Raw genomic sequence first — 115,343 nt, forward strand, 5'->3', positions numbered from 1 at the left:
GTTCCAGTTTATGTTAAACTATCACCAAACGTATCCAATATTGTAGACATGGCGATGGCTGTTGAAGAAGCCGGCGCGGATGGCTTAACGATGATCAATACGCTTCTCGGGATGCGTCTGGATTTGAAAACAGCTCAGCCGGTTTTAGCGAACGGCACAGGCGGACTGTCAGGTCCATCCATTAAACCTGTAGCGATTCGAATGGTATATGAAGTGAGCCAAAAAGTGAACATTCCAATTATCGGTATGGGCGGAGTGACAACTGCTGAAGATGCACTCGAGTTCCTATATGCAGGTGCAAGTGCAGTGGCGATTGGTACAGCAAACTTTGTTGACCCGTATGTATGTCCAACCATCATTGACGAACTGCCAAGGCTATTAACATCATTAGGATACGAGCATGTTTCAGAATGTATCGGAAGGAGCTGGAAAAAGCGTGAAGCAACCGTTAATCATTGCTCTTGATTTTTCATCAATTAACGATGTACAGCAGTTTTTAATGCCTTTTCAACAAGAGTCATTATTTGTGAAAGTAGGCATGGAACTGTTTTATAAAGAAGGGTTATCCATTATTTCTGCATTAAAAGAGCAAAATCACCAAATCTTTTTAGACTTAAAGCTTCATGATATTCCCAATACGGTAAAGCAAGGGATGAAGTCTTTAGCTTCTCTTGAAGTAGATTTGGTTAACGTTCACGCAGCGGGCGGAATGAACATGATGCAAGCAGCCGTTGAAGGACTTGACTTAGGAACCGCTGCCGGCAAAAAGCGCCCGGATTGTATTGCGGTTACTCAGCTAACGAGTACATCTGATGAAATGCTAAAAGAGCAGCAGCTTATTACACATTCGATGCAAGAAGTGGTTACGCATTATGCAGCGCTTGCTAAAAAAAGTGGACTTGACGGCGTGGTATGTTCTACTCATGAAGTGCCTTCGATTCGAAAAGCAGCAGGAGAGGACTTTTTGACCGTAACGCCGGGTATTCGTATGGGCACAGATTCGGTAGATGACCAAGTCCGTGTGGCAATCCCTCAGCTAGCGAGAGAATATGGCTCAAGTGCCATTGTCGTTGGACGTTCTATTACTAAAGCAAAAGACCCGCTTAAAGCATATTATGAGATGTTACAGCAGTGGAAAGGGGAGCGTATTACGCGATGACAAAACTACGAAAAGAAATTGCAAAACAATTAATTGATATTGAGGCAGTAAGCCTTCAACCAAACGAGCCGTTTACGTGGGCCTCTGGAATTAAGTCACCTATTTATTGTGACAACCGTCTAACGCTTAGCTACCCGAAAGTGCGAAAAGAAATTGCAAAAGGTCTGCAGCATTTAATTAAAACGTATTTTGCCAATGCAGAAGTGATTGCTGGTACCGCTACAGCTGGTATTCCTCATGCAGCATGGGTAAGCGAAGCGCTAGAGCTTCCAATGTGCTATGTGCGAAGCAAAGCAAAAGAACATGGCCAAGGAAATCAAATCGAAGGAAAAGTAACAAAAGGTCAAAAAGTTGTTGTGATTGAAGATTTGATTTCAACTGGCGGAAGTGTGTTTACCGCAGTCGATGCATTAAAAGCGCAGGGGTGTGAAGTACTGGGAGTTGTGTCTATCTTTACATATGAGCTGGAAAAAGCGCGTCAGCTGTTTAAAGAAAAAGAACTTCAAGTTTATTCGCTAACAGACTACTCTACGCTAGTAGAAGCAGCAAACGAAGCGGGATACATTGAAGAAGAAGCGATGGACAAGCTATTTAAATGGCGTGAAAATCCTTCAGACCCTTCATGGATGAACTAAACTAGATCTATATAATAAAACCCCCTTTCTATATAGAAAGGGGGTTTTATTATGACTGACGCAGCTTCAGTACAAGTTCTTCGCTAGGCGTTACGTACACCGTTTGCTGGTTATCGTACGTCACAAAACCAGGTTTAGCACCGCTTGGTTTCTTGACGTGGCGAATTTTTGTATAGTCCACGGGTACTGAACTTGAATTCTTGGCTTTACTAAAGTAAGCAGCAAGATGAGCCGCTTCTAAAATTGTTTCTTCTGAAGGCTCTTGGCTGCGGATAACAACGTGAGAACCCGGTATATCTTTTGTATGAAACCAAATGTCATCACGAGCAGCAAGGCGATTTGTTAAATACTCATTTTGCTTATTGTTTTTTCCAACTAAAATCGTCGTGCCGTCGCTTGAAACGTATTGTTCAAGTGTAGGCGTGGTGTTTTTTTGTTTTTTTGCTTGTTTTTGCTGACGGTTGCGCAAATATCCTTCTTCCACAAGCTCTTCACGAATCTCGGCAATGTCTTTGTGAGTAGCAGTATCCATTTGCTGAATAAGTGATTCAAAATACTGAACTTCTTCGTTTGCTTTTTCAATTTGTTCGATTACAATCGAAACGGAATTTTTCGCTTTTTGATACTTTGTAAAATAGCTTTGAGCATTTTGAGACGGTGATTTTTGTGGATCTAATGAAATGGTGAGCGTACCACTATTTTCGTCGTAATAATTAATCACGTCCACTTTCGCATCTCCTTTTTTGACAAGGTGTAAATTTGCGGTAAGGAGTTCACCGGCTAGCTGGTAATCAGATGCTTTTTCTGCATTTTGCAGCGTTTGCTCAAGTTTTTTTATTTTTTTCTCATTTTTCTTTTTCTCGGTAGAGATAAACTGTACTAAATCATGCGCTTGCTGCTTTACACGATCTCGCTCTGCTTTCCCGTAGTAATATCGGTCAAGAAGCTCGCTGATGGTTGCATACGTTTTTTTCGTACCCTCTAAATGCGTTAATTCCAGTAAATAAAAGTAGTCTTTTTGATTAACGGTTGTCAGAGTCGGTGTAAACTGACCTTCTTTGATCAGCGTCATCGTTTCGACGAATGATTTTGGAAGGGTAGAACGATTCGCTAAGCCTGAGCGAAACACCACTTCATTTGCAATTAAAGGAGAAAGCCCCGAGAAGGTTTGCACTAGCTGAGTCGCTAACTTTCCGCTATTAAAATCAATTTTTTTAACCACGGTTTCTTCATCCGCTTCAAATGGATGAAGCTTATCTTGGCTAGGAGGCAGTACGTAAGGAGCTCCGGGCAGAAGCGTACGGTGCCTGTTCAAGGCCATTGGAACGTGTTTGATGCTGTCGATAATCGTTTGTTTTTCTTTATCTACAAGCACAACATTACTATGTCTTCCCATGATTTCAATAATAAGCTGCTTGTACGTCACGTCGCCAATTTCATTTCGTCCTTTTGTTTCAATGACTAAAATGCGGTCTAATCCAAGCTGATACACTTGTTCAATAATGCTTCCTTCTAAATGTTTGCGAAGAAGCATACAAAACATAGGAGGCTCAGATGGATTTTCATAGGGCTCATTTGTGAAATGAACGCGTGAATAGTTAGGGTGAGCTGAGATTAAAAGTTTGCGGTTTTCACCTTTAGCGCGCACTTGTAAAATCAACTCGTTTGGAAACGGCTGATATATTTTTGAAATTCGTCCTGAAACCAAGGTCTCAGATAATTCTTGTAAAATGCCATATGTAAAAATACCATCAAATGACATAGTGCTCACATCCTTAAGTAATTGAAAATTGTCCTATAGAAAAGTATAGCATTTTTTAGGACGAGTCTGAATAAGCATACGATATAAGATTGTAACAATCTAATAGGTGCATTTACAAATAAAAGGGTGTGAAAAGATGCAATGAAATGGTATGAATTAGGTGAAAAAGCAATAGTGGAAGTAACAAAAACAGACAGACAGCATGGTCTTACACACAAAGAAGTAAAAGCACGTCAGCAGCAGCAAGGATTTAATGAATTGACTGAAGGAGAGAAAAAACCGGCCATTCTTGTGTTTCTAGAGCAGTTTAAAGATTTTATGGTGCTGGTTTTACTAGCTGCTACGCTTATTTCAGGTCTTTTAGGCGAATACATCGATGCGATTGCTATTATTGCCATTGTAGTAATTAATGGATTTCTAGGTTTTTTTCAAGAAAGAAAAGCAGAGAAATCTCTTCATGCATTAAAAGAGCTTTCTGCTCCTCAAGTAGCAGCTATGCGTGAAGGGAAATGGGTTAAGTTGCCATCTAAAGAGCTGGTAGTAGGAGACATTGTAAAGTTTTCGAGCGGAGACCGCATCGGGGCTGACCTTCGGATTATGGAAGCCAAAAGTCTAGAAATTGAAGAATCAGCGCTTACGGGAGAGTCTTTGCCAGTTGCCAAGCAAATAAAAGCTTTGCCCGGAGATGAAGTGCCACTTGGAGATCAGGACAATATGGCGTTTATGGGTACACTTGTGACGCGAGGAAGCGGAACAGGTATCGTTGTAGGGATTGGAATGAAAACAGCGATGGGACAAATTGCTGATTTGCTTCAAAATGCTGAAGCCATGATTACTCCTCTTCAACGGAAGTTAGAGCAATTAGGTAAAATTTTAATAGTTGTAGCGCTTGCACTTACTGTATTAGTTGTCGGGATTGGGGTACTACAAGGCCATGATTTATACAGTATGTTCTTAGCAGGAGTTTCGTTAGCTGTTGCTGCCATACCCGAAGGTCTTCCTGCCATCGTAACCGTGGCGCTATCTCTTGGTGTACAGCGCATGATTAAGCAAAGATCCATTGTTCGCAAACTTCCTGCTGTTGAGACACTAGGATGCGCATCAGTCATTTGCTCAGACAAAACGGGCACATTAACGCAAAATAAAATGACGGTTACTCACCTCTGGTCAGGAGGAATGACGTGGAGGGTATCAGGGACAGGGTATGAACCTACGGGCGTATTTTCGCGAGAGGAAAGAGAAGTTGATACACGGAATGAAAAACCGCTTCAGCAGCTTTTAGTGTTTGGTCTGCTTTGCAATCAAACGTCCATTTCGAGAAAAGATAAAGAATATGTCATCGACGGAGATCCTACTGAAGCGGCTTTGCTTGTTGCCGCAATGAAAGCGGGGCTGACAAAAGAAAACATTCAAAAGCAGTTTACGATTATTGAAGAGTTTCCATTTGATTCAACGCGTAAAATGATGAGTGTAGTCATTGAAGACGCATCTAATAAGCGCTATGTTATAACAAAAGGTGCTCCGGATGTGCTGCTTGTAAACAGCAAAAATATTTTATGGGAAAGCAGACAACAAACGCTGTCGGTAACAGTTCATAATGAAGTAAAAGGAGCGATTGATCAGTTAGCTAGCCAAGCGCTTCGAACTATTGCGATTGCTTATCGGCCGTTAGAAGACCATGAGAGCGTTCATACAGAGAAGGAAGCGGAAAAAGACCTGACTTTCCTCGGGCTTCAAGGAATGATTGATCCGCCAAGACCAGAAGTCAAGCAAGCGGTCAAAGAATGCCGAGACGCAGGAATCAAAACCGTTATGATTACAGGTGATCACGTCATTACAGCACAGGCGATTGCAAAACAGCTAGGCATTCTACCGAAAAACGGTCAAGTCTTGGAAGGAACGGATTTATCCAAAATGACGCAGGAAGAGCTAGAAGAAGTAGTGGATGATGTTTACGTATATGCCAGGGTATCACCTGAGCATAAGCTTAAAATTGTTAAGGCTCTTCAAGCAAAAGATCACATTGTAGCCATGACGGGCGACGGCGTAAATGATGCACCGGCTATTAAAGCAGCAGACATAGGCATCGCGATGGGCATCACCGGGACAGACGTAGCAAAAGAAGCGTCTTCACTCGTTTTGCTTGATGATAATTTTGCTACTATTAAATCAGCGATCAAAGAAGGACGAAACATCTATGAAAATATTCGAAAGTTTATCCGTTACTTGCTTGCATCAAATGTAGGAGAAATCTTAGTTATGCTCTTTGCGATGATTTTAGCACTTCCGCTTCCGCTAGTGCCCATTCAAATACTATGGGTAAACTTAGTAACAGACGGTTTGCCTGCGATGGCTCTTGGCTTAGACCAGCCAGAGGACAACGTGATGAAGCGCCATCCAAGGCATCCGCGTGAAGGTATCTTTGCAAGAGGATTAGGGTGGAAAGTAGTCAGCCGCGGATTTTTAATTGGAGCTGCTACACTTGCTGCATTCATGATTGTTTACGACAATGACCCAGATCGGCTGCAGTATGCACAGACGATTGCATTTGCCACACTTGTCATGGCACAGCTTATTCACGTATTTGACTGCCGGAGCGAAAAATCAATCTTTGATCGCAATCCATTTCAAAACTTATATCTTGTAGGAGCCGTTATTTCATCTATTATCCTTATGCTGGTGGCCATTTACTATCCGCCCCTGCAGCCTATTTTCCATACAATGGCTATTGCACCGCGGGAATGGCTCGTTATTCTAGGACTTGCAAGCCTTCCAACTTTTTTACTTGCCGGTTCACTTTTAACAAGAAAAGCTTCATAAATTGTGCTATACTTTAATACAGGCTGTCCTAAATGAGAAAACTCATGAAGGCAGCCTTTACAGGTTGAATAAAGAAGAGAGATTTCTTTTTTTTGCTAACACTTTCTTTTATGATACTTTTTATGTAAGATGTACATAGTGGATGTGATGATAATGATAAAAAGTATGACGGGTTTTGGCCGCGGAAAAGCGGAAGTGGAAAATCGATCAGTAACAGTGGAAATGAAGTCTGTTAATCATCGTTTTTGTGAAATTGTTATTCGTATGCCAAGACAATTAATTGAAATTGAAGATAAAATAAAAAAAATCGTTCAAACATACATAAAACGTGGTAGAGTAGAAGTATTTGTTACTATTTCAGGTGAAGAAATGGCAAAAAAGAAACTGCAGACGGATTGGCAGCTGCTTGAGGAATACATGAATGCGTTGCAGCAAGTACAAGAAAAGCATGGGCTGTCACAATCTGTTCAAATTCAAGACATTTTACACATGCCTGAAGTGATGACAACTTATGAAGAAGAAGCTGATCAGACGAGTATTCATGGTGCAATCTTTGAAGCCGTTGACGCTGCTGTGCATCAGTTAGTGGATATGCGGAAACGAGAGGGATCAGAGCTGTATCACGATTTGATGGGGTACTTACAGGATATTCAAGACATTCGCGAAAAAATTACACAGCTTGCTCCTGAAGTTGCTGAACAATATCGCGAGCGTATTAAAAGAAAGCTGAGCGATTATTTAGAAGGTACTTTCGATGAGCAGCGAGTGCTGACTGAAGTAGCTATTTTTGCTGAAAAAGCAGATATTAGCGAAGAACTTACGCGAATTCAAAGTCATGTTTCACAATTTATTCAAGCATTAAATACACCTGATTCAGTAGGACGCAAGCTGGATTTCCTTGTTCAAGAGCTGAATCGTGAAATGAATACAATCGGTGCGAAGGCAAATAATGGTACTATTGCTCAGTATGTTATTAGTATGAAAGCACAATTAGAACGCATAAAAGAGCAGGTTCAAAATATTGAATAGCCTTCGTGTAAGATAAAGATTATATTGGTATAGCGGGAGGCTTCTTATGAGCGGTAAATTAGTGAACGTTGGATTTGGAAATTTTATTTCTTCTAATCGTATAATCTCTGTCGTTCATCCTGAATCAGCTCCAATCAAACGCATTATTCAAGATGCAAAAGATCGAGGCTCTTTAATAGATGCAACGCAAGGACGTAAAACACGATCTGTTATTGTTATGGATAGCGATCATGTTATTTTAGCTCCTGTACAGCCAGAAACTGTGTCACAGCGACTTATAAACAAAGAAGAATTATTAGAAGGGTAGGTCACTTGAACCGATGATTGAAAGAGGTTTATTAATTGTTCTTTCCGGACCATCAGGTGTTGGAAAAGGAACGGTACGAAAAGCATTGTTTGAGCAAGAAGACATTAAATTGCAGTATTCTATCTCTGCAACAACAAGAAAGCCCCGCGAAGGTGAAGTAGACGGTGTTGACTATTTCTTCAAACCACGCGAAGAGTTTGAGCGCATGATTGAAAACAAGAAATTATTAGAGTGGGCTGAATACGTAGGCAACTACTACGGTACCCCGGTTGATTATGTAGAACAAACGTTATCTGAAGGCAAAGACGTATTTCTAGAAATTGAAGTGCAAGGTGCTCTTCAAGTGAAAGAAGCGTTTCCAGAAGGTTTGTTCATCTTCTTGGCACCGCCGAGTTTGTCAGAGCTTAAAAGTCGTATCGTAAACCGCGGTACTGAAACAGAAGATTTAATCAATAACCGTATGCGCGTGGCAAAAGAAGAAATTGAACTTATGGACGCCTACGATTATGTTGTAGAAAATGACAAAGTAGAAAATGCTTGTGCTCGCATCCGTGCTATCGTAACGGCTGAACACTGCCGTCGTGATCGTATTTCTGCGCGCTATAAAAGAATGCTGGAGGTAGAATAAACATGCTTTATCCATCAATTGATTCCCTAATGGAAAAATTAGATTCTAAGTACACGCTTGTGACAGTAGCTGCAAAACGTGCACGTCAATTACAGCTTCACAATGATACGCCGATTGAAAAGCCGGTTTCTTATAAATTTGTAGGCTGTGCTTTAGAAGAAATTAATGCTGAACAATTAAGCTATAAGCAAGGTGTAGCAGAAGAAGATTCTAAACATCAGTAAGTGAAAAAATAACAACCTACTTTATAGGTTGTTATTTTTTTGATGCTTTTGTTTGTATTCAAGCAGGATAGTGAATGTCTCATTACAAAAATGGTATAATAATTAAATTGAAAAGCTTTAGATAGTTACCCGAGTAAACAAGCGGATGCTGGTTGAGCGGGATAAATAGATGGGGGCATAATGATGAAGGGAAAACGAATTTTATTATGTGTTAGCGGCGGGATCGCCGTATATAAAGCCGCAGCTTTAGCAAGTAAATTAGTACAAGCGGAAGCGGAAGTTAAAGTAATGATGACTGCTTCGGCATGCGAGTTCGTAACGCCGCTTACGTTTCAAGCTCTGTCTCGAAACCCAGTTTATACAGATACGTTTGATGAAAAAGATCCATCTGTGATTGCACATATTGATTTAGCAGATTGGCCTGATTTAATTTTAGTAGCTCCTGCTACGGCAAATATGATAGGGAAAATAGCAAATGGTCTTGCGGATGATATGATTTCCACAACGCTGCTCGCTGCTACTGGACCTGTGTGGATTGCACCTGCAATGAATGTTCATATGTACGATCATCCAGCTGTTAAAAAAAATATGAGCACTCTTTCATCATTTGGTTACTCTTTTGTAGAACCTGGAGAAGGGTATTTGGCATGCGGTTATGTAGGAAAAGGCCGTCTTGAAGAGCCAGAAACAATTGTTTCACTAATCGGATCTCATTTCTCACAAGCATCAGGTACACAAAAGATCCTTGAAGGTGTGAATGTATTGGTTACAGCAGGACCTACGGTAGAACGCATCGATCCCGTACGATTCTTCACCAATCGTTCTACCGGGAAAATGGGCTATGCTCTTGCAGAACAAGCTGCTAAGTTAGGCGCATCGGTAACACTTGTAACGGGACCGACGAATTTAGAGTATCCAAAAGGAGTGCAGGTTGTTCAAATTGAAAGTGCGCAGCAGATGCTTGAAGCTGTTATGCAGCGCTATCATGAAGCAGATGTTGTTATCAAATCAGCCGCAGTGGCAGATTACCGACCAAAGCATGTGTTTGATCAAAAGATGAAAAAGCAGCCTGGTGCAGCAGTATTAGAGCTAGAGAGAACAACAGATATTTTACGCACGCTTGGAGAGCGAAAAGAACACCAGCTTTTAGTCGGCTTTGCAGCAGAAACAGAACAAGTGGATGAATATGCACAAAAGAAACTTTTATCTAAAAACTTGGATATGATTGTAGCCAATAACGTAACGACAGAGGGAGCAGGTTTTGGAACGGACACAAATATTGTAACGCTCTATAAGCGAAGCGGAGAGTCTAGGAAACTTCCCATTCTTTCAAAACACGATGTAGCTACCGAGGTGTTAAAAGAAGTGAAGGAAATGTTAGAAGGGCTGAAAAAATGAGTGTAGCTAGTGTAATTGTGGACGTGGCTGCTAAGCAAACAGATCGAGCTTTTGACTACGCTGTTCCTGACAAATGGAAAGGAATTATTGTTCCGGGTATGCGAGTTGTCGTTCCGTTTGGTCCTAGAAAAGTTCAAGGGTTTGTGGTGGCTCTTAAAGAAGAGGCCGAAGTTAAGCGTGTTAAACCAATTGCTGACCTGCTTGATTTAACGCCGGTTCTGACTCCCGAACTGTTAGAGATTGGGCACTGGCTAACCGAAAAAACGCTTTGTTTTATGATATCGGCTTTTCAAGTCATGCTGCCTGCGGCGATGAAAGCAAAATATGATAAAGAACTGTCACTCCTTTCAAAAGAGGCATACGAACAGCTCCATGAGCAAGTAAAGCCGTTTTTTCAGTCAAGATCCTCGCTGAAGTGGAGTGAAGTAGAAAAGACAGCCGCTGCTCCAGCTTTTCACCGTGATATTCAAAAAGGTCTAATCGAAGTTGTCTACGTGGTGAAAAACAAAGGAAACAAAAAAACGGCAAAAGGCGTAAAACTCAATCAAAGGTTTGAAGAAATTCAGCAGTTTATGAGCGAGTTAAATAAGCAGGCAGAAAAGCAAAAACAAGTGCTGTCTTTTATGCTCGAGCGAAATGAAGAAGTAGCCATAAAAGAAATAGCGGAAGATTTGCAGATTACCTCCGCTCCTATAAAAGCGCTGATTAACAAAGGACTCTTAGCGGAAACGGAAATTGAAATATACCGTGATCCTTATCAAGATCGATACTTTACACCATCAAAGCCATTTCAATTGACGGATGAACAAGCTGAGGTAATTGCACCGATTCTGCGGGACATCGAAGAAAATCTTCACGATGTGTTTTTAATGTACGGAGTAACCGGAAGTGGAAAAACAGAAGTATATCTCCAATCAATTGATCAAGTGCTGAAAAAAGGAAAAGAAGCGATTATGCTTGTTCCGGAGATTTCACTTACCCCTCAGATGGTCAAGCGGTTTAAAGAGCGGTTCGGCTCAAAAGTTGCTGTGCTTCATAGCGGCTTGTCTACTGGAGAGAAATACGATGAATGGCGAAAAATTCAGCGAAAAGAAGTATCCGTTGTAGTAGGGGCCCGCTCTGCTGTATTTGCTCCATTTGAAAATTTGGGCCTTCTCATTATCGATGAAGAACATGAGACGAGTTATAAACAAGAAGAAAACCCCCGTTATCATGCCAGAGATGTAGCTATTTACCGAGGTCAGCATCATCAGTGTCCAGTCATTTTAGGAAGTGCAACACCAACGCTTGAGTCCTTTGCAAGAGCGCAAAAAGGTGTGTATAAGCTGCTGACGTTAAAGCAAAGAATGAATAAGTCATCAATGCCGTCGGTGGATATCATTGATATGAGAGAAGAGCTTCGCAGCGGCAATCGCTCTATGTTTTCAACTATGCTGTTTGAAAAGATGAAAGACCGTTTGGAAAAAGGGGAGCAAATCGTTTTATTTTTAAATAAAAGAGGTCATTCTTCTTTTGTCATGTGCAGGGACTGCGGTTACGTTCCGACATGTGAGCACTGTGAAATTTCACTAACGTATCACCGCTATCAAAATAAATTAAAATGCCATTACTGCGGACACGAAGAACAAGTGCACACTGAGTGCCCAGAATGCCACAGCGAACATATCCGCTTTTTCGGATCTGGTACACAAAAAGTGGAAGAAGAATTAACAAAAGTGCTGCCTGAGGCTAGAGTCGTTCGAATGGATGTTGATACGACAAGCAGAAAAGGCGCGCATGAAAAGCTCCTGAACAAGTTTGCAAGTGGAGAAGCACAAATTTTACTAGGGACGCAGATGATTGCGAAAGGGCTTGACTTTCCAAACGTCACGCTTGTAGGCGTTTTAACAGCAGATACGATGCTGAATTTACCTGACTTTCGTGCATCTGAAAAAACGTTTCAGCTTTTAACACAAGTAAGCGGAAGAGCAGGACGCCACAAACTTCCAGGAGAAGTAGTGATTCAGACGTACACGCCTGAACACTACAGCATTCAACTTGCGAGTCAGCATGATTACGATGCGTTTTATAAGCAGGAGATGGAAATTCGTAAAATGCATAAATATCCGCCTTTCTTTTACTTGGCGCTTGTAACGGTATCTCATGAAAATATTGCAAAAGTGGTGTCTGTTACAGACAAAATTTCGCAGTATCTGCGTCAGAAACTTTCGCCGCAAACAACGATCTTAGGGCCAGTCGCATCTCCGATTGCTAAGATAAAAGATAGATATCGCTATCAATGCATGTTAAAATACAAGCTGGAACCAAGCCTGATTCCGCTGTTGAAATATATATTAGAACGTTATCAAGCGGAAATGCAGAAGGAGAATTTAACGATCACTATTGATTTGAATCCATACTCGATGATGTAACCAGTCGTCTTGATGGCGTTAAAGAAGAAGGTTTTTGGATATAAATAGAAAGAATAAAGGAGGTGCCTATTTGGCTAAGCTTAAGCTTGTTTACCATCCTAATGAAGTACTTGAACAAGAGTGTGAAGTCGTTAAAAACTTTGATAATAAATTAGCGAAATTACTAAACGGCATGTATGATTTAATGCTTGAAGCAGACGGTGTGGGTCTAGCTGCTCCTCAAGTAGGAGTTCTGCAGCAAGTGGCAGTGGTAGACGTGGATGACCGACACGGTAAAATTGAGTTAATTAATCCGGTAATTATTGAGCAACGAGGCGAACAAATCGGTCCAGAAGGCTGCCTAAGTTTTCCGGGCCTTTTTGGTGACGTGGCTCGAGCTGATTATGTGAAAGTACGTGCGCAAAATCGTAAAGGAAAACCTTATTTTATAGAAGCAAAAGGTTTTTTAGCACGAGCAATTCAACATGAAATTGATCATTTACACGGTGTATTGTTCACGGAAAAAGTAACAAAGTATTACGAAGAGGATGAACTAGAAGGGTAGGTTTTACACGATGAAAGTCGTATTTATGGGAACGCCGGATTTTTCAGTGCCGGTTTTACAAACATTACTTAAAGATGGATATGAAGTGGTCGCAGTGGTTACACAGCCGGACCGACCAAAAGGGCGCAAGCGCGTATTAACACCTCCTCCAGTAAAAGTTGAGGCGTTAAAGCATGAAATACCTGTACTGCAGCCAGAAAAGATTCGTTTAGAAGAAGAATATCAGAAAGTATTAGCGTATGAGCCTGACCTAATTGTAACAGCGGCTTTTGGTCAAATTTTACCAACCCCTATTTTAGAAGCGCCTAAATACGGCTGTATTAATGTGCATGCTTCTCTGTTACCTGAACTGCGCGGAGGCGCGCCGATTCATTATTCAATTCTACAAGGTAAGCCGAAAACTGGTGTTACAATTATGTATATGGTAGAAAAATTAGATGCAGGTGATATCTTAACACAGGTAGAAGTTCCGATTGAAGAACGTGATCACGTTGGCACGCTTCATGATAAACTCAGCGCTGCTGGTGCAAAACTGCTTTCAGAAACCATTCCTTCTCTTGTAAAAGGTGAAATTACGCCGGTTAAACAAAACGATGACGAAGCGACATTTGCTTCTAACATTAAGCGGGAACAAGAGAAAATTGATTGGGCCCGTACAGGAGAAGAAATTTATAACCATATCCGCGGACTTCACCCTTGGCCGGTTGCTTATACAACAGCAGACGGTCAGGTCATGAAAATTTGGTGGGGAGAGAAAGTATCTGCATCAGGAAAACCGGGTACCGTTTTATCACTTGAAGAGGATGGATTTATAGTAGCAACTGGAAATGAAACAGCTATTAAAGTGACGGAACTTCAGCCGGCTGGAAAAAAACGTATGGATGCAGCGCAGTATTTACGAGGTACATCCGTTGAAGTCGGAACAGTATTAGGGGATGTCAATGAGTAAGTACAACGTTCGAGACATAGCTTTAGATATTTTACTAGCTATTGAAAAAAATCAGGCATTCAGCAATCTATTGTTAAATAACAGTATACAAAAACGTGGTATTCAAGGAAAAGATGCAGGGTTGTTAACGGAAATTGTGTATGGAACGATTCAAAGACGCGATACGTTAGATTACGGGTTAGCGCCTTTCTTGAAAAATCCAAAAAAACTGCAGCCTTGGGTGCGAGTGCTGCTTCGTTTATCGCTTTACCAAATGGTATATTTAGACCGAGTGCCGGACCGGGCAATCCTTCATGAAGCAGTAGAAATTGCCAAAAAACGCGGCCACAAAGGAATTGCCTCAATGGTAAACGGCGTTTTACGAAATATTCAGCGCAGCGGCACGCCTTCTTTAGAAGAAATACAAAATCCTGTGGAGCGGTTGGCAATTGAAACGAGTCATCCATTGTGGCTTGTAAAACGCTGGGTGGAACAATATGGATTGGACAAAACACGCGGAATCTGTTTAGCTAATTTAATGGCCCCTAAACAAACAATCCGAGTAAACAGTGCACGCTTTACGCAAAATGAAGTAAAAGAAGCGCTTGAAAAAGAAGGTATTGTTGTAGAACCAGGCCATTTTGTAGAAGAAGCGCTAGAAGTTCAAAAAGGAAATGCAGCTCATACACAAGCATTTCGTGAAGGAATGTTTACCGTTCAAGATGAAAGCTCTATGTTAGTGGCTCATGCGCTCGGTGCGGAGGCAGAAGAGCTAATTTTAGATAGCTGTGCTGCACCGGGAGGAAAATCAACTCATATTGCAGAGCAGCTTAAAAACAGTGGTAAAGTTATTTCCTTGGACATTCATGACCATAAAGTAAAGCTGATTGCCCAGCAGGCAGAGCGTCTGCATCTTACCAATATTGAGCCGACGGTTCAAGACAGCCGCAAAGCGGGCGAACAGTTTGATAAAGAAATGTTTGATCGCATCTTAGTAGATGCTCCGTGCTCAGGTTTTGGTGTAATGAGACGTAAACCTGATTTGAAATATACAAAAACTGAGCAAGATGTAAAGCAGCTGGCGCGTATTCAACAAGATATTTTAAATGCGGTTGCGCCTTTATTAAAAAAAGGTGGGACCCTTGTATATAGTACATGTACAATTGACCGGGATGAAAATGGGGATGTTGTAGCAGCATTTTTAGCAGATCATGCTGATTTTCAAAAAGATGAAACACTCGCTGCACGCATGCCGCAAAAGCTTAAACAAAACGTAAAACATGGTGAAATTCAATTGCTGCCAGATGCACAAAGCGATGGGTTTTATATTGCATGTTTACAGAAGAAGGTGTAAAAATGGAAGAAGTAGCTAAAAGAAAAGCAAAAGCAGAAGAAAAAGCGCAAAAACCATCTATTTATTCATTAGAAATGCACGACCTAGAAAATTGGTTAGTGGAACACGGAGATAAGAAGTTCCGTGCTAAACAAATTTTTGACTGGTTATATGTTAAACGCGTAACGGACTTTGACGATATGTCAAACTTATCTAAAGGATTACGTGAACAGTTAAAAGACAAATTTGCATTAACGACATTAAAAACAGTTGTCCAGCAAACGTCTGGGGACGGCACGATGAAGTTTTTATTCGAACTCCATGACGGTTATACAATTGAAACGGTGCTTATGCGTCATGAATACGGAAATTCTGTCTGTGTAACAACTCAAGTTGGCTGTCGCATCGGCTGTACATTCTGTGCGTCTACTCTTGGAGGTTTAAAGCGTAACTTAGAAGCTGGAGAAATCGTAGCACAAGTAGTAAAAGTACAAAAAGCGCTAGATGAACAAGGAGAACGCGTGAGCTCTGTCGTAATTATGGGTATTGGGGAGCCATTTGATAACTACGATGAAATGATGCGCTTCTTAAAAACAATTAACAGTGATGATGGATTAAATATTGGTGCACGTCATATCACAGTATCGACAAGTGGAATCATTCCGAAAATCTATAAGTTTGCTGATGAAAAAATGCAAATCAATTTTGCGATTTCACTTCACGCTCCAAACAATGACATCCGCTCACGCTTAATGCCGATTAACCGTGCGTACAAACTTCCTGATTTGATGGAAGCCATTAAATACTATACGGATAAAACGGGAAGACGTATTAGCTTTGAGTATGGTCTATTCGGAGGAGTAAACGATCAAGTAGAGCATGCGGAGGAATTAGCGGATTTGATTAAAGACGTTAAATGTCACGTGAACTTGATTCCCGTAAACTATGTGCCTGAGCGTGATTATGTTCGTACACCGCGTGAACAGATTTTTGCATTTGAACGTACGCTTAAAAAGCGTGGCGTTAACGTGACTATTCGACGTGAGCAAGGTCATGACATCGATGCAGCTTGTGGCCAATTACGTGCGAAGGAGCGTAAAGAAGAGACGAGGTGATTGTATGGCAACTGTCTTCATGACAGACCGAGGGAGAGTTAGACAACATAATGAAGATAACGGAGGGGTATTTTTGAACCAATACAATCAGCTGCTTGCAATTGTGGCTGATGGTATGGGAGGTCATCGAGCTGGCGACGTCGCCAGTGAGATGGCGGTTCAAAAATTGCAAATAGCGTGGGAAGAAGCGGACAAAGTAACGTCTCCTGATGAGGCGACGCAGTGGATTCGTACGCATGTTTCGCAAATTAATCAAGATATTTATCAGTATGCTCAGGAGCATGAAGAGTGTAAAGGAATGGGTACAACAGTTGTACTTGCTTTATGCGCCGATACGTTTTGTGCGATTGGTAATATAGGAGACAGCAGATGCTATATTTCAAATGAATATGGATTTCAACAAGTAACAGAAGATCATTCTCTTGTGAATGAACTCGTAAAAAATGGTCAAATTACCAAAGAAGATGCCGAGCATCATCCACGAAAAAATATCTTATTGCGAGCACTAGGTACCGAAGAAAATGTTAGTTTAGATGTAAAAACAATTGAAGTGGAAAAAGAAGATCGATTATTATTATGTTCAGATGGACTGACAAATAAGGTAACGGAACAAAAGCTGAACGAAACGTTATCAACAAGTTCATCACTTCACGAAAAGGGTACGAGCCTGATTCAATTAGCAAATGAGCTTGGTGGAGAAGACAATATTACACTTGCAATTGTGGACTTTACATCTGAAAGTGGGTGAGAGTGTTGCTAATAGGTAGACGGCTAAACGACCGTTATAAGGTATTGCAAGTAATTGGTGGAGGCGGAATGGCAAACGTCTATTTAGGTCGCGACATGATTTTGGATCGTGATGTGGCAATTAAAGTGCTTCGTTTAGACTTTGCAAGTGACGATGCGTTTATAAAGCGTTTCCATCGAGAAGCACAATCTGCTACGAGTATTGCTCATCCTAATATCGTCAGCATTTATGATGTTGGAGAAGAAGAAGATATTTACTATATCATCATGGAATATGTACCGGGTATGACATTAAAGCAATACATTCTGCAAGAATCACCACTATCTCTTGATAAAGCCATACATATTATGACGCAGATTACATCAGCTATTGCCCATGCTCATCAGTACGGAATTATTCACCGGGATATTAAGCCTCAAAATATTTTAATTGATCATGATGATACCATTAAAGTTACTGACTTCGGCATTGCCGTAGCACTAAGTTCTACAACCATTACGCATACTAATTCTGTTTTGGGCTCTGTTCATTATCTATCTCCTGAACAGGCAAGGGGAGGGCTTGCGAATAAGCGTTCTGATATTTATTCGCTTGGCATCGTCCTATTTGAATTGCTAACGGGTCGAGTTCCTTTTTCTGGGGAATCGGCTGTGTCAATTGCCTTAAAACATTTACAGACAGAAACACCTTCTCCTAAAAGATGGAATCCATCTATCCCTCAAAGCGTGGAGAATGTTGTATTAAAAGCAACAACTAAAGATCCATTTTACCGATACAGTTCCGTCGAAGAACTCGAAGCGGATTTACAGTCTGCTGTTCATCCAAATCGTTATAATGAACAAAGGTTTACGGTGCCTGATGATGAAGAAGTGACAAAAGCCATTCCAGTTATTAAGGAGGATTTTGTTGAATCCGAAGAAACGCACGTACCTGTGAGAAAACCGCCTCACTTAGAGCGCGAAGAACAAGAGGAAGAAGAGTTAAAGCCGAAGAAAAAAAAGAAGAAAAAGAAAAAAGGCAAGAGCAAGCTGATTGTAACGCTTGTTTTAATTTTTTTGCTGCTGGCAGCTGCTAGCGTAGCCGCCGTTACATTTATTCCGGCTTTATTACTGCCAAAAGACGTAAAGGTTCCTGATTTACATAATCAAGATTATGAATCAGCAGTAACCGATTTAGTTTCTTTAGGCTTTAAAGTGAAGAATCCTAAAGATATATCTGATAATGAGGTGGAAGAAGGCGACGTGGTTAAAACGATGCCAGAAGCGGGAGACGTTATCAAAGAAGGATCTAATGTCATTATTTATCGAAGTACAGGAAAGAAAAAAGAAGCATTTAATCGGTACATTGGAAGAAGCTTTACGGAAGTAAAAAGTCTGTTAGAAAAGCAGAATTATAAAGATATCCAATCCATCGAAGTTGAAAGCACAGAACCAAAAGGCAATATTACAGATCAGACGCCTAAAGAAACCGAACAAGTCGTGCCCGAAGATACAACGGTTACGCTATGGGTAAGTAAGGGTCCGCCGAAGATTACATTAAAGGATTTCTCGGGCTGGACGGAAAAAAGCGTAAAAGATTATGCGTCAGATGAAGATATTGAAGTGGACGTAAAAACAGCGTATTCCGACACTGTTGAAAAAGGTCTTGTGATGTCTCAAAAGCCTGCAGCGGAGCAGAGTATCGAGCAAGGTGATAAGCTCACCATTACGGTCTCAATGGGCAAGGAGCCAAAAGCTCCTCAAACGGTGTCAGTGGATGTGACTATTCCGTATAAAGAAGAGACTGACACCGAAGCAAGCACGGAACAAGGCGACGCAACGGAAACAGGCGATGCCACCGGAACAGAAGAGGAAAAGCCAAAGCCGCAAAAAGTACAAATTTATATCGAAGATGCAGATAACGATATGTCCGTTCCTGCTAAAGAACTAACGATTACTGAAACAACAAAAGAATCGTTCGATGTTTTAGTTGATGAAAATGAAAAAGCGTCTTATAAAATTGTCCGAGACGGGGAAGTTATTGAAGAAAAAGACGTTGAATATCCAGAGTGATAGGAGTGAGGTTATGCCAGAAGGAAGAATTATTAAATCCCTTAGCGGATTTTATTATGTTCTTCATGACGGACAAGTAACGCAATGTCGAGGACGAGGTGTTTTTCGTAAAAAGAAGGTAACGCCTTTAGTCGGTGACAATGTAGTATTTCAGGCAGAAAATAAGCTTGAAGGATATATACTTGAAATTAAAGAACGTAAAAATGAATTAGTTCGTCCCCCAATTTCAAATGTTGATCAGGCGCTGCTTGTTTTTTCAGCGATTGAACCTGATTTTAGCACGATGCTTCTTGACCGATTTTTAGTGTTAGTGGAGTCTAATCATATTGAACCTATTATTTGTATTTCAAAAGTAGATCTTTTATCACAGCAGCAAAAGCAAGAAATCGAGCAATATGCCGAAGAATATCGTAAAATAGGATATGAGGTCATTTTAACGTCGACAGTCACAGAAAAAGGCATGGAACAAATTCAGCCGTTATTTGAAGATCGCGTAACGGTTATTGCCGGACAGTCAGGTGTAGGTAAATCTTCACTGTTAAATACACTTAAACCAGAGCTTGAGTTAAAGACAAATGATATTTCAATGTCGCTTGGAAGAGGAAAGCATACAACACGTCATGTAGAACTGATTTCGTTTGGTGAAGGTTTAGTAGCCGATACGCCAGGCTTTAGCTCACTGGAATTTTTAACGTTAGAAGTAGAAGAGTTAACCCATTGTTTTCCTGAAATGTCGCGTTTGAGTGAACAGTGTAAATTTCGAGGTTGTTTGCATGTGAAAGAACCAAAATGTGCGGTGAAAGAAGCATACGAACAAAAAGAAATTCCGAGTTATCGCTACGAACATTACTTGCAATTTATTGAGGAAATTAAGCAAAGAAAGCCGAGGTATTAAAAATGACAAAAATCGCACCTTCCATTTTATCTGCCAATTTTTCAAAGCTTGCTGAAGAAATTCGTGAAGTTGAAGCAGGTGGAGCAGACTACATCCATATAGACGTTATGGATGGCCATTTTGTTCCTAATATTACAATTGGACCGCTTATCGTTGAGGCTGTACGCCCTGTCACAACACTGCCATTAGATGTGCATTTAATGATTGAAAACCCAGATCAATACGTTCCAATGTTTGCAAAGGCAGGTGCTGATATTTTAACGGTACATGCTGAAGCGTGTACTCATTTGCACCGCACCATTCAATTAATCAAAGAGCACGGCATGAAAGCAGGCGTTGCTTTAAATCCTGCAACGCCAATTGATGTGGTAAAGCATATCTTAGAAGATATCGATCTTATTTTATTAATGACGGTGAACCCAGGCTTTGGAGGACAAAACTTTATTCCGAGTGTACTGCCGAAAATTGAGCAAATCTCTCAGCTTATTGAAATTCGTCACCTTTCTATTGAAGTAGAGGTTGATGGAGGAATTAATGAAGAAACAGCAAGAAAATGTGTGGAAGCAGGAGCAAATGTCTTAGTGGCTGGCTCAGCTATTTATAACCAAGAAGACCGAGCTGGCGCAATTAGTCAAATTCGCACAACTGTTCAAGCGTAAGTAATAAAAGCTGCTGTGTACAACGAGTAGAACTTGTACACAGCAGCTTTTTCTTTTAGGATAAAGAAAACATAGTTATTTCGTTCATTTTTTAATAGAAAAGGAGCATATACATAATGAAAATTCATATTCTAGCAGGGGGACCGGATGAACATATGCCGCCCTTGCACCAATCAAATGATGTAAAGTGGGTAGGAGTAGACCGCGGCGTATTCCTTCTTCTTCAGCAAGACATTTTGCCCGTAAAAGCATTCGGAGATTTTGATTCCATTACAAATGCGCAGCTTAAGCTAGTGAGAGAAGCATTACAAGATGTTGAACTGTATCCTGCAGAAAAAGATGCAACGGATTTGGAGCTTGCCTTTGAGTGGGCAATAGAGCAAAAACCGGACAGTATTTGTATCTTTGGAGCAACAGGTGGAAGGCTTGACCACATGTTTGGAAGCATTCAGCTCCTGTACAAAGGGTTAAAAAAGAAAGCGAATGTACAAATGATTGACAATCAAAATATCATTCAATTGTTTGAACCAGGCACTTATCATGTAGATCATTTCAAGGAATTTCACTATATTTCATTCGTTCCATTTGCAGGCAGTGTAAAAGAGCTTACGCTAGAAGGTTTCAAATATCCGCTCAATAAGCATGAAGTAGAACTCGGCTCAACTTTATGTATTAGCAATGAACTTATTCAACAAAGAGGTACTTTTTCATTTGCAAAAGGCATATTAATGATGGTAAGAAGCAATGATAAACGTTGCTTGTGATGAAGTATGGAAAATGAGAGCAGGACATAGGGCTTTCTTTAAAAGGAGATAAAGTGTGGAGACGGTTAGGAGGGACAGTATGAAATTCTATACAATCAAACTTCCAAAGTTTTTAGGTGGGATCGTAAAGGTCATGCTTAATTCGTTCAAAAAAGATTAACAACGCCGGAATAATAAAAGAAGCACCATAAAATATGGTGCTTTTTCATTATAAAGATTAAACGCGTTGAACTTTACCAGACTTAAGGGCTCTAGCTGAAACGTACACACGTTTTGGTTTACCGTTCACTAAGATACGTACTTTTTGAACGTTAGCACCCCATTTACGCTTAGTAGCGTTCATTGCGTGAGAACGTGCGTTACCTGAACGAGCTTTTCTACCAGTTACTACACATTTGCGTGCCATGATTTTCCCTCCTAACACCAAAAAAACTACTCAATTCTGTTTTGAGAAATACTATATTAATTTATCATAGCCTTACAGAGAATGCAATAGTTCTGGAGAAAAGCTTTCAAGAAATTTTCCTTGACATATAAAATGAATCTATGTTCAATAATATAGAGAGTAGAAATAGGTATAACTTGGGCTATTACTTATTTTAAGACAAGTTGATACCTAATACTGTCATCTTTAAAAGGGACAAGCTGGACGCCTCTTTTAAAACGAGATTGATTATAGTAGAATATTTATAACCTATGAAAGTAGAAAGGGGAACGAGTATGTCCATCGAAATGAAAACGAAGTATGGTCAAATTGATATCTCTACAGATGTAATTGCAACAATTGCTGGAGGAGCAGCTGTTGATTGTTACGGGATTGTCGGAATGGCTTCAAAAAATCAGCTTAAAGATGGTCTTACAGAAATTCTTCGCAAAGAAAACTTTACACGAGGTATTGTGGTAAGACAAGAAGAGGATGACGTACATATCGACATGTACATTATCGTAAGCTATGGAACAAAAATTTCTGAAATTGCTCATAATGTGCAAACAAAAGTAAAATACACACTGGAACAAACGGTTGGTTTAACGGTTGATTCAGTAAATATTTATGTGCAGGGTGTTCGTGTAACGAACGTTTAATTAAGGAGGAAGATTCGTGTCAATGACAACGTTAGACGGAAAGCGGTTTAGAGAAATGGTGCTTCAAGGAGCCCAGCATCTATCTAACAATGCAGATTATGTAGATGCGCTGAACGTTTTTCCCGTACCAGATGGCGATACTGGAACAAATATGAACTTATCGATTACGTCTGGTGCTAAAGAAGTGAAAAATAAACTATCTGATCACATCGGCCAAGTGAGTCAAGCTTTGTCTAAGGGCTTATTGATGGGCGCGCGCGGTAATTCAGGAGTTATTTTATCTCAATTATTCCGCGGTTTTGCGAAATCGGTTGAGCAAAAGTCAGCGATTACAACAGTAGAGTTTGCTGAAGCCCTTGAGCTTGGTGTAGAAACTGCTTATAAAGCTGTTATGAAACCAATCGAAGGAACCATTTTAACAGTAGCTAAGGATACTGCTAAAAAAGCAGCGGCTGTTGCTAAAAAGCAATCTGATATGATTCTGTTCATGGAAGAAGTACTTAAGGAAGCTAATGCTTCGTTAAATCGCACGCCAGATCTTTTACCCGTGTTAAAAGAAGTAGGCGTAGTGGATAGCGGAGGTCAAGGGCTTGTTTTAATTTATGAAGGCTTTTTAGCTGAATTAAAAGGTGAAAAACTTCCGGGTGTACCCATGTCAGCCCCTTCAATGAATGAACTCGTAAATGCTGAGCATCATAAGCATGCGCAAAGCCATATGAATACAGAAGATATTGAATTTGGCTATTGTACAGAATTTATGGTAAGGCTGGAAGAGGATAAGCCTGCAGCTAAAACATTTTCTGAAGAAACGTTTCGTCAAGACTTAAGTAAATGGGGCGACTCATTGCTTGTAGTATCTGATGATGAAATCGTGAAAGTTCATATTCACGCCGAGCATCCTGGAGAAGTGTTAAACTACGGGCAGCAGTACGGAAGTTTAATTAAAATGAAGATTGAAAACATGAGAGAACAGCATAGCAGCATTGTTTCAGGTGAAGAAAAGCCTGCAGTAAAAAATGCTGAAAAACAGCCCTTTGGCATTGTTACTGTGTCAATGGGAAAAGGAATTGCTGAATTGTTCAAGAGCCTTGGGGCAACGGTTGTCATTGAAGGCGGACAAACAATGAATCCAAGTACGGAGGATATTGTCAAAGCGATTGAAGAAACAAATGCTGAACAGGTACTGATTTTACCTAATAACGGAAATATTGTGATGGCTGCTAACCAAGCGGCTGCTGTTGCCGGCAGTCACGTTTCGGTTGTCCCGTCTAAAACGGTTCCTCAAGGAATGACAGCGCTGCTATCATTTAATCCTCAGCAAAGCTTAAAAGAAAATGAGGAAGTAATGACAGAAGCTCTACAGCACGTGAAAACAGGACAAGTAACGTATGCAGTTCGCGATACAAATATTGATGGCCTTGAATTAGCTAAAGGCGATTTTATGGGTATTGCCGAAAAGAAAATCGTCGTAAAAGATTCAGAGAAATTAGAAGCAGCAAAAAAGCTTTTGACTTATATGATGGATGAGGAAGCGGAAATCCTTACGATTCTTCAAGGCGAGGACGTCTCAGACGATGAAGCTGAAGCGCTAACATCGTTTGTAGAAGAAACGTTTGAAGAAGTTGAAGTAGAGCTTCATAAAGGAGATCAACCTTTATATTCTTACATTTTTGCAATTGAATAACCAAAAAAGAAGCATCCCTCCCGAGGGGCGCTTCTTTTTTGGTGTTTTTTTAAGTTAAATACGAACTATTTTATTTTTAAGTGTTGTAATCGTTCGGCATGTTAGGTATATTAGTTGAAAAGAACCCGTTTATATGGTAGTTTTGAAAACTGATTAAGTCAAATGTGAAAGAAAACAGCATGAGAGGAGAGACAACAGTGGATATTTTAAAAGGAACAGGTTTATTATTATTAGTTTTATTTTTATTTTGGTTGTTTAGCAACAAGGCACCTTACGGCATGAAAGCAATGGGGGCTCTGGCAAGCGGAGCGGTAGCTGCGTTTCTCGTAGAGGCCTTTCAGTCATATGTAGGAGGAGATTTACTAGGTATTTCATTCCTGGGTGAAGTTGGAAAGGCTGCAGGAGGAATGGGAGGAGTTGCAGCGGCAGCACTAGTTGCTTTGGCGTTAGGAGTATCTCCTGTATATGCTCTTATGATGGGAGTGGTGTGTTCAGGGCTAGGCTTGCTCCCTGGATTTTTTGCGGGATACCTCATGGCATTTGTCGTGAAATTTATTGAGAAAAAGGCACCTGCTGGTCTAGACTTATTAGGCAACATCTTAATTGCGGCACCTTTAACAAGATTAATTGGTAATGCATTCTCACCTATTGTAGATGCGACTCTTTTAAATATTGGAGGAATTATCAAAGATACAACAAGTGCTAGCCCTATTTTGATGGGAATTATTTTAGGGGGAGTTATTACAGTAGTAGCAACGGCTCCGCTTAGCTCAATGGCTTTAACGGCTATGCTAGGGTTAACGGGATTGCCTATGGCGATTGGAGCTCTTGCTGTGTTTGGTTCTTCTTTCATGAACTATGTGCTGTTTGATCGATTAAAAATTGGGGATCGTCGTACAACCATTTCAGTTGCAGTTGAACCTTTAACGCAAGCGAATATTATTTCAGCAAATCCAATTCCTATTTACATTACAAACTTTGTTGGAGGTGCAATGGCCGGTGTGGTTGTGGCTCTGTTCGGATTGGTAAATGATGCTGCAGGCACGGCAACGCCCATCGCAGGACTTGCAGTGATGTTTGGGTTTAATGACCCTATGAAGGTCACAATTTGTGCAGTGCTTTGCGCACTAGCGGGAGCATTAGCTGGATTTATAGGTTCAGTTGTTTTTAAAAACTTTAAAATTAAAACAGTAGACGATGTAGCTTCCGAGCAAGAAGCAGCTTAAGTAATTTATCTTTTCCTGCATAATATAGCAAAAAAAGCGGTGTGCTTATCTTATTTTTATGGATAAATACACTGCTTTTTTTGTGCGTGAATCCCTAATAAAAATGAGAATTTTTAAATTTTTTAAGAGCGTGAAACAAAGCTTCCAAAAAGTCAAAAGCTCAAGTAACATATAAGTAATAACAATGTCTAAATAGCAGGGGGAAAATCCTTATGAAATATAAATCTGTCTTTGATATTATTGGTCCGGTAATGATTGGACCATCCAGCTCGCATACAGCTGGTGCAGCGCGTATTGGACGCGTTGCCCGAACGCTTTTTGGCAAGCAGCCCACAAAAGTTGTGGTTTCACTGTACGGTTCTTTTGCTCAAACGTATAAAGGGCACGGAACAGACGTAGCGCTAATTGGCGGTATTTTAGATTTTGATACGTTCGACCAGCGTATTCCGCAATCTTTGGACTTAGCTAAAAAAGAAGGAATGGACGTCACATTTGTTGAGGAAGCGGCAATCACAGATCATCCGAATACTGCTCGCATCAAAATGAGCGACGGATTAAAGGAAATTGAAGTTGTTGGAATTTCAATTGGCGGAGGAAAAATTCAAATTACGGAGCTGAACGGATTTGAATTAAATTTATCAGGCATGAATCCAGCTATTCTCGTTGTGCATAATGATCGATTTGGTGCCATTGCGACCGTTACGAATATTTTGATGAAACATTTAATTAATATCGGACATATGGAAGTATCTCGCAAAGAGCGCGGAGAAGTAGCGCTCATGGCAATTGAAATGGATACGAATATTGAAGATGATGTAATTGAAGAGTTAAAAACATTACCTCACATTATTCAAGTAACAAGAATGGTGGAGTAGGATAGAGCGAATAGGAACGGCTTGAGAGAATAACTGGAGCCGAGTGGTTATAGATGGTTCTGAAGTGAAAATAAGACAGAATAATAGCGGAGGTTACTATGTTTCGAAACGTAGCAGAACTAGTAGAATTAGCAGAAAGTCAAAATGTAAAAATTGCAGAGATTATGATTCAACAGGAAATAGATATCACGGGAGTTACTCGTGAAGAAATTATGGAAAAAATGGACCGGAACTTAACGGTTATGGAAGAAGCGGTTGAACGAGGTTTAAAAGGGGTACAGTCTGTTACAGGTTTAACAGGCGGAGATGCAGTGCTGCTTCAAAACTATATTCAAAGTGGAAAATCTTTATCTGGAAATTTAATTTTAGATGCAGTCAGCAAAGCTGTAGCGACAAACGAAGTAAATGCGGCAATGGGGACAATCTGTGCAACGCCTACTGCTGGATCTGCGGGGGTAGTGCCAGGAACGCTGTTTGCAGTGCAACATAAGCTAAACCCAACTCGTAAAGAAATGATTGAATTTTTATTTACATCAGGTGCTTTTGGGTTTGTTGTAGCCAATAATGCGTCTATTTCAGGAGCAGCAGGCGGATGTCAAGCAGAAGTTGGTTCAGCTTCAGGTATGGCAGCAGCAGCGATTGTTGAAATGGCAGGAGGTACACCTAGTCAGGCAGCTGAAGCAATGGCAATTACTCTCAAAAATATGCTAGGATTAGTATGTGACCCAGTAGCGGGGCTAGTAGAAGTTCCATGTGTGAAACGAAACGCAATGGGAGCGGCGAATGCAATGATTGCAGCAGATATGGCCTTGGCAGGCATTACAAGTCGTATTCCATGTGATGAAGTCATTGATGCTATGTATAAAATTGGTCAAACAATGCCGGTTGCATTACGAGAAACTGCACAAGGAGGCTTAGCGGCAACACCAACAGGTCGCGAGCTTGAAGCGAAGATCTTTGGTATTGCATTAAACAAAAGTGAATGAACTAACAACTATTTCAATTAAAACCATTAAAGGTATTGGAGAGGAAACAGCACAAGCATTAGAGGATATGCATATTCACAGTGTGCATGACTTATTAGAACATTTCCCATACCGCTATGAAGATTATGAGTTAAAAGATTTGGCTGAAGCAAAGCACGACGAAAAGGTCACCGTAGAAGGAAAGGTTCACAGCGTCCCCTCGCTTACGTATTACGGAAAAAAACGTTCGCGCCTGACATTTCGACTGCTAGTAAACCGCTATTTGATTACGGTTACTTGTTTTAATCGCCCTTACTATAAGTCAAAGTTAGAAATCGATCAAACTGTTACGGTTACGGGGAAATGGGATCAGCATCGGCAAACGATTAACTTGCAGGAGCTTCAATTTTCTCCGTTTGTTAAAAATCAAACGATTGAGCCTGTTTACTCGGTTAAAGGCAGCTTAACGGTCAAAGGAATGCGGAAGTTCGTCTCTCTTGCGTTGAAGAATTATGGCAGTAGCATTCAGGATATGCTCCCGACTTCTATTCGTTCTAGATACAAACTAGTAACGCGTGAAGAAGCGGTTAGAAGCATTCACTTGCCTCGTAATCATGAAGATTTAAAACAAGCAAGACGTCGATTTGTCTATGAAGAATTTCTACTTTTTCAATTAAAAATGCAGGCGCTTAGAAAGCGCGAAAGAGAAGAAACGCCTGGAATGAAGCAAGCGTTTGATTCAACTGAGCTGGTAAATTTCACGAACTTGCTGCCGTTTCCGTTAACAAACGCTCAAAAACGTGTAGTAAATGAAATTACGCACGATATGAAATCGCCTTATCGCATGAATCGCTTGCTGCAAGGTGATGTAGGGTCAGGTAAAACAGTCGTAGCAGCGGTTGCTTTATACGCGACTGTTTTAGCAGGGCACCAAGGGGCTTTAATGGTACCGACTGAAATTTTAGCTGAACAGCATGCTGAGTCATTGACTGCGATGCTTGAAAAGGTAGGCATCAGCGTAGGCTTGCTAACAGGGTCTGTTAAAGGAAAAGCAAGAAGAGAGCTGCTTCAGCGAGTGAAAGACGGAGATGTTCATGTATTAGTAGGTACACATGCTTTAATTCAAGACGAAGTTATATATAATAGCTTAGGGCTCGTCATTACGGATGAACAGCACCGCTTTGGAGTCGGGCAGCGCCGGGTTTTACGTGAAAAAGGAGAGAGTCCCGATGTACTGTTTATGACGGCGACTCCTATTCCAAGAACTCTTGCTATTACGGTGTTTGGAGAAATGGATGTGTCCATTATTGATGAAATGCCAGCAGGACGTAAGGCAATTGAAACATACTGGGTAAAACATGATATGCTTGAACGTATTTTACATTTTGTTGAAAAAGAAATACATGACGGCAGACAAGCTTACGTTATTTGTCCGTTGATTGAAGAATCGGACAAGCTGGATGTTCAAAATGCAATTGATGTACATGCAACACTCACTCACTATTTTAATGGAAAAGCAAGCGTTGGTCTCATGCACGGAAGGTTGTCACCTGATGAAAAAGAAGAAGTGATGAAACAGTTTAGCGTAAATGACGTGCAGATTTTAGTATCAACAACGGTTGTAGAAGTAGGAGTGAACGTTCCGAATGCAACCGTTATGGTCATTTATGATGCAGAGCGCTTTGGGTTATCTCAGCTTCATCAGCTAAGAGGACGCGTAGGACGAGGAGATGCACAGTCGTATTGTATTCTGCTCGCGGATCCGAAATCAGAAGTTGGAAAAGAACGAATGACCATTATGACGGAAACAAACGATGGATTTGTATTATCAGAAAGAGACTTAGAGCTTCGTGGACCTGGTGATTTCTTTGGTAGAAAACAAAGCGGTATGCCTGAGTTTAAAGTAGCCGATATGGTGCACGATTACCGTGCGCTTGAAGTAGCTCGAGAAGATGCTGCTAAGCTTGTAAATTCCGACAGCTTTTGGACAGAAGATCAGTTTGCACTGCTGAGAATACAACTAGAAGCAACGGGCGTATTGACTGGAGAAAAATTTGATTAGTAAAAGAGACTGAAACAAAGTAGTTTAGTTGAAGGAAAATCCGAACGATCAATCGTTCGGATTTTTTTCATTGTGATGATGAACGTAGATTTCATGTAGGTGATGGGTATGTAGGTGCTTCTAACTGTTAAGTAAAGGGCATGGCACTCCTGCGGGGAAAGCGAAGTCTTGCACGGAAATCAGCAGCGGTGTAACAAGCAATCTATACGAGCTCCTTTACCCCATTTGTTCATCTTTAGATTGGAGTGATGTAGTTATGTCTCAATCTCTTTTCGTCTATAAAGATAAAAAGCGGCTTAGAGTGAAAGAGTTAGCCGCTGGTGGCCATTATTACGACGTCAATGCACAGAATACAGCATGTGAAAAATGTTGCAATTAGAAGGCAATGATTATATACTGCTATTAGTACCTAGTATTAAAAGTTCGGATGGTGGACAATGAAGCGCAGTAAAAAAGAAAGACAGCAGCTATTAAAAACGACAATTGAAGAAAACCCATTTATTACGGATGAAGAACTAGCAGACCGTTTTTCAGTGAGCGTTCAAACAATTCGATTAGACCGCCTAGAGTTGTCGATTCCTGAACTGCGAGAACGTATTAAGCATGTAGCTTCAAAACAACTAGACGAGGAAGTGCGTTCGCTTCCGATTGAAGAAGTAATTGGAGAAGTTATCGACATTGAACTAGATCAATCAGCGATATCTATTTTTGATGTGAAAACAGAGCATGTGTTTCAGCGTAATCAAATTGCTCGTGGTCACCACCTTTTTGCGCAAGCTAATTCGTTAGCTGTCGCTGTTATTAACAACGAACTAGCGCTCACAGCAGATGCGTCGATCCGTTATCATCGCCCTGTTAAGCTTCATGAACGAGTGATAGCAAAAGCGAAAGTTCTGTCAACTAGTGAAGTGCGAACCACCGTTGAGGTAAACAGCTATGTAGGGCAAGAGCAAGTGTTCTCTGGCACTTTTAAAATGTATCGTTCTACAAAGGATAAATAATAAAAAGGATGAGACGCAACATGAAACTAGCTATTGATGCAATGGGCGGAGATCATGCACCGAAAGCCATTATTGAAGGTGTAGAAAAAGCTACTGCTCAATTTAAAGAATTACATATTACGTTAATTGGAAACGAATCAGAAATAAAAAAGTATTTAACAAATTCAGATCGTATTTCGATTATTCATACAGAAGAAACCATTGATGCAACTGATGAGCCAGTGCGAGCTGTGCGCCGTAAAAAACAAGCATCTATGGTATTAATGGCAAATGAAGTAGCCGAAGGTCGTGCGGATGCTTGTATTTCAGCAGGAAACACAGGTGCGCTAATGACAGCGGGACTTTTTATTGTAGGTCGTATCAAAGGCATTGAACGTCCAGCACTTGCTCCGACGCTTCCGACACTAGATGGAAAAGGCTTTTTGATGCTAGACGTTGGTGCAAACGTTGATGCCAAGCCTGAACATTTGCTCCAGTACGCTGTGATGGGGTCTGTGTATGCCGAAAAAGTACGCGGCATTCAAGCTCCTAGAGTGGGGCTGCTGAACATTGGAACTGAGGATAAAAAAGGAAATGATTTAACAAAGCAAGCCTTTCAGCTGCTAAAAAATGCTGATCTTAATTTTGTAGGCAACGTGGAATCCCGTGATTTGCTAAACGGCGTAGCGGATGTGGTTGTAACAGATGGTTTTACAGGGAATATGACTCTTAAGAGCATTGAAGGAACGGCGCTTTCCTTGTTTTCTATGATTAAACAAGAATTAATGAGCACGTTAAAAAGCAAGTTAGCCGCAGCGGTGCTAAAACCTCAGCTGCAGGGGTTGAAAGCGAAAATGGATTACAGTGAATATGGAGGCGCAGGGCTGTTTGGATTGCATGCGCCTGTTATCAAAGCGCACGGTTCGTCGGATGCGAATGCAGTGTTTAGCGCGATTAAGCAAGCTGTGAATATGGTGGAAAACAATGTGTCTTCCACTATTCAAAAAGCAATCGAACAAACTGCTAATGAAGAAAAGGAGAGATAAGAAATGGGGAAAATTGCATTTATCTTTCCAGGCCAAGGGTCACAAACTGTTGGTATGGGAAAAGATTTATATGATGGAACAGAGGAAGCGAAAAAGCTGATTCATACGGCTGACGAAGCTTTAGGATTCAGTCTTTCAAACATTATTTTTGAAGGGCCTCAAGAAGAATTGACGTTAACTTATCATGCTCAACCTGCTCTTTTAGCAACGAGTACAATGCTGCTTGAAGCATTTAAAACGAGCGGAATTACACCCGATTTTGTTGCGGGTCACAGTCTAGGAGAATACAGTGCGCTTGTGGCTGCTGAGGTTTTATCGTTTGAAGATGCCGTTGTTGCTGTTCACAAAAGAGGTCGCTATATGGACGAAGCTGTACCAGCAGGTCAAGGTACAATGTCAGCAGTGCTTGGCATGTCAGCAGAAGATCTAGAAGCTGTTACCGCTCAAATTACAAGCGAAGGCGACGCTGTCCAGCTTGCAAATATTAACTGTCCGGGTCAAATTGTTATTTCAGGTACGGTAAATGGCGTAGAAAAAGCTGGAGCTCTTGCCAAAGAAAAAGGTGCAAAACGCGTGATTCCTCTAGTGGTAAGCGGTCCGTTCCACTCTAGTTTAATGAAGCCAGCCGCTGAAAAACTACGTGATACGCTAGAAACAGTGGGCTTTAGCGATGCGAAAGTTCCAGTCATAGCAAACGTAACAGCAAAGCCGGTTACTGACAGTCAAGATATTCAAAACAAGCTAGTGGAACAGCTGTATTCTCCGGTGAGATGGGAAGAAACAGTTGAGACACTTCTTGCAGAAGGTGTAGATACATTTGTTGAAATTGGACCAGGAAAAGTATTATCAGGTCTTGTGAAAAAAGTAAATCGCCGTGCGGCTGTTTATGCTGTTAATGATCTTACATCATTAAAATCAACGATTGACGCACTAAAAGGGGGAGAATAACATGTTACAAGGGAAAGTTGCGGTTGTAACAGGCGCTTCTCGCGGAATTGGTCGTGCCGTTGCAATTGAGCTCGGAAAGCTTGGTGCTAAAGTAGTTGTAAACTATTCTGGCAGTGAAGCGAAAGCTCTTGAAGTAGTGGATGAAATTAAAGGATTAGGAACGGATGCAATTGCTGTACAAGCAAATGTGGCGGAAAGTGATTCTGTACAAGCAATGATAAAAGAAGCGATTTCTACATTTGGTTCAGTAGATATTTTAGTGAACAATGCGGGCATCACACGTGATAATCTTCTTATGCGTATGAAAGAAGACGAATGGGATGATGTTATTAATACAAACTTAAAAGGCGTATTTTTGTGTACAAAAGCGGTTACTCGTCAAATGATGAAGCAGCGCGCAGGACGTATCATTAATATTTCATCAATTGTCGGCGTCAGCGGTAATGCTGGACAAGCAAATTATGTAGCAGCAAAATCAGGCGTGATTGGTTTAACAAAAACAACTGCTAAAGAATTAGCAAGCCGCAATATTACAGTGAATGCAGTTGCTCCTGGTTTCATTGCAACAGACATGACGGATAAATTGAATGAAGAAGTGCAGGCGGAAATGTTAAAGCAAATTCCTCTTGCAAGCTTCGGCCAGCCTGAGGATGTTGCGAACGCAGTTGCGTTTTTAGCATCAGATGCAAGCCGCTATATTACGGGTCAAACGATTCACGTTGACGGCGGAATGGTGATGTAAAAAAGGCACTTTACGAAAAGTGTAATTTGGTGATAAAGTACAAAGGGACGTTTACTAGGCGACCGATAAACTTTATTATTCAACCATAGTATTTTAGATGGAAATCATCTATAATGACTTGAGGGGAGGTGAAGAACAATGGCAGAGGTACTAGAACGCGTAACAACAATCATTGTTGATCGTCTTGGTGTAGACAAAAGTGAAGTGAAACTAGAATCTAGTTTCAAAGAAGACTTAGGTGCTGACTCTCTAGACGTAGTTGAATTTGTAATGGAGCTTGAAGAGGAATTCGATATCGAAATTTCTGACGAAGAAGCTGAAAAAATTTCAACTGTAGGAGATGCAGTTAATTACATACAGAGCCAAATTTAATCTGTAGTATATGTATGAAAAGCCCCGTTAAACAGCGGGGCTTTCTCTTCTTTTTAAGAATTTCAAAAAAAGACCTCTTTTTTTGAAAAGGTAGTGTATCTTTTAGGATACCTCGTTTTATAATGAGAGATGTTAGGAAAAAACTACGAAACAATTGAAGCAGGTAAGCGGAGGTATTTTATGCCTAAACAATATTCAAATCGAGATCGAAAGATAAACGTGAAATTCAAGCAAAATTTTGCAGAGTTTCAAAAGGAAATTGGTATTCAGTTTACAAATGAAGCGCTTCTTTTTCAAGCATTTACACATTCATCCTATGTGAATGAGCATCGCAGAAGACCGTATGAAGACAACGAGCGTCTTGAGTTTTTAGGAGATGCTGTATTAGAACTAACCGTATCACAATTTTTATTTAAAAAATATCCAACGATGAGTGAAGGTGAGTTAACGAAGCTTCGTGCAGCAGTTGTGTGCGAACCGTCGCTTGTTACTTTTGCAAATGAAATGGATTTTGGTAAACTAGTGTTACTTGGAAAAGGTGAAGAGATGACAGGCGGCCGATCTAGACCGGCTTTACTGGCCGATGTGTTTGAAGCATTTATCGGAGCTCTTTATTTAGACCAAGGGCTTGATACGGTAGTAACGATTCTAAAAAAAGTTGTCTTTCCAAAAATTAATGAAGGTGCTTTTTCTCATGTGATGGATTTCAAAAGCCAGCTTCAAGAAGTGATTCAACGTGATGGAGTTGGACACTTAGAATACAAAGTTTTGCAAGAAAAAGGTCCAGCGCATAATCGCGAATTCTTATCTCGCGTATCGTTAAATGGTGAAGAGCTCGGCGTTGGTGTAGGGCGTTCGAAAAAAGAAGCAGAGCAAAAAGCAGCTCAAGTAGCTATTACGAAAATTAGAGCAAGTCAAACGAAATAAAATGATCCCCCTCTTAACGTATTCGTTATAAAGGGGGATTTGCTATGAAAAAATTACATGTGTGAGGGGGGATTTCTATGTTCCTCAAACGATTAGATATTGCAGGGTTCAAATCGTTTGCAGAAAAAGTATCGATAGATTTTGTGCCAGGTGTAACGGCGGTAGTAGGACCGAATGGAAGCGGAAAAAGCAACATTACAGATGCCATACGCTGGGTGCTTGGAGAACAGTCAGCCAAATCGCTTCGTGGAGGGAAAATGGAGGACATTATTTTTGCAGGAAGCGAATCGCGCCGTGCAGTAAATGTTGCTGACGTAACGCTTACGTTAGAAAATGATGACCAGTTTCTCCCGCTTGACTACCATGAAGTTAGTATTACAAGGCGCGTGTACCGCTCAGGAGACAGTGAATTTTTTATTAACAACCAGCCGTGCCGCTTGAAAGATATTGTCGATTTATTTATGGATTCAGGACTTGGAAGAGAAGCTTTTTCGATTATTAGTCAAGGAAAAGTAGAAGAAGTACTAAGCAGTAAATCTGACGAGCGCCGTAAAATTTTTGAAGAAGCAGCAGGTGTATTAAAATACAAAACGCGTAAACGAAAAGCGGAGCTTCGACTTCTCGAAACGCAAGAAAATTTAAATCGAGTGGTAGATATTCTTCATGAAATTGAAGGTCAGTTAGAGCCTTTACAGATTCAATCGTCTATTGCAAAAGATTATTTGCAGAAAAAAGAAGAATTAGAGCACATTGATGTGGCTGTTACGGTATTTGAAGTTGAAGATCTTCATCAGAAATGGGAAAAATTAAAGGCTGAAATGGCTCAGCACGAGCAGCTCGAAGAATCTCTCGCGACGAATATTCGCACGCGTGAAGGAGAAATCCAGACCCTTCGTTTGCACATTCAGCAAATAGATGAACAACTAGACTCTTTACATAAAAAACTACTATATGTAAGTGAAGAAGTAGAAAAGCTAGAAGGCAAAAAAGAAGTATTAAAAGAGCGTAAGAAAAACGCCTTTCAAAATAAAGAGCAGCTGGAACGTTTAGTAAAAGAGTATACTCATAAGCATCAAGAGCTAAGTAAAGCAAAAGACAGCGAAGGAAAAGATCTTGAGCAATCTCAAAAAGAAGTACAAGAGATACGTCTAAAGCTTACTGAGCAGGAACAGCTGTTCAGGCAGTACAGCGAGAATCTAGAAGAAAAACTTGAACAGATGAAAAGCGAGTATTTTGAATTAGCGAACGCTCAAACATCCGCTCGAAATGAAATTTCATTTTTAGAGCAGCAAAAAATGCAAACGTTTGAAAAAGAGCAGCGTTTAACAAAATCCAACGAGCAATACGTAGAACAGCGCCGTGAATTAACGCAGCGAAAAGAAGCGGCGATCAAAAGGCTTGCTCAGTTTCGTCAAGAGCTTCAGCAGGCTGTACACGTGTATAAGCAACAAGGAGAGAAGCTTGAGTCATTAAGGCAAGCCTATCGTAAACAAGAGTCTACGCTTTATCAAGCTTATCAGTACGTGCAGCAGACAAAATCACGAAAAGAAATGCTTGAAGAGATGCAAGAAGACTATGAAGGTTATTTTCACGGTGTAAAAGAAGTGTTAAAAGCGCGTGATGAGAAGCTTGCAGGTATCAAAGGCGCCATTGCTGAGTTAATCAATGTTCCAAAAGAGTATGAAACAGCGCTTGAAATTGCGCTTGGAGGAGCAGCTCAGCATATTGTCGTTCAAGACGAACAAAGTGCACGTCAGGCAATTGGCTTTTTGAAACAAAATGGTTACGGGAGAGCTACATTTTTACCACTGACGTCTGTAAAAGACCGTTATGTTCCGGCTCAAACTATTTCTATGCTAGAGAGTCACGAAGCGTATGTAGGGATCGCTTCATCTCTTGTTAAATACGAAGCTACCTACGACCGAGTTATTAAAAATTTGCTTGGAACCGTTATTGTTGTCAATGATTTAAAAGGTGCAAATGAACTTGCCCGTCTTGTGCAGCATCGCTATCGTTTTGTGACCGTTAAAGGAGATGTCGTCAACCCCGGTGGTTCGATGACAGGGGGTTCCATGAAGCAAAAGTCCAACTCTTTATTAGGCCGTCAGCGTGAAGTGGAAGCCATTACGGCAAAAATAGAAGAGATGGAACAAAAGACGCTTGTGCTCGAGCAAGATGTAAAAGATAAAAAGTCACAGATTGAAGAGCTTCAACAGGAAATTAATAAACAGCAGGCATTTGTGGAACGCTTGAAAGACAAAGAGCAGGAATCTGACCGAGAAGTAAAGCAAATTGACATCGAAGAAAAAGCAGTGAATGACCGTTTAACCATGTACGATCATGATATTGCTAGCTTTAGACAAGATCAAACAAGCTTGTCCGCTCGAATTGATGAGCTGCATACGAGTTTGCAAGGAAATCAGCAGCAGGCAAATGTATTAGAGAAAAACATTGAAGAGTTAGCTGCACGCAAGCATACACAGCAAACGTCTAAAGAAACGGTTCAACATGAGCTTACAGAAGTAAAAGTGCTTCTTGCGAAAAAAGAACAGTTCCTCACAAATCAGCAAGAAAAATATGAAAGAGTGTGCTTTGAGCTTGATCAAACCATTCAGCGTTTGTCTGAAGCTACAGATGATCTTTCTCTTTTAACGAGTGAAATCACGAGCAATGACTCGGGTGAACTTAAGCTCGAAGAAGCGGCGCATGAGCGAATAAAAGAAAAGACAGAAACGTTACAATTGATGGATGACTGCAGATCAGAGCGGTTGAAAGCCCAGAATAAACTTGAAGACGAAGAGAGGGTTGTAAAAGAGCTGCAGCGTCAGTACAAACAAATTACGGATGCTTTAAAAGATGAAGAAGTCAAAATCAATCGAATTGACGTAGAGCTAGACAGCCGTCTGCAGCAGCTGACAGAAGAGTACGAAATTAGCTTTGAAGCAGCAAAAGAAAAATATCCTTTAACATTAGATATTCAAGAAGCGAGGAAAAAAATCAAGCTCATTAAGCTGGCAATTGATGAATTAGGAACCGTAAACTTAGGTTCTATTGAACAATACGAACGCGTTTCAGAGCGCTATGAATTTTTAAATACGCAGCGAGCGGACCTTGACGAAGCGAAAAATACGCTGTATCAAGTGATTGAAGAAATGGACGAGGAAATGAAGAAACGTTTTTCTGATACGTTCACTCGTATCCGCAATGAATTTGGTACAGTGTTCTCTTCCCTATTCGGAGGAGGAAAGGCGGATTTGAAATTAACAGATCCGAAAGATTTATTAAATACAGGTGTAGAAATTGTTGCCCAGCCTCCTGGGAAAAAACTGCAGAATCTAGGGTTGCTGTCAGGCGGCGAGCGTTCGTTAACAGCCATTGCCCTCCTGTTTTCTATTTTGAAAGTACGTCCGGTGCCGTTTTGTGTGCTAGATGAGGTGGAAGCGGCGCTTGATGAAGCAAACGTTCATCGCTTCGCTACGTATTTACGCAAATTTAGTAATCAAACACAGTTCATTGTTATTACTCACCGAAAAGGTACAATGGAAGAAGCTGATGTACTGTACGGTGTGACAATGCAAGAATCTGGCGTATCGAAATTAGTCTCTGTTCGTTTAGAAGAATCAAAGCAATATGTTTAACTCATAGAATGAAAGGGTGGTACGAATGAGCTTTTTTAAGAAACTAAAAGAAAAAATTACAATGCAAACCGATTCTGTTACACAAAAATTTAAAGATGGACTATCAAAAACGCGCAATTCTTTTTCAGAACGCGTGAATGATCTAGTGTCTCGCTATCGTCAAGTAGACGAAGAGTTTTTTGAGGAATTAGAAGAAATTTTAATTAGTGCTGATGTCGGTGTGGCTACCGTGTTGGATTTAATTGATGACTTAAAATCGGAAGTGAAACGCCGTAATATTAAGGATCCTCAAGATGTGCAGGCTGTTATCTCTGAGAAATTAATTGACATTTATGAGTCTGGTGAAGAGCAGATTGGTGAACTGAATATGCAGCAAAATGATTTAACAGTGATCTTGTTTGTAGGGGTAAACGGCGTTGGGAAAACAACAACAATTGGGAAAATTGCGCATAAATTCAAACAAGAAGGCAAAAAAGTTGTAATGGCAGCAGGTGATACGTTCCGTGCTGGTGCGATTGAGCAGTTAGAAGTATGGGGAGAACGCGTTGGTGTTGATGTTATTAAGCAATCTGCAGGTTCTGACCCTGCCGCTGTCATGTATGACGCTGTTCAGTCAGCCAAGGCTCGAAAAGCAGATGTTTTACTATGTGATACAGCAGGCCGCCTTCAAAATAAAGTGAATTTAATGAAAGAATTAGAGAAAGTAAAGCGTGTTATTGAGCGAGAAATTCCTGGTGCTCCTCATGAAGTACTGCTTGTACTTGATGCGACGACGGGTCAAAACGCTTTAAGTCAGGCTAAAACATTCTCAGAAGCAACGAACGTGACGGGAATTGTGTTGACAAAACTAGATGGTACGGCTAAAGGCGGAATTGTTCTTGCCATTCGAAACGAACTGAAGCTTCCTGTTAAATTCGTTGGACTTGGAGAAAAAGTGGACGATCTTCAGCCGTTTGACACGGAGCAATATATTTATGGATTATTTGCCAATGCTGTAGAAGAAGAAACAGAAAAAGAGGCGTAATCTAAAAAGAGGCTAGGATATAAGTATCTTAGTTGAAGGAAGATCCGAACGGTTCATCGTTCGGATTTTTTATTAGTAGGATGGACGCAGGTTTCATATTTATTCGTCTTTAAATTGAAGTAATTTAGTTATGTCTCCATCTCTTTTAAGTGGGAAAATGTGAGGTGTTAAGGAAAAAACTTGACATTCAAACCTCGCCTAGTTAAACTAATAACATGTAAAGGCTTTTCACTTAACAAGGGGGCGGTCAGATGGTTGAAAAGAGCGTGCATATGCTCGAAAAAACAACAAGAATGAATTACTTATTTGACTTCTACCAGGCGTTGTTGACGCCCAAACAAAGAAGTTATATGTCACTTTATTACTTGGATGATTATTCCCTCGGTGAAATAGCGGAAGAATTTGATGTGAGTCGTCAAGCAGTTTATGATAATATAAAACGTACAGAGCAAATGCTTGAACAATATGAGGAAAAGCTATTGTTATTTCAACGGTTTCAAGAGCGTCAATCAATTGTTCAACAACTGAAAGACGAACTTGCAGCCGACTTACACAAGAATAGTAAGCTTTCTTCTCTTCTTGATTCGCTCGAGAAATTAGATTAGGGGGCGGCGTATATGGCATTTGAAGGATTAGCCGACCGTTTGCAAAGCACACTGCAAAAGTTAAAAGGAAAAGGAAAAGTTAACGAAGCTGACGTTAAAGAAATGATGCGTGAAGTTAGACTTGCCCTTTTAGAAGCCGATGTAAACTTTAAAGTAGTAAAAGACTTTGTTAAGCGCGTAAGCGAACGTGCTGTAGGTCAAGACGTTCTTAAGAGCTTAACGCCTGGACAACAAGTTATTAAGGTTGTACAAGAAGAATTAACTGCACTTATGGGCGGAGAGCAAAGCAAGATTGCGGTAGCTCCGAAAGCTCCAACTGTAATTATGATGGTTGGACTTCAAGGTGCAGGTAAAACAACAACAACCGGTAAACTTGCCAATTTATTACGTAAAAAATATAACCGTAATCCATTGCTTGTAGCAGCAGATATTTATCGTCCGGCAGCTATTAAACAGCTTGAAACACTAGGAAAACAGCTTAGCATGTCTGTTTTTTCATTAGGTGATCAAGTAAGTCCTGTGGAGATTGCGAAACAAGCTATTGCTCATGCGAAAGAAGAGCATCACGATTATGTATTAATTGATACAGCGGGACGTTTGCATGTTGATGAAAATTTAATGGAGGAGTTAGAACAGATCAAAGAGCTTTCTAACCCAGACGAAATTTTCCTTGTTGTCGATGCGATGACGGGTCAAGATGCAGTAAACGTTGCGGATAGCTTTAATAAGCAATTAGGATTAACTGGAGTTGTATTAACGAAACTAGACGGCGATACGCGCGGTGGTGCAGCGCTTTCTATTCGTGCAGTAACCGATACACCAATTAAGTTTGTCGGTCTTGGAGAAAAAATGGATGCTATTGAAGCATTCCATCCAGAGCGTATGGCTTCCCGTATCTTAGGTATGGGTGATGTGCTGACGCTTATCGAAAAGGCTCAGGCCAATGTAGATGCTGAAAAAGCAAAAGAGCTTGAAGCTAAGCTGCGCACGCAGTCATTTACATTTGATGACTTTTTAGATCAACTTGCTCAGGTGCGTCAAATGGGACCGCTTGATGAGCTGATTGGTATGCTTCCGGGCGCCAATAAAGTAAAGGGGCTCAAAAACCTGCAGGTTGATGAAAAGCAAATTAATCATGTAGAAGCAATTATTCGTTCTATGACGAAAGCGGAAAAAACAAACCCTGAAATCATTAATGCAAGTCGAAGAAAGCGTATTGCAAAAGGAAGCGGACGTTCTGTACAAGAAGTTAACCGTTTGCTTAAACAATTTGAAGACATGAAAAAAATGATGAAACAAATGACAAATATGTCAAAAGGCAAGAAAAAGGGTATGAAACTTCCATTCTTTTCATGATAAAACGCTTGATTTGGACTGAAAAACCAAAGAAAATAAAATATTTTTCTAGTGTTAAGAAAAAAACCTTTACAAACATTTTACCTATTTGATATTATATTATCTTGTTGAAACATATTCGGAGGTGCTTTATAAAATGGCAGTAAAAATTCGTTTAAAACGTATGGGAGCTAAAAAATCTCCTTTCTATCGTATCGTAGCAGCAGACTCTCGTTCACCACGTGATGGACGTTACATCGAAGTAGTTGGAACTTACAATCCTGTAGTTCAACCAGCTGAAGTTAAAATCGATGAAGAGCTAGCTCTTAAATGGTTACAAAATGGTGCTAAACCATCTGATACAGTTCGTAACCTTTTCTCTAACGAAGGCATCATGGAAAAATTCCATAATGCTAAATTAGGAAAATAATTTCACTCGAGATGACATCACTAATCGAAACAATTGTAAAGCCGCTTGTTGATTACCCAGCTGATGTTAAAGTGGAGGAACAAGAAGATGAACGTCAAGTGACGTACATCCTTACTGTTCACCAAGAAGATGTCGGCAAAGTAATTGGCAAACAAGGCCGCGTTGCAAAAGCGATTCGAACTGTTGTGAATGCAGCAGCATCACAGCAAGGTAAAAAAGTGTATGTGAAAATTCAAGAGTAATCAAAAAGGGAGAGGGATAACCTCGCCCTTTTTTTATGTTATGATAAGATGAACGTTTTGATCACAGTAAGTCTTTTGCGAGCAAGAAGCAGCTATTTCAATATGCATGTAAAAAGCACAAGGTCACTATCTTGAGAGCGGAGGGAACGTTTTGAACATTATTCAAAAAGTGGTTGTGAAACAAGTGTTAACTGAAGCAAGCAAACAAGATCTTGAAAATCGTTTTATAAACCGCAAGCAGGCGCTTGAAAAAGAGATGGAACAGCTGAAATTTCAGTTAAAGCACATGGAAAAAGCCAATAAAGGTTCTTCTTTATTACATAGTCAGTTTGAAAAAGAAAAATCCGCTCGCCTTGAAAAAATTGAAGTGTTGAACTTTCAGCTGACGCAATTAGAAAAGCTTCCTTTAGGGAGCGAACTCGTTGAAACGGAACTGGATGCCTTAGTAGAGGTAAAAATCGGCGATGATTGGGAAAAGATAAAAGAAAGTAAAACAATTATTATAAAAGATAGCAAAGTTGTTGAGATTAGATAGAGGTGAAGAAGCATGGAATGGTTTAAGGTTGGAAAAATTGTGAATACCCACGGTGTAAAAGGAGAAGTTCGTATTGTATCAACTACGGATTTTGCTGATGAGCGCTATGAAAAAGGAAATAAACTTTATATCTTCAAAGAAAAGCAAAGCGAGCCGGTAGAAGTAACGGTAGCAAGCCACCGCAGGCATAAAAATTTTGATCTGCTTACATTCGAAGGCTACCACAACGTAAATGATGTTGAGCAGTATAAAAACTGTGAAGTGAAAATCCCTGAGGAGCAGCTAACGGATTTAGAAGACGGTGAATTCTATTTCCACGAAATTATTGGGTGTACAGTAAAAACAGAAGACGGGGTAGAGGTAGGAACGGTCAAAGAAATTTTAACGCCGGGAGCTAATGATGTGTGGGTTGTTAAAAAAGGCGGAAAAGAAGTTCTTATTCCTTACATCGACGACGTTGTACAATCTATTGATATAGATGAAAAAGAGATTGTTATTACGGTAATGGAAGGGTTATTGGACTAATGAAAATTGATGTACTGTCGCTATTTCCTTCTATGTTTGACGGTGTTTTTGGTGAATCAATTTTGAAAAAAGCACAGGAAAAAAATGCGGTTGAACTGAATGTAGTTAATTTCCGAGAATACTCTACGAACAAACATCAAAATGTGGACGATTATCCTTACGGCGGAGGTGCTGGAATGGTATTGACACCTCAGCCTATTTTTGACGCTGTAGAAAAGCTGACTGAAACAGCTAAGAAGCCCCGGGTAGTTTTGCTTTGTCCCCAGGGCGAACGCTATACGCAGGCAAAAGCAGAAGAGCTAGCAGCGGAAGAGCATTTAATTTTTATTTGTGGTCATTACGAAGGGTATGATGAACGGATTCGTGAGCAGCTGGTAACTGATGAAATTTCAATTGGTGACTATGTATTAACTGGGGGAGAGCTTGGTGCAATGGTTGTGATCGATAGCGTTGTTCGCCTGCTTCCTGATGTGCTTGGCAATAATCATTCAGCTGTACAAGACTCACACAGTACAGGTTTACTAGAGCACCCGCACTATACGCGTCCTGCTGATTTTAGAGGCTTAACAGTTCCTGAAGTACTTATGTCAGGAAATCATAAAAAAATTGAACAGTGGCGCCAAAAAGAGTCTTTAAAGCGCACGTTGCTTCGAAGACCGGATATGCTTGAAAAAATGGAGCTAACGGAAGAGCAAAAGAAACTAGTAGCTCAATTAAAAGAGGAAAACAACCTTTCATAAATCCATAAAATTTATGCATAAACTCTGTTGCATACGGTATAAGAGTGTGCTAAGATAGATTTTGTGGCTTGGGCAGATGTCTGGTCACCTATAACGATGTTCCGCTGCAATGATTGAAAAGCATTGGTATGAGCGTCTGTTGGAAGGAGTTGAAACACGCGATGCAAAAATTAATCGAAGAGATTACAAAAGAACAATTAAAAACAGATCTTCCTACGTTCCGTCCTGGTGATACTGTACGTGTACACGTAAATATCGTTGAGGGTACTCGTGAACGTGTTCAGGTATTTGAAGGTGTTGTTATTAAGCGTCGTGGCGGTGGTATCAGCGAAACATTTACAGTACGTAAGATTTCTTACGGTGTAGGTGTAGAGCGTACATTCCCACTTCATACGCCAAAAATTGCAAAAATCGAAGTAATGCGCCGCGGTAAAGTACGCCGTGCGAAACTTTATTACCTACGTGAATTACGTGGTAAAGCTGCGCGTATTAAAGAAATTCGATAATAGTAAAGGGGAGCTTGTTTATACAAGCTCCTTTTTTCAAATGTTTTTTTAGAACGATTCGTTCTCTGACAGTAAAAAATAGACGTACAAGTCATCATTTTTTTATTCTATTTATTTATTAGGCGTTTCAAACATTATCGTTTAAAATAAAGGTATGACATAAGAGTTGGAGGACTGAAGATGGCTCGAAAGAAAAATGAACTGTGGGAATGGATAAAAGCAATCGCCATTGCCGTACTGTTAGCTGTTGTAATTCGCTATTTTTTGTTTGCACCGATTGTAGTAGATGGACTTTCTATGATGCCTACGCTGCATGACCAAAATCGAATGATTGTAAATAAGTTCTCCTATAAGATTGGTGATCCTGATCGCTTTGATATTATTGTTTTTCATGCTACAGCGGAAAAAGATTACATAAAACGTATTATCGGACTGCCGGGTGATCATATTGAGTATCGAAATGATACGCTATATGTAAATGGAAAAGCTTATAAAGAGCCCTATTTAGATCAGTATAAAAAAGAAGTGATTGACGGTAATTTAACCGAAGATTTTAAACTAGAAGACGTAACGGGTAAAAAGACCGTGCCAGAAGGCTATTTGTTCGTGATGGGAGACAATCGACGCTACAGTAAAGACAGCCGTCAGATTGGCTTTGTGAGCATGGACAAGGTGCTTGGTAAAACGAGTGCCGTATACTGGCCGATTAAAGAAGCGCGTTTTGCAAAGTAAAATATAAAAGGTGAGTAAAATATGACAATTCAATGGTTTCCTGGCCACATGGCCAAGGCCAGAAGACAAGTAACTGAAAAGCTAAAATTGATTGATATTGTATACGAACTGGTTGATGCACGCATTCCGCAATCATCGCGAAATCCAATGATTGATGAGATTATTGTGAACAAGCCGAGAATCGTATTGCTGAATAAAGTGGACAAAGCTGATCCGCGCGTTACTCAGCAGTGGCTAGATTATTATAAACAACAAGGTATTTATGCCTTAGCTATTGACGCACAAGCAGGTAAAGGAATGAAACAAATTGTTTCGTCTTCCAAAGAACTTCTTCAAGAGAAGTTTGACCGTATGCGCGCAAAAGGAGTCAAAAAACCCCGCGCTATTCGAGCGATGATTGTAGGGATTCCTAACGTTGGTAAATCAACGCTGATTAATCGCCTTGCCAGCAAAAAAATCGCCAAGACCGGAGATCGTCCAGGTGTGACGCAAGCACAGCAGTGGATTAAGGTAGGAAATGAGCTGGAGCTACTTGATACGCCAGGTATTTTGTGGCCTAAGTTTGAAGATGAAACAGTTGGATATAAGCTTGCGACAACGGGTGCTATTAAAGATACCATTTTAAATATGCAAGATGTTGCTGTTTATGCGCTGCGCTTCTTAACTAGCCATTACCCAGAACAATTAAAGCAGCGTTATGATTTAAATGAAATCCCTGAAGACATTGTAGAGCTTTTTGATGCAATTGGGTCGCGCCGCGGCTGTTTAATGGGTGGCGGCATGGTGGATTACGATAAAACGGCTGAGCTTGTTCTTCGAGAAATTCGAACGGATAAAATTGGCACCTTTACATTTGATGATCCAAGTGAAGCTGAAAAGCAGCTGTAAGCAATACATTGCGAACTGAAACAAAAAACGCCTCTGCCTTTTTAGCATGAGGCGTTTTTTATGTAAAAGTGCCGCATGAAAATGTTGATATAAAGAAGGTGGAGCTAATGAAAAAGAGTATTAAGAAAATAAAAGAAGAACTAAAGCAAGTGAGAAGCCCGGAAGATGCTTTATTTAAGGCATATGCGCAAGATGAGCGTAAAGGTGTGCAGCAGGTTATTATTCAAAAACAAAGGCAATTTGAAGCCGCTGAGCGCTTGAAGAAACAGTTTGATGAAATGATGGCATATGAAAACGAATTATACAATCAAGGAGCAACCTATATTGCCGGAGTAGATGAAGTAGGAAGAGGACCGTTAGCAGGACCGGTAGTAGCTGCTGCTGTTATTTTGCCGCCGGATTTTTTTCTCCCTGGTTTGACGGATTCAAAGAAGTTATCAGAAGCAAAGCGAGAAGCGTTTTATGAAGAAATCTGTAAAAGCGCTGTCGCTATCGGTATAGGTATTATAGACGCAGAGGTCATTGATTCTATTAATATTTATGAAGCAACAAAAAAGGCAATGACTGAAGCAATTGAACTTCTAGCTGTTCAGCCTGATGAACTGCTTATTGATGCGATGAAGCTGCCGGTGCCTATTTCGCAGCAGTCAATCATCAAAGGCGATGCTACAAGCATTTCCATTGCTGCAAGTTCTGTTATTGCAAAAGTGACGCGAGATCGAATGATGAAAGAACTTGGTGAACGCTATCCTGCATACGGATTCGAAAAACATATGGGATATGGAACAAAACAACATTTAGAAGCAATCGAACAATATGGAATTTTGCCAGAACACCGCCGATCTTTTGCACCAATAAAAAACCAAGTAAACTAGAACATGATACCCGAGCATATCTCTGCTTTGCATGTTTCACATGCGGGATTTTAGGCTCAAAAAGGATATAGCTTATTTAAGTGGAGATATTGCAGAGGGTGAAGTTCGTAAATTATTTTCCTCTCAGTTCGCTTCAGTTGTGAAGGTTGATTTACATGATCAACCGTACGTTTAACGTCCGCAGAGTCTCATTGACCTCATAAGGTATGGTTAAGTACTATCTCCATAAAAATATCAATTTTCTTATTATTTCAATATTTTTCACTAGAATAGTAGACAATTAGACAATTATTTTTATACAATGAAAGCGCAGTCTATTTTGTGCAGTATAGTTTTGTGGTTGATTATGTTAGGAGGATGGGAAATGAATATCCATGAGTATCAAGGAAAAGAACTACTCAGAAAATATGGGGTTGCAGTACCAAACGGTCGAGTAGCTTTTACTGTTGAAGAAGCAGTTGAAGCAGCAAAGGAATTAGGTTCACAAGTATCAGTGGTGAAAGCACAAATCCATGCTGGTGGACGCGGTAAAGCGGGCGGTGTCAAAGTAGCAAAAAACTTAGATGAAGTTCGTACATATGCACAAGATATTTTAGGAAAGACCCTCGTAACACACCAAACAGGCCCTGAAGGAAAAGAAGTTAAGCGCTTGTTAGTTGAAGAGGGATGCGATATTAAGAAAGAATATTACATCGGTTTAGTTCTTGATCGTGCAACGTCTCAAGTTGTATTGATGGGTTCTGAAGAAGGTGGAACTGAAATTGAAGAAGTGGCGGAAAAAACGCCTGAAAAAATCTTTAAAGAATATGTAGATCCTGCGATTGGTTTACAAGCATTCCAAGCTCGCAGACTTGCATTTAATATTAATATTCCAAAAGAACTAGTTGGAAAAGCAGTTAAGTTCATGACAGGTTTATATACAGTATTTGTTGAAAAAGACTGCTCAATTGCAGAGATTAATCCTCTAGTTGTAACAGGTGACGGAGACGTTATGGCATTGGATGCGAAGTTAAACTTTGATTCAAATGCGCTGTATCGTCAAAAAGATATTCTTGAATATCGTGACCTTGAAGAGGAAGATGCTAAAGAAATTGAAGCATCTAAATACGACTTAAGCTACATTTCACTAGATGGTAATATCGGTTGTATGGTAAACGGTGCAGGTTTAGCAATGGCAACGATGGATATTATTAAACATTACGGAGGCGACCCTGCTAACTTCCTGGATGTTGGGGGCGGCGCAACTGCTGAAAAAGTAACAGAAGCATTCAAAATTATTTTATCTGACCAAAATGTAAAAGGTATTTTCGTTAATATTTTCGGCGGGATTATGAAATGTGATGTTATTGCAACAGGTGTTGTTGAAGCAACGAAACAAGTTGGATTAAGCCTTCCATTAGTTGTTCGCTTAGAAGGAACAAACGTTGAACTTGGAAAAGAAATTTTACAAAAATCAGGCTTAAATATCACAGCTGCTGAATCTATGGCAGACGGCGCACAAAAAATCGTTTCACTAGTGAAATAGAAAGGCTGGGGGATAGGAATGAGCGTATTTATTAATCAAGATACAAAAGTAATTGTACAAGGAATTACAGGCGGAGTTGGCCTTTTTCATACACAGCAAATGTTAGAATATGGAACGAAAATTGTTGGTGGCGTAACACCAGGTAAAGGCGGCTTAGAAGTAGAAGGTGTTCCGGTATTTAATACGGTTGCCGAGGCAAAAGAAAAAACAGGCGCAACGGCTTCTGTTGTATACGTTCCGCCAGCATTCGCAGCTGACTCCATTATTGAAGCAGTTGACGCAGATTTAGATTTAGTTATTTGTATTACGGAAGGTATTCCAGTATTAGATATGGTAAAAGTAAAGCGTTATATGGAAGGAAAGCGTACGCGCCTTGTGGGACCTAACTGCCCAGGTGTTATTACACCGGAAGAATGTAAAATTGGAATTATGCCAGGGTACATTCACAAAAAAGGTCATGTAGGTGTAGTTTCACGTTCTGGTACATTAACATATGAAGCTGTTCATCAACTTTCTGAAGCTGGCATTGGCCAATCAACAGCTGTTGGTATCGGTGGTGACCCAGTGAACGGCACGAACTTTATCGATGTATTAAAAGCGTTTAATGAAGATGAAGATACGTATGCAGTAATTATGATTGGTGAAATCGGCGGTACGGCAGAAGAAGAAGCGGCAGAATGGGTAAAAGCAAACATGACAAAACCTGTGGTTGGCTTCATTGGCGGTCAAACAGCACCTCCAGGAAAACGTATGGGCCATGCTGGTGCTATTATTTCAGGTGGTAAAGGGACAGCATCTGAAAAAATTAAAACAATGAATGAGTGCGGTATCCAAGTAGCTGAAACACCATCTGTTATGGGAGAAACACTTATTAAAGTGTTAAAAGAACAAGGCATTTACGAGCAGTGTAAGACTCATTAATAGAAGACATATAGCCTCCTTTGACCGGGGGCTATTTTGTCCATTTAAAAAGGAGATTGTAGAATGTCTGATTTACGGGAAAAATTAATTCATTTAGCACATTGTCCATCTGTTAATTGGAAACAAATTTTTACGCTACTTCAACAGAATTCTTCATTACAAAATCTCTACGAGTACTCTCCATCACAGCTTCAAAAACTATTGACTCTCTCGATTGAACGTGCTAATCAAATAAAAAAAGATTTGCAAACTATTCCAATACGAGATATTCTAGATAAATATGACGCTGAGAATATTCAATGTGTCACCATCCTAGATGATGAATATCCTGAACTTTTGCGCCATATTTATGATCCGCCTTGGGTATTATTTGCAAGAGGAAAGATTTCTCTTCTACACGCTCCAGAAAGCTTAAGCGTTGTAGGAACAAGGAATCCCACTTCATATGGAACTGCAGCTCTGACTCATATTGTTAAGCCGATGCTGCATGAAGAATTTGTCGTTGTAAGTGGACTAGCCTTAGGGATTGACCAGGCTGCTCATGAACTGGCTATCGCTGAAAAAGCTAAAACGATTGCAGTTTTAGGCGGAGGGTTTTATAATATTTACCCAAGAGGAAACCAAAATTTAGCAAGAGAAATTGCGCAGCATCATTTGCTGCTTTCTGAATATGCCCCGTTTATGAAGCCGACAAAATGGTTTTTCCCTCGCAGAAACAGAATCATTAGCGGATTAACAGGAGGCACGTTGGTGGTGCAAGCAAAAGAAAGAAGTGGATCTTTTATTACCGCCGACCAGGCGCTTCAGCAAGGAAGAGAAGTATTTGCCATACCGGGTTCTATTTTTGAAGAAACATCATGTGGAACGAATAAGTTAATCCAATTAGGGGCAAAACTTGTGCAAAGCGCTGCTGATATTACAGATGAAATGATGTATATAAGATGAATGTTTCAAAGTAGTCATATTCTTGCATGGTACGAAATACTAGTGAGATACGTAGTAAAATCGTATGACTTATCTTTTGGACATTTGACAAACAAGAACCAAATATTTAATAATAATGAAGATTTTATTCTACCTCTTGAGGAGGAACAAATAGATGTCTGACTACCTAGTAATTGTAGAATCGCCTGCAAAGGCTAAAACAATTGAACGTTATTTAGGAAAGAAATATAAAGTAAAAGCATCGATGGGACATGTTCGCGATTTACCTAAAAGTCAAATGGGAATTGATATTGAACAGGATTACAATCCGAAATATATTACAATTCGCGGGAAAGGCCCGGTTTTAAAAGAACTAAAAACAGCGGCTAAAAAAGCAAAAAAGATTTACCTAGCAGCCGATCCAGACCGTGAAGGAGAAGCGATTGCATGGCACTTGGCGCACAGTTTGGATGTAGACATTGCATCGGACTGTCGCGTAGTATTTAATGAGATTACAAAAGAAGCGATTAAAGAATCTTTTAAACATCCACGAGCAATTAATATGGATTTAGTAGATGCTCAACAAGCACGCCGTATTCTTGACAGGCTGGTTGGCTACAACATCAGTCCATTGCTGTGGAAAAAAGTAAAAAAAGGATTAAGTGCCGGAAGGGTTCAATCAATTGCAGTGCGTTTAATTATTGATCGTGAAAAAGAAATTGCAAAGTTTATCCCAGAAGAATACTGGACGGTAAAAGCAACTTTTCAAAAAGGGAACGACCAATTTGAAGGCCAGTTGATCGAATATCAAGGAAAAAAAGTAGAGCTATCGAATGAAAATGATGTAACCAACATTGTTAAACAATTAGATGGAAATGAATTTTCAATTTCTAAAGTAACAAAACGTGAGCGAAAGCGTAATGCGGCTCCTTCTTTTACCACGTCTTCATTACAGCAAGAGGCAGCGCGGAAACTGAACTTCCGAGCGAAAAAAACAATGATGATTGCGCAGCAATTATATGAAGGAATTGATTTAGGAAAAGAAGGCACAGTAGGTCTTATCACGTATATGCGTACCGATTCTACTCGTATTTCAGAAACAGCTCAAACGGAAGCTAGAGATTACATTACGAACGCATACGGAAATCAGTTTGTGGCAACGGAAAAGCGTAAAGAAAAGAAAAATTCGAACGCGCAAGATGCCCACGAAGCGATTCGTCCAACTTCAGCTCTTCGTAAACCAGGAGAGGTAAAAGAGTTCTTATCGCGTGATCAGTATCGACTGTATAAGCTAGTATGGGAGCGCTTCGTTGCTAGTCAAATGGCACCTGCAATTATGGATACAATGGCTGTAGATTTGAAAAATGGAGACGTAACATTTAGAGCAAACGGCTCCAAAGTTAAATTTCCAGGCTTTATGAAAGTGTATGTTGAAGGCAATGATGATCAAGTGGAGGAAAAAGAAAATCTTCTTCCAGACTTAGAAGAAGGAGAAGTAGCTTATTCTAAAGACATCGATGAAAAGCAGCACTTCACACAGCCGCCGCCAAGATATACTGAAGCTCGTTTAGTCAAGACATTAGAAGAGCTAGGCATTGGCCGACCGTCTACATATGCTCCAACACTTGACACGATTCAAAAGCGCGGGTACGTAGCGCTCGATAACAAGCGTTTTGTTCCAACAGAACTTGGAGAAATTGTACTAGAGCTTGTATTGGAGTTTTTCCCGGAAATTTTAGATGTAGAGTTTACAGCTAAAATGGAAAACGATTTGGATGAAGTGGAAGATGGTAATGTTCAATGGGTGCGTGTTATTGACGAATTTTACAGTGATTTTGAAAAACGCTTAGAACATGCTGAAAAAGAAATGCGCGAAGTGGAGATTAAAGATGAACCTGCCGGAGAAGATTGCGGGGAATGCGGTTCACCTATGGTATACAAAATGGGACGCTACGGAAAATTTATGGCATGCTCTAATTTCCCTGACTGCCGCAACACAAAGCCAATTGTAAAAGAGATTGGCGTAAAGTGTCCGAAATGTGAAGAAGGAAATATCGTTGAGCGAAAATCGAAGAAAAAGCGTACATTTTATGGCTGTGATCGATTCCCGGGCTGTGACTTCGTATCTTGGGATAAGCCGATTGCAAGAAAATGTCCGAAATGTGAAAATCTGCTTGTGGAGAAGAAACAGAAAAAAGGAACTCAAGTCGTCTGTACAAGTTGTGATTATAAAGAGGAAGCTCAGCAGTAAAAGAGAATGGGATGAATTCCCACACTTTAAATTTAAAAATAGCAGTTATATAAGATGCGGCGACATTGCTTCATGTGCTAAAATGGAAACGTTATTAGCGACATTGAGTAATGTCGCATTTTCTTTGTCCCGTTAAAAAAGGAACAAACCAGTGAATGAATAAGGAAAATGATAGAAAAGATAGAAATGAAGTTGGAGGATTTACAATGAATGAACAAGTAATTAATGTTATCGGAGCAGGTCTTGCTGGAAGTGAAGCAGCTTGGCAAATCGCAAAGCGCGGTTTGAAAGTCCGTCTTTATGAGATGAGACCAGTGAAGCAAACACCTGCTCATCATACGGACAAATTTGCTGAATTAGTATGTAGTAATTCACTGCGTGCGAATACATTAACAAATGCAGTGGGTGTTTTAAAAGAAGAAATGCGATTATTAGACTCTGTAATTATTCGTTCAGCAGACGAATGTGCGGTTCCAGCAGGTGGAGCACTGGCTGTTGATCGTCACGAATTTGCCGCTCGTGTGACGGAAAGTGTTAAAAACCATCCAAACGTAACAGTTGTTAATGAAGAGATTACAGAAATTCCACAAGGACCAACTGTTATTGCAACAGGTCCGTTAACGTCCAAAGATTTATCGGAACAGCTGCGCGCGTTAACAAGTGAAGATTATTTATATTTTTATGATGCGGCTGCACCTATTATTGAAAAAGACAGCATTGATATGGATAAAGTATATCTGAAATCTCGCTATGACAAAGGGGAAGCTGCCTATTTAAACTGTCCGATGACAAAAGAAGAATTCCAGCGTTTTCATGAAGCATTAATCAATGCAGAGACGGTTCCTTTAAAAGAATTTGAGAAAGAAATTTATTTTGAAGGATGTATGCCAATTGAAGTAATGGCTTCACGCGGAGAAAAAACAATGCTCTTTGGACCAATGAAACCAGTTGGGTTAGAAGATCCGAAAACAGGAAAGCGACCTTATGCAGTTGTTCAGCTTCGTCAAGATGATGCAGCAGGTACACTATATAATATCGTAGGTTTCCAAACACATTTAAAATGGGGAGCACAAAAAGAAGTATTGAGCTTAATCCCAGGTTTAGAAAATGCAGAAGTAGTACGCTACGGAGTTATGCATAGAAATACGTTTATTAATTCTCCTAAATTGTTAAAGCCTACGTATCAATATCGTGAGCGTGATGACTTATTCTTTGCTGGACAAATGACGGGAGTAGAAGGATATGTAGAATCAGCGGCGAGCGGACTAATGGCAGGAATGAACGCGGCTCGACTTGTACTTGGTGAAGAATTGGTTGTATTGCCGCAGGAAACAGCGATTGGCAGTATGGCTCACTATATCACACATACAAACGCAAAAAATTTCCAGCCGATGAATGCCAACTTTGGCTTATTCAAAGAATTGGAAGTGCGAATCAAAAACAAACAAGAACGAAATGAAACGCTTGCTAAACGAGCATTGGAAACTATTCAGAATTTTACAACAAAATAATCAAAATTGTTTGCAAGGGCTACTTAATTGTGATAATATTTAGTAGCCCTTGTGAGGTGATAACATTGGAATTTGTTAAAGATGTATTAAATTCCTTTCTAGAATATTTACAAATTGAGAAAAATTATTCAAAATATACAGTTGACTGCTATGAAAAAGACATCTTTATCTTTATGTCTTTTATGCAGGAAGAGCAAATACAAAACCTACAAAGTGTTACATATGCTGATGCAAGGCTGTTTTTAACACGCCTATATGAAAAGCAGTATTCAAAAAGATCGATGTCACGCAAAATTTCTTGTTTGAGAACGTTTTATCGTTACTTAAATAGAGAAGAATTAGTAGAAGATAATCCATTTGCGCTCGTTACCCTTCCTAAAAAGGAAGAGCGAAATCCGCGCTTCCTGTATGAAGAGGAGATTGTGAAATTATTTCAAATGAATGACTTAACAACTCCGTTAGGGCAGCGTAATCAGTCTCTATTAGAATTGCTGTATGCCACCGGAATACGAGTGAGTGAATGTGCATCTATTAAGCTTAGCGATATAGATTTTTCACTTCAAACTTTGCTCGTATATGGCAAAGGAAAAAAACAACGGTACGTGCCATTTGGCTGTTATGCCAAGGACGCTCTTAGAGTATATATAGATAATGGAAGAAAGCTTCTTTTAAAAAAGGCTCCTTCTGATACTCATTCGCTCTTTTTAAATTATAAGGGGACACCGTTGACAGACCGAGGCATACGCTTAGTCATTGATCAGTTAGTAAAGAAGACCGCTGAGAATATACATATTAGTCCACACGTTTTGCGGCATACTTTTGCGACTCATATGTTAAATGAAGGGGCAGATTTACGTACAGTTCAAGAAATGCTAGGTCATGAACATTTATCAACCACTCAAATATACACACATGTGACGAAGGATCGTTTAAAGGCAGTTTATATGAATCACCATCCTCGCGCATAAAAGGAGGAGTTAATTTGTCTACTTTCCATGCTACTACGATTTTTGCGGTTCAGCATAACGGTCAATGTGCCATGTCTGGAGACGGACAAGTAACGTTCGGTAATGCTGTTGTGATGAAACATACTGCTCGAAAAGTAAGACGTCTATTTCAAGGGCAAGTTCTTGCCGGCTTTGCAGGTTCAGTAGCTGATGCATTCACTCTTTTTGAATTATTTGAAACGAAGCTTGAAGAGTATAACGGAAATCTTCAGCGTGCAGCCGTTGAGCTTGCTAAACAATGGAGAAGTGACAAAGTATTGCGAAAGTTAGAAGCAATGCTTATTGTTATGAACAAAGATAACTTACTGTTAGTATCAGGAACGGGTGAAGTTATTGAACCGGACGACGGCATTTTAGCAATTGGATCAGGCGGAAATTATGCTTTATCAGCGGGACGTGCATTAAAACAACATGCAGGCGAACATTTAACAGCTAAAGAAATTGCAAAAGCAGCTTTAGATGTAGCAAGTGAGATATGTGTTTATACAAATGATCATATTATTGTAGAAGAACTGTAGGAAAGGGGATTTTTTTATGAATTCTCATTTAACACCTCGACAAATTGTAGAAAAGCTCGATCAGTATATTATTGGTCAAACGAAGGCAAAGAAAGCGGTCGCTGTGGCGCTGCGAAATCGCTATCGACGCGGTCTGCTAGACGAATCTTTACGTGATGAAGTTGTGCCGAAAAACATTTTAATGATTGGTCCTACAGGTGTGGGTAAAACCGAGATTGCACGCCGCTTAGCTAAGCTTGTCGGTGCACCTTTCATTAAGGTTGAGGCAACAAAATTTACGGAAGTTGGATATGTAGGACGCGATGTAGAATCAATGGTTCGTGATTTAGTGGAAACGTCAGTTCGACTTGTGAAAGAAGAAAAAATGAACGGCGTGCGTGATCGCGCAGAAGAAAATGCAAACAAGCGGATAGTAGAGCTTCTTGTTCCAAGCAAAAAGAAGCAGCAATCGTTTAAAAATCCGTTTGAAATGATTTTTTCAAACGGTACACAGTCAAGCGATGCGGATCCTGATCAAGACGAGGAAACGAATATTGCAACGAAGCGCAAGCAGATTGCTCATCAGCTTGCTTTAGGAGAGCTTGAAAATCATTATGTCACAATTGAAGTAGAAGAGCAACAGCCTTCTATGTTTGATATGTTACAAGGTTCGGGTATGGAACAAATGGGCATGAACATGCAGGATGCCTTAAGCAATTTTATGCCCAAAAAACAAAAAAAGCGCAAGCTTACTGTTAAAGATGCACGAAAAGTATTAACAAATGAAGAAGCGCAAAAATTGATTGATATGGATGAAGTGACGCAAGAAGCTGTGAATCGTGCGGAACAATATGGAATTATTTTTATTGACGAAATTGATAAAATTGCTCAGAAAAGTGGTAATTCATCTTCCGCTGATGTTTCACGTGAAGGCGTGCAGCGAGATATTTTACCAATTGTAGAAGGGTCAACGATTGTTACAAAATATGGCGCAGTCAAAACTGATCATGTTTTATTTGTAGCAGCCGGTGCTTTCCATGTATCAAAACCGTCGGATTTAATTCCAGAATTGCAGGGGCGATTCCCAATTCGCGTTGAATTAACGAAGCTAACCGTTGAAGATTTTATAAACATTTTAGTAGAGCCAGATAATGCGTTATTAAAGCAATATGCGGCATTATTGGAAACTGAAGGTATACAAATTGAATTTTCTGACGATGCTATACGTAAGATTGCAGAAATTGCATATCAGGTAAATCAAGATACAGATAATATTGGTGCAAGAAGGCTTCATACGATTTTAGAACGTTTGCTAGAGGATTTATCGTTTGAAGCACCGGAAGTAACATTAGAGAAAATTGTGATTACTCCGCAGTACGTGGAAGAAAAATTAGAAAAAATCGCTAAAAACAAAGATTTGAGTCAATTTATTTTATAGAACTGAAATCGCAGGAGGAAGAGTACTAATGGATTTATTAGGGAAAACTAGAAAGATTAATGCAATGCTACAAAAAGCAGCTGGTAAACCAGTAAACTTTAAAGAAATGGCTGAAACACTTTGCGAAGTGATCGAATCAAACGTATTCGTAGTAAGCCGTCGCGGTAAATTATTAGGAATCGCTGTTAAGCAGCAAATTGAGAATGCGCGTATGAAAGATATGTTAGAAGCACGCCAGTTTCCAGAAGAATATACTCAAAGCCTATTTAACATTCAAGAAACATCTTCTAACTTAAACATTGAAAGTCAATATACAGCTTTCCCAGTTGAAAATAAAGACTTATTTGATGCAGGACTAACAACAATCGTTCCAATTATCGGAGGCGGAGAGCGTCTAGGTACGCTTGTACTATCTCGTTTAGACCGTCAGTTCGAAGACGATGATTTAATCCTTGCTGAATACGGTGCAACGGTAGTAGGTATGGAAATTCTTCGTGAAAAAGCAGAAGAGATTGAAGAAGAAGCGCGTAGCAAAGCTGTTGTACAAATGGCAATTAGCTCATTATCATACAGTGAGTTAGAAGCTATTGAGCATATCTTTGAAGAGCTAAATGGAAATGAAGGACTATTAGTCGCAAGTAAAATTGCTGACCGCGTTGGAATTACACGTTCAGTAATCGTAAATGCGCTACGTAAATTAGAAAGTGCTGGCGTTATCGAATCACGTTCTTTAGGAATGAAAGGAACTTACATTAAAGTTCTTAACAACAAATTCTTAGTAGAGCTTGAAAAATTAAAATCTAACTAAGTTTATGAACCAAAAAGCACACGGGCAAAGCCCGTGTGCTTTTTTTATATGCTCTCAGTATGAAAAGGTTCGCTCTGGGTTAAGAGGATTCGTTCACTATTTTTATAAATCTTTAACAAACTTCATATAAAAATCTAAAAATTATATTATAGAATCTTTAAATAGTAAAAAGATACTAGTTGATTACAAATCGTTACTTTTATTACATATTGTTCAGGACTTATGGTATGTATTTTGATTTTAAATTAAAAAAATAGAGCTAAAGTATAGCATTGATGTTAAAATATGCTTGGAAATCGAATGAAAATTTTGGTTTATAGTCCAAAAGTTCTTAAAAAAGGATAGACATTGCATGAAGTTTTTCTTACAATAAGTTCTATGGTACTAAAGTCGAAATTTGTCTCATTTTTGAGAAAAATAGAATAGGTAAGCAGGTGTAAGAATTGAGTTTGTTTTCAACTACTTTTCAAACAATTGAAAATGGAATTAGCTACGCGGCACAAAAGCAGCAGACGATTGCACAAAATATCGCAAACGTTGATACTCCAAATTATAAATCGAAAACAGTATCGCGTACGAGTGAATTTCGAGATTTATTACATAACGAGTTAGAAGCATATCAGACTGATTCAAAACATATCCCATTTTCCGGTTCATCCCATCGAGTGATTACCCAGCAAGAAAACACTTCCTATCAAGCAAACGGAAACAATGTGGATATGGATAAAGAGATGGCGGATATGGCTGAAAATCAAATTTACTATGAGGCGCTAGTAGATCGTTTAAATGGAAAATTTAATTCTCTTCAAACAGTCATTAGAGGAGGTAAATAAGTTTGACTATTTTTCAAAATATGAATATTACATCTTCAGCTTTAACTGCCAATCGTTTAAGGATGGACGTTGTTTCATCTAATATGGCGAATGCTGAAACGACAAGAGGGACGTACGTTAATGGTGAGTGGCAGCCTTACAAAAGAAAAATGGTTGTCATGCAGTCTGATCGTTCGCCTTCTTTTTCGTCCGTCTTACACTCCGAAATTAATAAAAATCAAAACAATGGTGTAAAAGTCACAGATATCGCAGAAGATAATACTCCTTTTAATTTAGTATATAACCCGACACATCCAGATGCGAATGACCAAGGGTACGTGCAGATGCCGAACGTAGACCCTTTAAAGGAAATGACGGATTTAATTAGTGCTACTCGATCTTACGAAGCAAACGTGACGGTCTTTAATACAAACAAAAGTATATTAACAAAGACGTTAGAAATTGGAAAATAAAGGAGCGATAAAATGATTAATGGTATCAGCAATCAAATAGCAATAGCAAAAACAGCCGCTTCGACTGGCACTGGACAAACAACTCAACAGTTTTCAACGTTTTTAAAAGACTCAATCAATGAGTTAAACAATACTCAACGCGCTTCGGATATAGCGACTGAAAAGCTTGCTAAAGGAGAAAACGTCGAACTCCAAGATGTAATGATTACTGCTCAAAAAGCAAGTATTACGATGCAAACGGCTCTTGAAATACGCAATAAAGCTGTTGAAGCCTATCAGGAAATGATGAGAATGCAAATGTAATTGAGCGGTTATTAAAGAAAATGAAAATAGTAATAACCGGAGGAATACCATGAATGAAAGAATAGCTCTTTATCGAGATAAGATGAAAGTCTTTTGGAATAACCGCAAAAAAGGACAGAAAATAGCCCTTATCGCTGCTCCTCTTGCGGCTATTCTAGTCATTAGTTTAGCATCTGTTTTTTTAAACAAGGATAAATTTGTCCCTCTTTATAGCAATCTATCGGCTCAGGAAACAGGACAAATCAAAGCAGAGCTTGATGCTAGAAGCGTTCCTTCAGAAATCTCTGATAACGGAACAACCATTTCGGTGCCTGAACAAAGCGTTGACTCGCTAAAAGTTGATTTAGCTGCACAAGGAATTCCTGATAGCGGAAGTATCGACTATTCATTTTTTGGGAAAAATGCGAGCTTTGGTATGACAGATAATGAATTTGATGTGTTAAAACTCGATGCGATGCAAACTGAATTGGCTAACTTAATGAAAAACATTCAAGGAGTCAACGATGCAAAAGTGATGATTACCCTTCCAAATGGAAGCGTATGGGCGAATGAAAAGCAGGGAGAAGCATCAGCATCGATTGTGCTTAATACAAAGGCTGGTTATAAATTTGATGATCAGCAAATTAAATCTCTTTATCATTTAGTATCCAAAAGTGTGCCAAACCTTCCTACAGATAATATCGTCATCATGAACCAATATTTTGAGTACTTTGATTTAAAAGGTAACGAAACGAATTCAGCTTCTAGCTCATTTGCTTCGCAGAACGAAGCGAAAAAAGAAGTTGAGCGAGATATTCAGCGTCAAGTACAGCAAATGCTAGGAAGACTGGTCGGTCAAGACAAAGTAATGGTCTCTGTTACAGCAGATCTTGATTTTACACAGGAAAATCGCGAAGAAAAGCTAGTAGAGCCTGTTGATAAAAATAATATGCAAGGAATTGCCGTTAGCGCTGAAAAAATTAATGAAACATTTTCTGGTAAAAATGCTCAAGATGGAGGCGTTGCTGGAACAGGAGAAGAAGATACAACAAATTACTCATCCAGTACAACAAGTGGAGACGGAGACTACGAAAAAAACGAAGAACGAATTAATTATGAAGTGAACCGAATTCATAAAGAAATCGTCGAAAGTCCATACAAAATTCAAGACCTTGGCATTCAAGTAATGATAGATCCGTCCAATGCAAAAGGGAAATCACAAGTTTCCGATACGCTTGAGTCAGATGTTCAAAAAATGTTAGGTACAATTGTCCGTACTTCTATTTCAAAAGATGCAAATACGAAAGCTCTCTCGGATAACGCGGTCAGCGATAAGATTACCGTTTCCGTTCAGCCGTTTAATGGACAAGAAACAGCTGACAACACAGCAAGTTCAATTCCATTGTGGATGTATATAATCGGAGGTGCACTGCTGCTTATTATTGTTGTTCTTATTGTGCTGTTGGTTAGGAAAAGACGTCAAGACTTAGATGAAGAGGAATATGATGAAGAGTATGATGAAACTTTTGAAGCATATGAAGCGGCACAAAAAGCCCCTGTTTTAAGTGCTGAACAGCAAACAAAAAGCAATCTTGAAACGTTAGCGAAGCAAGACCCGGAAGAGTTTGCAAAACTGCTGCGAACATGGATTAGTGAGGATTAGGAGGAAAGCTAATGGTAAAGGCTATGCAAAAAAATGAGTTAACTGGAAAGCAAAAAGCAGCAATTTTGTTAATTTCTCTCGGTCCCGATGTATCAGCTTCTATCTATAAACATCTCAGTGAAGATGAAATTGAGCAACTAACGCTTGAAATTTCTTCAGTGAGAAAAATAGAGCCGTCTCTAAAAGAAGCTGTTCTTCATGAGTTTGAACAAATAACGCTTGCTCAAAACTACCTTGAAAAAGGAGGAGTAAGCTATGCGAAACAGGTGTTAGAAAAAGCACTTGGACCGGAGCAGGCTATGATGATTATCAATCGATTAACTTCTTCTTTGCAAGTTCGTCCGTTTGACTTTGCCAGAAAAGCTGATCCTATGCAGCTGTTAAATTTCATTCAGCATGAGCATCCTCAGACGATTGCCCTTATTTTATCTTACTTAGAGCCGCCGCAGGCAGGACAAATCTTATCATCACTGCCTCAGGAAAGGCAAGCGGATATTGCAAGACGGATTGCAACGATGGGAAGTACGTCTCCGGAAGTCATTAATGAAGTTGAGCAAATTTTAGAGAGAAAGCTTTCTGCTACTGTTACCCAAGACTATACCCAAACAGGTGGTTTAGAAGCAGTAGTTGAAGTATTAAATGGAGTAGACCGAGCAACTGAAAAAATTATTATTGATACGCTTGAAATTCAAGATCCGGCATTAGCAGAAGAAATCAAACAGCGAATGTTTGTATTTGAGGATATCGTAACGCTCGATAACCGTTCTATTCAGCGTGTGATACGAGATGTAGAAAATGATGATTTATTGTTGAGCTTAAAAGTAGCAAGTGAAGAAGTGAAATCTATTATTTTTAAAAATATGTCTAGCCGTATGGTGGAAACGTTTAAAGAAGAAATGGAATTTATGGGTCCTGTGCGTTTGAAAGATGTAGAGGAAGCTCAGTCACGTATCGTTGCTGCAATTAGACGTTTAGAAGATGCTGGTGAAATTGTACTAGCTCGAGGTGGAGGAGACGATATTATTGTCTAATATCATTAAATCAACTTATACGAATAAACTTTCAGACGAAAATGCGAAGCACATTCAAGTCATTCCATTTGGTTTTCCGATACAAGATGAGCCCACAGAAGAACATCTTCAGCAAGAAAACGCACAGCACGTTATTGAACAAGCGCACAGTGAAGCTGAAATAATAAAGGCCGAGGCAGACGCTTACCGAAAACAAGCTCAAAACGAAATTGAACGTTTGAAAAAGCAGTGGGAAGAAGAGAAGGTGCTGCTGTTTCAACAAGAACAAAAGCGGGGCTATGAAGAAGGATACGAAGAAGGGCTGCTTCAAGGAAAACAAGAGTATGAGCATGTATTAGCCATGTCGCGAAACATTGTTGACGAAACAAAGAATCAGTACTACGAATATATAAATCAATCTGAAGAAGTCATCTTTGAATTAGGTTTCACCCTAGCTGAAACGATTTTAAATGAGCAGCTTCAAAGAGATAAATCATTTTTACCACTTGTTGCAAGGTCTTTAAAAGAAGTTAGAGAACATAAAGAAATCCAGCTTTTTGTTTCCCCGAAAAAATATGCATATGTATGTGAACATAAACGAGAACTGTTCGATTTATTAAACGGAGAAACCGGGCTATTTATTTATGCGGATGAAAATCTTCAGGAAATGGATTGTGTCATCGATTCCTCTTATGGGCGTCTTGTTGCGTCTTTTGATAGCCAGTTAACGGAAATGAAGAAAAAATTAAAAGAACGTTTGTTAGAGGAGAGTAAAAATGAAAGTCGCACAACTCATTCATGAAATCCCGCGCACATCTTCTTTTAAACGGTACGGGAAAGTCAGCCGAGTAGTAGGAATGATGATTGAATCTAAAGGACCTAGAACGTCAATAGGAGATGTTTGCTTTATTCATCTTAGTGAACGAGGAGATAAAATTCGTGCAGAAGTTGTTGGTTTTAACGGTGAGCACGTCGTTTTAATGCCTTATACGTCTGTTCGATATATCGGACCTGGCTGCCTAGTGGAAACGACAGAAAAACCTCTGCAGGTAAGCGTGGGGAAAGAGTTAATAGGTCAAGTGCTTGATTCGTTAGGGAACCCTTTAGACGGGTCTGAACTTTCTCAATATTTGCCGTTTGTTTTAACCGATCAAGACCCCCCTAATCCCTTAGAGCGTCCGCCTATTGAACAGCCGATTGAAGTAGGGGTACGAACAATTGATAGTTTGCTAACAGTAGGTCAAGGGCAGCGCATAGGTATTTTTGCAGGAAGCGGTGTTGGTAAAAGTACGCTGCTCGGGATGATTGCACGCAATACAAAAGCAGATATCAATGTCATTGCCCTTGTAGGCGAGCGAGGAAGAGAAGTTAGAGAGTTTATTGAACGAGATCTTGGAGAGGAAGGGTTAAAGCGCTCCGTTGTAGTAGTTGCTACCTCGGATCAGCCTGCTCTGCTTCGAATGAAAGCAGCATATACAGCTACTTCTATTGCTGAATACTTTCGAGATGAGGGGATGAGCGTCATGATGATGATGGATTCTGTTACCCGTGTAGCAATGGCTCAAAGAGAAATTGGATTAGCTGTAGGTGAACCTCCGACTACTAAAGGTTATACACCATCTGTTTTTGCTAGCTTGCCAAGGCTGCTTGAACGTACAGGAACTAATCAACATGGATCTATTACTGCTTTTTATACTGTATTAGTAGATGGTGATGATATGAACGAACCTATTTCGGATACGGTGCGAGGCATTATAGACGGACATATTGTACTAGACCGGGAGCTGGCCAATAAAGGTCAATATCCGGCCATCAATGTCTTAAAAAGCGTTAGTCGCGTGATGAACCATATCGTAAGTGAACGGCATAAAGAAGCAGCTGAAAAACTGCGTTCATTAATGGCTACCTATGCTAATTCTGAAGACTTAATTAACATAGGTGCCTACAAAAGAGGATCTTCTGCTTACATTGATGAGGCCATCCACTATCATCCTGTCATTGATGAATTTTTAAAGCAAAAAACGAACGAACATCCATCATTTGAAACAAGTGTAACAAAGCTCTGTGAACTGTTTGTGAAAGGTGAGTAAATATGGCATATGAATTTAGGTTATCTAAAATAATGGCAATCAAGTCAAATGAAAAGGATGAACTGCTATCTCAATATAATCAATCCTTGCAGCAGTTTGAAACAGCGGGTGAAAAGCTTTATAAAAAGCTAAAAGAAAAAGAAACGCTGATTGAACAGCATACGGGCAAAATGAAGCAAGGGCTTTCTATTTTAGAAATTACATCGTTTCAGCAGTTTTTAACAAGTGCCGAACGAGTGATTGAAAGGCTGCAACAAGAGGTCATGTTTGCAAGACAGCAAATGAACTTAAAGAAACTGAAGCTAGAAGAAAAGAACATAGAAGTAAAGAAGTATGAAAAGTTAAAAAAGAGAGACTACGATTCTTATATAACCGCGGAAAAACAGTTAGAAGCGAAGCAAATGGATGAGCTGTCGCTACAGCAGTATATGCTACATAGGAATTAGGTGGAAAACATGGCTAATCAAAAAGAGTTAAGAGAAGAGTACGAAGAAGAAAAGTCTTACAGTAAAAGCCAAGTGTTTTTATTTTTAATCTTTATTCCAGCAGTGTTCCTTATCTTGGCGGCTTATATTGTTCTGACGCTTTTAGGCGTTAATGTAAATGATAAAGTTTCAGCTATTACACACGCCATTCCGTTTGTATCAAGTGAACAGTCGCAAAAAAATGAAAATATTCAACAAAGCAATGAAGAGATACAAAAGCAGGTTGAAAGTCTTCAAAAGAAGCTGAGCGCAAAAGAAAAGCAAATCGCAGCTTACGAGAAAACGATCACTACAAAAGACCGTCAAATGGATGAACTAAAAATCGAAATGCGCGATATGGAAGAAAAAGCCGACGATGAAGCGAAAAAACAAAAAAACAATCAGCTGGCAAAAAAAGATGTCATTGCTACCTATGAAAACATGTCTCCTAAAAATGCAGCGCTCATCTTTGCCGAATTAAAAGAAGACAAAGCAGTCGCGATGCTTAAGCAGTTCAAAGCGAGTACAAGAACGGCAATCTTAGAAAAAATGGATCCGAAAGTAGCTGCACGCTATACGACATTGTTAACAGATCAGATTGATGAATAAAAGCAGAGGTGAAAACAGTGGAAATTTCACTACGTCCAGCAGCTGTATCAAAGGTAAACTGCGATGAAAAAGCAGCTGCTAGTCAGACTCAGGGTTTTTTTGAAGAAATTGTTCAGCAGCTTAAGCAGCTAGATGTGCAGCCTTTAACGCGCGGCGAGAAATCATCGGATGAACAAGCGATAGATCAAGACGTCTTCAAGGCGGTCGGGTTAATGGCGATTCAGTTAAGCGAAGCAGAAGATGAAGAAGATGAATCGTCTGTCTTGTACAAACATCTAGCCGAGATGCTCAGTAGTATTCCAAGTAGTCTAGATTTGGAACAGCCGCTTCTAAAGCTGCAGCACGTGTTAACAGACATGCAGCGGGCACCTGTTTCATCTGAAACAGACAGTCAAGAACAATATTTGTCTTCTATTTCTACCTTGTTGACCATTTGTAAAAATACATCATCTGCGTTTCAAACAGAGTTCGCTCAGCTGATGGAAGAACTACAAAAACCGCAGCTGCAGTCAGTGAAGCTTTCGGATTCGCAGCTTCAAGGCTTGCAGAAAGCTGCTGCTGAAAAAATAAAGAAAATTCATAAACAACCACGTGTATTAACCGATACCTTACATGAAAAGCGCTCTGCTGGTTTCTTCGCCGCTGTTCATGCGGCTCCAAAAAGTTCTGTAAGAGATATGGAAGCTGTTCATAAAGAGGAAAAAGGGCCGCTTTTGAATCAGCTTCCATGGAAAAAAGATGTGGTATTACACAGCGAAAGTATAGATACAGATAGCTTCTCAAAAAATAGTGAAGGTTCTTTGGGAAAAAGCATAACCACGGTGGTATCAGAAAATCAGCCATCATCTTTTGTATCTAGAGAAATACCGAACGTTTCTATTGATTTAGGACCAGTCACATCTGAGTATCAACAGTCTAGCAATCTGGTAAACGAGCTGCAAAAGGTATGGAGTAAAGCTTCGCTCAGTACTGAAGAAGGAGCATCTAAGCTTTCTATTACATTATTGCCAAAGCAGCTAGGTACGATTTTAATTGAAGTGCTTCAGCAAAAAAATGAACCGATTACGCAAGTGGTTGTATCGTCGGCGAAAACAAAAGAGCTATTAGAAGCCAATCTTTCGACTTTACGGCAAGTTCTGGCTTCTCAGCATGTATCGGTTGATCAAGTCGATGGGGCCGCTGTTCAAGCAGCTTTAGAAAGTTCTGTAAAAGATATGAACGCTTTTGCTAAAGAAGAAAAAGTGCCGCAGTTTTCTATTGATTTAAGGCAAGCAACATCTGAGTACCAACAGTCTAGCGATCTGGTAAACGGGCTGCAAAAAATATGGAGTAAAGCTTCAATCAGTAAGGAAGAGGGAGCATCTAATCTTTCTATTAAGTTATGGCCAGACCAGCTAGGGACAATTTCAATTGAAGTGCGTCAACAAGACAATAAAACGACTGCGCAAGTGGTTGTATCGTCAGCGAAAACAAAAGAGCTGTTAGACGCCAACCTTTTTAGATTACGACAAGCTCTCACGTCTCAGCATGTATCGGTTGATCAAGTCGATGTGGTTGCTGTTCAAGCAGCTCTAGAAAGTTCTGTAAAAGATATGAACGCTTTTGCTAAAGAAGAAAAAGTGCCGCAGTTTTCTATTGATTTAAGGCAAGTGAAATTAGATCATCAACAGTCTATTGATCTGGTAAACGAGCTGCAAAAAATATGGAGTAAAGCTTCGTTCAGTATTAAAGAGGGAGCATCCAAGCTTTTCGTTACGTTATTTCCAAAGCAGCTAGGTACGATTTCAATTGAAATGCTTCAACAAGACAATAAAACGACTGCGCAAGTAGTTGTATCGTCAGCGAAAACAAAAGAGCTGTTAGACGCCAGCCTTTTTAGATTACGGCAAGCTCTCACGTCTCACCATGTATCCGTTGATCAAGTTGGTGTGGACGCTGTTCATACAGCTTCAGAAAGTTCTGTGAAAAATATGACTGCTTTTCCTAAAGAAGAAAAAGTACCGTTTTTTAATCAGCTTCCATGGAAAAAAGATGTGGTTGTACCCGGCGGAAGTATAGATACCAATAGCTTTTTGAAAAATAGCGAAAGTCCGGCAGGTACACACACAATCGGGGCGCCAGTAGAGAATCAGCCATCATCCTTTGGAAGTGGAGAAATGCCTAAGCTTCAGCAGTTCTCTATTTATCTAGGGCAAGCAAAACCTGACTATCAACAGTCTAGCAATTTGGTAAACGAGCTGCAAAAAATATGGAGTAAAGCTTCGTTTAGTACCGAAGAGGGAACACCCAAGCTTCTCATTAAGTTATTTCCAAAACAGCTAGGTGCGATTTCAATTGAAATGCTTCAGAAAGACAGCGAAACGGTTGCGCGAATTGTCGTATCGTCAGCAAAAACAAAAGAGTTATTGGACTCCAATCTTTCAACTTTGCGGCACGGTCTCGCGTCTCAGCATGTGTCAATTGATAAAATCGATGTGCTACTGTCGGAACAAGCGGTGTCGTACAACAATGAAAACGACCAGCAAAAAGAAAGACAGGAAAAAGAAGCGTTTAAAAAAGAAGAAGATCAAGATTCACAACAACTGGAAGAATCGGCTTCTTTTCTATCTTCTTTTGAAACAGCGCTTATTAACTACAACGTATAGGTGATAACAATGACAAATGAAATTACGTCTGACTTGTATTTAAGCAATAGAGACACACCAGTGAAGCAAACGGGAAACAGCTCGCTTGGCAAAGATGATTTTTTGAAGCTTTTGATTGCTCAGCTTCAAAATCAAGATCCAATGAATCCAATGGAAGACAAAGACTTTATTGCTCAAATGGCTCAGTTTTCATCCCTTGAACAAATGACAAATATGAGCACATCGCTCAATACGTTTTTAACGCAGTCTCAGGCTTCTCCTATTTTAAAAGGGAGCGAATTAATTGGTAAAACTGCTGCATGGTTAGATGAAGAAGGAAATAAGAAGCAAGGAGTCATTTCGACAGCGTCCGTCAAAAACAATGAGGTATCGTTTAGGATCAACGATGAAAATCATACGGTACTTTCGCTAAACGATATCTTAGAAGTAAGCAGTTAACCAACCAAATTTAAGGAGTGATTTTATGTTACGTTCGATGTATTCAGGAATCAGCGGCATGAAAAATTTTCAAACTAAATTAGATGTCCTAGGAAATAACATTGCCAATGTTAATACGTACGGCTATAAAAAAGGACGTACAACGTTTCAAGATTTAGTAAGTCAGCAAGTAGCAGGAGCAACAGCACCTGGAGCTAACCGTGGAGGAGTCAATGCTAAACAAGTCGGGTTAGGTTCACAAATTGGTACGGTTGATACAGTTCAAACAGCAGGGAGTATTCAGTCAACGGGACGGCCGCTTGATTTAGCTATTTCTGGGGATGGATATTTTATTGTCGGAAATAGTGGTACACAAAACAATGGAACGGTCACAAACCCCATGTATACGAGGGCGGGAAACTTTTATTTAGATAGAAATGGAGCCTTGGTAACAGGAAGTGGCCTTTATTTGCAAAGTTCCACCAATCAGAAAATCGTTATTCCTCCAAATAGTCAAAGCTATGGCATTGGATCGGATGGCTCAGTGAATTATATAGACAATACTGGTGTATCGAGGGTTGCAGGTACTATTAAACTTGCGAAGTTTGCTAACAATGAAGGACTTCAAAAAGTAGGAGGAAACTTGTTTGCAGACACTCCAAATGCGGGGCTGGTTACAACTCCTGCAAACATTACTCCCGGAAACAGTGGTACAGGAACGCTCGTCTCAAGCGCCCTTGAAATGTCCAACGTTGATTTATCGGAAGAATTCACGGATATGATTGTTGCACAGCGCGGATTTCAGGCGAACACAAGAATTATTACAACATCCGATGAAATACTGCAAGAGCTAGTGAACCTAAAACGATAGGCGGGAGGAAGGAGTAGGTATTACTCCGGTTAATTATGATCACTTTAACAAGGCTAAACGGCAAAACATTTACGTTAAATGCGCTCTACATCGAGCAGCTTGAGGCATTTCCTGATACGACCATTACGCTAACGAATAACAAAAAGCTGGTGGTAAAGGATTCAGTTGAAGAAGTGAATGAGAAAGTGACGAGTTATTATCAGCGAATTAACGTGTTAGGGCTGCAGCAAACGACGGAGGAATAAAGTGTGTTTAAAAATAAGCTAGTTAGTAAGATGATTATTATTCTGCTTTCTTTTACGTTAATAGGAAGCGTTGCTGTTATCGTGACGTTAAAGTATACAGAGCAGGCAAGTACTGAAAAGGGTCCATCTATTGACGATGTGATTAAAGCTTCTGTGGATGTAACGGATATTAAAACAAATTTAAAAAGCAATAACTACATCAGCATTTCTTTTAAAATTCAAATGGATAGTAAAAAAGCAGCGGCAGAGCTTCAAAAAAGAGATTTTCAAGTAAGGGACATTATTATCAAAAGGCTCTCAGATATGAGTGCTCAAGATTTTGAAGGAACGCAAGGACTCAGCACGTTAGAAACAGATATTGCAAAGCAAATTGATCAATTAATGGAAAACGGACATGTTGTTAAAATTTATACAACGTCTAAAGTGTTGCAGTAAAGAAAAAGGGAGGGAAGCTAGTGGCAGGGGATGTATTATCACAAAATGAAATTGACGCCCTATTATCCGCGTTATCAACCGGAGAGATGGATGCGGATGAGCTAAAAAAGGAAAATAAAAAACAGCGTATTCGTACATATGATTTTAAACGCGCCCTGCGTTTTTCAAAAGATCAGATTCGCAGTTTGACGCGAATTCATGAAAATTATGCGCGCATGTTAATCAACGTCTTTTCGGCGCAGCTTCGTAACGTTGTACAAGTGTCCGTTGTATCAGTAGATCAAATTCCGTATGAGGAGTTCATTCGCTCTGTTCCGAAAGTAACCATCTTAAACGTGATAGCCGTCCCTCCTTTAGAAGGGCATATCATTATGGAAGTCAATCCGAACATTGCCTATGCGATGCTTGACCGCTTGCTCGGGGGACAAGGCGAGAGCGGTGGAAAAATTAGTAACTTAACGGAGATTGAAACGAGCTTGGTTCGAAACTTGTTAGAGAAAACGTTAGACAGTATGAGAGAAGCTTGGAGTTCTATTGCGGAAATTGAACCTGAAACATCAGAGTTTGAAGTGAATCCTCAGTTTTTGCAGGTCATTTCACCAAATGAAATTGTCATCGTCATTTCATTAAACGTACAAATTGGAGATGAAACGGGCATGATCAATCTATGTATTCCGCACGTGACGCTTGAGCCGATTGTGTCCAAACTGTCCGTTCATTACTGGATGCAATCTTCGAAAAAAGAACCTAACGTACAAGAGGTTGAGCAGCTAAAGGAACAAATCAATGATGCGGAATTGCAGGTTGTAGCCGAGCTAGGAAAAGCGGATATTTCAATTGAAGATTTCCTAGCATTAGATGCGGGAGATGTTATTCGACTGCAAACAAGCGTTCATAATCCGTTAACTATTTACGTCGGAGAACAACCTAAATTTATTGCACAGCCTGGAAAAGTCAGTCGGAAAGTCGCTGTGCAAATTCTAGATGATGTTAAGAGGAGGAACGAAAGGAATGAACGATGACATGCTTTCGCAAGATGAAATTGATGCGTTGTTAAAAGGAACTTCTTCACTTGACGGGTTTTCAGAGCCGAATAAGTCAAGTCAAGTAGATGATTACTTTACGGAAATGGAAAAAGACGCGCTTGGCGAAATTGGAAATATTTCGTTTGGCAGTTCAGCAACAGCGCTATCCGCTTTATTGAATCAAAAAGTCGATATTACTACACCGTTTGTATCGCTTATACATAAAGAAGAGCTGACGGATGAATTTCCAAATCCTCATGTCGCTGTGCAAGTTCAGTACACAGAAGGCTTTTCTGGTACGAATTTGTTAGTTATTAAACATGAAGATGCAGCTGTTATTTCAGATTTGATGCTTGGTGGAACGGGTGAGAATCCGACGGAAATCATGGATGAAATTAAGCTGAGTGCAGTGCAGGAAGCGATGAATCAAATGATGGGTTCAGCAGCGACGTCTATGTCTACGGTATTTCAAAAGAAAATTGATATCTCTCCGCCGAGCTTAGATATTTTAAATATTCAAAAAGGGGAAGGCACAGAGCTTATTCCCCAAGATGACGTCTTTGTAAAGGTCTCTTTTAATTTGAAGGTAGGCACATTAATCGATTCGAATATTATGCAGCTTTTATCGATATCTTTTGCCAAAAGCTTGGTGGAAGAGCTCTTAGTTCCAAGCGCAGAAGATACGGCAGCTTCTATTGAAAAAGAATCAGATCTTAACGAAAAGCAAACAGAACCGCCGGTAGCTGAATACATACAGCATGAAGAAACACAGCAGGCAGAACCTGTTCATGTACCAGTTGATGTTCAGCCCGCATCGTTTTCAGAGTTCGAGCACGTGTCTTCTCCTCAAGGCGATTCACGAAATTTAGACATGCTGCTTGACATCCCGCTTCAAGTTACCGTGGAGCTTGGAAGGACTAAGCGAACGGTTCAAGAGATTTTAGCATTATCTTCTGGTGCAATCATTGAACTTGATAAACTAGCAGGCGAACCAGTAGATATCTTGATTAATAGCAAATTAATTGCAAAAGGTGAAGTGGTCGTCATTGACGAGAATTTTGGCGTTCGCGTAACCGATATTATTAGTCAAAAAGACCGTATTAACAAACTAAAGTAATGATTTTTAGGAGGAGTAGAGATGGGAAACCGAATTTTAATTGTAGATGATGCTGCATTCATGCGCATGATGATCAAAGATATTTTAACGAAAAATGGATATGAAGTAGTAGCGGAAGCGGCAGACGGCCAGCAGGCTGTGGAGTTATTTAAAGAGCATGCACCGGACCTTGTCACAATGGATATTACAATGCCTGAAATGGATGGAATTACGGCCTTAAAAGAAATTAAAAGCATAAAAAGTGATGCTAAGGTGATTATGTGTTCAGCCATGGGCCAGCAGGCAATGGTGATTGATGCGATTCAAGCAGGGGCAAAAGATTTTATCGTTAAGCCTTTTCAAGCAGATCGTGTATTAGAGGCAATTTCAAAAGCAATTGGATAAACAACAGATTGGCGGGGCTTTCCCGCTAATCTTATACTATGTTGAAGTAAGAGGTGGCAGACATTGCTGCGAAAGTTCGTAATTGCTGCGCTGTTAATAAGCGTATTAGCAGGATCAAATCAAATCGTCTATGCAGAAAGTGGATCTGCATCGGTAAAAGAATGTTTGGAAAAAACGGAGAAGTGTTTAGAAAGTGAGAGTGCTGATTCAAAAGAAAAAACTGCACTCCAGGGGACGCCTACGCTCTCAGCTGGAGATATTATGAAGATGATATTCGCGTTTTTACTTGTAATTGGGCTGCTTTTTGCACTCTTAAAATTTGTCAATAAAAAAGGAAGGCTGCTGCAAAAAAATAAAATAGTACAAAACCTGGGGGGTACAAATGTTGGAAGCAGCAAATCTGTACAAGTAGTCAAAGTTGGAGATCAGCTTTTAATCATTGGAGTAGGTGAAAATGTGCAGCTTCTTTCAGAAATTACGGGGCAAGAGAAACAGCAGCTGCTCACGCAGTATGAGGAACAACAGAAAAACGAGAGCGAATATAAAGTCGTACTACCGTCTTTTTTAGAAAAATTGACTTCTAAAAAAGAAGAGAAATCCAGTCATTCTTTTCAACAGCTTTTTCAGCGAGAAATGAATGAAATGAAAATAAAAAGGCAAAACGTACTAAAAGAGTTAGAAAGGAACAAAAAGAACGATGAATGAAGTGATGAACCTCTTTAACTCGAGCAGTCCTACAAATATTTCCACGTCTGTTCAGCTTTTGTTGCTGCTGACGGTGTTTTCGGTAGCTCCTGGAATTTTAATTATGATGACCTGCTTTACACGCATTGTCATTGTGCTGTCATTTGTACGTACATCGCTCGGGACACAGCAAATGCCTCCTAATCAAATATTAGTTGGTTTATCGCTGTTTTTAACGTTTTTTATTATGGCGCCAACTTTTTCTCAGGTAAATGAACAGGCGCTTCAGCCGCTTTTAAAAGAAAAAATCACGCTGAATCAAGCCTATGAAAAAGCAGCTGAACCAATGAAAGAATTTATGAGTGCTCATACAAGACAAAAAGATTTAGCTCTTTTTTTAGAATATGCGGATATAGATAAACCATCCTCTGTTCAAGATATTCCCTTAACTGCGCTCGTTCCGGCTTATGCAATCAGTGAGCTAAAGACAGCATTTCAAATTGGATTTATGATTTTTATTCCTTTTCTCATTATCGATATGATTATAGCAAGCGTGCTGATGTCTATGGGAATGATGATGCTTCCTCCCGTTATGATTTCGCTCCCGTTTAAAATTTTACTATTTGTACTGGTTGACGGCTGGAATTTAGTTGTTAAATCATTATTAATAAGTTTTCAATAGGTGATAGACAATGAATGGAGAATTTGTCATTTCGTTAGCAGAAAAAGGCGTGTATACAATCCTAATTGTATCTGGTCCTTTATTGCTGCTGGCCCTTGTAGTTGGGCTCATTATTAGTATTTTTCAAGCAACTACCCAAATTCAAGAGCAAACTCTTGCTTTTGTTCCTAAGATTGTAGCGGTCTTAGTAGGGATTGTATTTTTTGGTCCGTGGATGTTATCAAAAATGATTTCATTTACATATGAAATTTTTTCAAATCTGTATCGGTACGTAGGATAGCTATGAGTCAGTTGATCTTATCCTATCCCGCGTTTTTACTAGTGCTAGTGCGGGTAACGTCTTTTTTTATTACGGTTCCGCTATTTTCATACAAAACGATTCCCGCAGTTCATAAGGTAGGTTTGTCTGCCACGCTATCCGTCATTATTGCGACAACGATTGATTTACCCGTCGTTTCGTTAGATGCACAGTTTGTACTTTTAGTAGTAAAAGAATGTGCTGTTGGGTTGTTTATTGGTTTGACTGCGTATGTATTTATTATGGCTATTCAAATTGCGGGAGGTCTCATTGATTTTCAAGTTGGGTTTGCGATTGCCAACGTAATAGATCCGCAGACAGGGGCGCAAAGTCCGATACTAGGTCAATATTTATATGTATTTGCTCTCCTCTTTTTATTATCGACCAATGGACATCATTTATTAATAGACGGCATCTATAATAGTTATTTAATTATTCCGTTAGACAAAGTAGCTTTCCCTGTGGGAAGCCAAGCATTTGCTACACACATCATAACTGTTTTTTCATCGATGTTTTTAGTAGCTGTTCAAATGTCTTTGCCTTTGGTAGGCTCATTATTTTTAGTCGATATTGCGCTCGGAATTGTCGCGAGAACCGTTCCGCAGTTAAATATTTTCGTAGTGGGGTTTCCGGTAAAAATTATTGTTGCCTTTATTTTGCTGATTGTCGTGATGGGGAGCATGTTTTATATGATGCAAATCATATTTGAACAAATGATAGAAGCGATGCGCGCGATGATTCGCATATTAGGAGGGGTGTAGCTTTGTTTTTAGTAAAAGTTGATTTGCAATTTTTCGCGGGAGAAAAAACGGAAAAAGCTACACCTAAAAAAAAGCAAGACTCTAGAAAAAAAGGACAGGTAGCTAAAAGTCAAGACGTTACAACTGCGCTCATCCTTTTAATGGTTTTTCTTTATTTTTTGTTTGGAGCCAAACAGTTTTTACAGCAAATGATGAAGTTGTTAAGAGAAGCTTTTCAAACGTATATGCTTGAGGAAGTGACGGCAGAGCGCGTATTTGCGATGTTTAAGCACCTTCTTCCTTCAATAGCTCTTGCAGCAGGTCCTGTGATGCTCGCAGCTTTTATTGCTGCGCTCGGAGCGAATTATATGCAGGTTGGTATTCTTTTTTCCACGGAGGCTCTTCAGCCTAAGTTAGAAAAGATTAACCCTATTAGCGGAGCCAAACGGATTTTTGCCATGAGAGCGCTGGTAGAACTAATCAAGTCAACGCTGAAAATTATGTGTATCGGAGCCGTCACGTTTTTTATCTTATGGATTCACATAGAAGATGTATTAAATTTATCTCAAAAAAGTATAGGGGACTCGCTGATTGTTCTGTCTAAGCTTGTTTTTCAAATGGGACTTGCAGCCTCGCTTATGCTTTTATTTTTATCGCTGCTTGATTATTTGTACCAAAAGTTTGATTTCGAGAAAAATATTCGAATGTCAAAGCAAGATATCAAAGATGAGCATAAAAACATTGAAGGGGATCCTCTAATCAAATCAAAAATAAAGCAAAAGCAGCGGGAAATGGCAATGTCTCGCATGATGCAAGAAGTTCCAAAAGCAGATGTCATCATTACAAACCCCACTCATTATGCCATTGCTTTAAAATATGATGAAGAAAAAATGGATGCTCCCTATGTTGTAGCCAGCGGCGTAGATTTTATTGCTCAGAAGATTAAAGGAATTGCCAAAAGCCATGAAATCATCATGGTAGAAAATCGCCCGCTAGCAAGAGCACTTTTTGATCAAACCAAAGTAGGAGATGCGGTGCCGGAAGAATTTTTTAAAGCGGTCGCTGAAATATTAGCTTACGTATACCGCATTCAAAATAAAATGTAACGTTACGCTATTGTAAGGAGAGAAAAATTAATGTCTGCAAGAGAACTGCCAGTTGTTATAGGTGTTGTACTCATTATCGTTATGCTTGTTATTCCGTTGCCTTCATGGTTATTAAGTATTTTAATCATGATTAACATTTCTCTTGCGCTGCTTGTACTGCTCGTTTCCATGAATATGAAAGAACCTTTAGAGCTATCGGTATTTCCGTCTTTGCTGCTGGTTCTTACGCTGTTTCGATTAGGTTTGAATGTATCGACGACACGTTCAATCTTAGGAACAGGAGAAGCAGGCGGAGTGGTGGAAACATTTGGCCACTTCGTTATTGGAGGCAATCCTTTAGTGGGCTTTGTTGTCTTCATTATTTTAATTATCATTCAGTTTCTCGTTATTACAAAAGGAGCGGAGCGTGTTTCTGAAGTAGCCGCCCGCTTTACCTTGGATGCGATGCCGGGTAAACAAATGAGTATTGATGCAGATTTAAATGCAGGTATGATTTCAGAAAAGCAAGCAATTGACCGCCGTGAAAAAATTCAGCGCGAAGCAGATTTTTATGGAGCAATGGATGGAGCCAGTAAATTCGTCAAAGGTGACGCCATTGCAGGGATTGTCATTACCCTTATTAATATCTTATTTGGGATTATTATCGGCATGCTGCAAATGGGAATGTCCATCACTGAAGCATCCCAAACCTTTACTTTGTTAACAGTAGGCGATGGGTTAGTGAGTCAAATTCCAGCCCTTATGATTTCAACAGCGACAGGTATTATCGTCACTAGAGCTGCTTCAACAGGTAATTTGAGCGAAGATATTACACAGCAGCTGTTTGCTTTTCCAGTTATGCTTTATGTAACCGGAGGAACGATTGCGGCTCTTGGTTTAATTACGCCAATTAATGATGTTATTACAATGCCTATTGCTATTTTGTTAGGAGTGGGAGGCTATTATTTGTCTCGGGCTAAGCATCAGGCGGTTCGTGAAGAAATGGCGCCTACTGAAGAAGAGATGGAAGACAATGAAATGAAAAGTCCGGAGAGTGTTGTCAATCTATTAAGCGTTGATCCAATTGAATTTGAATTTGGGTATGCATTAATTCCGCTTGCTGATACGAATCAAGGAGGCGATCTGCTCGATCGAATTGTGATGATTAGGCGACAGCTGGCACTTGAGCTAGGATTAGTCATTCCGGTTGTTCGCATCAGAGATAACATTCAGCTTCAGCCCAACGAATACTGTCTTAAAATAAAGGGCAATGAAGTGGCAAAAGGGGAGCTGCTGCTCGATCACTATTTAGCAATCAGTCCGGGAATGGATGATGATTTGATTGAAGGAATTGATACGTTAGAGCCAGCTTTTAAGATGCCTGCAAAATGGATTAGTGAGTCGGTGAAGGAGCAGGCTGAGATGTTCGGGTATACCGTTGTTGACCCACCCTCGGTTGTGTCTACGCACATAACAGAAGTTATAAAATCGTATGCACATGAGCTGATTGGAAGGCAGGAGACAAAGCAACTAATCGATCACACAAAAGAAACGTATCCTATTTTAATTGAGGAAGTAACGCCTAATCCTCTTTCCGTTGGAGACATTCAAAGGGTACTGGCAAAGCTTTTAAAAGAAAGCGTCTCAATTCGAAATTTACCCATTATTTTTGAGGTGCTGGCCGACTACGGAAAAATGACGTCAGACACTGATTTGTTAACTGAATATGTCCGGCAAGGGCTCGCAAGACAAATTACCAGTCAATATACGGTCCAAGAAGGTCTGCTTCGAGTTCTTACCCTTTCAGGAAAAGTTGAAAAAACGATGGCGGAAGCTGTTCAACAAACAGAGCATGGGAATTATTTATCACTAGACCCTAACGTTTCACAAGCTATCGTAGAAAGTATAGCCAAGCAAACAGAAACACTTTCTTTTCAAGAACAGTCTCCAATTGTGTTATGTTCTCCTGCGGTGAGGATGTACGTGCGCCAAATCACTGAGCGGTATTTTTCCCATATGGCAGTTTTATCATATAACGAGCTAGAAGCAAATGTTGAAGTTCAAAGTGTTGGAGTGGTGGATATCTGATGAAAGTAAAAAAATACGTAGTAGCATCTATGCCGCAAGCTATGAAAGCCATTCGTTCAGATTTAGGTGAGGAAGCGGTTATTTTACATTCAAAACAAATTCGAACAGGAGGGTTTCTTGGCTTATTTACTAAGGCAAAAATAGAAGTATTGGCAGCTGTCGATTCCGTAGAAAAGCTGAGCGTAAAGAAGAATTCGTCGCCGCCAGAACCCAGTATGGAAGATAATCAATCTTTTATGAAGCAGCAGCTCAGTGAGTTAAATACTCTTGTCTCACAAATGAATCAAATGCCAAAGGTTTCTTCAGGTTCATATCCAAAAGCAGCGGAGGATGTGTTTGCCTATTTGCATTTGCAAGAAATAGACGAAGCTATTTTAAAAAGCATAGAGGCTCCTATGCTGGAGTACTACTACTTACATCGCCCAAACTCAAACCAACTTATGGAGTGGACGAAGAGCTGGTTTGTCAATCAGTTTAAAGTAAGTGAATGGAGCGGTCCTTTCAAAAAATATGTAAGTGTAGTAGGACCAACAGGTGTCGGTAAAACAACAACTCTTGCTAAATTGGCTGCAAAATGTGTCCTGGAACACAATCAAAAAATAGCATTTATTACAACTGACACGTATAGAATTTCAGCGATTGAGCAGCTCAAGACATACGCTTCGATCTTGAATGCGCCTTTAACGATTTGTTATAACGGACCAGATTTTAAAAAAGCTTTGCTAGAAACAGAAGCATACGATGTGATTTTTATTGACACAGCAGGCCGTAACTTTTTGGAACAGCAATATGTAAATGATTTAAAGAAAATTATTACGTTTCAAGAAGATTTGCAAACGTTTCTTGTGTTAGCACTAACGTCAAAAGTATCAGATATGAAAGCTGTTTACGAACGTTTTGCTAGTCTACCTGTTGACCAATTAATTTTTACGAAGCGAGATGAAACAACGCGGAAAGGATCGCTTTTAAATATGCTGTATCATTACGGCCAGCGAGCTGCTTTTACAACAAATGGGCAGGATGTACCGGAAGATATTTCGCCTTTTACAATAGAAATGTTTATCGACGATGTGTTTGGAGATTGGAAAGATGAATGATCAAGCAGCAGTTTTAAGAGAAAAAGTGTTAAAAAAGAATCAAAACTCTTTAAAAGATTGCAAAACAATAGCCGTTTTAAGCGGAAAAGGAGGGGTTGGAAAGTCAAATCTATCGTTAAACTTATCTCTTGCGTTAACGAAGCAAAAGCAAAGAGTTCTTCTTTTTGACATGGATATAGGGATGGGAAATATTGATATTTTGATTGGGCAAACTGCTTCATATACGATGGTCGATTTGCTAGAAAAAAAGCTTTCCATCCAGCAAATTATTAAAAAAGGTCCTCAGAATTTAGCTTATGTGGCTGGTGGAACAGGAATTTCCTCTGTATTTGAATGGTCTCCATCAGACCTTGCTCATTTAATACAAGAATTGAATTCGTTAACAAATCAATATGATTATATGATTTTTGATATGGGAGCCGGCATGTCAGAGAGTGTGCTTAAGCTTTTAAAAGCTGTAGATGAAATGATCGTGGTTACAACACCAGAACCTACATCTATAACAGATGCCTACGCTGCTATTAAGCTAGCAGCTTCCTATTCTGTATCAGCACCGGTTCGTCTTATTATTAACAAAACGCTTTCTGACAAAGAAGGAAATGAGACGTATGAACGATTTAACCGAGCTGTTCAGCAGTTTTTGAACATATCTATTTCTCTATTAGGTATTGTCCCAAACGATCAAGCTGTTCAGAAAGCGGTCAATCGCCAAATGCCTTTTTTGCTTCAAAATCCAGCATCTAAAGCGAGTATATCACTAATAGAAATGGTGAGTATTCTTATTCCTCAAGACAATAGGGTAACGGCTAAAAACGAGGGAATGTTTATTCGGCGCCTCAAACGATTTTTTCTTGAAAGGTAGGAAATTAGAGTGAATGAAATAAAGGTGCTTATTGTAGATGATTCTGCATTTATGCGAAAGCTAATCGGCGATTTTTTAGCATGTGACAGTCGTTTTCACGTTGTGGGTACCGCGCGTAACGGTGAAGAAGGGTTGAAAAAAGCGCTCGAGCTGTCGCCAGATATTGTGACACTGGATATCGAAATGCCCAAAATGAATGGCTTAGATATGTTAAAACAGCTCATGCATGTGAAGCCCCTTCCTGTTGTCATGTTATCGAGTACAACAATAAAAGGTGCTGAAAATACGCTGACCGCTATGCAGTACGGCGCAGTTGATTTTGTTGCTAAACCTTCGGGAGCTATTTCGCTGGACCTACATAAAGTGAAAGACGAGCTTATCTCTAAACTTTTGCTTGCTAGTAAAGCCAACATATTTTCAAGCAGTCATCAGCACGTGCAAAACAGCAGTGTATATAACCTCCCGATGGGGACGAAAGTGAACAAAATGATTTGTATTGGTACTTCTACTGGAGGACCGCGTGCGCTGCAAGAAGTATTATCAACTGTTTCAAAAGACATAAACGCACCTATTTTTATTGTGCAGCATATGCCTCCAAATTTCACAAAATCATTAGCGGTTAGGCTAAATCAGCTAGCTGATATTGAAGTGAAAGAAGCAAAAGACAATGAAATCGTTCGCTCAGGATGTGCTTATATTGCGCCTGGAGGTTTTCACATGACGGTTGTAGAGAAAAAAGGACAGCTCAGCATTTGTTTAGACACTTCTTCACCTGTAAAGGGACATCGCCCCTCAGTGGATCGTTTGTTTCAGTCGATTAGTAAAATTTCAGGTTATCAAAAACTTGCTATTGTGTTGACAGGAATGGGGGCGGATGGGACGGAAGGTGTTATTGATTTAAAGAAAAATAAAGACGCGCTTATATTAGCTGAATCTGAAGAAACAGCTGTCATTTATGGGATGCCCAAATCAGCCGTTTCTACAAAACTTGTTGATTATATTGAACCGCTGCGAAACGTTGGAAGCTTTATTTCTCGCTACGCACAGAAATAGGAGGGAAAGTTACGATGGATATGAATCAATATCTAGAAGTGTTTATTGAAGAAAGCAGGGAACATCTTCAAAACGTTAATGACCAGCTAATGCGTTTTGAAAAAAATACCGATGATCTTGGCTATGTAAACGAAATTTTTCGATCTGCTCATACGTTAAAAGGTATGTCTGCAACAATGGGATTTGATGATTTAGCACAATTAACTCACAAAATGGAAAACGTGTTAGATGCTGTTCGAAATCACCAACTCGACGTTCATACGGAAGTTCTTGATGCTTTGTTTGAATCAGTCGATGCGCTAGAAATAATGGTTCAATCTATTTCTGAAGGCGGCGATGGTCAGCTTGATGTCAAATTGCTTGTTCAAAAGCTGCAGCGTATTGTAGCAGAGGAACCCGTAGCACAGCATGCAGCTTCTTCCATTGAGTACGATGAATTAGTACAAACGCTGCTCAGCCAAACGGCAGACCAAGGATTTAACGCGTTTGAAATAACCGTACAGCTTGAACGCACCTGCTTATTAAAAGCTGCACGCGCGTATATGGTGTTTGATGTGTTAGAGCAAGCAGGAGACGTTATTAAGTCAGCGCCAACTGTTCAAGATATCGAACAAGAAAAATTCGAATCATCTTTTATCGTTATATTAGTAACAAATGAATCACAAGAAAAGCTGCAGGCGAGCATTATGGAAGTCTCTGAAGTAGAAAGTGTGAAAATTGCTGCGGTCCCCGTAAAAAAGGAGACAGAAATGGAGGAGCTTGTTTCAGCAGAAGTAGCAGCAGCCATACAGGAAGTTACTGTATCAGCACCTTCTAAATCGCCTGTTGAAGAGAAAAGACAGCCCTCAAATAACAAGACGATTCGAGTTAATATTGACCGTTTGGACAGCCTCATGAACTTGTTTGAAGAGCTAGTTATTGATAGAGGCAGGTTAGAACAAATATCAAAAGAATTGAATAATAGCGAATTAGACGAAACGGTAGAGCGGATGTCTCGTATTTCTGGAGATTTGCAAACGATTATTTTAAATATGCGTATGGTGCCTGTAGAAACCGTTTTTAATCGTTTTCCCCGTATGGTGAGACAGCTTTCAAAAGATTTAGGGAAACAAATTGAACTTCAAATTGTCGGAGCTGATACAGAGCTGGACCGAACCGTCATTGATGAAATTGGAGATCCGCTTGTTCACTTATTAAGAAATGCCGTTGACCACGGAATTGAGATGCCTCAAGCACGCTTAGAGAGCGGAAAGAATGAAAAGGGAACGATTCGCCTTAAAGCTTATCATAGCGGAAATCATGTCTTTATTGATTTAGAAGATGACGGGGCGGGCATCAATCGTGAAAAGGTACTGCAAAAAGCGTTAGATAGAGGAATTATTGATGGAAAAACAGCTGAAACGCTGACGGATAAACAAGTGTATGAGCTCATTTTCGCTTCAGGCTTTTCGACGGCTGAGCAAATTTCAGATGTTTCCGGACGAGGAGTAGGTTTAGATGTTGTGAAAAACACGATTGAATCGTTAGGGGGTTCTGTAACGATCGATTCTAACGAAGGATACGGTTCGCGTTTTTCTATTCAACTGCCGCTCACTCTTTCTATCATTTCTGCTTTACTCGTGCAAATGAGTGAAGAGCGCTATGCCTTGCCGCTTTCTTCGATTATTGAAACAGCTATTGTTCAGCCGAAAGAGGTCATGCATGTAAACGGTCAAAAGGTTATTGACTTTCGAGGAGCCATTATTCCTCTTATTGATTTAAAAGAACTATTCACTGTGCCTAACTCAGTACAAGGCGATCATTATTCAGTAGTCATCGTGAAAAAAGGAGAAAAGACTGCCGGGCTAATTGTTGATTCTTTTATCGGTCAGCAGGAAATTGTTTTAAAATCTTTAGGGCATTATCTGCCGGGTGTGTTTGCTATTTCAGGAGCCACGATTTTAGGCGATGGACAAGTAGCACTTATCATTGATTGCAACGCTTTGATCAAATAACAAATGCTGTAAAAAGAAAGGGAGAAAGGCATGAAAATTATTGTGTTTCAATTGGGAGACGAGGAGTACGGAATCTCAGTAGAAGAAGTGCAGTCGATTGAAAAGATTCAGCACATAACACGCGTTCCTGGAGTGAAAGAATATGTAAAAGGTGTTATTAATCTTCGCGGCGTTATTACACCGATTATTGATTTGCGCACTCGTTTTAACTTGCAAGAAAAGCTTAACCATGAGCTGACACGTATTATTATGGTTCGTCTTAATGATGTAGAAGCAGGTTTGATTGTCGATGCGGCAAATGATGTAGTGGATATTGATGAAAAAACAATTGCTTCAGTGCCTGAAACAGTTGAAGGAACAGCTGTAGAATATTTAAACGGAGTCGTTAAAGTAGATAGTCGTTTAATTGTTCTTCTAAATTTACCTAAAGTGCTCTCTTTAGAAGACCACCTCCAGTGAGCCAAACGAATAATGGATATCACGCTGAAGGTTCTAGGAGTTGAAGAATCGTGAGAGATGATAAACAAGTGATTAAGGTAGGAATTGCCGAAATGAATGTTACACATGCACCTGCAGTGCTTCGAACAGCGGGATTAGGATCATGTGTAGGAGTTGTCGTTTATGACTCTGTTCACTCAGTAGCTGGGCTCGCTCATGTGATGCTTCCGGATTCAAGCGGGGCTAAATGTCCTTTTAATAGAGCTAAATATGCAGATACAGCCATTTTTGATTTGATAAATATGTTGATTAAACAAGGCGCACATAGAAAATTGTTAAAAGCAAAAATAGCAGGAGGCGCGCAGATGTTTCAATTTGAACCAAGAAATGATGTCATGCGAATTGGCCTTCGAAATGTTCAAGCAGTAGAGAGAGAGCTGCATAGAAACAGTGTAGACATTGCAGCAAAAGCTACAGGAGGACACAATGGACGCACAATTGAATTTGATCCTCAAACGGCTATTTTAAAGGTTCGTACGATTAACGAAGGGATAAAAACGATATAAAGCGCGCTCTGACGGTTTAATAGCGCTATAAAAAGGAGTTGAAAGACCCTTGAAAAGTATACAAGAAGTTGAAGAACATAAAATTTGGCAGGAATGGATAGAGACGAGAGACTCACATGCAGGAAACATGCTTGTTAAAAAGTACATGCCGCTCGTTAACTATCACGTTCAGCGGATTAGCGTGGGGCTGCCGAAGAATATTCATAAAGAAGAGCTTCGTAGTTTAGGGTTAATCGGCCTTTACGATGCTTTGGAAAAGTTTGATTACGGTAGAGACTTAAAGTTTGATACATATGCGTCTTTTCGAATTCGAGGGGCGATAATAGACGGGCTTCGCAAAGAAGATTGGTTATCAAGAAGCGCAAGGGAAAAGACGAAAAGGATTGAGCAAGCAACAGAAGCACTTGAACAAAGATACTTGCGCAGAGTTGCACCAAGTGAGGTTGCAAAAGAAGTAGGCATGACAGAAGCAGACGTTGTTCATACAATGAACGAAGGCTTTTTAGCTAACGTGTTATCAATGGAAGAACAGCCGAAAGAGTATGAAGATGGAGAGCAAAAATATACGATTAAAGATGAAAAAACGCTCTCTCCTGAAGAGGAGCTAATTAACGACGAACGATATCAAGAGCTTGCTGAAGTTATCGAGCAGCTAAATGAAAAAGAGCAGCTCGTTGTTTCATTATTCTATAAAGAAGAGCTGACTTTTACAGAAATCGCACAGCTGTTAGGGCTATCTACTTCACGTATTTCTCAAATTCATTCGAAAGCGCTGTTTAAAATGCGTACGAGTTTAAGCAAAATAATTTAGTGAAGAGGTAGAAGGATGGGGTTTTTACTCACAGTTAGTTTTTTAATTCATGGTCTATCACTGTTTTGCATTATTCTTTTATATATGCAAGTGACCAAAGTGAAAAGGATTGAACGCTTGCACCAGCAAAATATAAATAAAATGGAAGCTGCAATGAGTTCGTATCTTGCTGAATTTCAGGAACAAAACGAGCAGTTTTTAAGGCAGCTTCGAGAGCGTTCCACTTCGCTTTCTTCGGAAGTGGAAAAAAGCAGCGTAAAATCACCTTTGGTAGATGAAGAAGACGTGCCTGTTCAAAGGGTGGATCTAAAAAGTGAGCCTTCCCAGTCGCTGCATGAACTTCTTTCTATAGAAGAAAATCAGAAGCATATACGCACACCTTTTGATGAATTAACTACAGACCAAATTCAAGATTTGTCAGGTGAAGAGATAAAAGAATTTTCCGTTTATTTAAAGGAAAAAGGTTTAACAATCGAAGAAATTGCAAAACATTTACACAGAGGGAAAACTGAAATTGAATTATTATTGAAATTTCATCAATAAACTTAATGAAACGCTTGCTTGTGAAAAAGGAGTGTGCTATATTTGTTTTTGGTGTTATTACACACGCTTGTTGATTCGGTTGATGGTGCTACTTTTTGTAGTTTCGGCTGAAGATGAAATGAGCGGAGGAGACTTAAAACCATTAGGAGGAAAAACACATGTCAGTAATTTCAATGAAACAATTACTAGAAGCTGGTGTACATTTCGGTCACCAAACTCGCCGTTGGAACCCAAAGATGAAGAAATACATCTTCACTGAGCGTAACGGCATCTACATTATCGATCTTCAAAAAACAGTTAAGAAAGTAGAAGAAGCGTACAAATTCGTTAAAGAATTAGCTGCAGACGGCGGTACTGTTTTATTCGTAGGTACGAAAAAACAAGCTCAAGATTCTGTTAAAGAAGAAGCAGCTCGCGCTGGTATGTACTTTGTTAACCAACGTTGGTTAGGTGGTACATTAACTAACTTCTCAACTATCCAAAAACGTATCAAACGTTTAAAAGATATCGAAAAAATGCAAGAAGACGGTACTTTCGAAGTACTACCTAAGAAAGAAGTAGTTCAACTTAAAAAAGAGTTAGAGCGTCTTGAAAAATTCTTAGGCGGCATTAAAGATATGAAACAACTTCCAGATGCATTATTCATCATTGATCCTCGTAAAGAGCGTATTGCAGTAGCGGAAGCTAAAAAATTACACATTCCAATCGTTGGTATCGTAGACACTAACTGTGATCCAGACGAAATTGACTATGTAATCCCTGCAAACGATGATGCAATTCGTGCTGTTAAACTTTTAACTTCTAAAGTTGCTGATGCTATTCTAGAAGCTAAACAAGGTGAAGAAACAGCAGTTGAAACTGAAACAACTACTGCTTAATTCCGTGAAAGGTGATAAGAGGGAATAGCCTTTTATCACCTTTTTTTGAAAAGATTTAACCCATTTATATACATTAATTACATACCCAAACAAGGAGGCTACACATTATGGCAATTACTGCTCAAATGGTAAAAGAATTACGTGAAAAAACTGGCGCTGGTATGATGGATTGTAAAAAAGCGTTAACTGAAACTAACGGTGATATGGAGCAAGCAATCGATTTCTTACGTGAAAAAGGTATTGCAAAAGCTGCTAAAAAATCAGACCGTATTGCTGCTGAAGGTCTAACTTACATCGAAACTCAAGGTAACGAAGCTGTTATCTTAGAAGTTAACTCTGAAACTGATTTCGTTGCGAAAAACGAAGGTTTCCAAAAATTAACAAAAGAATTAGCTGCTCACATCTTAGCTAACAAACCAGCTGACGCTGCTGAAGCTGCTACTCAAAAAATGGAAAACGGTGCAACTGTTGAAGAACACATCAACTCTGCAATCGCTACAATCGGAGAAAAATTATCTCTACGTCGTTTCGCTGTAGCAACAAAAACTGATGCTGATGCATTCGGTGCTTACCTACATGCTGGCGGACGTATCGGTGTGTTAACAGTATTATCTGGTACAACTGAAGAAGCTGTTGCAAAAGACGTTGCTATGCACATCGCTGCAATCAACCCTAAATACATCTCTCGTGACCAAGTTTCTGCTGAAGAAACTGAGCGTGAGCGCGAAGTATTAACTCAACAAGCATTAAACGAAGGCAAACCAGAAAAAATCGTTGCAAAAATGGTTGAAGGTCGCCTTGGCAAATTCTTCGAAGATATTTGCTTACTAGATCAAACATTTGTTAAAAATCCTGATCAAAAAGTACGTCAGTTCGTTGAGAGCAAAGGCGCTACTGTTGAAAGCTTCGTTCGTTTTGAAGTAGGAGAAGGTATTGAGAAACGTCAAGACAACTTCGCTGAAGAAGTAATGAACCAAGTTAAAAAGTAAGGGTTTGACCGTATAGGGAACACTGTGTGTTCCCTTTTTTACAAAAGAGATCTCACCGTTAACGATGGAGGTAAGCATGAGTCAAGCAAAATATAATCGTATTGTATTAAAGTTAAGTGGAGAAGCATTAGCTGGTGAAGAGGGTTTTGGTATTAACCCATCCATCATCAAATCTGTTGCTGAACAAGTAAAAGCCGTTTATGAATTAGGTGTGGAAATTGCTGTAGTCGTTGGTGGTGGAAACATTTGGCGTGGTAAAATTGGCAGTGAAATGGGTATGGATCGTGCCGCTGCTGATTATATGGGAATGCTAGCAACAGTAATGAACTCTTTGGCTCTTCAAGATAGCTTAGAGAACATCGGTGTGCAAACACGAGTTCAGACTTCTATCGAGATGAGACAAGTAGCAGAGCCTTATATTAGAAGAAAAGCTGTTCGTCATCTTGAGAAAAAACGCGTTGTTATTTTCGCCGCGGGTACAGGAAACCCTTATTTCTCTACAGATACAACAGCAGCTTTGCGTGCAGCTGAAATCGAAGCTGACGTGATCTTAATGGCTAAAAACAACGTAGATGGCGTTTATAATGCAGATCCTAAGCTTGTACCTGATGCTGTAAAATACGAAACATTAACGTATATTGATGTTTTAAAAGATGGACTAGCTGTTATGGATTCTACAGCTTCTTCATTATGTATGGACAATGATATTCCGCTAATTGTTTTTTCAATTACGGAAGAAGGCAATATTAAACGTGCCGTTACAGGCGAAAACATTGGAACAATTGTAAAGGGGAAATAAACATGCCAAAACAAGTGTTGCAAAACGCAAAAGAAAGAATGGAAAAAGCAATTCAATCATTTAGCCGCGAACTAGCATCAATTCGTGCTGGACGTGCAAGCGCGTCACTTCTTGACCGCGTAACGGTAGAATACTACGGTGCACCAACACCAATTAACCAATTGGCGCAAGTAAGCGTGCCTGAAGCTCGTATGCTTGTTATTCAGCCTTATGACAAATCACAAATTGGTGAAGTTGAAAAAGCTATTTTAAAATCTGACTTAGGGTTAACACCTACAAGCGATGGAACTATTATCCGTTTATCGATTCCTGCTTTAACGGAAGAGCGTCGTCGTGAGTTAGTGAAAATGGTGAAAAAATATGCTGAAGAAGCAAAAGTTGCGGTTCGTAACGTACGCCGTGATGCAAACGATGATTTCAAAAAGTTAGAGAAAAAAGGTGAAATTACTGAAGACGATTTACGCGGCTACAGTGATGACATTCAAAAACTAACGGATGATCATATCGTAAAAGTGGATAAAGTGGCGAAAGATAAAGAAGAAGAAATTATGGCAGTTTAAGTCATTTCAAGGTAAAATATATTGTAAAAGACCCTCTATTGTTTACAGGGGGTTTTTTTGTTAATAATGTGTAGTAAGAAAAAACTCACATAAGCCACACGTTTATGTGAGAGCGTACAACGGGGGACCTTTGCATGTTAAGAAAATTTCAAGCATGGAAGAAAAGTCAAGATTTAAATACACTGTCTTTGTCAGAACGAAAAGATCAAGTGAAACAGCACCCTGTTCCTGAACATATTGCAATTATTATGGATGGGAACGGTCGTTGGGCGCAAAAACGAGCTCTTCCTCGCATGATGGGCCATCATGAAGGAATGAAGGTAGTGCGTCATGTGACCAGATCGGCCAATGAATTAGGTGTTAAAGTATTAACTTTATATGCATTTTCCACTGAAAATTGGAAGCGCCCCAAAATTGAAGTCGAGTTTTTAATGAAACTGCCAGAGGAATTTTTAACAACCTTTCTGCCTGAGCTAATTGAAAAAAATGTGCAAGTTCGTATTATGGGGGATAAAAGTGAGCTCCCTGCCCATACGATTCGAGCCGTGGATAACGCAATTGAAAAAACAAAGCATAACACAGGGCTGATTTTAAACTTCGCGCTCAATTACGGTAGCCGTCACGAAATCATGGGCGCTATTCAGTCATTGGTAGAAGATGTAGAACAGGGAAAAGTAGCTTCCTCTTCTATTTCAGAAAATTTATTTTCTTCCTATTTAATGAGCAAAAGCCTTCCAGATCCGGATTTGCTTATTCGTACAAGCGGTGAGCTTCGCTTAAGTAATTTTATGCTTTGGCAGCTAGCTTACACAGAGTTTTGGTTTACAGAAGTATTATGGCCAGATTTTAAAGAAAATCATTTAATCGAAGCAGTCGAGGCGTTTCAAAAGCGCGGTCGCCGCTTTGGTGGTGTATAAGAAGGTGTGGAAAACAAGATGAAACAGCGCATTATCACCGCGATTGTAGCACTTGCGGTATTTGTGCCGATTGTTTTAATTGGAGGGTTACCTTTTACCCTTATTATGTATGTAATCGGAACAGTTGGTGTAATTGAGCTTTTAAAAATGAAACATTTGAAAGCAATGTCTTTTCCAAGTATCATTAGTTTATTGCTAACCTGGGTGTTTTTACTACCAAATGGAAGAGATGTTGCATTTCAATTCTTAAGTGAACATAAGATAGAAGTAGCGCTTGCTGCTGTCCTTCTTTTATTAATGTACACGGTTGTAGTTAAAAATAAATTTACCTTCGATGACGTTGGGTTTATTTTATTAACGACAGTATATGTTGGCTTTGGCTTTCATTATTTTATCGAGGTTCGTCAAGAGTTTGGGTTAGCTTATTTGTTCTTTGCTTTTCTTATTATTTGGGCGACGGATTCCGGAGCTTATTTTATTGGACGAGCAATGGGGAAACGAAAGCTATGGCCGGAAATCAGTCCCAATAAAACAATTGAAGGTTTTGTTGGTGGCGTCGTATGCGCTATCGTAGTAGCCATTGTATTTAAGCTGTTAGCAAATATTGATCAAACTATGATTGAACTACTCGTAATTGGTATTATTGTATCGTTATTTGGACAGATGGGTGATCTTGTACAATCAGCGTTCAAACGTCACTATGGCGTAAAAGATTCAGGAAAGATTTTACCGGGTCATGGTGGGGTTTTAGACCGTTTTGACAGTTTGATGTTCATCATGCCAATTTTAGCTTTTTTATTATCTCTATAAAAAAGATGTCTTTGTTTTAATAGGAGTGAATATACTTGAAGAAAATTTCCTTGTTAGGAGCTACAGGTTCAATCGGTACTCAAACCGTTGATATTGTTCGAGCGCATCCGGAGCATTTTGAGCTCTCAGCAATCTCTGTAGGTCGAAATATTAATGAAGCAAGAAAGATTATTCAGCAGTGTAAGCCAGCCCTTGTTTCTGTGATGAAGAAAGAAGATTGTCTGTCACTGCAAGCAGAATTCCCTTCTATTCGATTTGTTTATGGAGAAGAAGGGCTTGTGGAAGTGGCAACTCATCCATCCACAGAAGTTTTAGTAAATGCTGTTCTTGGAAGTGTAGGGTTGACTCCTACGCTAGAAGCAATCAAAATGAGAAAAACGATTGCTATTGCAAATAAGGAGACACTTGTTACCGCTGGTCACCTTGTCATGGAAGCAGCCAAGGAATATGGCGCTGATATTTTACCGGTAGACAGTGAGCACTCAGCTATTTTTCAAAGTTTGCAAGGGCAAGATCAAAAAGCAATAGACCGTTTAATTTTAACGGCTTCTGGAGGGAGCTTTCGAGATAAAACGAGAGCAGAACTACAGGGAGTAACGGTTGAAGATGCATTAAATCATCCAAACTGGTCGATGGGAGCTAAAATTACAATTGATTCGGCAACGATGATGAATAAGGGACTAGAAGTGATTGAAGCACATTGGCTTTTTGATCTTCCCTATGAGAAAATTGATGTATTGTTACATAAAGAAAGCATCATTCATTCTATGGTAGAGTATTCTGATACAAGCGTTATTGCTCAGCTTGGAACGCCTGATATGCGCGTGCCAATTCAATACGCGTTAACGTATCCAAAACGCATGTCTTTACCTAACACCAAGCGTTTAAGTTTGGCGGATATTGGTCAGCTTCACTTTGCTAAAATGGATGAAGAGCGTTTTCGCTGTTTAGCTTTTGCATTTGAGGCTGGCAAAGCGGGTGGAACACTTCCGACTGTTTTAAATGCAGCTAATGAAGAAGCTGTTCAAGCCTTTTTAGATGGTCACATTACATTTTTGCAAATTGAAGATGTGATTGAAAAAGCAATGAATGAACATACTGTAATACAGAAACCTTGTTTATCTACTATTAAAGAAGTAGATTTAGAAGCAAGAGAGTTTGTTAGATCCGCCATCTCTCGATAATGTGCGTGCGAGAGAAGCCACCCACTTATTTCTGGTGGGTGGAGGTTTGACTCTATTACATGAAGGGGGTAATACCCATTGAACACAGTCATTGCGTTTGTCGTCATTTTTGGAGCTCTTGTATTCTTTCATGAGCTTGGTCATTTAGTTTTTGCAAAGCGTGCAGGCATCTTATGCCGTGAGTTTGCCATTGGGTTTGGTCCCAAAATCTTTTCATTTAAACGAAATGAAACAGTTTATACCATTCGCTTGCTGCCTCTAGGTGGATTTGTTCGAATGGCTGGAGAAGATCCAGAAATGATCGAAGTAAAGCCTGGTCAAATGGTGGGCCTCATGTTTGATAAGGAAGGCAAAGTAAATAAAGTCATTATTAATAACAAGGAACAGCATCCAAATGCAAAAGTTATTGAGGTAGAGCAAGCAGACTTAGAGCATAATCTATTTATTTCAGGTTATGAAGAAGGTGAAGATGAACGTCTGCAAAAATTCGAGGTAGCAGAAGAATCTTACTTCGTTATGGACGGAGAAGAAATTCAAATTGCACCTTACAGCCGTCAGTTTGCTTCCAAAACTCTTGGTCAGCGTGCGCTAGCCATTTTCGCTGGTCCGCTAATGAACTTTATATTAGCCTTTGTTATTTTTATCGTTCTTGGGATTTCTCAAGGATATGTTGTTGACAAACCTGTGATGGGCAAATTAACATCAGATGGAGTAGCCGTTGATGCGGGACTTAAACAAGGAGATAAAGTTCAAGCAATTGATGGACAAAGTGTTTCAACGTGGGATGATGTCGTAAAAGTAATTCAAAAACATCCTGAACAGCAAATTACATTCACGGTTCAGCGCGGCAGCAAAACGCTAGATATTCCGATTACACCTGAAAGTCGCAAAGTTGGGGAACAGACAATTGGACTAATTGGCGTATATGCACCGGTTGAAAAGTCATTCATTGGTTCGATCACGCACGGGGCTACTGAAACATATACGTGGATGAAAGAAATCTTAACGGGTCTAGGGAAGCTTGTGACAGGACAGTTCAAACTGGATATGCTTTCTGGTCCTGTAGGTATTTACGCAGCAACCGATCAAGTAGCACAGTCAGGCATTTATTATCTAATGAAATGGGCAGCCGTTTTAAGTATTAACTTAGGGATTGTCAATTTGCTTCCACTTCCTGCTTTAGATGGAGGACGACTATTGTTCTTCGCTGTAGAAGGAATTCGCGGTAAGCCAATTGATCGTCAAAAAGAAGGTATTGTTCATTTTATCGGTTTTGCTTTATTAATGCTGCTGATGCTCGTTGTAACGTGGAACGATATTCAAAAGTTCTTTTTATAAGACATACGCTCAGCGAGGGATATTCCCTCGCTGATTATATGAAAATTGCGGCATGGTCCGCCTTAAAAAATAAGATAGAGAAGTAAGCAAAGAGGTGCGAGGTTATGAGACAAAGTTCTACATTGATTCCTACATTAAGAGAAGTGCCAGCTGATGCGGATATAAAAAGCCATCAGCTTCTATTGCGCGCAGGTTACATGCGCCAAAATGCAAGCGGTGTGTACAGCTTTTTACCGCTTGGTAAGCGCGTATTGCAAAAAGTTGAACAAATTGTTCGTGAAGAGATGGACCGTGCAGGTTCTGTCGAATTATTAATGCCTGCTTTACAACAAGCTGAATTGTGGCAAGAGTCTGGCCGCTGGTATTCATACGGACCTGAGTTAATGCGTATGAAAGATCGTCACGGCCGTGAATTTGCTTTGGGAGCAACACACGAAGAAGTTATCACAAGCTTGCTTCGTGACGAAGTGAAGTCATACAAACGTTTACCGCTAAATTTATATCAAATTCAAACGAAGTTCCGCGATGAAAAACGTCCACGCTTTGGCTTATTACGCGGTCGTGAATTTATTATGAAAGATGCATATTCGTTCCATGCTTCTCAAGAAAGTTTAGATGAAGTATATGACAAAATGTTTGCTGCCTACAGCCGCATCTTTGAGCGCTGCGGATTGAATTTCCGTGCGGTTATCGCTGATTCAGGTGCAATGGGCGGAAAAGATACGCATGAATTTATGGTTCTTTCTGAAATCGGGGAAGATACAATTGCTTATTCAGATACATCTTCTTATGCAGCAAATGTTGAAATGGCACCGGTTGTAAATACGTATGAAAAATCAGGTGAAGCTGAAAAAGAATTAATAAAAGTGGAAACACCAAATCAGCATAGCATTGAAGACGTAGCTGCTTTCTTAAATGTTGAAGCGACTTCTTGTATCAAGTCACTTTTATTTAAAGTAGATGATCGTTTTGTGCTTGTACTTGTTCGCGGGGACCACGAAGTAAACGATATTAAAGTGAAAAATTATTTTGAAGCTTCCGTTGTTGAACTGGCAACTCCAGAAGAAACAAAAGAAGTATTAAAATGCGCAGTTGGTTCAGTAGGACCGATTGGTGTAAGTGATTCAGTAGAAGTGGTAGCTGATCATGCGGTAAAAGCAATTGCTAACGGTGTATGCGGAGCAAATGAAGAAGGTTATCACTACACAAATGTGAATGAACGTAACTTTAATGCAACTTACGAAGATTTCCGCTTCATCCAAGAAGGGGATCAGTCACCGGATGGACAAGGCGTTATCAAGTTCGCTAAAGGTATTGAAGTGGGCCACGTCTTTAAACTAGGAACTCGCTACAGTGAAGCGATGGGAGCAACGTATCTAGATGAGAACGGACGCAGCCAGCCAATGATTATGGGCTGCTATGGTATCGGTGTTTCTCGTACAGTAGCTGCGATTGCAGAACAATTTAATGATGAAAACGGTCTTCTATGGCCAGAAGCTGTTACGCCTTATCAAGTGCACGTTATTCCAGTTAACGTGAAAAATGATGAACAGCGTGAACTAGGTGAGAAATTATATAATGAGTTATTAGATAATCGCTTTGAAGTGCTGTTAGATGACCGCCAAGAGCGTGCAGGAGTAAAATTTGCAGATTCAGATCTAATTGGTCTTCCTGTTCGAGTAACAGTTGGTAAACGTGCATCTGAAGGAATTGTAGAAGTAAAAGTACGCAAAACTGGGGAGTCATTAGAAGTGTCAGTTGACAATCTTGTTTCAACAGTGAAAGAACTGCTAGCGAAGTAATGAAGCAGCGGGGATTTGTATCCCTGCTGTTTTTATGTTTATAAACAGAACATATGACAGAATAGAAGTCATTTATGTTAAAATAGATTGCACTCATTTATAAAAGGAGGCAGAAAACTTGGAAGCACAAACGCTAGGAAAAAAAGAGCGTTTTAAGTTGCTGCTGCAGCAGTTAGAGCTGACGAGTGATCAAATTGTTCCTTACTTTGAAAACGCAGCGATTGAAAAGCTCGTCATTCAGAAAGAACAAAAAAAATGGCATTTCCATTTTTCTTTAGAAGGGTTATTACCTTTTGAGATTTATGAGTTATTCCATGCTCGCATGTCTTCAGCTTTTTCTCATATTGCGAGTGTTTCTTTTTCTATTCAAACCGTTAATAAACAATGTACGGAAGAGCATGTACAGTCATATTGGAAGCATTGTATTGGAGAAATGCAGGGCATATCTCCCCTTTTACAGTCGCTTTTACAAGATCAAATGCCGAGATTGAACGGTGCCAAATTGATTGTGAACGCACGACATGATGCAGAAGGAACGGCTTTACGTAAAAAGTATAGTCAGTTAATTGCTGATCAGTATGCGTCCTATGGGTTTCCGAACCTTCAGCTAATGACGGAAGTTGTACATTCAGAAGAAGCATTTCAGCAGTTTGTAGAGCAACGAAAACAAGAAGATACAGAAAAAGTATTACAAGCCATCACAGAAATGCAAAATAAAGAAAATGAAAAAAGTGATGGGCCAGACCTACCAAAAGGTCCGCTTACAATTGGATATACGATTAAAGACGAGACGGTTCGCCTGGATTCCATTGTGGATGAAGAAAAGCGAATTGCCGTTGAAGGATACGTATTTGATGCAGAAACGAGAGAATTACGAAGCGGACGTACGCTTCTTATTTTTAAAGTGACAGATTATACAAACTCTATTATGGTTAAAATGTTTTCGCGTGACAAAGAAGATATTCCTTTACTTCAAGCGATTAAAAAAGGAATGTGGGTGAAGGTTCGCGGAAGTGTACAAAACGATACATTTGTCCGTGATCTAGTTATGATTGGAAATGATGTTAACGAGATTACCGGTCCCGCTAGACAGGATACAGCGCCTGAAGATGAAAAGCGTGTGGAACTTCACTTGCATACGCCAATGAGTCAAATGGATGCTGTTTCATCTGTTGGAGCTTTAGTCGGACAAGCCAAAAAATGGGGACATCCAGCTGTAGCGATAACTGATCACGCGGTTGCACAGTCGTTTCCTGAAGCGTATGGAGCCGGGAAGAAGAACGGCATTAAAATACTGTACGGAGTGGAAGTCAATTTAGTAGACGACGGCGTGCCAATTGCCTATAACCCGCAGCATGTGGATTTGACAGAAGCAACTTACGTAGTATTTGACGTCGAAACAACCGGTTTGTCAGCTGTATACGATACGATTATTGAACTTGCTGCCGTGAAGATGAAAGAAGGCGAAATCATCGATCGGTTTGAACGGTTTGCAAATCCTCATCATCCTCTGTCTGCAACAACAATTGAACTGACGGGTATTACAGATGATATGGTCCAAAATGCGCCTGAAATCTCAGAAGTACTTCGTGATTTTCATGAGTGGATGGGCGACAGTATTTTAGTTGCTCATAATGCAAGCTTTGATATGGGATTTTTAAATATGGGACTGCAAAAAATCGGATTAGAAAAAGCAGCTAACGGCGTTATTGATACGCTTGAACTCGGAAGATTTTTGTATCCGCATATGAAAAACCATCGTTTAAATACTCTTGCTAAAAAGTTTGATATTGAACTTGTGCAGCATCACCGCGCGATTTATGATGCGGAAACAACCGGCTATTTGTTAAATAAAATGTTGAAAGATGCATTTGAACGCGAAATTACAATGCACGATCGCTTAAATGATTATATGGGAGAAGGTAATGCATATCAGCGGGCCCGTCCTTATCATGCGACGCTTTTAGCACAAAACAACGTAGGTTTAAAAAATCTATTTAAACTCGTTTCGATTTCTCATTTAAATTACTTTTATCGAGTTCCGCGAATTCCAAGATCTCAGCTCGACAAATATCGGGAAGGCATCTTGATTGGAACCGCATGTGACCGAGGCGAAGTATTCGAAGGCATGATGCAAAAAGGAATCGATGAAGTAGAAGGAGCAGCTGAATTTTATGATTACATCGAAGTACAGCCTCCTGACAACTACAAGCACTTAATTGAACTGGATTTAGTGCGAGATGAGAAAGCTTTAAAAGATATTATCAGCAATATTGTGAAGCTCGGTGAAAAGATTGGAAAGCCGGTTGTAGCAACAGGAAATGTTCACTATCTCAATCCGGAAGACAAAATTTACCGAAAAATTTTAATTGGTTCACAAGGCGGGGCTAACCCGTTAAACCGTCATCAGCTGCCGGATGTTCATTTTAGATCAACGGATGAGATGCTGAATTGTTTTTCATTTTTAGACGGGGACAAAGCGAAAGAAATTGTTGTTCATAATACGCAAAAAATAGCGGATATGATTGACGATATTAAACCAATTAAAGATGATTTATATACGCCAAAAATTGAAGGTGCAGACGAAGAAATGCGTGAAATGAGCTATGCGATGGCACGCAGCATCTACGGTGAAGAGCTGCCTGAAGTAGTAGAAGCTCGTCTAGAGAAAGAGTTGAAAAGTATTATCGGCCACGGGTTTGCCGTTATTTACTTGATCTCGCATAAACTCGTTAAAAAATCCTTGAATGATGGTTACTTAGTTGGTTCACGTGGTTCCGTAGGGTCTTCATTCGTTGCCACGATGACGGAAATTACAGAAGTAAACCCACTGCCGCCGCATTATGTTTGTCCAAAATGTAAGAAATCCGAGTTTTTTAATGACGGTTCCGTTGGTTCCGGATTCGACTTGCCGGACAAAAGCTGCGACGATTGTGGCGTACCATTTATTAAAGATGGACACGATATTCCGTTTGAAACGTTCTTAGGATTCAAAGGAGACAAAGTTCCCGATATCGATTTGAACTTCTCCGGAGAGTATCAGCCGCGAGCTCACAACTATACAAAAGTACTGTTTGGAGAAGATAATGTATACCGCGCGGGAACAATCGGTACAGTAGCCGAAAAAACAGCTTATGGCTATGTAAAAGGCTATGCCGGTGACCGTGATTTACATTTGCGAAACGCAGAAGTGGATCGTTTAGTAGCAGGATGTACGGGCGTAAAACGTACAACTGGTCAGCATCCAGGGGGGATTATCGTTGTGCCGGACTATATGGATATCTTCGATTTTTCACCGATCCAGTTTCCAGCTGATGACCGTAATTCCGAATGGAGAACAACTCATTTTGACTTCCATTCGATTCATGATAATTTATTAAAACTTGATATACTCGGACACGATGATCCGACCGTGATTCGCATGCTTCAAGATTTAAGTGGAATTGATCCAAAAACGATTCCGACGGATGATCCTGAAGTGATGAAAATTTTCAGCGGAACGGAATCACTTGGCGTAACAGAAGAGCAAATTATGTGTAAAACAGGAACGCTTGGCATACCTGAATTTGGAACGCGCTTTGTGCGTCAAATGTTAGAAGATACGAAGCCAACGACGTTTTCAGAGCTTGTTCAAATCTCGGGACTGTCGCACGGGACGGACGTATGGCTTGGTAATGCACAGGAGCTAATTCGCAATGATATTTGCAACTTAAGTGAAGTAATCGGCTGTCGTGATGACATCATGGTTTATCTGATTTATCAAGGTCTTGAACCTTCACTTGCCTTTAAAATTATGGAGTCTGTACGTAAAGGAAAAGGGCTAACACCTGAATTTGAAGAAGAAATGATCAAAAATGGTGTTCCGGACTGGTATATTGATTCTTGTAAAAAGATTAAGTATATGTTCCCTAAAGCCCATGCGGCTGCTTATGTATTGATGGCCGTGCGTATTGCTTATTTCAAAGTGCACCATGCGCTTCTTTATTACGCAGCATACTTTACGGTTCGTGCAGATGACTTTGATATTGATACGATGATCAAAGGCTCAACTGCTATTCGAGCGAAGATGGAAGAAATCAATGCCAAAGGTTTAGATGCATCTCCTAAAGAGAAAAACTTATTAACGGTGCTTGAGCTTTCTTTAGAAATGTGCGAACGAGGCTATTCATTTAAAAAAGTAGATTTATATGAATCTAGCGCAGACGAATTTTTAATTGACGGCACGTCTTTAGTTCCACCGTTTAATGCCATTCCCGGTCTTGGGACAAATGCAGCGCTGAACATTGTAAAAGCTCGTGAAACAGGAGAGTTTTTATCGAAAGAAGACTTGCAGCAGCGAGGCAAAGTATCGAAGACGATTTTAGAGTATCTAGACAACCATGGATGCCTTGAATCATTACCTGATCAGAACCAGCTTTCTCTTTTCTAACATTTGCATAAAATAAGCGGTTATGATATAGTAATTGTGGAAATGCTAAGGATACGGACGAGAAAGAGTGGGGAAACCCGCTCTTTCTTATTGATATGAACTTACTGACATAGTAAGTAGTATGGAGAACGAATCGGCTTCTAGCATGATTCGTTTTTTCTGTAGATTTTCAATCACCATGATTGATTTATTATGCGACGTTTAAAATCCTGCAATACAAATGACAACATTTCCACTCTAGTAGGTTAGACCTCTTATAGAGTGCAAAATAAAAATAGCAAATAAACCACTCTTTTTTGATATAAGAGACATAAAAAACGCGTAACCTAAACATACCATGCAATGTCTCGAAGGGAGGATTAGAATGAGTAAAAATGTAAAACAAACAGTGGAAGAAATGGTTTCCCCTATCTTAGAGGAAATGAATTTAGAGCTTGTTGAAATTGAATACGTAAAAGAAGGAAAAGATTGGTTTTTACGTGTGTTTATCGACTCTGATACCGGCGTGGATATCGAAGACTGCGGAGCAGTAAGTGAAAAATTGAGTGAGAAAATGGATGCAGTAGATCCAATCCCTCATAACTATTTTTTAGAAGTATCATCGCCTGGTGCGGAACGCCCATTAAAAAAAGATAAAGATTTTGAACGTGCAATTGGTAAGCATGTATACATAAAAACATATGAACCAATTGAAGGCGCAAAAGAATTTGAAGGCGAATTACAATCATTTGACGGAGAAACTGTCACATTATCTATTCGTATCAAAACACGCACAAAAACGGTGGTTTTACCATATGACAAAGTCGCTTTTGCTCGATTAGCGATTGTATTTTAATGTGTAGGGGCCAATATTAAAGGGGGATTATCCAACGATGAGCAGTGAGTTATTTGATGCCTTAGTCATTCTTGAAAAAGAGAAAGGCATTAGCAAAGATGTAATTATTGAAGCAATTGAAGCAGCGCTAATTTCTGCTTACAAACGCAACTTTAACCAAGCGCAAAACGTACGCGTTGATTTAAATTTAGAAAGAGGTTCAATGCGCGTGTTTGCTCGCAAAGATGTGGTTGATGAAGTATATGATCCACGCCTGGAAATTTCGGTTGAAGAAGCACAAACAATCAACCCTAACTTTCAGCTAGACGATGTGGTTGAAATCGAAGTAACGCCAAAAGACTTTGGACGCATCGCGGCTCAAACGGCAAAACAAGTTGTTACACAGCGTGTTCGTGAGGCGGAACGAGGCGTTATCTATTCAGAGTTCAGCGATCGCGAAGAAGATATTATGACAGGTATTGTTCAGCGTCAAGATTCTCGCTTCATCTATGTGAGCCTTGGCAAAATTGAAGCATTGCTTCCTCAAAGCGAGCAAATGCCAAATGAGCAGTATAAACCTCATGATCGTATTAAAGTGTATATTACGAAAGTAGAAAAAACAACAAAAGGCCCACAAATCTATGTTTCACGTACGCACCCAGGTCTTTTAAAACGTCTTTTCGAAAAAGAAGTACCGGAAATCTATGACGGTACAGTTGAATTAAAATCAGTAGCTCGCGAAGCTGGAGACCGTTCAAAAATCTCTGTTCATTCTGAGTATGCTGAAGTAGATCCTGTCGGTTCTTGTGTAGGGCCAAAAGGTCAGCGCGTACAGGCTGTTGTAAATGAACTAAAAGGTGAAAAAATTGACATCGTTCGCTGGTCAAATGACCCAGTTGAATTTGTTGCCAATGCCCTAAGTCCATCTAAGGTAGTAGATGTGATTGTAGATGAAAATGAAAAAGCAACAACTGTTATCGTTCCTGACTATCAGCTGTCACTTGCAATTGGTAAACGTGGACAAAATGCACGTCTAGCTGCTAAGCTGACAGGCTGGAAAATTGATATTAAAAGTCAATCAGAAGCTGAACAAGAAGGTATGGTTGTAAAAAACAGCGATGATATGCTAGTAAGTCAACATGCATTTGATTCAGATGAAGATATGGAATAAGAGGTGAGCCAAGGTGAACAATCGTAAAAAAGTCCCGATGCGAAAATGTGTGGCCACTGGAGAAATGAAGCCTAAAAAAGAGCTAGTACGCGTTGTACGCTCAAAAGAAGGCGACGTTTCAGTTGATGTAACGGGTAAAAAGTCCGGGCGCGGAGCTTATGTAAGCAAGGATAAAGAAGCAATTTTATTGGCAAAAAAGAAAAATGTGCTTTCGACACATTTAGGCGCGTCAATAGATGAAGCGGTTTATGAAGAGTTGCTAGCGCTTGTAGAAAAGGAGAAACAGTCACGCTAATGAATGAACAATGGATCTCCTTTTTAGGGCTTGCAAACCGTGCACGCAAATTGATTTCTGGAGAAGAACTTGTGGTTAGAGAAGTTCGGAAACAAAAAGCAAAGTTAGTACTTTTAGCAAGCGATGCGTCTGAAAACACAAAGAAAAAAGTAACGGATAAATGTTCTTACTACAACGTTTCGGTTAAAATCGTTCCCGATCGCTACACGCTAGGTCAAGCGATTGGTAAAGATGCTCGAGTTGTAGTAGCCGTGATGGACGAGGGATTTGCTAAAAAGCTAGCAACGATGCTCGGTTAATTTTATGGGGGTGAAAGTATTGAATAAAAATACAAAATCAACAGCTAACAAAGGAAACAATAAAGGTAACAAAAAGCCGCAGGGACAAAAGTCACAGGCACCAAAAGGTAGACCAGCTCCAGCAGCTGCAAAAGAGTTACCGGAAAAAGTAACGTTTGTCGGAAGCTTAACGGTTTCTGAGTTAGCAAAAGAATTAGGCAAAGAGCCTTCTGAAATTATTAAAAAACTATTTATGCTTGGTGTAATGGCAACAATTAACCAAGAGTTAGATAAAGATTCTATCGAACTAATTGCCGGAGAATACGGTGTAGAAGTTGAAGAAGAAGTAGTGGTAGATGACACTGCTTTTGACTCATTAGAAATCATTGATGACGAAAAAGATCTTCAAGTGCGTCCTCCAGTTGTTACAATCATGGGTCACGTTGACCACGGTAAAACGACGCTTCTTGACTCTATCCGTAACACAAAAGTAACGGCTGCAGAAGCAGGCGGTATCACGCAGCATATCGGTGCTTATCAAGTTGTGGTTGATGAAAAGAAAATTACATTCCTTGATACACCAGGGCATGCTGCATTTACAACGATGCGTGCTCGCGGTGCGCAAGTAACGGATATTACAATCCTTGTTGTTGCAGCAGACGATGGTGTAATGCCTCAAACAATTGAAGCGATTAACCATGCAAAAGCGGCAGAAGTGCCAATTATTGTTGCGGTTAACAAAATGGATAAAGAAGCAGCAAATCCAGATCGCGTGATGCAAGAACTAATGGAGCACGGCCTTGTAGCTGAAGAGTGGGGCGGAGAAACAATCTTCTGTAAGCTTTCAGCCATTTCGGGTGAAGGGATCGATCAATTGCTTGAAATGATTTTACTTGTAAGTGAAGTAGAAGAGTTAAAAGCAAATCCGAACCGTCGTGCAGCAGGTACAGTTGTAGAAGCACAGTTAGATAAAGGCCGTGGGTCTGTAGCAACGCTTCTTGTTCAAACTGGTACACTACGCGTAGGTGATCCAATCGTAGTCGGAAATACGTTTGGCCGCGTTCGCGCAATGGTAAATGATATCGGCCGCCGTGTGAAGGAAGTAGGACCATCTACTCCGGTTGAGATTACTGGCTTAAACGAAGTTCCGTTAGCTGGAGATCGTTTCTTAGTGTTTGAAGATGAGAAAACAGCTCGTCAAATCGGAGAAGCTCGTGCTCAAAAGCAGCTTGAACAACAGCGCGGTGAAAAATCTCGCGTAAGCTTAGATGATTTATTTGAAAAAATTAAACAAGGTGAAATGAAAGACTTAAATCTTATCGTAAAAGCAGACGTACAAGGTTCTGTAGAAGCATTGGCTGCTGCTCTTCAAAAGATTGATGTAGAGGGTGTAAATGTTCGTATTATCCATACGGGTGTAGGTGCGATTACAGAATCTGATATCATTCTTGCAACGGCTTCTAACGCAATCGTTATCGGCTTTAACGTGCGTCCAGATGCTGGAGCAAAACGTACAGCTGACGTAGAAAACGTAGATATTCGTCTTCACCGCATTATTTATAAAGTAATTGAAGAAATTGAATCTGCGATGAAAGGAATGCTTGATCCTGAGTTTGCTGAAAAAATCATCGGTCAAGTGGAAGTACGTCAAACATTCAAAGTATCAAAAGTTGGTACAATCGCAGGAAGTTACGTAACAGACGGTAAAATTACGCGTAATAGTGGAATTCGTTTAATCCGTGACGGAATTGTTATCTTTGAAGGTGAAGTAGATGTGCTAAAACGCTTTAAAGACGATGCAAAAGAAGTTGCTCAAGGATATGAGTGTGGTATTACAATTAAAAACTTCAATGATATTAAAGAAGGAGATATTATTGAAGCATATGTAATGGAGCAAATTGATCCTAAATGATTGGACTAGTGGAGTGTGAATGCTTAATTTACGATGCTGCTTCTCTTAAAGAAAAACGTGCCGTGCTTCAGCGCATCTTGATGCGCTTGAAGCAGCGGTTTAACGTATCAGTTTCAGAAACTGATTTTCAAGATGTGTGGCAACGAACAAAAATTAGCATTGTCGCAGTCTCATCTAGCCGTGTCACAACGGAACAAGAACTGCAAAGAGCGCTAAGCTTAATTGATTCTTTTCCAGAGATTGAACGTACCATTACAACTTTTGATTGGTTATAAAAGGGGTGACACAGATGAACATAAGAGCAACTAGAGTCGGAGAACAAATGAAAAAAGAGATGGGCGAGATTTTAAATCGTAAAATCAAGGATCCGCGCATCGGTTTTGTGACTGTAACAGATGTTCAAGTATCAGGCGATTTACAGCAAGCGAAAGTTTATATCTCTGTTTTAGGAGATGCTGAACAGCGTGAGAATACGTTAAAAGGCCTTGCGAAAGCAAAAGGATTTATCCGCTCAGAAATCGGTCAGCGCATTCGCTTACGTAAAACACCTGAAATTACGTTTGAGTTTGATGAATCAATTGATTATGGTAATCGAATTGAATCATTGCTTCATGAAATTAAAAAAGAAAGCGATGACCATCAAGAGAACGAATAAGATCAGTGAATGTAGAAACAAAAAAGGGTGTCTCAAAAGTGGTTTTTGCTTCTGAGACACCCTTTTTTAAATGAAAAGGAGATGAAGAATGAGTGGACGGTGTTTTAGTTTTACATAAACCAGCTGGCCTGACTTCGCACGACTGTGTGTTTAAAGTCCGAAAGCTGCTTCGCACTAAAAAAGTAGGGCATACAGGCACATTAGACCCAGACGTTACAGGGGTATTACCTATTTGTATCGGTAGAGCTACCAAAATTGTAGAGTATCTAACAGGAGCTACTAAAACCTATGAAGGAGAAGTGACACTCGGATTTTCTACAACAACAGAAGATTCTTCGGGAGAGGTTGTAGAAGAAAAGAAAGTAGCAGATTCTTTTTCGCGTGCTCAAATCGAAGAAGTGCTGTCTTCGATGACGGGAGAACTTCAGCAAGTGCCTCCAATGTACTCCGCGGTAAAAGTCAAAGGTAAAAAGCTATATGAATATGCAAGGCAAGGAATCGAAGTAGAGCGCCCTGTGAGAACCATTCATATTTACAACTTTGAACTGCTGGATAATCGCGCTACATTTGAGGGAGAACAAATTTCCTTCAAATTCCGCGTAACGTGCAGCAAAGGTACATATGTGCGAACGCTTGCTGTGATGATTGGAGAAGCTCTGGGCTATCCGTCTCATATGTCTTATTTGCAGCGAACGGGTTCCGGGCAGTTTTCACTGGAAGATTGTATGACATTTGAAGATATTGAACGAGCGGTCGAAGAAGAAACGATCAATGAGAAACTGCATTCCATCGAAGAAGCTCTTAATCATTTGCCGAAACTTCAAATTAGTGATACATTAGCAGAGAAAGTGAAAAACGGCGCGGTATTGCCGTGTACGGAAGATGAAGAGTTAAAAAAAGAACCATTCTTTTTAATGATAAATTCTGCAGGCAAGTGCTTAGCGATTTATGCTCAGCACCCAACAAAAAAACATTTAATGAAGCCGGTTAAAGTGTTGGCAATCGACTAGACCGGTTAGGGAAAAGGTGAACTGTGTTTTGGAAACGATTGAAATTCGACATCCACACCACTTTCAACGAGAAGCTGTTCAACAATCAGTGTTAGCGCTTGGTTATTTTGATGGTGTGCATTTAGGGCATCAGCAAGTGATAAATTCAGCGAAACAGTTAGCGGATGAAAAAGGCATAGCTAGTGCTGTTATGACGTTTACTCCTCACCCTTCTGTGGTGCTCGGGCGCAACGTGCAGCACGTTGATATGATCACACCACTTCAAGAAAAAAAGAAACTCATTGAGGAAATGGGAATTGACTTTTTATATATCGTTCATTTTGATAAACAGTTTGCAGCACTATTGCCTCAAGAGTTTGTTGATCAGTATATTATTGGCCTGAATGTGCAGCATGTGGTAGCTGGATTTGACTATACGTATGGAAAGTTAGGTAAAGGAACAATGGAAATACTACCATTTCATTCTCGATCAAAATTCACGCAAACAACAATTGATAAGTTAACAAATGGCGAAGAAAAAATTAGTTCAACGCTTATTCGCGAAAATTTAGCAAATGGAGACATGCATCGAGTAAAAGAGCTGCTTGGGCGCTATTATGAAGTGTCAGGCACAGTAACTCATGGAGAAAAGCGAGGCAGGCAAATAGGTTTTCCAACCGCTAACATCGCTTTAGACGATGAGTATTTACTTCCGCGCATCGGCGTGTATGCTGTTGAGCTTCAGCTCCACGGCAAGTGGTATGCAGGAGTATGCAACGTGGGCTATAAGCCGACTTTTCACGATAATTTAGAAAAGCCAACAATCGAAGTCCACTTATTATCATTTGACGAACAAATCTACGATCAGCACGTAACGGTGAAATGGCACCGAATGATTCGGTCAGAAAAAAAGTTCAGCGGCATCGAAGAGCTTGTCGGTCAGATCTCAAAGGACAAGGAAGAAGCCCTTGCTTATTTTGAAGGAATTCAAAAGCATAAGAAATAAAAAAATATATATAAATAGTTGCTACGACTTGCTTTTTGCTTCAATAAGTAGTAACATAACACTTGTATGTAAAACAACCATTGCTTGGCATTACGATTCACCAACGTTTTGCTCGGTAACTGGGGTTTAATAATAAGGAGGTGAATAGGATGGCTATCACACAAGAGCGTAAAAATGAAATCATTAGTGAGTACAAAACTCATGCGAACGACACTGGTTCTCCAGAAGTTCAAATCGCTGTCCTAACAGAGCAAATTAACAATCTAAACGGTCACTTACGTACTCATAAAAAGGATCACCATTCACGTCGTGGTCTTTTAAAAATGGTAGGTCGACGTCGTAACTTACTTAACTACCTACGTAACAAAGACGTTACTCGTTATCGTGAGTTAATCAACAAACTTGGTTTACGTCGATAATAAGAAGAAAGCGGGAGCATTCCCGCTTTTTTAGTATGTACATTTAAGAAACATTAAAGATGCTACATAATGTGAAAAAAGCTATTGTTTTTGGATATTTCGTTTATAATAAAACTATCACATTTGATTACATACATATTTTATATGTAGAGAGGGGTACTCGTCGATATGGAACAAGAAAAACGAGTGTTCTCCGTAGATCTAGCTGGACGAAAGCTAGAAGTTGAAGTTGGCCAGTTGGCAAAACAAGCAAATGGCGCAGCATTAATCCGCTATGGAGACACAGTTGTATTAAGTACAGCAACGGCTTCAAAAGAGCCTAAAAATGTAGATTTCTTCCCGTTAACAGTAAACTATGAAGAGCGTTTATATGCAGTCGGTAAAATCCCAGGTGGATTCATTAAGCGTGAAGGCAGACCAAGTGAAAAAGCAATCTTGGCTAGCCGTTTAATCGACCGTCCGATTCGTCCTTTATTCGCAGATGGTTTCCGAAACGAAGTTCAAGTTGTCAGCGTTGTAATGAGCGTAGATCAAAACTGTTCTTCAGAAATCGCGGCAATGTTCGGTTCTTCATTAGCATTATCAGTATCTGATATTCCATTTGAAGGTCCTATTGCAGGCGTAATCGTAGGCCGTGTAGACAATGAATTTGTTGTAAACCCAACGGTAGATGAGCTTGAAAAAAGCGATATTCATCTGACGGTTGCTGGTACAAAAGACGCGATCAACATGGTTGAAGCAGGCGCTGATGAAGTACCGGAAGAAGTAATGCTAGAAGCAATTATGTTTGGACACGAGCAAATTAAAAAATTAATTGCATTCCAAGAAGAAATTGTAGCAGCAGTAGGCAAAGAAAAAGTAGAAGTTGCGCTTTATACTGTGGATGCTGATCTTGAGCGTCAAGTTCGCGAAATTGCAGAAGGTGACATGAACCGTGCTGTTCAAGTTCAAGAAAAGCATGCGCGCGAAAATGCGATTAAAGAAGTGAAAAGCGCAGTAGCTGCAAAATTTGAAGAGCAAGATGTAGAAGAAGAAGTACTAAATCAAGTGAATGAAATTTTATCGAAGCTTGTTAAAAGTGAAGTGCGTCGCTTGATCACAGAAGAAAAAGTGCGTCCTGATGGCCGTAGTATTGACGAAATTCGTCCACTTTCTTCTGAAACAAACTTGCTTCCTCGTACACACGGATCTGGATTATTTACGCGTGGACAAACTCAAGCGCTTAGCATCTGTACATTAGGTGCACTTGGCGATGTGCAAATTTTAGATGGTTTAAGTGTAGAAGAATCTAAACGCTTCATGCATCACTATAACTTCCCTTCATTTAGTGTTGGTGAAACTAGACCGATGCGCGGACCAGGTCGTCGTGAAATTGGACATGGTGCGCTAGGCGAACGTGCACTTGAGCCGGTTATTCCAAATGAAAAAGATTTCCCATATACAATTCGTCTTGTATCTGAAGTATTAGAATCAAACGGTTCTACTTCACAAGCAAGTATTTGTGCAAGTACGCTTGCAATGATGGATGCTGGGGTTCCAATTAAAGCACCTGTAGCAGGGATTGCCATGGGTCTGATCAAATCAGGTGAACACTACTCGATTCTAACGGACATTCAAGGAATGGAAGATCACCTAGGAGACATGGACTTTAAAGTAGCAGGTACGGAAAATGGCGTAACTGCGCTTCAAATGGATATTAAAATTGACGGGTTATCTCGTGAAATTTTAGACGAAGCCCTTCAACAAGCGAAAAAAGGCCGTATGCAAATCTTAAATCATATGATGTCAACGATTGCTACGCCTCGTCAAGAGCTTTCTCAATATGCGCCTAAGATCCTTACAATGGCTATTAACCCTGATAAAATTCGTGATGTTATTGGACCAAGCGGTAAGCAAATCAATAAAATCATCGAAGAAACAGGCGTTAAAATTGATATCGAACAAGATGGTACAATCTTCATTTCTTCTATTGATCAGCCAATGAATGAAAAAGCGAAGAAAATTATTGAAGATCTTGTACGCGAAGTTGAAGTCGGCCAAATGTACTTAGGAAAAGTAAAACGAATTGAAAAATTCGGTGCATTTGTAGAAATCTTCAGCGGAAAAGATGGGCTTGTTCACATTTCTGAGCTTGCAGAAGAGCGTATTGGAAAAGTAGAAGACGTTGTAGCGATTGGTGACGAGCTTTTAGTTAAAGTCATGGAAATTGATAAACAAGGTCGCGTTAACTTATCTCGTAAAGCAATTTTAAAAGAACAAAAAGAAAAAGAAGAAAAAGCAAAAGAAACAAAATAATCTTCTTTTACTACTATATAGATATTGTGAAATCGTCCATACATGAAGAAAATCCATGTGTAGGGCGATTTTATCGTTTGTAGATGTTTGTTCTACCTTGTCCTCTTTATACATATTTTAAATGGTAAAGGGGGAAGGATAAGTGAAGAGAACCATTGTGCAATTTACAGCATTTCTATTTTTACTGGCAATTACATATAAATCTATTTATAATCCTTTTGCTGAAGCATATATAGAAGCACTTAAATCCGATGTACAACTTGTATCAGCTCAGCATGATGCGTTATATCAAAAGATTGAAGAAAAAGCAAAAGATTATGAAAAGCCGGCAGCGAATGCACGAATCGATCCCGTATGGAAACGGGTTCCTGGCTATAACGGCATAAAAGTTGATCTTGCTGCTTCTTATAAAAATATGAAACCTGCGGGTAAATTTGATGAAAAAAAACTAGTGTACAAACAGGTTAGACCAAAGGTTCACTTGAGTGATTTACCACAGGAACCTATCTACCGTGGACACGATGAAAAGCCTATGGTATCGTTTACAGTGAACGTAGCATGGGGGAACGAGTATTTGCCTAAAATGTTAGAAGTGCTAAAAAAGCACCATGCTAAAGCAACTTTCTTTTTAGAAGGAAAATGGGTTAAAAATAATCCAGATATGGCAAAAATGATTGTAGACGCAGGGCATGAAGTCGGAAACCACTCTTATTCTCATCCTGATATGGCCACTTTATCGGCTAGTCAAATCAATCAGCAGCTAAAAAAAACGAATGATATTATTACGTCTACTACGGGACAAAAAGTAAAATGGTTTGCTCCGCCGAGCGGCAGTTTTCGCCCCGAAGTAGTAACGCTTGCTTCTCAGTTAAAAATGAGTACCATCATGTGGACAGTTGATACAATCGATTGGCAAAAGCCAAGTTCAGAAGTGTTAATTAATCGAGTAATGAAAAAGATTCACCCAGGGGCTATTGTACTGATGCACCCGACTGAATCAACGGCCGAATCGCTTGACCAATTGTTAACCGATATTGAACGCAAAGGCCTGAAAGTTAGCGATGTGTCAACAATGCTAGATGAAGAACGAATGATGAAAATACCTTCTTCTACTAAGAAGTAAGTGAGATAAGCAAAAGGGAGGCACTAGCTTGATAAAACGATATACGTGCAAAAATGGTGTAAGAATTGTATTGGAAAATATCCCAACTGTTCGATCTGTGGCCATTGGGGTTTGGATCGGAACGGGTTCTCGAAGTGAACACCCTGAAATTAATGGTGTATCACATTTTCTTGAACATATGTTTTTTAAAGGAACAAAAACAAGATCTGCTCGTGAAATTGCAGAAAGCTTCGACCGCATTGGGGGACAAGTAAATGCATTCACTTCTAAAGAATACACGTGCTACTATGCAAAAGTATTAGATGAACACGCAGATCAAGCACTAGATGTGCTGGCGGATATGTTCTTTAATTCTTCATTTGATGAAGAGGAATTAGCTCGTGAAAAAAATGTTGTATATGAAGAAATTAAAATGTATGAAGATACACCTGATGATATTGTACACGATTTATTAGGCAAAGCCGTATATGGCAATCATCCATTAGGCTATCCAATTTTAGGAACGGAAGATACGTTAAAAACATTTAACGGTGATTCGCTTCGTCAGTATATGGAGCAAATGTATATTCCCGAAAACATCGTTATTTCAGTAGCTGGAAACATTGATGAAAGTTTTATTCAGCAGGTGGAAAACTATTTTGGTACATATACGTCAAGTCATTCCGCTCATCAATATGTTCAGCCAGAGTTCCATACAAATCATATTGCGCGCAAAAAGGAAACAGAACAAGCTCATCTTTGCCTTGGCTTTAAAGGTTTGCCAATCGGCGGAGAAGATGTATATAGCTTAATTGTATTAAATAACGTGCTTGGCGGAAGTATGAGCAGTCGTTTGTTCCAAGAAGTCCGCGAACAGCGCGGCTTGGCTTATTCTGTTTTCTCTTATCATTCTTCTTATCGAGACAGCGGTCTTGTAACGATTTATGGGGGGACGGGAAGCCATCAGCTCGGCGTATTATATGATACGGTTCAAGAAACGCTTTATGATCTGAAAGACAAAGGTATTACAGATAAAGAACTTTCTAACAGCAAAGAGCAGCTTAAAGGAAACTTAATGCTGAGTCTTGAAAGTACAAATAGCCGTATGAGCAGAAACGGAAAAAATGAGTTAATGCTAGGCTATCATCGTTCATTAGATGAGATTCTAGACCTTGTTAATGCCGTGACTAAAGATAGTGTAAATGGTCTTGCGCGAGATATTTTCAAAGATGAATTTGCTCTTTCATTAATAAGCCCGAGTGGAGATTTGCCTAAAGGTTTTAAAGGAAAGTAAACAGTAAAAGTAAGGTTGGCTAAAATAATTGAGCCAGCCTTATTTTTTTGTCATTTTTTGTATGGTTGTTCAATAAATTAGAGAAAAGGAGGGATACTATGAGATTAAGCGAACTGAGTGGAAAAGAAATTGTAGATGTTAAGCGAGCAGAGCGTTTGGGTATTTTAGGGCAAACGGATCTTGAAATTAATGAACATACGGGACAAATTAATGCGCTGATTATTCCATCTGTGAAGTGGTTTGGGTTTCGAAAGCAAGGAGATGAAGTGCGAGTGCCGTGGGGGAATATCGAAAAAATTGGTACAGATATGGTGATTGTAAATGTCCAGCAGCTAGAAGACATAAACAATCAGTCAACAAAATAAGAAACGAGATGCTTCCTGCATCTCGTTTCTTTTATTTTCAGGGATAAAGATTCACCGATTCCTGTGTGTTTACATAGTATGTTGAAGAAAAGCAATAGGCATTCTAGGGCGTAATGATAGCACTTTACATCTCGATGGTTTAAGCGAAAGATACATCTATTTAATGTTAAAGAAGGTGAAAATGAAACATGTTAACGGATTTGCACATAGCTGTAATTGGCGGTGATGCTAGGCAGCTTGAAGTCATTCGAAAATTAATTCAATTAGATGCAAAAACCTCTCTTATTGGTTTTGATCAGCTAGATCATGGTTTTACAGGTGCGACGAAATATCAGATAGAGGAGCTGGATTTTTCAGATGTTGACGCCATCATCCTTCCAGTGCCTGGAACAAATCACGAAGGGCAAGTAGATACTATTTTTTCAAATGAAAAAGTAGTGCTGACTGAAGAAATACTTAAAAAAACGCCTGAGCACTGCATTATTTATTCTGGTATTAGCAATGGGTATTTAAACGAATTAGTCAAAACGACAAACCGTAAACTCGTTCAGCTATTTGAGCGTGATGATGTAGCAATTTATAACTCTATTCCTACTGTTGAAGGTACCATCATGCTTGTTATTCAACATACGGATTTTACCATTCACGGTTCAAATATTTCTGTTCTAGGTTTAGGAAGAGTAGGAATGAGCGTGGCGAGGTCCTTTGCTGCACTCGGTGCCAATGTAAAAGTAGGAGCTAGAAAATCTGAACATTTAGCACGTATTGCTGAAATGGGTTTGCAACCTTTCTATCTTTCTGAACTCGATAAAGAAATTGCTGATAGTGATATATGTATTAACACCATTCCATACCCCATCTTAACGGCTAAGACATTATCTAATGTCCCGACCCATGCACTCATTATTGATTTAGCTTCAAAGCCTGGAGGAACCGATTTCCGCTATGCGGAAAAACGAGGAATTAAAGCTATTTTAGCACCAGGTCTTCCAGGAATTGTGGCTCCAAAAACAGCAGGTCAGATTGTCGCTAATGTATTAGTGAATTTATTAAAAGACGCTGCGGATGCGAGAGAGGAGAAAAAATAATGTCATTAAAAGGTAAAAGAATAGGATTCGGCTTGACCGGATCTCACTGTACGTATGATGCGGTTATGCCGGAAATTGAAAAGCTCGTTAATTTGGGAGCAGAAGTGTTACCGGTCGTTTCTTACACTGTACAATCCACAAATACTCGTTTTGGAGATGGAGAAGACTGGGTGAAAAAAATTGAGGAATTAACGGGTCACGCCGTCATCAATACAATTGTAAAAGCAGAGCCTTTAGGACCGAAAATTCCGCTTGATTGTATGGTGGTTGCCCCAATCACTGGGAATACGATGAGTAAGTTTGCAAATGCAATGACTGAATCTCCGGTACTCATGGCAGCTAAAGCAACGCTTCGTAATAATAAGCCGGTGGTACTGGGAATTTCGACTAATGACGCACTAGGGCTAAATGGTGTAAACTTAATGAGGCTAATGGCGACTAAAAATATTTATTTTATTCCATTTGGTCAAGATGACCCGGTGCTTAAGCCAAATTCAATGGTAGCGCGTATGACGATGTTATCAGACACGGTGTACGCAGCGCTTGAAGATAAACAGATTCAGCCTGTTATTGTCGAAAGGTTCCGCGACGGTCAAGAGTCATAGGACATATATGCCTCTTGCTGTTGCATGAATCTATTCAATACTGCGGCTGTAAGAGAACTCTCAATCTCAAAGAAGAGAAGATTTTAAAAATCTTCTCTTCTTTGACGCAATGAAGCATAATAATATGTTAAAATAGTCAGTATATGCAGATAAATGTTGAGTAGTTGAAAATTGTTGGAGGCGGTATTAAAATGACAAGAGAATTACATGTAGCAGTAGTAGGAGCAACAGGTGCAGTAGGACAACAAATGATTAAAACCCTACAGGAGCGTAATTTTCCAGTTGGTAAATTAACGTTATTATCTTCAGCTCGTTCAGCTGGTAAAAAAGTGTTGTTTAACGGAGAAGAAGTTGTTGTGCAAGAAGCAACTCCTGATAGCTTTGAAGGCGTAGATATTGCTTTATTCAGTGCAGGCGGGAGTATTTCAAAAGCACTTGCACCAGAGGCAGTAAAACGCGGAGCAATCGTTGTAGACAACACAAGCGCTTATCGAATGGATGAAAATGTCCCGTTAGTTGTGCCGGAAGTGAATGAAGACGCATTACACGCACATAACGGAATCATTGCTAATCCAAACTGCTCTACAATTCAAATGGTTGCAGCATTACAGCCGTTGCGCGAAACATACGGCTTATCTAAAGTACTAGTATCAACGTATCAAGCCGTTTCTGGAGCAGGCGCTGCTGCAATTAATGAATTAAAAGAACAAGCTAAAGCTATTTTAGAAGAAAAAGAGTTTACACCGGAAATTTTACCGGTTGGTGGAGATAAAAAACATTATCAAATTGCTTTTAATGCCATTCCGCAAATTGATAAATTTCAAGATAACGGTTTTACATTTGAAGAAATGAAAATGATTAATGAAACGAAGAAAATTATGAGCATGCCTGAATTGCCAGTAGCTGCTACTTGTGTTCGTCTACCGGTTGTAACAGGTCATTCAGAGTCAGTGTACATTGAAATTGAAAAAGACGGTGTAACGGTAGCTGATGTGAAAAATTTATTGGCTGATGCACCTGGTATCGTATTGCAAGATGATCCAGAAAATCAAGTATATCCAATGCCAGCAGATTGTGTAGGTAAACGAGATGTGTTTGTCGGCCGTATTCGTAAAGATTTAGATCGCGATAACGGTTTCCATATGTGGATCGTTTCTGATAACTTGTTAAAAGGTGCAGCTTGGAATTCTGTACAAATTGCAGAATCACTTATTAAGCTTAGCTTAGTAAAATAAGCGCAACCAGAGTGTCTCGGAACATGATGAGGTGTAAGTATGAAAATAATCGTCCAAAAATTTGGAGGAACTTCCGTTCGTAACGAAGAAGGAAGAGCGAGAGCAATCTATCATTTAAATAATGCATTAAGTGAGGGTTACAAAGTAGTCGTTGTTGTATCGGCAATGGGACGAAAAGGTGAGCCGTATGCAACGGATACATTGCTTTCACTTGTTGATGGAAATAAAGCGTCTCTTAATAAACGTGAGCTTGATATGCTTATGGCATGCGGAGAATTAATTTCATCGGTTGTGTTTACGAATTTATTAAACGAAAATGGTATTAAAGCTACAGCGTTAAACGGTGCACAGGCCGGGTTTGTGACGAATGATGATTTTACCAATGCCAAGATACTAGAAATGAAATGCGATCGTTTGTTAAAAGAATTAGAAGAATATGATGTCGTTGTTGTAACAGGCTTTCAAGGGGCAACTACTGAAGGTGATACAACAACGCTTGGACGCGGAGGCAGCGATACATCTGCTTCAGCTTTAGGTGCAGCCCTTATGGCTGATTACATTGACATTTTCACAGATGTAGAAGGTGTGATGACAGCGGACCCGCGTATTGTAGAAGATGCAAGACCGCTATCCGTTGTCACATATAACGAAATATGCAACATGGCTTATCAAGGTGCAAAAGTAGTTCACCCACGTGCCGTAGAAATTGCCATGCAAGCAAAAGTGCCGATGCGCGTCCGTTCCACGTATGCTGATTCAACAGGTACGCTCGTTACATCTCAAGGTGAAGCACAGCAGCGTGGAAGCGATGTGCAAGAACGCCTTGTAACAGGTATCGCGCACGTATCCAACGTCACTCAAATTAAAGTTTTTAGTAAAGAAGGCCATTATGATACGCAAGCAGAAGTATTCAAAGCAATGGCACAAGAAAAAATCAGCGTAGATTTTATCAATATTTCACCGAAGGGTGTTGTATATACGGTAACAGATGAAGCAACTGACAAAGCGATTGATGTGCTTCATGCGCTAGGGTATGAGCCGGCTGTTATTCGCAACTGTGCCAAAGTGTCAACGGTTGGAGCAGGAATTGCAGGGGTGCCTGGTGTTACATCTAAAATTGTTACAGCCCTTTCTGGCGAAGGTATTCAGATTTTACAATCTGCTGACAGCCATACGACGATTTGGGTGCTTGTAAAAGAAGAGGATTTAAAGAAAGCCGTTAATGCTCTTCATGGTGCCTTTGACTTGTCAAAAGCACCGCAAAAGAGATAAACTACATGTTCCGTTAGCTATAAGCTAACGGTTCATTACATGAATAGGGATAATGCAATTTCAAGGAGTGAAAACATGATTG

General features: G+C 39.8%; 116 protein-coding genes (2 of these 116 only partly in view). 114 read left to right on the forward strand and 2 right to left on the reverse strand.

Going from position 1 to position 115,343, the window contains the following annotated elements; genetic code table 11:
- The 3 genes in view from AC2YJL_RS03290 to pyrE are tightly spaced (each overlapping or abutting the next) and all read left to right on the forward strand, a layout consistent with a single transcriptional unit that may run on beyond the window.
- On the forward strand, positions 1 to 465 hold the 3' portion of the coding sequence (locus AC2YJL_RS03290) for a dihydroorotate dehydrogenase (RefSeq protein WP_251568770.1). It extends 477 nt beyond the left edge of the window; only the last 465 of its 942 coding nucleotides appear in the window; its start codon lies beyond the left edge, outside the window; its stop codon occupies positions 463 to 465.
- Positions 437 to 1,159 carry an orotidine-5'-phosphate decarboxylase gene (gene pyrF, locus AC2YJL_RS03295; RefSeq protein ID WP_487374621.1) on the forward strand — a complete coding sequence of 241 codons (723 nt, stop codon included), beginning with the start codon at positions 437 to 439 and terminating at the stop codon, positions 1,157 to 1,159. The genes AC2YJL_RS03290 and pyrF overlap by 29 nt, the downstream gene beginning before the upstream one ends.
- A complete protein-coding gene (gene pyrE, locus AC2YJL_RS03300; RefSeq protein WP_013058931.1) occupies positions 1,156 to 1,794 on the forward strand; it encodes an orotate phosphoribosyltransferase in 639 nt (212 codons plus the stop codon). The genes pyrF and pyrE overlap by 4 nt, the downstream gene beginning before the upstream one ends.
- A 49-nt stretch (positions 1,795 to 1,843) precedes the next feature.
- Here pyrE and AC2YJL_RS03305 read toward each other — a convergent pair whose 3' ends face one another.
- Entirely contained in the window at positions 1,844 to 3,556 is a 1,713-nt protein-coding gene (locus AC2YJL_RS03305) for an Rqc2 family fibronectin-binding protein (RefSeq protein WP_028410780.1), read from the reverse strand.
- Between the two features lie 141 nt (positions 3,557 to 3,697).
- Here AC2YJL_RS03305 and AC2YJL_RS03310 point away from each other — a divergent pair, with 141 nt between their 5' ends.
- The 17 genes from AC2YJL_RS03310 (at position 3,698) to spoVM (ending at position 21,570) form a co-directional block, all read left to right on the forward strand.
- Positions 3,698 to 6,376 carry a calcium-translocating P-type ATPase, SERCA-type gene (locus tag AC2YJL_RS03310; RefSeq protein ID WP_230933514.1) on the forward strand — a complete coding sequence of 893 codons (2,679 nt, stop codon included), beginning with the start codon at positions 3,698 to 3,700 and terminating at the stop codon, positions 6,374 to 6,376.
- A 153-nt stretch (positions 6,377 to 6,529) separates the two neighbouring features.
- Entirely contained in the window at positions 6,530 to 7,405 is an 876-nt protein-coding gene (locus AC2YJL_RS03315) for a YicC/YloC family endoribonuclease (RefSeq protein WP_029320527.1), read from the forward strand.
- Positions 7,406 to 7,451: 46 nt separating this feature from the next.
- The gene (locus AC2YJL_RS03320; protein WP_013084831.1) at positions 7,452 to 7,712 is read left to right on the forward strand and encodes a DUF370 domain-containing protein; all 261 of its coding nucleotides are present in this window, start codon (positions 7,452 to 7,454) and stop codon (positions 7,710 to 7,712) included.
- Between the two features lie 13 nt (positions 7,713 to 7,725).
- Positions 7,726 to 8,340, forward strand: coding sequence for a guanylate kinase (gene gmk, locus AC2YJL_RS03325; RefSeq protein WP_013058927.1), 615 nt, complete (start codon positions 7,726 to 7,728; stop codon positions 8,338 to 8,340).
- Positions 8,341 to 8,342: 2 nt separating this feature from the next.
- Entirely contained in the window at positions 8,343 to 8,564 is a 222-nt protein-coding gene (gene rpoZ, locus AC2YJL_RS03330; protein ID WP_013058926.1) for a DNA-directed RNA polymerase subunit omega, read from the forward strand.
- A gap of 180 nt (positions 8,565 to 8,744) precedes the next feature.
- Positions 8,745 to 9,962: a bifunctional phosphopantothenoylcysteine decarboxylase/phosphopantothenate--cysteine ligase CoaBC gene (gene coaBC / locus AC2YJL_RS03335; RefSeq protein WP_251568769.1), complete on the forward strand. Its 1,218-nt coding sequence runs from the start codon at positions 8,745 to 8,747 to the stop codon at positions 9,960 to 9,962.
- Complete coding sequence (gene priA / locus AC2YJL_RS03340) at positions 9,959 to 12,373, forward strand: primosomal protein N' (RefSeq protein WP_251568768.1); 2,415 nt, start codon at positions 9,959 to 9,961, stop codon at positions 12,371 to 12,373. The genes coaBC and priA overlap by 4 nt, the downstream gene beginning before the upstream one ends.
- Before the next feature lie 70 nt (positions 12,374 to 12,443).
- Positions 12,444 to 12,917, forward strand: a complete 474-nt coding sequence (def, locus tag AC2YJL_RS03345; protein ID WP_013084828.1) for a peptide deformylase — start codon at positions 12,444 to 12,446, stop codon at positions 12,915 to 12,917.
- Between the two features lie 10 nt (positions 12,918 to 12,927).
- Positions 12,928 to 13,866, forward strand: coding sequence for a methionyl-tRNA formyltransferase (gene fmt / locus AC2YJL_RS03350; RefSeq protein WP_050689665.1), 939 nt, complete (start codon positions 12,928 to 12,930; stop codon positions 13,864 to 13,866).
- Complete coding sequence (gene rsmB / locus AC2YJL_RS03355; protein ID WP_098331899.1) at positions 13,859 to 15,199, forward strand: 16S rRNA (cytosine(967)-C(5))-methyltransferase RsmB; 1,341 nt, start codon at positions 13,859 to 13,861, stop codon at positions 15,197 to 15,199. Before fmt ends, rsmB begins: the two co-directional genes overlap by 8 nt.
- Positions 15,200 to 15,201: 2 nt before the next feature.
- Positions 15,202 to 16,293 (forward strand): dual-specificity RNA methyltransferase RlmN, encoded by a 1,092-nt coding sequence (gene rlmN / locus AC2YJL_RS03360; protein WP_013084826.1) that lies wholly within the window; start codon positions 15,202 to 15,204, stop codon positions 16,291 to 16,293.
- Positions 16,294 to 16,297: 4 nt separating this feature from the next.
- A complete protein-coding gene (locus AC2YJL_RS03365; RefSeq protein WP_028410788.1) occupies positions 16,298 to 17,041 on the forward strand; it encodes a Stp1/IreP family PP2C-type Ser/Thr phosphatase in 744 nt (247 codons plus the stop codon).
- Positions 17,042 to 17,046: 5 nt separating this feature from the next.
- Positions 17,047 to 19,092 carry a Stk1 family PASTA domain-containing Ser/Thr kinase gene (gene pknB / locus AC2YJL_RS03370; protein WP_028410789.1) on the forward strand — a complete coding sequence of 682 codons (2,046 nt, stop codon included), beginning with the start codon at positions 17,047 to 17,049 and terminating at the stop codon, positions 19,090 to 19,092.
- Between the two features lie 13 nt (positions 19,093 to 19,105).
- The gene (rsgA, locus tag AC2YJL_RS03375) at positions 19,106 to 19,987 is read left to right on the forward strand and encodes a ribosome small subunit-dependent GTPase A (protein WP_013084823.1); all 882 of its coding nucleotides are present in this window, start codon (positions 19,106 to 19,108) and stop codon (positions 19,985 to 19,987) included.
- Positions 19,988 to 19,989: 2 nt separating this feature from the next.
- Complete coding sequence (gene rpe / locus AC2YJL_RS03380) at positions 19,990 to 20,646, forward strand: ribulose-phosphate 3-epimerase (RefSeq protein ID WP_013058916.1); 657 nt, start codon at positions 19,990 to 19,992, stop codon at positions 20,644 to 20,646.
- Between the two features lie 116 nt (positions 20,647 to 20,762).
- Positions 20,763 to 21,410 (forward strand): thiamine diphosphokinase, encoded by a 648-nt coding sequence (locus tag AC2YJL_RS03385; RefSeq protein WP_230933509.1) that lies wholly within the window; start codon positions 20,763 to 20,765, stop codon positions 21,408 to 21,410.
- Positions 21,411 to 21,489: 79 nt separating this feature from the next.
- Positions 21,490 to 21,570 (forward strand): stage V sporulation protein SpoVM, encoded by an 81-nt coding sequence (gene spoVM, locus AC2YJL_RS03390; protein ID WP_016765421.1) that lies wholly within the window; start codon positions 21,490 to 21,492, stop codon positions 21,568 to 21,570.
- Between the two features lie 57 nt (positions 21,571 to 21,627).
- Here spoVM and rpmB read toward each other — a convergent pair whose 3' ends face one another.
- Entirely contained in the window at positions 21,628 to 21,816 is a 189-nt protein-coding gene (rpmB, locus tag AC2YJL_RS03395) for a 50S ribosomal protein L28 (protein WP_013058914.1), read from the reverse strand.
- A 314-nt stretch (positions 21,817 to 22,130) separates the two neighbouring features.
- Between rpmB and AC2YJL_RS03400 the strand changes: the two genes are divergently transcribed.
- The 94 genes from AC2YJL_RS03400 to dapA all read left to right on the forward strand — a co-directional run.
- Positions 22,131 to 22,493 (forward strand): Asp23/Gls24 family envelope stress response protein, encoded by a 363-nt coding sequence (locus AC2YJL_RS03400; RefSeq protein WP_013058913.1) that lies wholly within the window; start codon positions 22,131 to 22,133, stop codon positions 22,491 to 22,493.
- Between the two features lie 16 nt (positions 22,494 to 22,509).
- The gene (locus AC2YJL_RS03405; RefSeq protein ID WP_230933508.1) at positions 22,510 to 24,177 is read left to right on the forward strand and encodes a DAK2 domain-containing protein; all 1,668 of its coding nucleotides are present in this window, start codon (positions 22,510 to 22,512) and stop codon (positions 24,175 to 24,177) included.
- A gap of 197 nt (positions 24,178 to 24,374) precedes the next feature.
- A complete protein-coding gene (locus AC2YJL_RS03410; protein ID WP_028410793.1) occupies positions 24,375 to 25,403 on the forward strand; it encodes a PTS sugar transporter subunit IIC in 1,029 nt (342 codons plus the stop codon).
- Between the two features lie 212 nt (positions 25,404 to 25,615).
- A complete protein-coding gene (gene sdaAB, locus AC2YJL_RS03415; RefSeq protein ID WP_251568767.1) occupies positions 25,616 to 26,278 on the forward strand; it encodes an L-serine ammonia-lyase, iron-sulfur-dependent subunit beta in 663 nt (220 codons plus the stop codon).
- Between the two features lie 98 nt (positions 26,279 to 26,376).
- Positions 26,377 to 27,264: an L-serine ammonia-lyase, iron-sulfur-dependent, subunit alpha gene (sdaAA, locus tag AC2YJL_RS03420; protein ID WP_013084817.1), complete on the forward strand. Its 888-nt coding sequence runs from the start codon at positions 26,377 to 26,379 to the stop codon at positions 27,262 to 27,264.
- A complete protein-coding gene (recG, locus tag AC2YJL_RS03425; protein ID WP_251568766.1) occupies positions 27,257 to 29,305 on the forward strand; it encodes an ATP-dependent DNA helicase RecG in 2,049 nt (682 codons plus the stop codon). Before sdaAA ends, recG begins: the two co-directional genes overlap by 8 nt.
- Positions 29,306 to 29,742: 437 nt before the next feature.
- Complete coding sequence (gene fapR / locus AC2YJL_RS03430; protein ID WP_013058909.1) at positions 29,743 to 30,306, forward strand: transcription factor FapR; 564 nt, start codon at positions 29,743 to 29,745, stop codon at positions 30,304 to 30,306.
- Between the two features lie 20 nt (positions 30,307 to 30,326).
- A complete protein-coding gene (gene plsX / locus AC2YJL_RS03435; RefSeq protein ID WP_028410795.1) occupies positions 30,327 to 31,331 on the forward strand; it encodes a phosphate acyltransferase PlsX in 1,005 nt (334 codons plus the stop codon).
- Between the two features lie 3 nt (positions 31,332 to 31,334).
- Positions 31,335 to 32,279, forward strand: a complete 945-nt coding sequence (gene fabD / locus AC2YJL_RS03440) for an ACP S-malonyltransferase (protein ID WP_050689658.1) — start codon at positions 31,335 to 31,337, stop codon at positions 32,277 to 32,279.
- Position 32,280: 1 nt separating this feature from the next.
- Positions 32,281 to 33,021, forward strand: coding sequence for a 3-oxoacyl-[acyl-carrier-protein] reductase (fabG, locus tag AC2YJL_RS03445; RefSeq protein WP_013058906.1), 741 nt, complete (start codon positions 32,281 to 32,283; stop codon positions 33,019 to 33,021).
- Between the two features lie 138 nt (positions 33,022 to 33,159).
- Positions 33,160 to 33,393, forward strand: coding sequence for an acyl carrier protein (gene acpP, locus AC2YJL_RS03450; protein WP_013058905.1), 234 nt, complete (start codon positions 33,160 to 33,162; stop codon positions 33,391 to 33,393).
- A 180-nt stretch (positions 33,394 to 33,573) separates the two neighbouring features.
- On the forward strand, positions 33,574 to 34,320 hold the full coding sequence (gene rnc / locus AC2YJL_RS03455) for a ribonuclease III (RefSeq protein WP_028410797.1): 747 nt from the start codon (positions 33,574 to 33,576) through the stop codon (positions 34,318 to 34,320).
- A 77-nt stretch (positions 34,321 to 34,397) separates the two neighbouring features.
- The gene (smc, locus tag AC2YJL_RS03460; RefSeq protein WP_028410798.1) at positions 34,398 to 37,958 is read left to right on the forward strand and encodes a chromosome segregation protein SMC; all 3,561 of its coding nucleotides are present in this window, start codon (positions 34,398 to 34,400) and stop codon (positions 37,956 to 37,958) included.
- A 25-nt stretch (positions 37,959 to 37,983) separates the two neighbouring features.
- Complete coding sequence (gene ftsY, locus AC2YJL_RS03465) at positions 37,984 to 38,982, forward strand: signal recognition particle-docking protein FtsY (protein WP_013058902.1); 999 nt, start codon at positions 37,984 to 37,986, stop codon at positions 38,980 to 38,982.
- 272 nt (positions 38,983 to 39,254) lie between these two features.
- The gene (locus AC2YJL_RS03470) at positions 39,255 to 39,587 is read left to right on the forward strand and encodes a putative DNA-binding protein (RefSeq protein ID WP_025750337.1); all 333 of its coding nucleotides are present in this window, start codon (positions 39,255 to 39,257) and stop codon (positions 39,585 to 39,587) included.
- 12 nt (positions 39,588 to 39,599) lie between these two features.
- On the forward strand, positions 39,600 to 40,943 hold the full coding sequence (ffh, locus tag AC2YJL_RS03475) for a signal recognition particle protein (RefSeq protein ID WP_013058900.1): 1,344 nt from the start codon (positions 39,600 to 39,602) through the stop codon (positions 40,941 to 40,943).
- Between the two features lie 136 nt (positions 40,944 to 41,079).
- Positions 41,080 to 41,352 (forward strand): 30S ribosomal protein S16, encoded by a 273-nt coding sequence (gene rpsP / locus AC2YJL_RS03480; protein WP_013058899.1) that lies wholly within the window; start codon positions 41,080 to 41,082, stop codon positions 41,350 to 41,352.
- 11 nt (positions 41,353 to 41,363) lie between these two features.
- Positions 41,364 to 41,594: a KH domain-containing protein gene (locus tag AC2YJL_RS03485; RefSeq protein WP_013058898.1), complete on the forward strand. Its 231-nt coding sequence runs from the start codon at positions 41,364 to 41,366 to the stop codon at positions 41,592 to 41,594.
- Positions 41,595 to 41,745: 151 nt separating this feature from the next.
- On the forward strand, positions 41,746 to 42,129 hold the full coding sequence (locus AC2YJL_RS03490; protein ID WP_013058897.1) for a YlqD family protein: 384 nt from the start codon (positions 41,746 to 41,748) through the stop codon (positions 42,127 to 42,129).
- Positions 42,130 to 42,141: 12 nt separating this feature from the next.
- Entirely contained in the window at positions 42,142 to 42,654 is a 513-nt protein-coding gene (gene rimM / locus AC2YJL_RS03495; protein WP_028410799.1) for a ribosome maturation factor RimM, read from the forward strand.
- A complete protein-coding gene (gene trmD, locus AC2YJL_RS03500; RefSeq protein WP_014458419.1) occupies positions 42,654 to 43,394 on the forward strand; it encodes a tRNA (guanosine(37)-N1)-methyltransferase TrmD in 741 nt (246 codons plus the stop codon). The genes rimM and trmD overlap by 1 nt, the downstream gene beginning before the upstream one ends.
- A gap of 161 nt (positions 43,395 to 43,555) precedes the next feature.
- Positions 43,556 to 43,900: a 50S ribosomal protein L19 gene (gene rplS, locus AC2YJL_RS03505; protein ID WP_013084808.1), complete on the forward strand. Its 345-nt coding sequence runs from the start codon at positions 43,556 to 43,558 to the stop codon at positions 43,898 to 43,900.
- A gap of 180 nt (positions 43,901 to 44,080) precedes the next feature.
- Positions 44,081 to 44,632, forward strand: a complete 552-nt coding sequence (gene lepB / locus AC2YJL_RS03510; protein ID WP_013058893.1) for a signal peptidase I — start codon at positions 44,081 to 44,083, stop codon at positions 44,630 to 44,632.
- Between the two features lie 21 nt (positions 44,633 to 44,653).
- A complete protein-coding gene (gene ylqF, locus AC2YJL_RS03515; protein ID WP_487374622.1) occupies positions 44,654 to 45,520 on the forward strand; it encodes a ribosome biogenesis GTPase YlqF in 867 nt (288 codons plus the stop codon).
- A gap of 107 nt (positions 45,521 to 45,627) precedes the next feature.
- Positions 45,628 to 46,395: a ribonuclease HII gene (gene rnhB / locus AC2YJL_RS03520; RefSeq protein WP_251568763.1), complete on the forward strand. Its 768-nt coding sequence runs from the start codon at positions 45,628 to 45,630 to the stop codon at positions 46,393 to 46,395.
- Positions 46,396 to 46,759: 364 nt separating this feature from the next.
- Positions 46,760 to 47,920 (forward strand): ADP-forming succinate--CoA ligase subunit beta, encoded by a 1,161-nt coding sequence (gene sucC / locus AC2YJL_RS03525; RefSeq protein WP_013058890.1) that lies wholly within the window; start codon positions 46,760 to 46,762, stop codon positions 47,918 to 47,920.
- Between the two features lie 18 nt (positions 47,921 to 47,938).
- The gene (gene sucD / locus AC2YJL_RS03530; RefSeq protein WP_013058889.1) at positions 47,939 to 48,841 is read left to right on the forward strand and encodes a succinate--CoA ligase subunit alpha; all 903 of its coding nucleotides are present in this window, start codon (positions 47,939 to 47,941) and stop codon (positions 48,839 to 48,841) included.
- 63 nt (positions 48,842 to 48,904) lie between these two features.
- The gene (gene dprA / locus AC2YJL_RS03535; protein WP_230933507.1) at positions 48,905 to 49,786 is read left to right on the forward strand and encodes a DNA-processing protein DprA; all 882 of its coding nucleotides are present in this window, start codon (positions 48,905 to 48,907) and stop codon (positions 49,784 to 49,786) included.
- A 154-nt stretch (positions 49,787 to 49,940) separates the two neighbouring features.
- Complete coding sequence (gene topA, locus AC2YJL_RS03540) at positions 49,941 to 52,016, forward strand: type I DNA topoisomerase (RefSeq protein ID WP_028410804.1); 2,076 nt, start codon at positions 49,941 to 49,943, stop codon at positions 52,014 to 52,016.
- A gap of 206 nt (positions 52,017 to 52,222) precedes the next feature.
- On the forward strand, positions 52,223 to 53,527 hold the full coding sequence (gene trmFO, locus AC2YJL_RS03545; RefSeq protein ID WP_028410805.1) for an FADH(2)-oxidizing methylenetetrahydrofolate--tRNA-(uracil(54)-C(5))-methyltransferase TrmFO: 1,305 nt from the start codon (positions 52,223 to 52,225) through the stop codon (positions 53,525 to 53,527).
- 65 nt (positions 53,528 to 53,592) lie between these two features.
- Positions 53,593 to 54,495, forward strand: coding sequence for a tyrosine recombinase XerC (gene xerC, locus AC2YJL_RS03550; protein WP_230933506.1), 903 nt, complete (start codon positions 53,593 to 53,595; stop codon positions 54,493 to 54,495).
- A gap of 14 nt (positions 54,496 to 54,509) precedes the next feature.
- Positions 54,510 to 55,052: an ATP-dependent protease subunit HslV gene (gene hslV, locus AC2YJL_RS03555; RefSeq protein WP_013058884.1), complete on the forward strand. Its 543-nt coding sequence runs from the start codon at positions 54,510 to 54,512 to the stop codon at positions 55,050 to 55,052.
- 16 nt (positions 55,053 to 55,068) lie between these two features.
- Positions 55,069 to 56,469: an ATP-dependent protease ATPase subunit HslU gene (hslU, locus tag AC2YJL_RS03560; protein WP_013084801.1), complete on the forward strand. Its 1,401-nt coding sequence runs from the start codon at positions 55,069 to 55,071 to the stop codon at positions 56,467 to 56,469.
- A gap of 28 nt (positions 56,470 to 56,497) precedes the next feature.
- On the forward strand, positions 56,498 to 57,277 hold the full coding sequence (gene codY, locus AC2YJL_RS03565) for a GTP-sensing pleiotropic transcriptional regulator CodY (RefSeq protein ID WP_013058882.1): 780 nt from the start codon (positions 56,498 to 56,500) through the stop codon (positions 57,275 to 57,277).
- Positions 57,278 to 57,720: 443 nt separating this feature from the next.
- Complete coding sequence (gene flgB / locus AC2YJL_RS03570; RefSeq protein ID WP_153254745.1) at positions 57,721 to 58,110, forward strand: flagellar basal body rod protein FlgB; 390 nt, start codon at positions 57,721 to 57,723, stop codon at positions 58,108 to 58,110.
- A gap of 2 nt (positions 58,111 to 58,112) precedes the next feature.
- The gene (flgC, locus tag AC2YJL_RS03575; protein ID WP_195695980.1) at positions 58,113 to 58,562 is read left to right on the forward strand and encodes a flagellar basal body rod protein FlgC; all 450 of its coding nucleotides are present in this window, start codon (positions 58,113 to 58,115) and stop codon (positions 58,560 to 58,562) included.
- Positions 58,563 to 58,574: 12 nt separating this feature from the next.
- Entirely contained in the window at positions 58,575 to 58,865 is a 291-nt protein-coding gene (gene fliE, locus AC2YJL_RS03580; protein ID WP_369361622.1) for a flagellar hook-basal body complex protein FliE, read from the forward strand.
- Positions 58,866 to 58,914: 49 nt separating this feature from the next.
- Positions 58,915 to 60,507: a flagellar basal-body MS-ring/collar protein FliF gene (fliF, locus tag AC2YJL_RS03585; RefSeq protein ID WP_251568393.1), complete on the forward strand. Its 1,593-nt coding sequence runs from the start codon at positions 58,915 to 58,917 to the stop codon at positions 60,505 to 60,507.
- A gap of 11 nt (positions 60,508 to 60,518) precedes the next feature.
- Positions 60,519 to 61,538 (forward strand): flagellar motor switch protein FliG, encoded by a 1,020-nt coding sequence (fliG, locus tag AC2YJL_RS03590; protein ID WP_057273955.1) that lies wholly within the window; start codon positions 60,519 to 60,521, stop codon positions 61,536 to 61,538.
- A complete protein-coding gene (gene fliH, locus AC2YJL_RS03595; RefSeq protein ID WP_251568395.1) occupies positions 61,531 to 62,319 on the forward strand; it encodes a flagellar assembly protein FliH in 789 nt (262 codons plus the stop codon). The genes fliG and fliH overlap by 8 nt, the downstream gene beginning before the upstream one ends.
- Complete coding sequence (gene fliI / locus AC2YJL_RS03600; RefSeq protein ID WP_251568397.1) at positions 62,294 to 63,607, forward strand: flagellar protein export ATPase FliI; 1,314 nt, start codon at positions 62,294 to 62,296, stop codon at positions 63,605 to 63,607. The genes fliH and fliI overlap by 26 nt, the downstream gene beginning before the upstream one ends.
- Before the next feature lie 2 nt (positions 63,608 to 63,609).
- On the forward strand, positions 63,610 to 64,053 hold the full coding sequence (gene fliJ, locus AC2YJL_RS03605) for a flagellar export protein FliJ (RefSeq protein ID WP_013058874.1): 444 nt from the start codon (positions 63,610 to 63,612) through the stop codon (positions 64,051 to 64,053).
- A 9-nt stretch (positions 64,054 to 64,062) separates the two neighbouring features.
- Positions 64,063 to 64,680, forward strand: coding sequence for a MotE family protein (locus AC2YJL_RS03610; RefSeq protein ID WP_195695983.1), 618 nt, complete (start codon positions 64,063 to 64,065; stop codon positions 64,678 to 64,680).
- Between the two features lie 17 nt (positions 64,681 to 64,697).
- Entirely contained in the window at positions 64,698 to 67,325 is a 2,628-nt protein-coding gene (locus AC2YJL_RS03615) for a flagellar hook-length control protein FliK (protein WP_487374623.1), read from the forward strand.
- A gap of 9 nt (positions 67,326 to 67,334) precedes the next feature.
- On the forward strand, positions 67,335 to 67,763 hold the full coding sequence (gene flgD / locus AC2YJL_RS03620; RefSeq protein WP_050689640.1) for a flagellar hook assembly protein FlgD: 429 nt from the start codon (positions 67,335 to 67,337) through the stop codon (positions 67,761 to 67,763).
- 25 nt (positions 67,764 to 67,788) lie between these two features.
- Complete coding sequence (flgG, locus tag AC2YJL_RS03625) at positions 67,789 to 68,613, forward strand: flagellar basal body rod protein FlgG (protein ID WP_014458441.1); 825 nt, start codon at positions 67,789 to 67,791, stop codon at positions 68,611 to 68,613.
- 35 nt (positions 68,614 to 68,648) lie between these two features.
- Positions 68,649 to 68,858 carry a flagellar FlbD family protein gene (locus AC2YJL_RS03630; RefSeq protein ID WP_050689639.1) on the forward strand — a complete coding sequence of 70 codons (210 nt, stop codon included), beginning with the start codon at positions 68,649 to 68,651 and terminating at the stop codon, positions 68,856 to 68,858.
- Positions 68,859 to 68,861: 3 nt separating this feature from the next.
- On the forward strand, positions 68,862 to 69,293 hold the full coding sequence (gene fliL / locus AC2YJL_RS03635; RefSeq protein ID WP_028410818.1) for a flagellar basal body-associated protein FliL: 432 nt from the start codon (positions 68,862 to 68,864) through the stop codon (positions 69,291 to 69,293).
- A gap of 20 nt (positions 69,294 to 69,313) precedes the next feature.
- The gene (fliM, locus tag AC2YJL_RS03640) at positions 69,314 to 70,315 is read left to right on the forward strand and encodes a flagellar motor switch protein FliM (RefSeq protein ID WP_028410819.1); all 1,002 of its coding nucleotides are present in this window, start codon (positions 69,314 to 69,316) and stop codon (positions 70,313 to 70,315) included.
- On the forward strand, positions 70,305 to 71,435 hold the full coding sequence (gene fliY, locus AC2YJL_RS03645) for a flagellar motor switch phosphatase FliY (protein WP_487374624.1): 1,131 nt from the start codon (positions 70,305 to 70,307) through the stop codon (positions 71,433 to 71,435). Before fliM ends, fliY begins: the two co-directional genes overlap by 11 nt.
- A gap of 21 nt (positions 71,436 to 71,456) precedes the next feature.
- The gene (locus tag AC2YJL_RS03650; RefSeq protein WP_028410821.1) at positions 71,457 to 71,819 is read left to right on the forward strand and encodes a response regulator; all 363 of its coding nucleotides are present in this window, start codon (positions 71,457 to 71,459) and stop codon (positions 71,817 to 71,819) included.
- Between the two features lie 63 nt (positions 71,820 to 71,882).
- Positions 71,883 to 72,524 carry a flagellar biosynthetic protein FliO gene (locus AC2YJL_RS03655; protein WP_230933500.1) on the forward strand — a complete coding sequence of 214 codons (642 nt, stop codon included), beginning with the start codon at positions 71,883 to 71,885 and terminating at the stop codon, positions 72,522 to 72,524.
- Entirely contained in the window at positions 72,517 to 73,185 is a 669-nt protein-coding gene (fliP, locus tag AC2YJL_RS03660; RefSeq protein ID WP_013084783.1) for a flagellar type III secretion system pore protein FliP, read from the forward strand. The genes AC2YJL_RS03655 and fliP overlap by 8 nt, the downstream gene beginning before the upstream one ends.
- Before the next feature lie 10 nt (positions 73,186 to 73,195).
- Positions 73,196 to 73,465, forward strand: coding sequence for a flagellar biosynthesis protein FliQ (fliQ, locus tag AC2YJL_RS03665; RefSeq protein WP_016765390.1), 270 nt, complete (start codon positions 73,196 to 73,198; stop codon positions 73,463 to 73,465).
- 2 nt (positions 73,466 to 73,467) lie between these two features.
- Positions 73,468 to 74,244, forward strand: coding sequence for a flagellar biosynthetic protein FliR (fliR, locus tag AC2YJL_RS03670; RefSeq protein WP_050689635.1), 777 nt, complete (start codon positions 73,468 to 73,470; stop codon positions 74,242 to 74,244).
- A gap of 2 nt (positions 74,245 to 74,246) precedes the next feature.
- Complete coding sequence (gene flhB, locus AC2YJL_RS03675) at positions 74,247 to 75,329, forward strand: flagellar biosynthesis protein FlhB (RefSeq protein ID WP_050689634.1); 1,083 nt, start codon at positions 74,247 to 74,249, stop codon at positions 75,327 to 75,329.
- Between the two features lie 30 nt (positions 75,330 to 75,359).
- Entirely contained in the window at positions 75,360 to 77,396 is a 2,037-nt protein-coding gene (flhA, locus tag AC2YJL_RS03680) for a flagellar biosynthesis protein FlhA (protein ID WP_195695990.1), read from the forward strand.
- Positions 77,396 to 78,493 (forward strand): flagellar biosynthesis protein FlhF, encoded by a 1,098-nt coding sequence (locus tag AC2YJL_RS03685; RefSeq protein WP_251568403.1) that lies wholly within the window; start codon positions 77,396 to 77,398, stop codon positions 78,491 to 78,493. Before flhA ends, AC2YJL_RS03685 begins: the two co-directional genes overlap by 1 nt.
- Positions 78,486 to 79,355, forward strand: coding sequence for a MinD/ParA family protein (locus tag AC2YJL_RS03690; RefSeq protein ID WP_251568405.1), 870 nt, complete (start codon positions 78,486 to 78,488; stop codon positions 79,353 to 79,355). The genes AC2YJL_RS03685 and AC2YJL_RS03690 overlap by 8 nt, the downstream gene beginning before the upstream one ends.
- Positions 79,356 to 79,364: 9 nt before the next feature.
- Positions 79,365 to 80,408: a protein-glutamate methylesterase/protein-glutamine glutaminase gene (locus tag AC2YJL_RS03695; RefSeq protein ID WP_195695992.1), complete on the forward strand. Its 1,044-nt coding sequence runs from the start codon at positions 79,365 to 79,367 to the stop codon at positions 80,406 to 80,408.
- Between the two features lie 14 nt (positions 80,409 to 80,422).
- Complete coding sequence (locus AC2YJL_RS03700) at positions 80,423 to 82,402, forward strand: chemotaxis protein CheA (RefSeq protein ID WP_251568406.1); 1,980 nt, start codon at positions 80,423 to 80,425, stop codon at positions 82,400 to 82,402.
- 30 nt (positions 82,403 to 82,432) lie between these two features.
- Positions 82,433 to 82,861: a chemotaxis protein CheW gene (locus AC2YJL_RS03705; protein ID WP_195695994.1), complete on the forward strand. Its 429-nt coding sequence runs from the start codon at positions 82,433 to 82,435 to the stop codon at positions 82,859 to 82,861.
- Positions 82,862 to 82,911: 50 nt separating this feature from the next.
- Positions 82,912 to 83,406 (forward strand): chemotaxis protein CheD, encoded by a 495-nt coding sequence (locus AC2YJL_RS03710; protein ID WP_025750300.1) that lies wholly within the window; start codon positions 82,912 to 82,914, stop codon positions 83,404 to 83,406.
- A gap of 49 nt (positions 83,407 to 83,455) precedes the next feature.
- A complete protein-coding gene (locus AC2YJL_RS03715) occupies positions 83,456 to 84,217 on the forward strand; it encodes a FliA/WhiG family RNA polymerase sigma factor (protein ID WP_025750299.1) in 762 nt (253 codons plus the stop codon).
- A gap of 15 nt (positions 84,218 to 84,232) precedes the next feature.
- The gene (locus AC2YJL_RS03720; RefSeq protein ID WP_195695995.1) at positions 84,233 to 84,760 is read left to right on the forward strand and encodes a hypothetical protein; all 528 of its coding nucleotides are present in this window, start codon (positions 84,233 to 84,235) and stop codon (positions 84,758 to 84,760) included.
- A gap of 158 nt (positions 84,761 to 84,918) precedes the next feature.
- Positions 84,919 to 85,638: a 30S ribosomal protein S2 gene (rpsB, locus tag AC2YJL_RS03725; protein ID WP_013058850.1), complete on the forward strand. Its 720-nt coding sequence runs from the start codon at positions 84,919 to 84,921 to the stop codon at positions 85,636 to 85,638.
- A 107-nt stretch (positions 85,639 to 85,745) separates the two neighbouring features.
- Positions 85,746 to 86,627 carry a translation elongation factor Ts gene (gene tsf, locus AC2YJL_RS03730; protein WP_013058849.1) on the forward strand — a complete coding sequence of 294 codons (882 nt, stop codon included), beginning with the start codon at positions 85,746 to 85,748 and terminating at the stop codon, positions 86,625 to 86,627.
- A 76-nt stretch (positions 86,628 to 86,703) separates the two neighbouring features.
- On the forward strand, positions 86,704 to 87,426 hold the full coding sequence (pyrH, locus tag AC2YJL_RS03735; protein ID WP_013058848.1) for a UMP kinase: 723 nt from the start codon (positions 86,704 to 86,706) through the stop codon (positions 87,424 to 87,426).
- A 2-nt stretch (positions 87,427 to 87,428) separates the two neighbouring features.
- Positions 87,429 to 87,986, forward strand: coding sequence for a ribosome recycling factor (gene frr, locus AC2YJL_RS03740; RefSeq protein WP_013058847.1), 558 nt, complete (start codon positions 87,429 to 87,431; stop codon positions 87,984 to 87,986).
- Positions 87,987 to 88,120: 134 nt separating this feature from the next.
- Complete coding sequence (gene uppS, locus AC2YJL_RS03745; RefSeq protein ID WP_013084770.1) at positions 88,121 to 88,903, forward strand: undecaprenyl pyrophosphate synthase; 783 nt, start codon at positions 88,121 to 88,123, stop codon at positions 88,901 to 88,903.
- A gap of 18 nt (positions 88,904 to 88,921) precedes the next feature.
- On the forward strand, positions 88,922 to 89,713 hold the full coding sequence (locus AC2YJL_RS03750; RefSeq protein WP_195695996.1) for a phosphatidate cytidylyltransferase: 792 nt from the start codon (positions 88,922 to 88,924) through the stop codon (positions 89,711 to 89,713).
- 35 nt (positions 89,714 to 89,748) lie between these two features.
- Entirely contained in the window at positions 89,749 to 90,897 is a 1,149-nt protein-coding gene (gene dxr / locus AC2YJL_RS03755) for a 1-deoxy-D-xylulose-5-phosphate reductoisomerase (RefSeq protein WP_013058844.1), read from the forward strand.
- 78 nt (positions 90,898 to 90,975) lie between these two features.
- Positions 90,976 to 92,235, forward strand: a complete 1,260-nt coding sequence (gene rseP, locus AC2YJL_RS03760; RefSeq protein ID WP_230933495.1) for an RIP metalloprotease RseP — start codon at positions 90,976 to 90,978, stop codon at positions 92,233 to 92,235.
- A gap of 104 nt (positions 92,236 to 92,339) precedes the next feature.
- Positions 92,340 to 94,037: a proline--tRNA ligase gene (locus AC2YJL_RS03765; protein ID WP_230933494.1), complete on the forward strand. Its 1,698-nt coding sequence runs from the start codon at positions 92,340 to 92,342 to the stop codon at positions 94,035 to 94,037.
- Between the two features lie 118 nt (positions 94,038 to 94,155).
- Positions 94,156 to 98,466 (forward strand): PolC-type DNA polymerase III, encoded by a 4,311-nt coding sequence (locus AC2YJL_RS03770; RefSeq protein ID WP_230933493.1) that lies wholly within the window; start codon positions 94,156 to 94,158, stop codon positions 98,464 to 98,466.
- 364 nt (positions 98,467 to 98,830) lie between these two features.
- Positions 98,831 to 99,301: a ribosome maturation factor RimP gene (gene rimP / locus AC2YJL_RS03775; protein WP_013084764.1), complete on the forward strand. Its 471-nt coding sequence runs from the start codon at positions 98,831 to 98,833 to the stop codon at positions 99,299 to 99,301.
- Between the two features lie 37 nt (positions 99,302 to 99,338).
- The gene (gene nusA / locus AC2YJL_RS03780; RefSeq protein WP_013058839.1) at positions 99,339 to 100,451 is read left to right on the forward strand and encodes a transcription termination factor NusA; all 1,113 of its coding nucleotides are present in this window, start codon (positions 99,339 to 99,341) and stop codon (positions 100,449 to 100,451) included.
- 13 nt (positions 100,452 to 100,464) lie between these two features.
- On the forward strand, positions 100,465 to 100,746 hold the full coding sequence (gene rnpM, locus AC2YJL_RS03785) for an RNase P modulator RnpM (RefSeq protein ID WP_013058838.1): 282 nt from the start codon (positions 100,465 to 100,467) through the stop codon (positions 100,744 to 100,746).
- Positions 100,746 to 101,045, forward strand: coding sequence for a YlxQ family RNA-binding protein (locus AC2YJL_RS03790; RefSeq protein WP_013058837.1), 300 nt, complete (start codon positions 100,746 to 100,748; stop codon positions 101,043 to 101,045). The genes rnpM and AC2YJL_RS03790 overlap by 1 nt, the downstream gene beginning before the upstream one ends.
- A gap of 19 nt (positions 101,046 to 101,064) precedes the next feature.
- Entirely contained in the window at positions 101,065 to 102,936 is a 1,872-nt protein-coding gene (gene infB / locus AC2YJL_RS03795) for a translation initiation factor IF-2 (RefSeq protein ID WP_050689623.1), read from the forward strand.
- Positions 102,933 to 103,211, forward strand: a complete 279-nt coding sequence (locus AC2YJL_RS03800) for a DUF503 domain-containing protein (protein WP_487374625.1) — start codon at positions 102,933 to 102,935, stop codon at positions 103,209 to 103,211. Before infB ends, AC2YJL_RS03800 begins: the two co-directional genes overlap by 4 nt.
- Positions 103,212 to 103,225: 14 nt before the next feature.
- Positions 103,226 to 103,591, forward strand: a complete 366-nt coding sequence (rbfA, locus tag AC2YJL_RS03805; protein WP_013058834.1) for a 30S ribosome-binding factor RbfA — start codon at positions 103,226 to 103,228, stop codon at positions 103,589 to 103,591.
- 92 nt (positions 103,592 to 103,683) lie between these two features.
- Positions 103,684 to 104,601, forward strand: a complete 918-nt coding sequence (truB, locus tag AC2YJL_RS03810; protein ID WP_014458471.1) for a tRNA pseudouridine(55) synthase TruB — start codon at positions 103,684 to 103,686, stop codon at positions 104,599 to 104,601.
- 28 nt (positions 104,602 to 104,629) lie between these two features.
- Positions 104,630 to 105,586: a bifunctional riboflavin kinase/FAD synthetase gene (gene ribF / locus AC2YJL_RS03815; RefSeq protein WP_487374626.1), complete on the forward strand. Its 957-nt coding sequence runs from the start codon at positions 104,630 to 104,632 to the stop codon at positions 105,584 to 105,586.
- A gap of 149 nt (positions 105,587 to 105,735) precedes the next feature.
- Positions 105,736 to 106,005 (forward strand): 30S ribosomal protein S15, encoded by a 270-nt coding sequence (gene rpsO / locus AC2YJL_RS03820; protein ID WP_013058831.1) that lies wholly within the window; start codon positions 105,736 to 105,738, stop codon positions 106,003 to 106,005.
- A gap of 168 nt (positions 106,006 to 106,173) precedes the next feature.
- Positions 106,174 to 108,300 carry a polyribonucleotide nucleotidyltransferase gene (gene pnp, locus AC2YJL_RS03825; protein WP_028410844.1) on the forward strand — a complete coding sequence of 709 codons (2,127 nt, stop codon included), beginning with the start codon at positions 106,174 to 106,176 and terminating at the stop codon, positions 108,298 to 108,300.
- 142 nt (positions 108,301 to 108,442) lie between these two features.
- The gene (locus tag AC2YJL_RS03830) at positions 108,443 to 109,423 is read left to right on the forward strand and encodes a polysaccharide deacetylase family protein (RefSeq protein ID WP_013058829.1); all 981 of its coding nucleotides are present in this window, start codon (positions 108,443 to 108,445) and stop codon (positions 109,421 to 109,423) included.
- Between the two features lie 28 nt (positions 109,424 to 109,451).
- Positions 109,452 to 110,696, forward strand: coding sequence for a M16 family metallopeptidase (locus AC2YJL_RS03835; RefSeq protein WP_487374627.1), 1,245 nt, complete (start codon positions 109,452 to 109,454; stop codon positions 110,694 to 110,696).
- A 98-nt stretch (positions 110,697 to 110,794) separates the two neighbouring features.
- Entirely contained in the window at positions 110,795 to 111,061 is a 267-nt protein-coding gene (locus AC2YJL_RS03840) for a YlmC/YmxH family sporulation protein (protein WP_016765372.1), read from the forward strand.
- Between the two features lie 188 nt (positions 111,062 to 111,249).
- Positions 111,250 to 112,149, forward strand: coding sequence for a dipicolinic acid synthetase subunit A (gene dpaA / locus AC2YJL_RS03845; RefSeq protein WP_013058826.1), 900 nt, complete (start codon positions 111,250 to 111,252; stop codon positions 112,147 to 112,149).
- Positions 112,149 to 112,754: a dipicolinate synthase subunit B gene (locus AC2YJL_RS03850; protein WP_013058825.1), complete on the forward strand. Its 606-nt coding sequence runs from the start codon at positions 112,149 to 112,151 to the stop codon at positions 112,752 to 112,754. Before dpaA ends, AC2YJL_RS03850 begins: the two co-directional genes overlap by 1 nt.
- Positions 112,755 to 112,945: 191 nt before the next feature.
- Positions 112,946 to 113,989: an aspartate-semialdehyde dehydrogenase gene (asd, locus tag AC2YJL_RS03855; RefSeq protein ID WP_013058824.1), complete on the forward strand. Its 1,044-nt coding sequence runs from the start codon at positions 112,946 to 112,948 to the stop codon at positions 113,987 to 113,989.
- A 39-nt stretch (positions 113,990 to 114,028) separates the two neighbouring features.
- A complete protein-coding gene (gene dapG / locus AC2YJL_RS03860; RefSeq protein ID WP_013084757.1) occupies positions 114,029 to 115,261 on the forward strand; it encodes an aspartate kinase in 1,233 nt (410 codons plus the stop codon).
- Between the two features lie 75 nt (positions 115,262 to 115,336).
- Positions 115,337 to 115,343: the start of a 4-hydroxy-tetrahydrodipicolinate synthase gene (gene dapA / locus AC2YJL_RS03865; RefSeq protein WP_487374628.1), read on the forward strand. 866 nt of this gene lie beyond the right edge of the window; 7 of the gene's 873 nt are visible here — the first part of the coding sequence; its start codon is at positions 115,337 to 115,339; the stop codon falls past the right edge of the window.

Source organism: Priestia sp. SRI_019 (genome assembly GCF_057586255.1).

Bases quoted from the DNA above. Each gene is read 5' to 3' on its own strand.
- AC2YJL_RS03685 (WP_251568403.1), top strand. From the start codon at position 77,396: ATGAAAGTAAAAAAATACGTAGTAGCATCTATGCCGCAAGCTATGAAA.
- hslU (WP_013084801.1), top strand. From the start codon at position 55,069: ATGAATTCTCATTTAACACCTCGACAAATTGTAGAAAAGCTCGATCAG.
- lepB (WP_013058893.1), top strand. From the start codon at position 44,081: ATGGCTCGAAAGAAAAATGAACTGTGGGAATGGATAAAAGCAATCGCC.
- AC2YJL_RS03650 (WP_028410821.1), top strand. From the start codon at position 71,457: ATGGGAAACCGAATTTTAATTGTAGATGATGCTGCATTCATGCGCATG.
- pyrH (WP_013058848.1), top strand. From the start codon at position 86,704: ATGAGTCAAGCAAAATATAATCGTATTGTATTAAAGTTAAGTGGAGAA.
- rbfA (WP_013058834.1), top strand. From the start codon at position 103,226: ATGAACATAAGAGCAACTAGAGTCGGAGAACAAATGAAAAAAGAGATG.
- spoVM (WP_016765421.1), top strand. From the start codon at position 21,490: ATGAAATTCTATACAATCAAACTTCCAAAGTTTTTAGGTGGGATCGTA.
- tsf (WP_013058849.1), top strand. From the start codon at position 85,746: ATGGCAATTACTGCTCAAATGGTAAAAGAATTACGTGAAAAAACTGGC.
- AC2YJL_RS03750 (WP_195695996.1), top strand. From the start codon at position 88,922: ATGAAACAGCGCATTATCACCGCGATTGTAGCACTTGCGGTATTTGTG.
- ylqF (WP_487374622.1), top strand. From the start codon at position 44,654: ATGACAATTCAATGGTTTCCTGGCCACATGGCCAAGGCCAGAAGACAA.
- acpP (WP_013058905.1), top strand. From the start codon at position 33,160: ATGGCAGAGGTACTAGAACGCGTAACAACAATCATTGTTGATCGTCTT.
- fliJ (WP_013058874.1), top strand. From the start codon at position 63,610: ATGGCATATGAATTTAGGTTATCTAAAATAATGGCAATCAAGTCAAAT.
- ftsY (WP_013058902.1), top strand. From the start codon at position 37,984: ATGAGCTTTTTTAAGAAACTAAAAGAAAAAATTACAATGCAAACCGAT.
- sucD (WP_013058889.1), top strand. From the start codon at position 47,939: ATGAGCGTATTTATTAATCAAGATACAAAAGTAATTGTACAAGGAATT.
- AC2YJL_RS03310 (WP_230933514.1), top strand. From the start codon at position 3,698: ATGAAATGGTATGAATTAGGTGAAAAAGCAATAGTGGAAGTAACAAAA.
- fliP (WP_013084783.1), top strand. From the start codon at position 72,517: ATGAATGAAGTGATGAACCTCTTTAACTCGAGCAGTCCTACAAATATT.
- AC2YJL_RS03365 (WP_028410788.1), top strand. From the start codon at position 16,298: ATGGCAACTGTCTTCATGACAGACCGAGGGAGAGTTAGACAACATAAT.
- AC2YJL_RS03790 (WP_013058837.1), top strand. From the start codon at position 100,746: ATGAATGAACAATGGATCTCCTTTTTAGGGCTTGCAAACCGTGCACGC.
- trmFO (WP_028410805.1), top strand. From the start codon at position 52,223: ATGAATGAACAAGTAATTAATGTTATCGGAGCAGGTCTTGCTGGAAGT.
- fliY (WP_487374624.1), top strand. From the start codon at position 70,305: ATGAACGATGACATGCTTTCGCAAGATGAAATTGATGCGTTGTTAAAA.
- AC2YJL_RS03765 (WP_230933494.1), top strand. From the start codon at position 92,340: ATGAGACAAAGTTCTACATTGATTCCTACATTAAGAGAAGTGCCAGCT.
- AC2YJL_RS03400 (WP_013058913.1), top strand. From the start codon at position 22,131: ATGTCCATCGAAATGAAAACGAAGTATGGTCAAATTGATATCTCTACA.
- AC2YJL_RS03720 (WP_195695995.1), top strand. From the start codon at position 84,233: ATGGGGTTTTTACTCACAGTTAGTTTTTTAATTCATGGTCTATCACTG.
- asd (WP_013058824.1), top strand. From the start codon at position 112,946: ATGACAAGAGAATTACATGTAGCAGTAGTAGGAGCAACAGGTGCAGTA.
- dapG (WP_013084757.1), top strand. From the start codon at position 114,029: ATGAAAATAATCGTCCAAAAATTTGGAGGAACTTCCGTTCGTAACGAA.
- AC2YJL_RS03320 (WP_013084831.1), top strand. From the start codon at position 7,452: ATGAGCGGTAAATTAGTGAACGTTGGATTTGGAAATTTTATTTCTTCT.
- dpaA (WP_013058826.1), top strand. From the start codon at position 111,250: ATGTTAACGGATTTGCACATAGCTGTAATTGGCGGTGATGCTAGGCAG.
- rpe (WP_013058916.1), top strand. From the start codon at position 19,990: ATGACAAAAATCGCACCTTCCATTTTATCTGCCAATTTTTCAAAGCTT.
- dprA (WP_230933507.1), top strand. From the start codon at position 48,905: ATGTCTGATTTACGGGAAAAATTAATTCATTTAGCACATTGTCCATCT.
- fabG (WP_013058906.1), top strand. From the start codon at position 32,281: ATGTTACAAGGGAAAGTTGCGGTTGTAACAGGCGCTTCTCGCGGAATT.
- plsX (WP_028410795.1), top strand. From the start codon at position 30,327: ATGAAACTAGCTATTGATGCAATGGGCGGAGATCATGCACCGAAAGCC.
- fliR (WP_050689635.1), top strand. From the start codon at position 73,468: ATGAGTCAGTTGATCTTATCCTATCCCGCGTTTTTACTAGTGCTAGTG.
- gmk (WP_013058927.1), top strand. From the start codon at position 7,726: ATGATTGAAAGAGGTTTATTAATTGTTCTTTCCGGACCATCAGGTGTT.
- AC2YJL_RS03470 (WP_025750337.1), top strand. From the start codon at position 39,255: ATGCTCGAAAAAACAACAAGAATGAATTACTTATTTGACTTCTACCAG.
- pnp (WP_028410844.1), top strand. From the start codon at position 106,174: ATGGAACAAGAAAAACGAGTGTTCTCCGTAGATCTAGCTGGACGAAAG.
- AC2YJL_RS03690 (WP_251568405.1), top strand. From the start codon at position 78,486: ATGAATGATCAAGCAGCAGTTTTAAGAGAAAAAGTGTTAAAAAAGAAT.
- frr (WP_013058847.1), top strand. From the start codon at position 87,429: ATGCCAAAACAAGTGTTGCAAAACGCAAAAGAAAGAATGGAAAAAGCA.
- AC2YJL_RS03850 (WP_013058825.1), top strand. From the start codon at position 112,149: ATGTCATTAAAAGGTAAAAGAATAGGATTCGGCTTGACCGGATCTCAC.
- rsgA (WP_013084823.1), top strand. From the start codon at position 19,106: ATGCCAGAAGGAAGAATTATTAAATCCCTTAGCGGATTTTATTATGTT.
- smc (WP_028410798.1), top strand. From the start codon at position 34,398: ATGTTCCTCAAACGATTAGATATTGCAGGGTTCAAATCGTTTGCAGAA.
- AC2YJL_RS03630 (WP_050689639.1), top strand. From the start codon at position 68,649: ATGATCACTTTAACAAGGCTAAACGGCAAAACATTTACGTTAAATGCG.
- rnhB (WP_251568763.1), top strand. From the start codon at position 45,628: ATGAAAAAGAGTATTAAGAAAATAAAAGAAGAACTAAAGCAAGTGAGA.
- AC2YJL_RS03305 (WP_028410780.1), bottom strand. From the start codon at position 3,556: ATGTCATTTGATGGTATTTTTACATATGGCATTTTACAAGAATTATCT.
- fapR (WP_013058909.1), top strand. From the start codon at position 29,743: ATGAAGCGCAGTAAAAAAGAAAGACAGCAGCTATTAAAAACGACAATT.
- fliF (WP_251568393.1), top strand. From the start codon at position 58,915: ATGAATGAAAGAATAGCTCTTTATCGAGATAAGATGAAAGTCTTTTGG.
- rplS (WP_013084808.1), top strand. From the start codon at position 43,556: ATGCAAAAATTAATCGAAGAGATTACAAAAGAACAATTAAAAACAGAT.
- fliG (WP_057273955.1), top strand. From the start codon at position 60,519: ATGGTAAAGGCTATGCAAAAAAATGAGTTAACTGGAAAGCAAAAAGCA.
- trmD (WP_014458419.1), top strand. From the start codon at position 42,654: ATGAAAATTGATGTACTGTCGCTATTTCCTTCTATGTTTGACGGTGTT.
- sucC (WP_013058890.1), top strand. From the start codon at position 46,760: ATGAATATCCATGAGTATCAAGGAAAAGAACTACTCAGAAAATATGGG.
- flhA (WP_195695990.1), top strand. From the start codon at position 75,360: ATGTCTGCAAGAGAACTGCCAGTTGTTATAGGTGTTGTACTCATTATC.
- rpsP (WP_013058899.1), top strand. From the start codon at position 41,080: ATGGCAGTAAAAATTCGTTTAAAACGTATGGGAGCTAAAAAATCTCCT.
- fmt (WP_050689665.1), top strand. From the start codon at position 12,928: ATGAAAGTCGTATTTATGGGAACGCCGGATTTTTCAGTGCCGGTTTTA.
- flgG (WP_014458441.1), top strand. From the start codon at position 67,789: ATGTTACGTTCGATGTATTCAGGAATCAGCGGCATGAAAAATTTTCAA.
- rpmB (WP_013058914.1), bottom strand. From the start codon at position 21,816: ATGGCACGCAAATGTGTAGTAACTGGTAGAAAAGCTCGTTCAGGTAAC.
- sdaAB (WP_251568767.1), top strand. From the start codon at position 25,616: ATGAAATATAAATCTGTCTTTGATATTATTGGTCCGGTAATGATTGGA.
- rimM (WP_028410799.1), top strand. From the start codon at position 42,142: ATGGAATGGTTTAAGGTTGGAAAAATTGTGAATACCCACGGTGTAAAA.
- sdaAA (WP_013084817.1), top strand. From the start codon at position 26,377: ATGTTTCGAAACGTAGCAGAACTAGTAGAATTAGCAGAAAGTCAAAAT.
- pyrE (WP_013058931.1), top strand. From the start codon at position 1,156: ATGACAAAACTACGAAAAGAAATTGCAAAACAATTAATTGATATTGAG.
- fliE (WP_369361622.1), top strand. From the start codon at position 58,575: ATGATTAATGGTATCAGCAATCAAATAGCAATAGCAAAAACAGCCGCT.
- coaBC (WP_251568769.1), top strand. From the start codon at position 8,745: ATGATGAAGGGAAAACGAATTTTATTATGTGTTAGCGGCGGGATCGCC.
- uppS (WP_013084770.1), top strand. From the start codon at position 88,121: ATGTTAAGAAAATTTCAAGCATGGAAGAAAAGTCAAGATTTAAATACA.
- AC2YJL_RS03385 (WP_230933509.1), top strand. From the start codon at position 20,763: ATGAAAATTCATATTCTAGCAGGGGGACCGGATGAACATATGCCGCCC.
- fabD (WP_050689658.1), top strand. From the start codon at position 31,335: ATGGGGAAAATTGCATTTATCTTTCCAGGCCAAGGGTCACAAACTGTT.
- rnc (WP_028410797.1), top strand. From the start codon at position 33,574: ATGCCTAAACAATATTCAAATCGAGATCGAAAGATAAACGTGAAATTC.
- ffh (WP_013058900.1), top strand. From the start codon at position 39,600: ATGGCATTTGAAGGATTAGCCGACCGTTTGCAAAGCACACTGCAAAAG.
- fliQ (WP_016765390.1), top strand. From the start codon at position 73,196: ATGAATGGAGAATTTGTCATTTCGTTAGCAGAAAAAGGCGTGTATACA.
- nusA (WP_013058839.1), top strand. From the start codon at position 99,339: ATGAGCAGTGAGTTATTTGATGCCTTAGTCATTCTTGAAAAAGAGAAA.
- AC2YJL_RS03700 (WP_251568406.1), top strand. From the start codon at position 80,423: ATGGATATGAATCAATATCTAGAAGTGTTTATTGAAGAAAGCAGGGAA.
- rpoZ (WP_013058926.1), top strand. From the start codon at position 8,343: ATGCTTTATCCATCAATTGATTCCCTAATGGAAAAATTAGATTCTAAG.
- topA (WP_028410804.1), top strand. From the start codon at position 49,941: ATGTCTGACTACCTAGTAATTGTAGAATCGCCTGCAAAGGCTAAAACA.
- priA (WP_251568768.1), top strand. From the start codon at position 9,959: ATGAGTGTAGCTAGTGTAATTGTGGACGTGGCTGCTAAGCAAACAGAT.
- fliI (WP_251568397.1), top strand. From the start codon at position 62,294: ATGAAAGTCGCACAACTCATTCATGAAATCCCGCGCACATCTTCTTTT.
- AC2YJL_RS03315 (WP_029320527.1), top strand. From the start codon at position 6,530: ATGATAAAAAGTATGACGGGTTTTGGCCGCGGAAAAGCGGAAGTGGAA.
- codY (WP_013058882.1), top strand. From the start codon at position 56,498: ATGGATTTATTAGGGAAAACTAGAAAGATTAATGCAATGCTACAAAAA.
- AC2YJL_RS03800 (WP_487374625.1), top strand. From the start codon at position 102,933: ATGATTGGACTAGTGGAGTGTGAATGCTTAATTTACGATGCTGCTTCT.
- flgD (WP_050689640.1), top strand. From the start codon at position 67,335: ATGACAAATGAAATTACGTCTGACTTGTATTTAAGCAATAGAGACACA.
- AC2YJL_RS03840 (WP_016765372.1), top strand. From the start codon at position 110,795: ATGAGATTAAGCGAACTGAGTGGAAAAGAAATTGTAGATGTTAAGCGA.
- AC2YJL_RS03610 (WP_195695983.1), top strand. From the start codon at position 64,063: ATGGCTAATCAAAAAGAGTTAAGAGAAGAGTACGAAGAAGAAAAGTCT.
- AC2YJL_RS03705 (WP_195695994.1), top strand. From the start codon at position 82,433: ATGAAAATTATTGTGTTTCAATTGGGAGACGAGGAGTACGGAATCTCA.
- rsmB (WP_098331899.1), top strand. From the start codon at position 13,859: ATGAGTAAGTACAACGTTCGAGACATAGCTTTAGATATTTTACTAGCT.
- AC2YJL_RS03485 (WP_013058898.1), top strand. From the start codon at position 41,364: ATGACATCACTAATCGAAACAATTGTAAAGCCGCTTGTTGATTACCCA.
- rpsO (WP_013058831.1), top strand. From the start codon at position 105,736: ATGGCTATCACACAAGAGCGTAAAAATGAAATCATTAGTGAGTACAAA.
- rlmN (WP_013084826.1), top strand. From the start codon at position 15,202: ATGGAAGAAGTAGCTAAAAGAAAAGCAAAAGCAGAAGAAAAAGCGCAA.
- rpsB (WP_013058850.1), top strand. From the start codon at position 84,919: ATGTCAGTAATTTCAATGAAACAATTACTAGAAGCTGGTGTACATTTC.
- rimP (WP_013084764.1), top strand. From the start codon at position 98,831: ATGAGTAAAAATGTAAAACAAACAGTGGAAGAAATGGTTTCCCCTATC.